Here is a 115,343-nt window from a genome sequence, read left to right as displayed (position 1 = left end):
CAAAGTCATTTTCATGACTTTTTTATTAAAACCTTACAGAATTTATGTAAGATATCTTTAATTTTCGCACTGATTTAGTGATCTGATTTCCATCTAGCCGTAACATATCCTGCTCTTTATCAGTAAAAGTAATGAGCAAAATACGGCAAGATGAAAATAGAGCAATGCAAATGGACACCGGAGAAAACCTGGGAAACGCTTCGAAGTGATTTAAAAGATGCTGAGCATTATCAATTGGTAATTGTTTTTGGTAGCAGAATACTACTTTCCAGCACCGGCTTTTATCAGGAAATAAGAAACAAGTATCCGAAGGCAGATATTTTAATGAATTCTACCTCCGGCGAAATCTTCGATACACAAGTAAATGATGATACCATTTCATTGACCGCGATCTGCTTCGAAAAAACAAAGTTCATCACTCATGGATTGCAATTCTCAGATTATAAAGACAGCAAACTAGCCGGAATTGAGATTGCAAAGAAATTTGATCATAATCAACTCACGAGTATCCTTATTATATCTGATGGTCAACAAGTAAATGGGAGCGATCTTGTAAGTGGCTTGCAGCAAGAACTTCCCAAAGAAATAGTAATTACAGGTGGACTTGCAGGAGATGGAAACAGATTTCAAAAAACATTGGTTGGCCTCAATGAACAACCGGGAGAGGGCCAAATAATTGCAGTAGGTTTTTATGGAAGTCACTTAAAAGTTTCGCATGGAAGTATGGGTGGTTGGGATGCCTTTGGTCCTGAACGACTAATAACTAAATCAACCGCTAATGTTCTTTTTGAATTAGATGGACAACCTGCACTCTCTATTTATAAAAAATATCTTGGTGAGTTCTCAGATGAATTACCGGGTAGCGCTCTCCTATTTCCATTGAGTGTAAAGCTATCTGAAAATGATGAGCCGGTGGTCAGAACTATTTTATCTATAAATGAAGATGAACAAAGTCTGACATTTGCAGGAAACGTTCCCACAGGTAAGTATACCCGTTTAATGAAAGCCAATTTTGATCGTTTGATCGAAGGCGCGTCCAATGCAGCCACGCATAGTATACAAACTTTTCAAAAACCTGATTTAGCCATATTAATAAGTTGCGTAGGAAGAAAATTGATATTAAATCAACGCATTGAAGAAGAAGTTGAGGCAATCCGAGATATTTTGGGCACCACAACTGCTATAACCGGCTTCTATTCCTATGGTGAAATCTCTCCCAACCAGGGCTTCAACAGCTGTGAGCTACATAATCAGACGATGACCATCACTACGATGAGCGAGCGATAGGAAAAGATGAGAAACAAATTACTGGAAAGGCAAATTGAAAAACACCTAGGAGAAAAATCAAAAGATCCACAGGTGAGGAAGTTCATTGATGCTGTCAGTGAAAGTTATGACCAATTTGAAAAAGACAAAATTCTTGCAGAAAGATCATTAGCTGTCAGTTCAGCAGAAATGAGCAATTTAAATGCAAAACTCTTTAAAGAAAGTAAAGATCAAAAATTAGCACTAAAAAAACTAACGGAATCACTGAGTTTACTCAACTATAAATTCGAGCATAAAGAGGATATTCACTCCAACATTCTCTCTATATCCGAAACAATAAAAAAGGAAAGCGAAAGGCGAATAAGTGCTGAAGAACAATTGAAGAAGAACCTAAGTAACCTTGAAAAAATAAATAAAGACCTGGATCAATTTGCATATGTGGTTTCACATGATCTAAAAGCCCCTCTTCGGGCAATAGCAAGCCTTGCTGAATGGATTGAAGAGGATTCAAATGAGCATATTAGTGCAGATACCAGAAAAAATCTGCAGCTATTAAGGGGCCGTGTGCTACGCATGGAAAATCTCATTCATGGAATTCTTGCCTATACAAAAGCCGGTAAAATAAAAGGAGAACAACATGTCATTCATACCGGACAATATTTGCAGGAAATCATTGATTTCTTAAATCCACCTCCAAGTATAAAAATAGAGGTTATAGGCGAATGGCCATCCATTGAAACAGATACCATCCGATTGCACCAGGTATTCTCCAACTTAATATCTAATGCAATTAAGTATATTGATAAACCGCAAGGTAAAATAAAAATCAACTGTATCTATCTCGAAAACTGTTGTCAATTCTCTGTAGAAGACAATGGTCCCGGAATCGAAGAAGAATATCACCAACGCATTTTCGGACTATTCCAAACCCTATCGGCAAGAGATCACGTGGAGAGCACAGGAATCGGTTTATCCATAGTAAAAAAGATTATTGAAGAACAGGGTGGTAAAATCTGGTTGCACTCAGAAAACGGAAAAGGAACCCGATTCACATTTACATGGCCTACACAAACTGAAACAATAAAAAGTATAAAAGCATAATGACAATGGAAGACAAACTTTTAAATATCCTTCTGGTTGAAGACGATAGCGTTGATGTAATGAATGTTCAAAGAGCATTTAAGAAAAACAATATTACCAACCCGTTGCACATTGCCTTCAATGGCGTGGAAGCATTGAATATGCTTCGTGGAAGTAATGGACGACCAAAACTTAACCCAAAGCCAAGAATTATTCTATTGGACATTAACATGCCAAAAATGAATGGTCTCGAATTCCTGAGAGAACTTCGCAATGACCCCGAACTGAAATCCACCACTGTATTTGTAATGACCACATCGAACGATGATCAGGATAAAATTGAGGCCTATCGGTTAAACGTAGCAGGATACATTTTAAAACCGCTCTCGTTTGAAAAATTTGTTAACGCAGTTTCCATTCTGAACAGCTATTGGAAGCTCTGTGAACAACCGGAGAATCAAACCTCCTAAAATCCATTTCACACAAATCAAAACGACACAAAACAATTCCATTTCATGATAAAAGTTCAAATAATTGAAGACTATCAGCAGGATATTTATATTCTGGAAAATGCAATAAAGTCATCCGGCTTAGAAATCGACATCACTGTTTCAAGATCTATTGAAGAAGCGATTGATGTCACTTCGAAAAATAATTTTGATTGCATATTCCTTGACTACTATTTTCCAAAACAAAACGGTTCCGATTTTCTCAAGTATTATAGTTCGAAAAACAAGTCGGGAAATATCATCATGGTCACCAGTCAGGAAGATGTACATATGGCTGTTGAATGTATGAAACTTGGGGCTTCGGACTTTCTAACAAAAAACCAAATCACACCGGCCAGTATTGGAAAAAGTCTTCGGTATGTACTAAAAATAAAAGAAGCCAGAGAAGATGCCGAACGTGCTGAAGCGGCGTTACTTGAAAGTGAGTTTAAGCTAAAGAACATCATAGCTAAATCTCCAATTATTCTTTTCAATATTGACAAAACAGGGAAAAATTACCTTATTCAGAGGAAAAGCCGCTTTCAATCTTTCCATAAAGCCTGAAGCTGTTATAGATCGAAACCTAAGTGAATTCACCAACGAACTACCCATCCGTCGTGAAGACTTCAACAAAGCTTGCACTACTAACGAAACAAATTACAAAACTGCAGTAAACGGACATCATTTCGATGTCAACTATATTCCCATTCGAAATGAAGACAAGCAAATCAATGGGATGATGGGCGTAGCTATAGATATCACTTCGTTCATAAAGAATGAAGAAGAGCTCATGAACACTATTGAAGTAAAAGAGGGGTCTGCAAAAATAAAAGAACAATTCCTGGCCAATATGAGCCATGAAATCAGAACACCAATTCATGGAATTATAAGTCTTACTCAATTTGTGTTGAATACAAGTATTTCTGAAGAGCAAAAAAAATATCTCGATCTGATCAGAAAATCAGCCGACACCTTACTCGTCATTGTTAATGACATTCTGGACTTATCCAAAATCGATAGTGGCAAACTCGTATTTGAAGAAACCCCCTTTTCCATCAAAGATACTTTACAAACAGCTGTAGCCTCCTTCATTCCTAAAACAACAGAAAAGAATATTGAACTCAAAACGGAAGTATCCAAAAATTTACCGGATACGCTGGCAGGTGACCCTGTACGATTAACACAAATCATCAACAATCTACTAGGAAACGCGGTAAAATTCACAGACAAGGGAAGTGTTCGTATCGTTGTTAACACACTTGAGCAAAACAGCACTCATATTGTTTTGGAGTTTCGGATAAGCGATACAGGAATTGGTATACCGGCCCACAAAATCGACTCGATATTTGAATCATTTACGCAGGCAGGAGATGATATTACCCGGAAATATGGTGGTACCGGATTAGGATTAACCATCACCAAACAACTGATTGAAAGACAAAATGGATCTATACATGTTGAAAGTATAGCCAATGAAGGCACTACGTTCATTTTCCATATCCCATACAAAATCTGTATTGAAAACAATCAGGAAATAGTTAAAGAAAAGAAAAACATCATTCATCTTCCGAGTGAATTAAAAGTACTGATTGCAGAAGATCATGATATTAACCGTTTCATTATTGAAAAGATGTTTAAAGAATGGGGCTTGACACCCACATTCGCCATCACAGGAGTGGAAGCAGTGAAAGCGGCTAAGGAGCAAATTTTTGATGTTATTCTTATGGACATTGAAATGCCCGATATGAATGGCTATCGTGCCACAGAAATTATCAGAGCGGAACTCCCCTACCCTAACAATACAGTCCCCATTATTGCAATGACAGGACATGCGATGACAGGGGAAAAAGAAAAATGCATTGGCATTGGAATGAACGATTACTTATCAAAGCCATTTAAGCCTGAAGATTTAAAACAACGTATCGCTGATTTAACCGGTAAATCGGTCATCAACAACACTCCTGACAAACAAGCTCAAAGTGCGGTGACGGCTGCAAAAGAAACAGCACCGATAGCTGAAACTTCAGTCGGTAGTCGCCCACTTATCAATCTGGACTTTCTCAAGGAAATTTCTGAAAACAACGATCAGTTTTTTATAGAATTCATTCAGATGTTTCTGCAAAACACACCGGCATCTATATCAGAAATAGAAAGTGCCATTTCTAATCAAAATTGGGAAGCTATAAGGCAAGCTGCTCATAAAATGAAGCCTTCTTTCAACTATGTTGGATTAAAAGAACTTTCCGGTATTTCGGCTAAAATTGAGGATCTCGCTAAGCGTAATGAGGACATGGAAATGATAAAAACCAATATTGAACAAATAAAGAAGGTTTGTGAAATAGCTTACACAGAACTTGAACATGAAATAAAAACTATCATCAACAATTAAAACCCCCAACCATGAACGCAGGAAAAATATTTCTTATCGAAGACGATATGATGATTGCAAGTCTGATTCGTCAGAATCTTTCAAAATTCGAGGCATTCGAGACCACACATTTCACTACCGGTGAAGAGTGCATTAGCAATTTAATTCAACATCCGGATATAGTTATTATTGACTACAACCTTCCGGGAATGGATGGTCTCACGCTCATGAAACAGGTGAAGGCGGTGAGTCCAAATTCATTGGTCGTTATCTGTTCCGGACAAGAGGATGTACATGTCGTGGTACAATGTTATCAGAACGGTGCCAATGACTACATTTTAAAAAACGAGCAAATGATGGCCAACATTGAAAATTCAGTACGAAATCTTTCGATGAACGTCACGCTTCGCAGAGAAGTGGAGCTTTTGAAGGATCAAATTATTGACAGGAACAAATACTCCAACATTATCGGAAATAGCAATTCCGTACTTCGTGTACTCCGACTTATACAAAAAGTGGAGAAAAACAACATGATGGTACTGATCACCGGACAAAGTGGCACAGGAAAAGAACTTGTAGCAAAAGCTCTCCATTTCAATTCACAAAGATCCAGAAAACCCTTTGTCGTAGTGAACATGGGAGCCATTCCAACTGAACTGGTAGAGAGTGAACTTTTTGGCCATGAAAAAGGTGCATTCACAGATGCCCGGGACAGAAGAATTGGAAAGTTTGAAGAAGCAGATGGTGGCACTATCTTCTTAGATGAAATCGGAGAAATGGATCTTGGTTTACAGGCAAAAATACTTCGCGTACTTCAGGAAAAAGAAATAACAAGAATCGGTAGTAATAAAACCATTAAACTTGACTTCCGGCTTATTGCTGCTACCAACCGAAATCTTGCACAGGAAGTAAAAGAAGGGCGTTTCCGTGAAGATTTGTTTTACAGGATTCAGGGCTTCCTCATACATCTCCCCCCTTTGCATGACCGTGGAGACGACATCATCATGCTTGCCAAATCTTTTCTTCATGATTTTTGCCAGCAGAACCGCATGGAACAGATGATCATTTCTAAGGAGGCGTGTCAATTCATGCTGGATTATGCATGGCCCGGTAACATCCGGGAACTAAAAGCAGTTATAGAACGTGCAGCTTTAATGGCAGAGAACAATACCATTAGTGTGGAAGACTTAACCTTCGTTACGGCATAAATAAGTTCAACTGAAAATCAGTCAAGCCGGGTAAAATTTTACCCGGCTTTTCTATTTAAAAAAAACAACTCTTTAGAACAACTCTCGTATACTGTACTAAGACAAATCCCTAAACATGAGAAAGCCAGGTAAACCGAATCCGCGTAAATTGAAAATGACTCAACGTGTATCCCAAAAGTATACGATGCGTTATGTTATTGTCGGCTCATCCATATTAGGTTGTATGATGGTAGCTCTCATTGTAGTTAATTTATCCAACAATGAGTCTTCTTATGCAAATGAGCAAAATACCACTTCCACTGTTAACTACAGATCAGTTGAAACGAATCTAAACAGCAGAATGCTGCTTGATGCAAACGCTATCCAACAAATACAAAGTCAGGAATACAAAGGAAACAGCTCAGCGCAGAACGTTAGAATCCGATCTAGAGCAAGCGATGTAGTTACAAAAAATATTGAGACAATTATAACGGAATAAGCATCTATGAACATAAGTCAACCCCATATGAATTCCTTTAAATACAATATTTCGAAGAAACAAGTCCTGCTTTTCATTTTTTTCATTACACTTCACCTATCCTCACTGGCTGTAACAAAAACAACTACCGGCAATGGCAATTGGAACTCTTCTTCCACCTGGAGTCCGTCAGGACAGCCATCAGCAAGCGACGATGTTATCATCGCAACAGGACATAGTCCAAACGTAAATGTAAGCAATGCGCAATGCAAATCCTTAACGATACAGTCGGGTGCTACAGTATTAATAGGTAATTCAAAAAAATTAACTGTCAACAATACTGCAGGATTAAATATCAGCGGTACATTAAACATCAATGGAGGCAATATTACCATAGTAAACAATTCCACCAACTTCACTGTAAATGCAGGAGGTGCTGTAAACTGGAATCCGGGAGACAATAGCTCCGGAGGGGCTACATTATTTGGGAAATGCATTGAAAATTTTTCTCCTACCAGTACGCTTACGATCAGAAAGTGGTACAGTACTTCTGTAGGACTAGGCACGGTAGTTTCATCCAACTTTGGTAATCTAACTATTAGTGGAGTAAGTGGAATATGGCAAATGCAAAACAGTTTACAAACCAGGAGTGTTCAAGGATTACTAACCATTACAAGTAGCTATATTGTATTGGACAACACGGGTGCTATTTCTAACACAACTATCGGATCCATACATCTTACCAACTCCTCCGCTTATCTTGACTTCTATAATGGCACGCATCCGGGTTCCTTTTCAGTAACTACCGGTAATGTAACGATAGCCGGTGGAGAACTAGACGGATTTTACACAGCCGGAACCGGAACTTGCAATTTTACTATTAACGGAAATCTGGATATGACATCTTATGGTTATCTGGTTGGATCACATAATCACAATGGTCATTTCAATATTACAATAAATGGAAATGCATCTTTGAACAGATCCTACTTTTGGGGGATAAATAACGGTTCAGGAAATATTACAATTAACATAACAGGTGATCTAACCACCACCAAGAATGGATCTACGTATAGCGAATTTTATGGTATTGTAGATGGAAACGGGAATTCAACATTAACTATAAATGGCAGCTTTAGTAATCAGGGCTATTTTGATTTGATCTGGAACACGGGAGTTACCGGTGTAGGAAATGGTAACGGCAGTATGACCATTGGTGGAACATTTACACAGTCTGATGGAGATTTCAGAGGAATATGGAATGCGACCACTACAAACTCAGGGAGCTGTTCAATCACCATTGATACACTAAACTATTCAGGAGGAATCTTTATGGTTGCTTATTCCTGCGCATCAGGCTCCGTTAATCACTCCCTTTCCGTTACCGGCAAAGCCACCATCGCTTTCTCCAATTCATCAAATATATTCAGAGGAAACGGACTCGCCACATTATCAGGAACACAAAACAATTCTTCATTCACCTATACCTGCAACGGACCATTTGAAATTAATGGTAATGCATCTGCAGAATTTTCAGCGAACACAGGATATGGATCGGAAACAATTTTACTACAAAGTACCACATCTTTTTCAGGTGGGACGATCAACTTCGGCTTTACAGAACACGACATAAATTTTACAACCACCGACCAATTTACGATTACAGGTGGAACTATTTATCTTTCTAAAAACAGTGGCAACTCCACTATAAATTTAAATCAAAATGTTCTGTTGAATGGTGGAACCTTAAATGTAAAGAACAATACCGGAAGAACAAATGTCAATATCAGTGGAGACTTAACAATAACCAGCGGTACTCTTCTACTCTATTCAAATAGTAGTATAGCATCGAATGATAGTACCAATCTAAGAATTAGCGGAGACTTTACGCAATCTAACGGCAGTTTACAATTCACCAATAACACAGGAAATACCGGACCAATCTGCCTGTATATTGAGGGGGGAAATTACAATTTATCGGGAACGGGAAGCATTACTTCCGGTGGTGCAGGGACATCTTCCTACTTTGGTTATATCATCTTCAATAATTCTACCAACACCAATTACAACCGCTCTTCCGCTAATCATCATATTGAACAGGTAAAATATAGATTAAATTCCGGGGCTAATGTCACAGTTACCGGAGGACCCATGGAACTTTCTTCAGGTGCAACCGCAGCGACTGACTACCTGACTGTGTCAACCGATGCCTCTCTAAACCTGGGAACAACTAGCATCATCTCAAATGGATTGGCAGCCCATTGCGGAATACAAGTATCTTCTTCAGGCACCTTATTGACCGCCAATATCAATGGACTTTATGATGGCACTAACAATGCAGCCATCAGTTCCGGATCCAATATGGACTATGAGTTGGCATCCACCAGCACCATCTGCTATAACGGTGTCGACAATCAGAAAATCTCCGGATACGGAAACGGTATTGCTACTGCAACGAAACATAAATATGGGTCTTTGGAAATCGCCTTCAACGGAACAGCCGATAATGAATATAGCTACCTGGAAAATGATCTGGAAGTGAGAAATGAAATAACTCTGACGAGCGGCGAGCTCAAATTAAACGGGCATACTTTAACAGGAGAATTAATCACTGCAACAACCGGCTACGTTAAAAGCGAAGAAAATAATGCTGTTAACAATTCCAAATTGCTATTAGCCTATACACCCACCAATAAAAATCTAACCTTCCCCTTTGGAAAAAACAGCTCGACTTACATTCCGGTATCTATAAATATTACAAACAATCCGGGAACAGGATACATCACCGTCTCTACGCGTGGAACAGGAGAAAACAACACTCCACTTCCCGGACTTGACAATGTCGCAGCCATCCCGACTATTAACCCGGGAGGTGCAGACGTATCAACGAGTCACGTCATTGACAGGTGGTGGGAAGTGAATGCACCCGGTGTTACTGCAACTTATTCCTTAAGGTATGCCGGTGACGAAAACACTACAGCAGGTTCTGTCTCCGGAGGAACATTCAATGTACAACAATGGAATGGCAGTAATTTCACCAAAGTCAACAGTGCCGGCAACGGTGTCACTACCGGAATTGGAACAATCACAGCCACTTTAAATAACGTATCAGGACCTCTGGTACTTTCATCGGGCAGTGCTTCATTACCCATCAAACTTCTTGAATTTACAGCTAAACTAAAAGAGAATTATGTCTTGATTAAATGGGCGACCGCAGAAGAAAAAAACAATGACTATTTCAACATCGAAAGATCTGCTGACGGAACTTCATTTGAAAACATAGAAGAAATTGATGGGGCAGGTAACAGCAGCTCTATCCTCCATTATGAAATACGGGATAATAATCCCCTGCCGGGTACCTCCTACTACAGACTAAAGCAAACGGATTTTGATGGCACCTTTACTTATTCTCCGATACGGGCAGTGAACAGAAGCAGTAATAATCAGCTCAACGAAACCGGTATTGAAATCCTATCGCTAAGTCCCAACCCATTCAGCAACGAATTCTCTGTAAAATACAACCTGACTCAGGGAGGCGAATCTTCCATCAGCATCTATAGTATGACCGGTCAACTGGTTTACGATCAAAAAAGAGTAGACGATAGCGGAATAAACACTTTCAATTTTATGGACGAAAACAATCTGCCACCGGCGAACTATATCCTGCAGATCATAAACGGATCAGAAAAAATCAGTAAAAAATTGGTAAAAAATTAAATAAGACATTCAAATAATTCAAAATCGAAATGGCATATAACTTACGACCAAGAAACAGACAAAAGCTCAGCACGCTTCAACGGGGACATTAATAATTGGTGGTGCATCCATGTTAGCCGTCATGGGATATATGACGGTTGTTTTTAATGCCGCCGATGTTGAAGATTCCAAAGCTCAAATAAATCTGATGGAACAAGACCCTATCAACAACGGAGAAATCATTCTGGGCTTCAGTTGGGATGAAGAGTCAACGATAATTGCTGATGCCGGTCCCTCTGCGACCAATGTCAGCATTTTTGCAGAGTGTGTTCCGGGTGGAATTGATGGAACTAAAGGTCTGAGTGCGGGAAACGCGTTGAAGGATATCAATCTGGAAATTCAACCTACCGATCAGCTGAACGGCGACGGAATAGATATATCCATCTGGTTTCGCAAAAAGGAAGATTCAGGAAATTTTTTCACGAGAGGAAAGGATTTCAACTTTGGCATGAAGAATGGAAAATTGATTGTCAAGTATAAATTGACAGCTAGTAATGGGAAATCATATTCCATCAATGAAGAAACAAAATATGAAATTTCCGACGATGATCTATTTAGAAATTACCGGTTCATCTACAGTCCTGCAACGGGCAAAGGAGAAATACTTGTTGACCAGATCACCGTATGGACCAATCAGGCTGCGGAAAACAGTAGGCTTACCTGGAAAACAAATGAAAATATAATTATCGGAGAAGGAATGAACGGCGAAGGACAACCGGTTGCTTTATTCGACAATCTCATTATTCGTAAAACCGGACAATCCGGCAATTCACCTATGCAGTTATTAAGCTTCTCCGCTGAACTCGAGAACAACTATACCATGCTGAACTGGTTTACGGGCAAGGAAAATGGTACGGAATATTATATCATTGAGCGAAGTGATGATACCAAGACCTACAAAGAAATTGGACGTGTAAAAGCTGCAGGTAAATCAGAAACTTTAAAAGCCTACGCATTGGTTGACAAAGAACCGATGCTTGGCATCACCTACTACCGCCTGGCACTTAGCAACAACACTTCCCGTTCCATTTGGGTTCCGGTTATTGCCTTCCGATTAAAACCGGAGCAATTACTGAATACGCCAACCGTGAACTCGAATGCAGCCAATATCGAATCTTCAAAATAAATAGATCATCATTCTCAAGTGCCACTTCGGAGTTCGAAGGTGGCACTTTTTTATTTTAGACATTTACAACATCCTGAATTACAAAACCATCGAAGTCTTCTAATTTGGCCTATTGGTTAATTTTCTATATTTGCCTACTAATCATTAAAACAAAAACACCATGGGTTTTATTAAGGAATTCAAAGATTTCGCAATGCGCGGAAACCTCATTGACTTTGCAGTCGGAGTTGTAGTTGGGGGGGCATTTGGGAAGGTCACTTCTTCATTTGTTGACGGAATAATTATGCCCGTTATCGGTAAATTAATTGGTGGACAAGATTTCTCCGATTTAAAACTCAAGATTCAGGATGGAAGCAAAGCCATCATGGATTCAGCCGGAAACATTACTACTAAAGAGGTCCCTGAAGTTTTTATAAAATATGGTGAATTTATTACTACGGTAATTGATTTTATGGCAGTGGCCTTTGCTATGTTCCTGGTGATAAAAGCAATGAACAGATTAAAAAACAAAGAAGCGGAAGCCCCTGCACCTCCTCCTGCTCCAACTAAGGAAGAAATCTTGCTTACAGATATTCGCGATTTACTTAAAAAATAAAAGAACGTCCCACGTAAATTAAAAAAGTAAAAATGAAAAAGACAGTACTTGCAACCGCTCTCCTGATGTACGCTCTCACACTGAGTGCACAAAACTATACCATATGGAGAACCGGTGGGATATTCAATGCGACATTCAATCAGGTGAGCTTGACGAATTGGGCCGCCGGTGGACAAAATGCCATCTCCTTAAACTCACTGACCAATTGGTTTGCGAATTATAAGAAAGGAAAAGTTGCCTGGGACAACAATCTTGACATGGGTTATGGAATTGTAAAACAGGGTGATGAACAAGTTCGGAAAAATGATGACCGCTTGGAGTTAAATTCTAAGTTGGGCATCGATGCGCATAAGGCAAAATTATTTTATACGCTCCTTTTTAATTTCCGTTCTCAGTTTGCACCGGGATATAACTATCCCAGAACAGATTCATCCAACTATATCTCTAAATTCGCTGCTCCGGCTTTCTCCTTACTGGCCTTAGGAATGGATTATAAACCTACCGACTATTTCTCGGTCTTTCTCTCGCCCGCTACAGCAAGAATTATCATAGTGAATGATGATTCATTATCCGATGCAGGTGCTTATGGCGTTGATCCCGGCGAAAAAATAAGGTTTGAAGCAGGAGCGTATCTGAATACAAGGTTCCAGAAAGACATTTTAACCAATGTGAATTTCATGACAAAACTGGATTTATTCAGTAACTATATGGAAACGCCACAAAATATTGATGTCAACTGGGAAGTACTCCTCACGCTTAAAGTGAACAAATTTATTACCGCTTCTCTGGGGACTCAATTAATTTACGATGATAATACTGAAATAGCATTATTCACGGAAAAGACGGCGTTAAAATTCCCAAACTGAAAGGTGATGGAACTCCAAGAACCGGACCCCGCACTCAATTCAGACAAATTTTCGGTATTGGATTTGCCTACAAAATGGAAGGATTTACTGTAAGATAGAGGGTAAAAAGAGCGGCAGTGGTTGGAAGGTAAAATCGACTCCATTCACAAGAGAAATTTTCGAATAATATCCTCCCTGAAATAATTTATTTACAAACAGGTTTGTCTATGTGGCAAACCTGTTTTATTTTGGCAGAATGGGATTAATACTTTACAAGTCCTCTGCCGGCTCCGGCAAGACCTTTACACTTGTCAATCGCTTTTTAACGAAAGTACTCGATAAACCATGGCTCTTCAGCAGAATTCTCGCCATCACTTTCACCAACAAAGCAGCCGAAGAACTCAAAACGAGGATCATCAAGGAACTCGATACTCTTTCTAAAGGCCTTCCCTCGACTCAACTCGACATCCTCTTAGAGAATCTTCCAAAGTCGACGGAGGAGCAACTTAGAAACAATGCAGGTATTGTCCTCATGAAACTTTTGCATGACTACTCCTCCTTTTCTGTTTCCACTATCGATAGCTATTTCCAAAAATTATCCCGGACACTTGCCAAAGAACTATTACTTCCCATCCGGTATGAAATAGAACTTGACACCGAATCCATTTGCAAAAACATCACTGAACTGCTGCTGGAAGATGCCGGAAAGGACGATTCTTTAACAAAATGGCTGGAAGATCTCTTACTTCATAGAATTGATTCCGGAAAAAGCTGGAATATTCGTTCCGAACTGAATAAGATGGCGAAAGAAGTACTGAATAAAGATACGGTACGGGAAGTTGCAGCAATGACGAATCCGGCTCACCTGGAAGTTTTAATTAAATGGATAAAATCAAATAAAAGAGAAATTGAAATGCATCTGCGCAAGACGGGCAAAGATGCAATGGCTCAGATCCATTCAAACGGGTATGAAGTAAACACCTTCTTTTATAAACAAAGGGGACCAGCCGGTTATCTTCAAAAAATTTCAGACAACAAAAGTAGTCTCGACCAGTTCGAGAAAATTAATACTTATACCCTAAAGGCGTTGGATGATCCGGATGCCTTTCTTTCAAAAGATCAACGAAAAGATCAAAAATTACTTTCTTTTGTCCATGACATTTTGCATCCTTTACTAAAAGAGGCAACCGACTATTTTGAAACCCATAAAGTGAAATATATTTCTGTGCTGGAAGCCTCTAAACTCATCTATCAATCCGGGATCAGCGGAACATTAGATGCAAAGATGAAAGAGTACAGAGAAAAGCATCAGTTGTTTCATTTATCCGACACCACAAGAATGTTGAGTATGTCGATAGCAGAACAGGATGCGCCATTCATTTATGAGAAATCCGGAAATACGTTCCTGCATATTTTCATCGATGAGTTTCAGGATACCGCTACGGTACAATGGAATATTTTGAAACCCTTGATATTAAATTCGCTTTCTACCGGGAATGATGTGCTGTTAGTAGGAGATGCCAAACAATCCATTTATCGCTGGAGAGGTGGAAATATGCAATTGATCCTTGATGGTATTAGCAATGAACTAAAGAGATATGGAATAAAGCCCACTGTAAAAAACCTCGACACCAACTGGAGAAGCAAGCGGGAAATTGTGGCCTTCAACAATGCATTTTTCCCATTGGCGGCTACTTTATTGAGAGATACATTTGAAAGCGGAAATGAAATTTTTGATCTGGCTTATGCTTCGAAAGAAGTGCATCAACATATCAAAAATAAGGAGGCAGATGAAGGTTATCTTTGTTTTAAGTTTTTTAAAACCGAAAAGGGAGAAGAACAAGAAGAGGAACAGCATTGGAAAATGCAAGCGATGGAGACCATGTCGGTGAACATTAAGGAACTATTGGAGAAGGGCTACACATACGGAGATATTGTTATTTTAGTAAGAACGAATAAGGATGAAAATGAAATAGCAGACTTTCTCTTTGAAAAAGGCGAACATCCTTTTATTTCGGGCAATTCATTGCTCATCTCCACCAATACAAAAATCAATGTACTTCTCAATTGCATGCGATTAATTGCGGAATCCGACGAGCCCTTATTACATGCAGAAATAAATCATTTTGTTGACCAGGATATTAATTATTTGAAGGAGCCCATCCCTTTTAATGTTCGATCATCGGAAACGAAAAATAATTCTTGGGTTCACCGGCATATCATAAAGGAAAAAGAAAAACTTTCTACCCTACCCTTGCAATTCATTTTCTTACATTTACTGGACATCACTAAAATGGATGTAACGGATCCATTCATACAAAAATTCGGCGACCTGCTTCAGGACTATGCCGGTTCACGAAACAGTAATCTATCCGGATTTTTGCAATGGTACGATGAACATGTAACCACCCGTAAGTGGAGTGTGGAATTGCCGGATGGAGGGAATGCCATACGTATCATCACCATTCACCGATCCAAAGGCTTGGAGTTTCCTGTTGTGTTTATACCGTTTATGAATTGGGAATACACGCCCTCTGCCAGAAGTATATTATGGGCACATAGCGATGAAGAGGAATTTACGAATCATAGTAAAATACCATTGTACGCTAACGGCAAACTGGAGGAATCTTATTTCAAAGAAGATTATATCAAAGAATCATTGGAAACCGCCATTGATAATTTGAATCTTATTTATGTGGCCTTTACCCGACCGAAAGATCAATTGTATGTTTTCGGACCTGCTAAAACTAAGGAGAATCAGGTCGGAAAATTACTGTTTGCCAGTTTTTCACAAAATCCCGAATGGGCGGAACAATTTGCAGCAACTGATTATAATGAACTCATCATTGGAAACAAGAACAGTAAAAAATCTTCCGAAAAGAAATCAGGTGTAGAAAACATCTATGAACCTTCGGGATTTACTCCGGCTGAAATCCCTGTCCTTACGGAAAATAAATATTTCTTGCCGGAAATTAAATACATCTTTAGTTCCGATGAAATCCTTTTTGGAAATCTTGTTCATGACACCATTGCCACCGTGAACAATAAAAATGATATTGACCATGCCATCAATAAAGTATTTTCAAAAAACGGAAACCAGGGTTATATAAAATGGAGAGAAAAATTAATTGCCGCTGTACAGGAGCTCTGGCAACTTTTAGAAGAACGAGGGTGGACGAATGAAGACTTTGAAATCGAAAATGAAATTGAAATATGCGATGAGAAAGGATTGATTCATCGTCCGGACAAAGTACTTATAAAAGGGGATACGGCAATAGTCATTGATTTTAAAACCGGGAAAAAAGAAGAGCAGCATAAAAATCAGATTAAAGAGTATTGCAGGCTCATTCAATCCACCGGAATCAACACCGTTTCCGCTTATCTCATCTATACAACTGACAAGGAAATAGTTAGCGTTCTATAACCCGGAACATTTGTTACCAATAGAAAGGCATACTTTGACTAATTTTGCAGGGTGAAAATCTAAAATATTCATCGAAAAAAGTAACCTTCCTTATGTCAAATTCTATATTTAAAGTTCCTGTTGCCATTAATGAACCTGTACTCAACTATGCCCCGGGAAGTCCGGAACGCAAATCACTGAAGGCTGCTTTGGAAGCCATGCGGAAAGAGGTGATTGATGTTCCCATGTATATTGGAGGCAAAGCCATTCATACGGAAAAGAAAGGTGAAATGCGTCCTCCTCATGATCATCAGCATTTGTTGGGAAAATATTCCATTGGCGATGCCGGTCATGTGAAGATGGCGATTGATGCCGCATTAAATGCCCGACAACAATGGGCGGATATGGAATGGGAACAACGTTCATCCATTTTTTTAAAAGCGGCAGATTTGCTGGCAGGCCCTTACCGTGCAAAGATTAATGCCGCCACCATGCTCGCACAAAGTAAAAGTGCGTATCAGGCAGAAATTGATGCGGCTTGTGAGATGATTGACTTTCTTCGCTTCAATGTAGAATATGCCCGTGAGATCTATACACAACAACCGATTTCTTCCAAAGGAGTGTACAACCGCGTAGAGCAACGACCCTTAGAAGGATTTGTATTTGCACTGACCCCTTTCAACTTCACGGCGATTTCCGGCAATCTTCCTTCGTCTGTTGCTATGATGGGCAATACGGTGGTATGGAAACCGGCTTTTACTCAGATTTATTCTGCACGTGTATTGATGGAAGTATTTATGGAAGCAGGATTACCCGACGGAGTAATTAATCTGATTTACGTTTCCGGAGCGACTACTGCAGACGTAATTTTCAATCATGCAGACTTTGCAGGAATCCATTTTACCGGCTCAACAGGTGTGTTTCAGGATATCTGGAAAACCATAGGAAATAATATTCATAAATATAAAACCTATCCGCGCATTGTGGGTGAAACAGGCGGTAAGGATTTTATCCTTGCCCATCCCAGTGCAAATCCGCAGGAAGTGATTACGGCATTAACGAGAGGGGCCTTTGAATACCAGGGACAAAAATGCTCTGCTGCTTCACGCGCTTATATTCCTGCTTCGCTATGGCCTGCGGTAAAAGAGGGTGTTGTAAAAGATTTAGCCAGCATGAAAATGGGACCCACTGAAGATTTCGGTAATTTCATTAATGCTGTTATCGATGAAAAAGCTTTTGATAAAATTACAGGATATATTGAGAACGCGAAAAAGAGTAGCGATGTTGAAATTATTGCAGGAGGAACATTTGATAAAAGCAAGGGCTACTTTATTGCTCCTACGGTGATCAAAAGCAATAATCCCGCTTATGTTACCATGTGTGAAGAATTATTCGGACCTGTACTAACCATTTACGTCTATGAAGATGATCAATTCGAAGAAACCTGTGATCTCGTAGATAAAACAGGGATCTATGCTTTAACGGGCTCGATTCTATCGAAGGATCGCTATGCCATACAAATGGCTACAAAAAAACTCGTGCATGCAGCGGGCAATTTTTACATCAATGATAAATGCACAGGAGCAGTGGTTGGACAGCAACCTTTTGGTGGATCACGCGCTTCAGGCACCAATGATAAAGCCGGTTCGCTGATTAATCTGCTACGATGGGTTTCACCGCGCACAATTAAGGAAACTTTTGTTCCGGCTACGGATTATCGGTATCCGTTTTTGGATAAGGAGTGATTTTAATTCTGCACCTGCCTGCCGGCAGGCAGGTGCAGAATTCAGAATTGGGAATTGGGATTTGGATTTGGAACTGGAATTGGAATTGGATTCGGGAATTTAATAAAGGTCTCTACACTATTGATAGAATTAGTAAAGGAACAATTGCTAAAACCGGTAAACTGGTGATATCAAAACGATGAAAAATATTCTATTCATATCAATACTCTTTTTTTCAACTCCTATAAAGTCACAGCAATGGCGAAGTGTTAATGATGGAATTAACCGCCAATCAGGCCAATCAGTAAATGATATGCTGGTTTATCAGGATACACTGTTTATCATAGGACAGTTTGATTCACTATACAACCCCGGTCAATATTGTTCGGGGTTTTCAGGTTGGGATTCATCTCAATGGAATTGTAAAAGCCCTTCGCTCTCTATTTCTCAAGGAGGTTTGTGTATTGGACTTTACCAAACTGAAATATATGTGGGAGGAGATTTCAATTGGGTATGGCAACCTTCATTAAATGGTATTGGAAGATATGACGGAGCGGAGTTTCAACCATTAGGACGTGGTATCAACAATGGCATGGTACATTGTATGCAGGAATACAATGGTAGTTTATATGTGGGTGGAAATTTTACAACGGTTGATAGTATTCTCAATGCAAGACGCATCGCCCGTTGGGATGGCATTCAATGGCATACAATAGGAACGGGCATGTCAGGAGGTTTGACTAATTTATTTGCAATGACGATATATAAAGGGGAATTGTATATTGGAGGTTATTTTAGTTCAATAGATGGTTTTCCTTCACAGAATATATGTCGCTACAATGGTATAGCATGGGACTCAGTAAAGTCAGGAGTAAGTGGTTTTATCCGTAGTATGGTAGTGGATTCGGTGAATGATATTTTATACGTAGGAGGAAGTATTAGTTCTGCTGGAGGTATACCTACACCAACCGGTGTAGCTGCTTGGGATGGTACAAATTGGTCGGCGGTCGGCACAGCACCACTTCTTAATCCGGAAGTAATGGTGTTGTACAAGGGTAAACTTTTTGCTGGAGGAGCTTTGAGTTTCCCAAATGCATTTGGTGATATGGTCTATCAAATGGCATGGTATGACGGTCAGGAATGGTACCCGGTTTGTGATACAATGGATGGCGGAGTAATACAATCCATGTGCGTATACAAGGATGAGCTATACGTTGGAGGATTTTTTAAGATGATAGATGATAGTGCACGATATGGAATTGCAAGAACGCATTTCCCAAATGTGAGTGTTCAGCAATTATCTAATACAGAAACAGCAGTTGAACTTTATCCAAATCCAACAGGTTCTATTTTAACTATCAAAATAAAGGATACCAAATTAAAATTACAGTCGGTTCAGTTGAGTGACCTAAATGGTACAAGGCTAATAAGCTTGGACAAATTGATTGAATCACTGGTCACTTTGGATTTGCAAAGTATTGCGTCTGGAGTGTATATTGTTGTTGTTAAGACTGAGCGGGGGACGAGTCAGTATAAAATATTAAAGGAATGATCTAAAGTTAGTTTTCATTGAACAACGAGAAATACTAAAACCCCAACAATTACTCACCCCTTCACATTCATCTTCTCTGCACTTTCTGTCAGCTTAAGAAATAAATCTTCGAGTTGGCGGCGGGATTCTACACCGTATACTGAAAAATTGCTTTGGACAAGGAATTCGATAATGGCCGGGATTTGATGTATCAATAAGCTTAACTGCACTCCTGTATCACTGTAACCGGTAGCGTCTTCTTTAAAGGGAGAATTCATTAATAAAGCATAGGCATCTATCGGGCGATCGGTAGTGATTTGAACTATTCGCTTTCGGTCGTTCAGGAGTTCCTTCATATCACCCTGCACAACGAGCTTGCCTTTGTTAAGAATGGCGATACGGTTTGAAATAAGTTCCAGTTCATTCAAGATATGTGAAGAGAGAAAAATGGTTTTCCCTTTATCCTTGCTTAAATGCAGGATTAATTCGCGGATATCAATTATTCCCTGTGGGTCGAGTCCGGTGGTGGGTTCATCTAAAATGATTAGCTCCGGGTCATGCAACAATGCCTGAGCCAGTCCGAGCCGTTGCTTCATCCCATGCGAATAGCCGCTCACCTTATCCTTCCCTCGCCCATGGAGACCTACAAAATCAAGCATCTCCTCAATTTTATTTTTAGAAATGGCGATACCGTTATACATCGACAAGACTTCCAGATTTTTAGCAGCACTTAAGAAGGTATAGAAATCAGGTTTTTCAACTATACAACCAATTCTTCTCAGTATATTCTTTCTCTCCGTTTTTAAATCGCTATTGAAAATTTTAATGGTCCCCGCATCCGGTTCAATAAGGGTCAATAACATCCGTATAGTAGTACTCTTTCCGGCCCCATTCGGTCCTAAAAAACCAAAAACATCTCCTTTAAACACCTCCAGCTCGAGCTGATCAACCGCTGTATTATCTCCAAATGATTTGGAAAGATCTTTTATACTGATAACACTTTCCATTTTATCCGGTGATCAATTTATCAAGAGGATCCACCGCCGCGTTAAAGAAATGTAGAAGCTTTCCTTCTTCATCCACCAGGTACTTGCAAAAATTCCAGGTGGGCTTCTGGCTATTCCAACCATTTTTAGCAGGATCACTTAACCATGCATACAAGGGATGCTTCTCCTTACCTACTACATGAATCTTGCTAAACAGGGGAAAAGTAACTCCATAATTTAATTCGCAAAATGAACTGATTGCCTTTTCATCATCGGGCTCCTGCGCTCCAAAATCATTGCATGGAAAACCCAGCACCGCTATCTTCTTCCCGTGCAGCTCATGCAGTTTTTGCAAGGACTCGTATTGAGGAGTATAGCCGCATTCAGAAGCTGTATTTACGATAAGTATTTTCTTGCCTTTAAACTTTTCCAATGTCATCTCCTCACCTTGGATGCTCATCACCGGGATGGCATAGATGTCCTGAGCAGGTGGAATATTATGGGTATTGTCCATGCGCTTATTACTTACAACTCGTCTTAATACTTGATAAAACAAAGATCTCATTTATTCGGGCATTTGCTTCCGTAAAGTAACAACAATCTACACTATAAAAAGTTATCCTCACTTCCTGCCAACATTTTTCGGATTGCAAACAATATCGTATAAGCCCTGTAGGGGCGGTATACAGATACCACCCCTAAAGGGCTTATACGACGAAGAACTCAGGACATTTCCAGAAGATAATATAACGATTTGCGGAGTTACCGCCCTACATTGCTTGTGCGACGAAGAACTCAGAACATTTCCAGGTGGCAGCTATGTTCCCGCTACATGATTCCATATAAAGCCCTGTAGGGGCGGTACCTCTGTAACCGACAAACTCCCCTCTCCTTACAACCGCCTGCACCCGACCTAAGGTCGGGTGCAGGCATAGGTGGGAGTAGATGATATCCTTCTATTACCAAGATTCCGCCCCTACAGGGCTTAGGCGACGAAGAACTCAGAACATTTCCAGGTGGCAGCTATGTTCCCGCTACATGATTCCATATAAAGCCCTGTAGGGGCGGTACCTCTGTAACCGACAAACTCCCCTCCTCTTACAACCGCCTGCACCCGACCTAAGGTCGGGTGCAGGCATAGGTGGGAGTAGATGATATCCTTCGATTACCAAGATTCCGCCCCTACAGGGCTTAGGCGACGAAGAACTCAGGAAATTGTAGGTAGCAGCAACGTTCCGGCTACCTGATGCTGTTTCAAGCCTTAAACTTCTTCAGCAGATCTTTCACTATATCCCTATGAATCAGAATTCCCATCATCTTTAACTTTACATAATCCTCATGCATGAAATAGAATCCAAAGTTCTTACTCTCCTTTCCGCAATTACGGGATCCCGAACCGGAGTCTTTTACGAGATACCAGTCCTTACCGTCTTTTTCAAGATAACCCACCAAATGCATTCCATGATCATCCGTAGTACTGCCATTCGCAAACCGAATCATTCGGGCACTTTCATCAATATACTCTGAGGGAATATCAAAGCTGGGTACCACGGCAATCTGATTCCAGGGATCAAAACCGGGCTCTGAAACATCTCCTCCAATCATAGTAGTAAATCCCTTTCTGACTGCTAATTTAATTACGGCCATATAATCTTCGAGCGGTACGTTGTAGTAAGAACTATCATGCCACCAGTTGTCAGGCACTTCGTATTCTACTTTTGTCCAATAGGGTTTTGTCATGATGGAAGTAATATCCACATAGTCCTCCATATTTAATTTCAATACATCACTCAGGTATTTTTTAGGAGTAAGGTCCTTGCCATTTACTTTAACTGTAGCCGGTGGAACTCCCATATAATGATGCATGATGGATTTAATGGTACTGATGACGTCCTCTTCATTCCAGGCATTCATCGCCTTTACACTCTGCAGATAGGCCTTCATTTCTGCAGCCATCTTTTCATGATTATGATACGTTTGACCGGGCAAGAGTCCGCTATAACTCTCTAATGGCACAGCGCCATACATTTTATAAATCCGTACCACCGCATTGCCTTCAGATCCTTCATCAAACAGCGTCGTTCCCCTTTGTCTGACAAATCCTCTCGCCTTCTCCACATATTCCCAATAGGTAGTGAACATCTCGGAAATTTTAACAGCCTGTCCCGTTAGGCGATACACCTCCGTCTCAAAATAAGAAGTGGTACTATACGACCAACAGGTACTGGTATTACCTTGAGAGATGGGATTGTTCTTCCACCAGGTACTGAATTCATCCACCGATTTAGGATACCAACCAATTTTATTGACATCAATTTTATACAGCGGCTTCTGCTTTTTAGGAACTTTCTGTTCCTCGAAATCCTCGACGCCCTTCATGATATCCATATCATAAAATCCGGGTTTATAAGGACGAACTTCCAACACATCCTTTTTTGGTGCCTGAGCAACCACACCGGAAATAGCAGCGATGACCGGTAACATTAGGAGCAGTATTTTTTTCATCTGTTGTATGTTTTTATAATTTATCAAAAGAATAATTTCGCAAGAACTGCACTGCCGCTTCAATATCTTTATACAAGACACGATCCTTTTCTACAAAGGGAACCACCTTTCTGAAATCTTTCAGTAAAAGTTCAAGATTATCAGAAGTGCGGAGAGGTCGGCGGAATTCCATCGCCTGTGAAGCATTCATCAATTCAATGGCAAGCACTTTCTCAATATTCAACACCACCTTGCGAAGTTTGGTAGCCGCATTGGCTCCCATACTCACATGATCTTCCTGTCCGTTGGAAGATACAATGGAATCTACAGAAGCAGGTGTACATAATTGTTTATTCTGACTCACAATGGAAGCCGCCGTGTACTGCGGAATCATAAAACCGGAATCGAGTCCGGGATTGGCGACCAGAAAGGGAGGTAATTCGCGCAACCCTGCTATTAACTGATAGGTTCTTCTTTCACTGATACTTCCCAACTCTGCCATTGCAATAGCGAGAAAATCCATCGCTAACGCCAGTGGCTGTCCGTGAAAGTTTCCTGCTGAAATGATCAAATCCTGTTGTGGAAACACCGTAGGGTTATCTGTTACCGAATTCATCTCGGTGAAAAATACATTCGCCACATAATTCAATGTATCCTTCGTCGCCCCATGCACCTGCGGGATACAACGAAAAGCATAGGGATCCTGAACATGTTTTTTCTTTCGCTCTATCATCTGACTTCCTTTCAACAGCAACCGAAAACGTAATGCTGTATCTATTTGTCCGGCATGTGGTCGCACTTCATGCACCAAATGGTGGAAGGGATCTAAGCGTCCATCATAACCATCCAGGGAAAGCGCACCAATAACATCAGCTGCCCTCTCCAGCTTATAACTCTGCAGCACCGACCAAACACCATAAGCATTCATAAACTGTGTTCCATTGAGTAAGGCCAAACCTTCCTTCGATTTTAATGAAACCGGTTTCAGTCCATGTTTACTCAGCGCTTCTTCAGCAGCGATTTTCTCTCCATTCACCCGCACCTCTCCCATTCCAATTAAAGGCAATGAAAGATGAGCCAATGGAGCGAGATCTCCAGAAGCACCTAAGGAACCTTGCTCGTAGACCACAGGCAAAATTCCTCTGTTAAAAAATTCTATCAGCAACTGCACGGTTTCCACCTGCACACCACTATTGCCATAACTCAAGCCCTGTATTTTCAGAAAGAGCATCAGGCGAACGATCTCCTCCGACACCTCATCACCCGTACCGCAGGCATGAGACATCACCAGGTTCTGCTGCAACAAACCCAAATCACTTTCTGAAATGGATTTATCATAAAGCGCCCCGAAGCCGGTATTTATTCCATAATAAGCGGTATTGCTGCCATCCATTTTTGCATCAAGAAAATCGCGGCATGTTTGAATCTTCTTCTTAGCATCATCACCTAAAACCAGCGTCGAATCCTTCTTCAGAATTTCCCTGATCTGATCAAATGTGATGTGTTGAGATGAAATAATATGAACCATATTTAATTTGTATTACTGACCATCATTGAAATTAATTCATCCACTGCTAATGGCTGCTGTGAACCTTCCTTCATGTTCTTTAACACCACAGTACCGGCCTTGCGCTCTTCAGATCCCGCAACCAGGACGAAGGGAATACCTCTGTCATCTGCATACGAAAACTGTTTCTTCATCTTCGCCGGATCGGGATACATTTCAGCGTTGACACCGGCTTTTCTCAACTGTTGCAACACCCCTAGCGCGTAGGGAATATCTTCTTCACCAAAGTTCACCACCAATATCTTCGTCGCCGCAGGGTTTTGATCCGGAAAAAGTTTTGCTTCTTCCAGCACATCGCAAATACGGTCCGCACCAAATGAAATACCCACTCCCGACATTCCGGGCAATCCAAAAATTCCCGTAAGATCATCGTATCGTCCACCGCCGCAAATACTCGACGTAAAAGAAGAGCGGGGATCATCCACCTTCACTTCAAAAATCGCACCCGTATAATAATTCAATCCACGGGCGAGCGTAATATCCAACTCATAACGGACATGGCTGAACGAAACATGGCCGGCATAACCAAACAACTGTTCCACTTCGGCTATCCCTTGCTTACCAATTTCTGATTTCGCCAACAGTTGCTTCAATAAATTCAACTTCGCTGCATCATCCCCTTTAAACTCCAGCAAGGGTTGCAACCCTTCAATGGCATTTTCACTGACTCCTTTACTACGAAGCTCTTCCTTCACTTTCTCCACCCCAATCTTATCCAATTTATCAATAGCGACGGTAATATCAATAATGCGTTCGGTCTCGCCCAACACTTCTGCTATTCCGGATAAAATTTTTCTATTGTTAATCTGAATCAAGACTTTCAAATCCAGTTTCGCAAATACATCGTCCATTAACTGCATCAACTCCAGTTCGCATAACAATGAATTCGTGCCGATCACATCTGCATCGCATTGATAAAACTCACGGTACCTCCCTTTCTGCGGACGATCGGCTCTCCATACCGGCTGGATCTGATAACGCTTGAACGGAAAAGTAATCTCGTGCTGATGCATGACCACGTAGCGTGCGAATGGAACGGTGAGGTCGTAGCGGAGGGCTTTCTCGGAAATCTTCATTGAAAACGTTCGCTCTCCTCTTGATTTCATCTCCAGTATTTCCTGATCATCCTTAAAGGAAGAAAAATAATTTCCGGAATTAAGAATTTTAAAAATCAACTTATCTCCCTCTTCCCCATACTTCCCCATGAGCGTATCCAGATTTTCCATGGAAGGCGTTTCAAGTGGAAGGTAACCAAACCGCTGAAAGGAAGAACGAATAGTATCAAAGACATAATTTCTTTTCAACATATCTTCGGGAGAGAAATCCCGGGTTCCTTTGGGAATAGAAGGGCGCATATTTAAGATTTACTTTTATAGAAAGTTTTCTGCATTAGTTGACGTTAACATTATTTATCAACCGAAAACTCATCCCGGAAGAAGAAATGGAAACCGCTACAGAGTAAGCAAAGTTAATTTTTTAAGAGTATAAAATGCCCACAAAAACAGAATTAAGTTGCTTCATTTTCAATACCATAAATTTTAGCCATAAGACCAATATTAAAAGGGCTCCGGTTTAACAGTTTCCTGCGCCCGAAGCCCTTCCTTCTTGAACGGATAATTTTAATTACGATGTAGTCAGCTTCTTATACCTGAATCGCTTCGGTTCCACATTACCCAAACGTTTCTTCTTGGCTTCTTCATAGTCGGTGTAACCACCTTCAAAGAAGTACACTTGTGAATCACCTTCAAAGGCGAGAATATGTGTACACACACGGTCAAGGAACCAGCGATCATGGGAGATAATAACCGCGCATCCTGCAAAATTTTCCAGAGCTTCTTCCAATGCCCGGAGGGTATTGATGTCAATATCATTGGTCGGTTCATCCAGCAACAATACATTGGCACCTGTTTTAAGCGTCATCGCCAAATGGACACGATTTCGTTCTCCACCCGATAATACACCTACTTTCTTTCCCTGATCCGCTCCGTTGAAATTGAATTTAGAAATATAACTTCTCGCATTTACACTCTTATTGCCAATCATGATGCTATCCGATCCGCCTGAAATCACCTCGAATACCGTCTTCTCCGGAAGGAGATCTTTGTGACTTTGATCAACGTATCCTACAACCACAGTTTCACCTACTTTGAATGTTCCACTATCAGGCTCTTCTATTCCCATAATCATTCTGAACAATGTCGTTTTACCTACACCGTTTGGTCCGATGATACCGACAATACCCGCCTGGGGCAATGCAAAACTAAGGTCATCAATCAGCAAGCGATCCCCATAACCTTTACTCACATGATCCGCTTCAATCACCTGCGATCCCAAACGCGGCCCTGCAGGAATGAAAATCTCCAGTTTATCTTCTTTATCTTTTGTCTCCTCATTCACCATTTTATCATAAGCCTGCAAACGTGCTTTGGACTTGGCATGTCTGGCCTTAGGAGACATCCTCACCCACTCCAACTCCCGCTCCAGGGTTTTACGACGCTTGCTCTCTGTCTTTTCTTCCTGCTCTAAACGTTTCCCTTTTTGTTCCAGCCAACTGGAATAATTTCCCTGCCATGGAATTCCTTCCCCGCGATCCAGCTCTAAAATCCATCCGGCAACATTATCAAGGAAATAACGGTCGTGGGTTACCGCAATTACGGTGCCTTTGTATTGTTGCAAATGATGCTCCAACCATTCCACGCTCTCCGCATCCAGATGGTTGGTAGGCTCATCCAGCAATAAAATCTCCGGCTCCTGCAACAATAAACGACAAAGTGCCAGTCTTCGACGTTCTCCACCTGATAAAATACTCACAGGAGTTTCCGGTTCAGGACAACGCAGCGCATCCATGGCCACTTCCACTCTATTATCCAGTTCCCATGCTCCGGCGGCATCAATTTTATCCATCAAATCCGCCTGACGTTCGATGAGCTTATTCATCGCATCATCATCGAGGGGTTCACCCAATTTATTGTTGACATCTTCGTACTCCTTTAGCAAATCAACAATTGGCTGCACGCCTTCCATCACAATTTCCCTTGCTGTTTTATTTTCATCCAGATCCGGTTCCTGTGAAAGAAATCCCACTCTGTAGCCGGGAGAGAATACTACTTCGCCCTGGAAAGATTTTTCCAAACCCGCGATAATTCGCAGCAAGGTTGATTTTCCGGAACCGTTTAAACCGAGAATTCCAATCTTAGCCCCGTAAAAGAAACTCAGATAGATATTCTTAAGTACTTGTTTTTGAGGGGGATAAACTTTACTTACCCCAACCATTGAAAAAATAATTTTGCGATCGTCCGCCATTTCTAAGTGCTTGATTAATGTAACTTTATGGCCTTCCTGTCTGTTAAGAAGGGAGGACTGCAAATGTACCCCTTTCTACTGATAGAGAAAAGGAAAAACAGCATTTCAAAACATCAAATCATGCGTGTACTACTACTTCTTCTGCTTAGCCTTATGACCTCTTTGGCCATTGGTCAACAAACCCGGTTGAGCTATCGTCTGCAAAATATAGCTCTTGAAAGAGAGAAAATGAATGAGCCAATCGCCGTGCTCATTAAGGGAGATGTGATCTCTTTGAAAGAAGAAATAAAGCGATTGAACGGAGTTGTAAAATTCACTTCCGGGAATATATGTTCGGCCATTCTTCCTGCAGGAAACCTCTTGACGCTAAGCGACAACGCTAAAGTGGTGCGTATCGAAGAGGGCCGGGTCAACGTGCAGGCCTTAAATGATAAAATGCTGATCAATAATCGCATTGATCTGGTGCATCAGGGCGTTTCACCGTTGATTCAGGGATACGATGGTTCGGGAGTTGTTGTGGGAATCATTGATACAGGCCTGGATTTTACACATCCCGATTTCAAAGATAGTTTAGGGCAAAGTCGTGTGTTGTGGATATGGGATCATTTGCTCGCGAATGGCTCCAATACGCCGATGCCTTATAACTACGGACAAGAATTTTCTAAAGCAGCTATTGACGTCGGAAATGCATCAACCCATGTAGACCAAACTGCGCACGGCACACATGTTACCGGAATTGCGGCAGCTAACGGAGATTCACTTGCTGCTTTTAAAGGTGCTGCACCGAAAGCGGATATTATCGCCGTATCGCTTAACTTCAATATCGACGATGAAACCTGGCTGAGCAGTATTGCCGATGCCGTACATTATATTTTCTCTAAAGCAGATTCATTGAACAAACCTTGTGTCATCAATATCAGTGCAGGCACCTATTTAGGATCGCATGATGGAAAAGATTTGCAGGCAGAAGCCATCGACAATCTCATCACTGCAAAAAATGGCAGAATGGTAGTAGCTGCAGCAGGTAATGCCGGTAACTTTCCACTCCACCTCCGACATCAACCGAATAACGATTCCACCTTTACCTGGTTTCGACAAACCTCCCCCAATCCGGTTTATATTGAATTCTGGGCGGACACTGCCAATTTAAATGGGGTACAATTTACGATCGGCGCAGATATGATCACTCCTTCATATACCAACCGTGCACAGCTTCCCTGGACCACGATCACTCCTCAACTTGGTGTTCTGGGAAGTGATACATTATGGAGTTTTAACGGAAACAGAATTGCCATTATTCAGACTTACGGACAATTAATTGGCAACAAGTATAGTATGGTGTACAACATCATTCCTGATTCCACCACTTACTATTTCCGTCTCATGGCTAAGGGGACGGGCTCCTATGATGTCTGGAATTGGGACATGGTTTATTCCGGATTACCTTCTTCTGCTTCTTACCCTGCCATCGTCAAATACAAGATGCCTGATTTGGCACAAAATATTTGCAGTTCCTTCCAATGCAGTGATATCGTTTTATGTGTGGGTCAATATGTAAATAGAAATAATTACATTGATGTAAATGGAAATCTTCAAACCTTCGCCACCACAGAGGGGGCGCTGGGAGCGAGTTCGAGTCGTGGACCGACACGCGATGGCCGGATAAAACCGGATATCACTTCGACAGGAGAGGTGACCTTAGCTTCTTTAAAACTATCCAGTGCCGCCTGGTTTTTGGCGAATCAACCGTTCAAGCTGGCACAAGGTGGAATGCATATACGTGATGGAGGAACTTCCTCAGCAGCTCCGGTCGTAGCAGGTGCGATTGCCTTATATCTACAAAAAAATCCATCTGCAGATTGGCAGGATATCCGCAACCGTGTGCTTCTCTGTTCCAAACAGGATAATTTTACAGGAAGCAACCTTCCAAACAATAACTGGGGAATAGGAAAGTTCGATGCATTTAGCATGGTGAGTGGTTGTGCCGCTTTATCTGTAGATGAAAAGAGAGCAGGCAACTGTTGATCTACCCCAATCCAACGGGTGATCGACTAACAGTGCGCAGTAACGATAATATTCAAATCAGTGGCGTGGTAGTCTATAATTCATTAGGGGAGCGGATTCTTGACAATAAGCCTACTTTACTAACTGAAGAAATGACTTTATCGCTTTCCGGATTCCCTTCCGGCATCTACATGATTGTGACGGACCTGAAGAATGGAAAACGCTTTTCAGGTACAATAATTAAAGAATAATGGCTATTGATAATTCTTAGCGCGAAAACGACCGATTAGTACCTCAATTTCTTACTTTTGGAGCGTGATTACTTCTATTAAAAATTACCTCTCGCTCGTAAAATTCTCTCACACGGTATTTGCACTGCCCTTTGCCATGATTGGATTTTCGCTGGCTGTAAAAGATAATCCCGGTTCCTTCTCCTACCTTCTCGCATTGAAGGTGTTGCTTTGTATGATCTTTGCACGCACGGCAGCCATGGCTTTTAACCGATGGGCCGACAGGAATATTGATGCGAAAAATCCACGAACCTTAATTCGGGAAATCCCGTCAGGTATAATCAGCGCTGATTCCGCTCTTCGGTTCACGATTCTTAACTGCATTGGTTTTGTGATCACCACCTGGTTCATCAATCCCTTGTGTTTTGCACTTTCATTTGTTGCATTGGCCGTTGTACTTGGCTATTCCTATACGAAAAGATTTACTGCACTCTGTCATTTAGTACTTGGCCTGGGATTATCTCTGGCACCCATCGGAGCATGGATTGCTGTGACCGGTTCTTTCTCTTTACTTCCTCTTCTATTTTCCTTCGCTGTACTTTGCTGGGTAAGTGGTTTCGATATTATCTATGCGTTACAGGATGAGCAATTCGATAAAAATCTTCAACTCTATTCCATACCCCGCATTGTTGGTCCATCAAATGCGTTGAGAATTTCCAGAAACCTGCACGTGGCTGCTGCTCTTTTTCTACTTACAGGTGGGTTGCAAGGTCATTTTGGAGCTATTTATTTTGCAGGCTGGGGTATTTTTTCATCATTACTGATTTATCAACATACCTTAGTAAAAGCAAATGATATCAGCAGAGTAAATCTCGCATTTTTTACTACTAACGGAATCGCCAGTGTGACATTTGCGGTTTTTCCATTACCGATATTCTAATTTAAATAAATGTAATCCATCTTTATTGGATCCCCATTATACTATTTAATTATTGAACAGTTCGGATGGATTCACCTCCATTTAAATTACATCCGTTTATCAACCCTTATCGAAGAGCTAAAAACAAATTCAGATTTTCTAATCGAAATAAGGATAAACATACCCTCTCAGGAATAGTGAAGTCCTCTCTATAAATTCGCCTATACTACTAAAGATTTTAATCGTCGTACTGTTACAAGAAGACACAAGGCTTCAGCAATACACTGGTAATGAGCAGGTAAAGCAGGTTGAACAGGCGATAACCGGAGTAGAAAATAAGCGGTCTTTTTTGTAATTTCGCCACAACCTTTTCCATGAAGATGACATCGAATCTACTCCTATGACGCCACAACAGCCTGAATCCATTAAACGGGAATTATCTTTTGAAGAATTCAAAACGGTTATCCTTGAAGACTATCGTTTGGTATGCGAAAGCCGGCAAGCCAGTCTGACCGGAAGAAAAGAGGTGCTTACAGGCAAAGCGAAATTCGGAATTTTTGGAGATGGCAAGGAACTTGCGCAAATTGCGATGGCCAAAGTTTTCAAAAACGGAGATTTCAGATCCGGATACTACAGAGATCAGACGTTCATGTTTGCAAGTAATCTTTTGACAATACGTGAATTTTTTGCTCAATTGTATGCTCACCCCGACCCCATTGCTGATCCCTCTTCTGCCGGGCGATGTATGAACGGACATTTTGCCACCAGATTATTGAATAGCGATGGCAGCTGGAAAAATCAGATAGAAAGCAAAAACTCATCTGCTGACATATCACCTACTGCCGGGCAAATGCCACGACTGCTTGGATTAGCACTGGCTTCGAAATTATATAAAGGCAATTCCACTCTTTCGCAAAAAATGAAAGGCTTTACTTCGAATGGAAACGAAGTCGCTTTTGGTACTATCGGTGATGCCTCTACGTCAGAAGGTTTATTTTTTGAAACGATCAATGCTGCCGGAGTGTTGCAGGTACCCATGGCCATCAGCGTATGGGATGACGGCTATGGCATTTCTGTTCCGGCATTATTCCAAACTACCAAACAAAATATTTCAGAAGTATTAAAAGGTTTTGAAAGAACGGAAGACAGTAACGGATATGTTATATTAAGTGCCAAAGCCTGGGATTATCCGGGATTGATTGAAACCTACGAAAAGGGAATTAAAATTTGCCGCGAAGAACATGTGCCGGTCCTCTTCCATATTCAGGAAGTTACTCAACCGCAAGGACATTCTACCAGTGGCTCTCATGAACGCTATAAAAGCAAGGAACGTCTTGCCTGGGAAGATGAGTTTGATTGTATCCGAAAGTTTAAAGAGTGGATTCTGGAAAGTGCCATCACATCAGAAGACGAACTTGACGCGATAGAAAAAAGTGCTAAACAATCTGCACAACAAGCAAGAAAAGAAGCCTGGGACAATCACAACAACAGTATCCGACAGGAAGTTCGCGAAGCATTATCACTTCTTGAAGCTGTTGCTTCTAAAAGTCCGAATAAAGTATTTATCGAACTACTTTCCGGAAAACTTAAGGAATTAACTGAACCTGAAAGAAAGGACATTACGATAGTTGTAAAAAAAGTTCTTCGCTATGTAAAAGACGAAAATAGCAATGAAAGAAATCGTCTGCTACAATGGCTTAGAAACTACACTACATTGAATAGTGATCGGTTCGATTCCCATCAATACAGCCAAAGTAAATGGAGTGTTAAAAATATTCCATTGCAACCCGTCACTTATGCGGACAACGCTCCACTCATGGATGGCAGAGAAATTCTTCAGGCCAACTGGGATGCCCTTCTTGAAAAAAGACCGGAATTATTAATTTTTGGAGAAGATGTTGGAAATATCGGTGGCGTAAATCAAACATATGCCGGATTGCAGTCTAAATACGGAGAAGACCGGGTATTCGACACCGGAATTCGTGAAGCCACTATTATCGGTCAGGGTATTGGACTTGCATTGCGCGGCTTGCGTCCGGTAGCTGAGATTCAATACCTTGATTATCTCGCATACGCGATTCAGGTTCTCACCGATGATCTCGCCTGCCTGCATTACCGTACAAAGGGCGGACAAAAAGCTCCACTCATTATAACCACAAGAGGACATCGATTAGAGGGTATCTGGCATTCCGGTTCGCCCATGCAGTTTATACTTGGTGCATTACGTGGTATCCATGTACTCGTCCCGCGAAACATGACGGAAGCGGCAGGATTTTATAATACATTACTTGAAAGTGATGAACCCGCACTGGTCATCGAGCCATTGAACGCTTATCGTATCAAGGAAAAAATGCCCGATAATATTGGTGAGTTCCGCCTTCCGATAGGAAAAGTGGAAGTGCTTCAGGAGGGAACAGATGTTACTCTGGTCACCTACGGATCCTGTGTGCGGATTGCGCAAGAAGCAATTCTGGATTTAAATCAGGCAGGAATCAGTGTTGAATTGATTGATGTAAGAAGTTTATTGCCGTTCGATCTTGAACACGAAATCGTGAAATCTCTTTCCAAAACAAATAAAATATTGTTTTTTGACGAAGATGTTCCGGGAGGTGCGACAGCATTCATGATGCAACAGGTGTTGGAGATACAAGGAGGGTTCAGGCATCTGGAAATAGAACCGCGCACCTTAACCGCTAAAGAGCACAGACCTGCTTATGGATCTGATGGAGACTATTATTCTAAACCATCCGCCGAAGACGTATATGATGTGGTATATGAGATGATGAATACAGCAAATCCCACCGACTATCCATCCATCTACTAACCTTAGCGCATTACCGAAATGACATTCCAGCGTATTACTGAATCTTCTTCAAGATATAATCATCTTGAGAAAATGTCTGTGGCGGAAATACTATCCGGAATAAATAATGAAGATAAAACAGTTGCGGACGCAGTAGAGAAAGCCATACCTTCCATCGAGGCGCTGATCAACGCTATCCTTCCCCGCATGCAAAAAGGAGGGCGTGTATTTTATATCGGAGCCGGAACGAGTGGACGCTTAGGCATTGTTGATGCTTCTGAATGTCCGCCTACTTTTGGAATTCCTCATGGTGTTGTTATTGGAATCATTGCCGGTGGAGATACTGCTATCAGGAAAGCTGTTGAATTTGCAGAAGATGACAAACAGCAAGGCTGGAACGATTTAAGTGAATTTTTACCCAATGAAAACGATAGCGTCATTGGCATTGCCGCATCCGGTTCAACGCCCTACGTAATTGGTACTTTAGAAAAATGCAAGCAAAATAATATTCTAACCGGTGCTATTTCCTGTAATCCCGGCAGTCCTTTATCTGCAACTGCAGATTTTCCTATAGAAGTTATCAGTGGACCTGAATTTGTTACCGGAAGTACAAGAATGAAAGCCGGGACCTCACAAAAGTTAGTCCTGAATATGATCTCTACCACTTTAATGATTCGTTTAGGAAAAGTAATTGGAAACAGAATGGTAGATATGCAACTGAGCAACAATAAACTCATTGACAGAGGTGCAAAAATGGTGATGGAAGCAACAGGACTCAACGCAGAGGATGCCAATAAATTGCTTCAGGAAATGGGAAGTGTACGAAAAGCCATTGACACCTTTAAAAAGTAACTATATTTTTAAACAAAAACTTTTCTTCGACGTATCATGTTACTAACTTTACAGGATTAAGCGATGCAAGATTTAGAACCCTATTATTCCTGGCGTCATCTGTATATATCTGCAGAGGATGAACTATCTCCATTTTATGGTCGGGAGTATAGTGAGTTTGAATATTCTAATACCATTTACAACTATTATATCCATCCGCAATGGGATGATTTTGGGTCCAGTACACTGTACATGAAATTGTTATTCGTTGACTACGATACCGGCTTCGCAGTGATCGAGTTTATTGGAGAATGGAACGATGCCATCAACAATGACATTATGGTTTTGAAAAGAGATATCGCAGATCATTTAATCAATGAGGGTATCAGTAAATTTATTTTGATTGGAGAAAATGTCTTGAATTTTCATGCCTCCGACGATTGCTATTACCAGGAATGGTTTGAAGATATTGAAGACGGATGGGTTGTTGCGTTGAATTTCAGAGATCATGTGCGTCATGAATTCAATAAATACTCCATTGACTATTATTTGGCTTTTGGTGGTGAATTAGATGATATGAAATGGCGACTATTTAGTCCAAATCAATTGTTTGAGCGTATTGAAAGTATTATTTGTCACAGGTTAGCTTAAAATAAAGTCATTTAAATAATTCTTGCTGTAAAGGCAATCCTTTACACATCCCTGTTGTAATAAATCCCTATAAATTCCTAATCCAAAGGGATTATGAGCTTTAAATTAACATCATGAATTTTACGCGACATTGCTTGCAGTTCCACTCCTCTTTTGTCAAATTTTATTATTTTTACAGGATATGATGAAAAGACTTGTTTATATTTTCATTGTTCCATTCATTATCTGCATCCTCTTTTTCAGTGCAGGAACACCCTCTATTTTAAAAGTAAATAAAGGAAAAGCATCTTACTACGGAAAAGAATTTGAAGGCAGGAAAACGGCCAATGGAGAAATTTTTAGGAACGCTGACTTCACCGCTGCTCATCGCACATTACCTTTTAACACTTTTGTCCGGGTTACGAATTCGAAGAACAATCTATCCATCACAGTTAGAATTAATGACCGCGGGCCATTTGTAAAGAGCAGAATAATAGATTTATCAGAAGCTGCTGCCAGAAGAATTGGAAGTTATCAGCATGGTCTTACATCGGTCAAACTTGAGATCATGGAAATACTAAGCAAAACCAGGGAAATTGATAGTATTTTTAGTTGTGAGGATGTGTTGGATTGCCTGGGAAACCCTGAAGAATTGTCAGGAATCAGCCTTTCCTTGTGGCGTAGTAAGGACATTGTGCACATGCTCTATGTGGCGAACGAACTTTATCTTCATGAGGATGTGGAAAAAGTATATATTGTTGGTATGGGTGTAAACAGTTCAAGAATTTATCATCTTGTGCTCTCCGGTTTCAAAACAAAGCTTTCGGCAAGTGAAACTATTTCCAAATTCGAGAAAAAAGGATTTATGCAGATTCGATTTTTAAAAAACTCCTAGTCCTTCTTCTTTCTGAGGGCTGCTAATTTTTCGTAGGCTTGTTGATCCGTCGCAAATGTAATTTCTCCGGGGTTTAAATCCTCCAAATTCACCCAGCGAAAGCGCTCCACCCCATTCTCAGCCGGCAATATATAATTTTCACGAAACATCCCTTCTATGTCAAGAGGTGCGGACACTAAGTAATAAATTCCGAGCACTTGCAAATCAGGATTAAAAGCGGATTGTGCGAAAAAATCAGTAGTATGCAAATGCCGGAAATCAGTAGCCTCTATTTGCAATTCCTCCATCAACTCCCGCTTTAAACAATCAATCGGGCCTTCACCAAACTCCAAACCTCCTCCGGGAAATTTACGCATAAAAGTATCGTAGTGATACTCCTCGGCGATAAGAACTTCATTTCCGGAACTAAGAATTAGTCCGTATACCCTGATAATAAATCGCTTTTCTGTTGACATCGTCTAATTTCTTACATCTTACATTTTCCATAAAACTAACAAATCACATCGAAAAATGTTTGAATTCCCGTATTTTTCCAACAATTCTTTTCAAAACAATAAACAAAATAAAATTTCTTACAGCTCTGATTAAACAGAAACGCATCAGCCGGGGAAAACGTACAATGTAATGTAATTGCCAATAAATTACTCACCCGGGCTAAAACTACATTTAACTTGCAAAGCAGAAAATGAAAACATATCACTTATTATTCCTGACCATATTCCTGGCTATAGGATGTCAAAAAGATGAACCCTCAGCAACTACCGGCACAGGAGGTACGAATACGGGTGGCTTGAGTACAGTACCCGCTACTTTCACACAAAAGGTATTGTTGGAATGCTTCACCGGCGCGGGACAACCCCAATGTCCCGATGGCTTTGTTAAAATGGAAAGTATCCTGGCTGCAAATTCAACCAAAGCCATTCCGGTAAATGTACAGTTTAGCGACGCTATGGAAATAGCACAGTACACCTCGCTATCAAATGCCTTCAGCAATGGAAATCCAATGACCTTTCCAGCGGCTAGGATCAACAGAACCTCCTCTTTGAACCTGGCCATATTGAATCGTACACAATGGCAATCGAACTTTGATGTAGCCAAAACAAAAACTGCAAAGTGTGGTTTAGCCATTGAAACAAGTGTGAATGGAAGTATGCTTACCATAAATACGCATTGTGGCTTCAATCAAAACATGAGCGGCGACTATACCGTGAGCACGTATCTTCTGGAAAACAATATCAGTGGAAGCGGTGCGATGTATGATCAGAGAAATGCCTACAATGCAACGAATGGTCACCCCTACCAGGGACAAGGAGATCCAATTGCAGGCTTCTCCCATAACAATGTATTACGAAAAGTACTAACGGCACCTTTAGGGGATAACATCAGCAGTTCGGCATTGGTCTCAGGTGGCAAGGAAATAAAAACATACACTACATCTATCAATGGATATAAATTGAATGATTTATATGTAGTAGCCTTCATTACTAAAACAGGGACTACTCCAACCAACTTTGAAATTCTAAATGTGCAGAAAGTTAAAGCAGGCAACACTCAACTTTGGGATTAAATACTGTGAGAAAAATCAAGTTTAACCGGTTTTAAAAAATCACCGGCGTGCGAAAGGATTAAATCCAAATACTAATAAAAACAAATTCGAAAAAGGGTCTCTCTCCGGGAGATCCTTTTTTAATTTATAACAAAATTTATATCCGTTTCATTTTCTGTTTGTAAGATTTTTAGCTAAATCATCCACTACGATTTTCAACACGCCCTAATATTGTGTTAATAAAATTCGAACCAACTACAATATGAAAAAACTACTTGTTTATGCTGCTGCTTCAGGATTCCTGTTTACAGCATGCCAAAAAGAAGACCCATCAGTTCCTGAATCTCAAAGCGGATCAAAAGCTCCAACAACAGTTAATGTAAGTCCAGTGCCGGCGACCTTCCAAAAGAAAGTACTCATCGAGGAAATCACAAGTACGACTTCAGGAACCGCCCCTCAGTCCGCATTGGATATTTCCAATCTGCTTCGCGCCAACCCCGGCAAAGTATATGCTGTGGGTATGCACACGAATGATTTTATGGCCAACGTACAATCAAATCGTCTGCTGAATTCGTACTCTACCAATCAAACAACAATTCCTTGTGCACTTATCAGCAGGCTAAATTATGCAGGTGGAACTTGCTTGTCGCCTAATTTATATACTAATGCGGTCAATGGCTCATTGCTTAAACCTGCAGTAAGTGGTTTAGCCATTAACTCAGTCATCAATGGACGTGCAGCTCAAATTGATGTACATTGTGGCTTTACAAGTGTTTTAAACGGCTCCTACAAGGTAACCACCTATCTGGTTGAAGATTTTGTAACCAATGCCAACACCGCGTTTTATCAGGCGAATAGTTACAACACTACAGTTGGAAGTCCGTTTTACAATCTTGGAAACCCTATTATCAACTATACACATAATAATGTGGTGCGTATGGTAGTCAGCAATTCCAGTGGTGATGATATCAATCCAATGTCACAGGTGCCGGGTGGTTCTGATGTTCGCTCCTACAGGATTGATCTTCCTCAAAAACACAGCCGCTCAAGTAAATGGTATGTGGTTTCATTTATTACAAGCAATACAACCAATGAAGTGCTAAATGTACAATCAGGTTTGCTGGGTACATTAAAAGACTGGAACTAATCTAAACAAATATATCTAACCTGAACGGGGGGACTTGAAAATGGGTCCCCCCTTCTATTTTAAATTGGATCACTTTAAGGAATTCACTACTTCCACAATTTCAGAAATCATCATCGCTGTTGCACCCCATATCACTACATCTTCCAACTCGTAGCAAGGTGCTTTTACTACTATTCCCTGTGAACTCCTGAAGCTTCCTGAACGCAAATTTTCTCCATTGCACAATTGTTCCAGCGAGGGAGTTATTACTCTTTTGACTTCTGCAGGATTAATAGTAAACACAGGATCCTGATGTAGAAAGCCAATGAACGGGTGCACCAAAAATCCGCTGGGAGGAATATAAAGAGAAGTCAATAGTCCGATCAGATTTACCTCCTGAGAAGCTATACCCAATTCTTCGAAAGACTCACGGAGCGCGGTATCTGCCAACTCTTCATCGGGCTCCTGCTTTCCACCGGGAAAACTAATCTGGTGAGCATGTACATCTCCCCCTCCGGCTCTTTCCATTAAAACAATCCGTGGAGAGCCTGTTTTATTATCAGGAAAAAGTAATGCTAATACGGCTGCTGTTCTATACGTATGTACTTCTGAAAGATAATCCCTCACCGACTTCCGGTGCATTGGTGCCATCTTCACATGTGCATCCATTCCGGGAAGCGAAGTATTTATCCGGGCAGACAACGAAGCAATAAAATCAGCATAATTAAATTTCATTTCAACTCCTTAGAATTACTGAGAAACGCTCATCTCCTTTTGCTCTCCAATCTGCTGGCGCCACATCGCATAATACAAACCTTTAGAATCCAAAAGTTCAAAATGCTGTCCGGATTCAATAATCTTGCCTTTCTCCAGTACATAAATCACATCGGCATGCATCACGGTGGATAGGCGATGAGCAATTAATATGGTAATGTGATTTCTATGAGATGAAATACTCCTGATTGTTTCTGCAATTTCTTCTTCAGTCAAGGAGTCTAGTGCAGAAGTGGCTTCATCAAATACCAACAAAGAGGGCTTTCGCAACAGCGCTCTGGCAATAGACAATCGTTGTTTTTCACCTCCGGAAACTTTCACTCCTCCTTCGCCAATGACCGTATCCAACCCATGACTTGCACGACCTAATAAAGATTTTAAAGAAGCCTTATTCAACACATCCAAACATTCCTCATCACTTGCGCCGGGAGCCACGAACTGAAGATTCTCCCTGATACTTCCGGAAAATAATTGGGTATCCTGTGTCACCAAACCAATCTGTGAACGCAATTCATCGAGGCTTACCTCTTCTGCACTGAAATCATTGTACAAAATTTTACCTTGCTGGGGTTTATAAAGACCTACAAGCATCTTCACCAATGTCGTTTTTCCGGAGCCGCTAGGACCAACAAATGCTATGGTCTCACCGGCTTTTACTTCGAAGGAGATGTTATTGACGGCATATTGTGTAGCCGTCTGATGCTTGAATGAAACATCTTTCAATTGAAACGACTGAATGCTCCCGAGCTTTACGGGATTAGAGGGACGGGCTTCCGGTTTAATATCAAGGATGGCTTGAAAATTTTGCAAAGAGACTTCTGCTTCCCGATAAATATTGATAATATTTCCTAATTCTTGTAAAGGACCAAAAATGAAGAACGAATAAATAAACATCGTAAAGAACTGACCGATTGAAATCTGACGGGTAAATATCAGATAAAGCATCATAAACATAATAGCTGTTCTTAACAAATTGACCAATGTTCCCTGAATAAAACTCAAACTGCGGATATACTTCACTTTCTTCAATTCCAGTTTCAAAATTTTATCGGTATTGGAATTTAGCCTTCCTATTTCCTGCTGCGCAAGCCCCAGGCTTTTTACCAGCTCAATATTCCGCAAGGACTCTGTGGTGGAACCTGCCAGCGCAGTGGTTTCGGCTACAATGACCTTCTGTAGCCGTTTTACTTTTCTGCTCAACACAGAACTGATTATTCCAAGAATAGGGATCACTCCAAAGTAAACCGGCGCAATCAGCCAATGCACTGTCACCGCATAAATGGAAACGAATACGATTGCAACTAAAGAAGTGAACAGGATATTAATAAAAGCACTGATCAACTTCTCCACATCAGCTCTCACCTTCTGCAGACGCCCTAATGTCTCACCGCTACGCTGATCTTCGAACACTTCATAAGGCAACTCCAAACTATGGCGAATCCCATCTGCGTAAATTTTAGCTCCAACCCGTTGGGTAATCACATTGACATAATAATCCTGAAAATTCTTTGCAACTCTACTTACAAATGCGACACCCACAGCTGCCAGCAACAACCAGCCCACCCCTCTTATAAATTCATCCCGGCTTAGTTTTTCAAACTGAGTGACATAATCGTCGATTACATGCTTAAAAATATAGGGATCAAGTAATGAAAAAACCTGATTAATGGTGGCCAGCAACAATGCCAGCAGTATGAGTTTCCAATATTCACGTAAATATCCTAAGAGTAGTTTCATTTGCAGGTGCAAAAGTAAGAATTAACAAATCACTGTTATTTAGTTCTCATAAGCGCTTTACTATGCATAACAATAAGCCTTAGATTTGAACCGTTACCCTTAAAATAACGATCCACGTGAAAAAACATTTTATTACACTACTGCTGTTTATTGCCCCTATCGCAACTTTTTCTCAGCATATCATCATCACCAAAAATGGCGAACGCTTAAATGGTGAACTTCAGCGTATTGAAAACAACACAGTTACCTTCTTTCATAAAGGAAGTACGGTTACTTTTCAACTGGGACAAATAAAATCGATTGATTTCGAAGGAGAGCCGGGTACCGCCTCCAGCCAGGCCTCTACAGGTCAAAAAGGCGTTTCCTTCATCATGCCGGGACGGAAACTTACGAAACAGCCTAAAGTAGACAATCTGACCATGGAGCGTGGAATTGTTGTTGTTGGGATAACCATCAATAAATACGGTGATGTAGTCAAGGCTGATCCTGGCGTTGAGGGCACCACAACTACCAGTCAGTATTTACTTACCAAGGCGAAGCAGGCCGCTGAAAGCGCTAAGTTTGATGGAGGCACCACCATGCCACTTGAACAAAAAGGCACCATTACAGTGACTTTCTAGTTTATAAGCATGGTTTTCAAAAATGTATTTGTCCTGAAAGACAAGTTCATTAATTCTCTTCCCAAAATATTTCCAGAATATCATATCCGGCCTGTACAGTGGTTCTCTTGCATTTTTCAGGACGAAGAATTCGAATCTCACCGGTATTATTATTCGCAAATATGACCTCATTTTGAATGACGTTCGTGGCATCCTTTTTATGAAACACGGAAACATAAGGAATTTTCTTCGTCTCATTTTCAAATAAAAATTCATTTCCATTCATATGCATTTCTTTCGCATGATTAAATTGAAAACCCGAATCTTCCATTAACTTCAAAGCCCGGCTCGCCAAAGGCACACCATAACCAATATAATTATTTCCATAAGGGAACAAATGCGACGAACGAATGATGATATTTTTTAATGCTGCCGAAGTCAAATCCGGATTCATCTCCAGCAAACAAGCTGCAAAACCGCAAACTGCAGGGGCGGATAAAGATGTTCCCTGTAATGAAAATGCAGCCACCTCCGGCTTTAGATAAGTGTTAAATTCAGGTCCTATTCCGCTATAATCGGCCTTTTCAAATCTATTTAATACTGCTCCTACTGTCAGAGCTGCTTCTGCATCCGCAGGTGTATTGATGACCTTCCATCTTCGCTTGTCTCCATCATTCCCGGCTGCAACAACTACCAGCATGTTCTTTTCCCTACAGGCAATGGCCACCGCTTTTGCAATCATACTGGAGCCATTCATATCCGTTGGTTTATAATTTGAACCCTTCAATCTCCGACCTCTGCCATACCCCAGGGAAGTATTCACGAGTCGGACACCTTGCTTTTCCATCCATTCCAGTGCAGCTATGTAATAATCCTCCTCCTCTTTAAATTCTCTTCTTCCATCTTCTGTTCTTGCAAGGTAAAACAAAGCATCTGTTGCCAGTCCGCGATGATAATCCGGAGTGGGATCATAACCGGTTATCATTCGCAAAACTTCAGTGCCATGGTAGTGATAGATGAGCTTAAAATCGCGGATGGCTTTACGAAACCAATTTGTTCGTTCCTTCAGTGGCTTTTTCCTGCCGGTATAAAATGTTTCGTCATAGGAAATCGTATCAATGGATTTCACGAAGTCCCTGGTCGCAACAATTTGTTTTCCCTTCCAAAGATGAGCTAAATCGGCCATCTTAATGGTATCATCAAGATATAAGTATCCTGCATCAGTAACACCAATCTTCACACCCAAACCCGAGACCCCTCTCTTTGTAAAGGCTTCCGCCTGCATTTGTGAAAGTGCCTTCGAATAAAGCAACTTTCCATCGTCATGGACAATGCTTGATTTAAGTTTGAGTACAGGTGTTACAGTAAAGCGGTAATTCAATTCGTGAATATCTTTCAGCTGAGGCTTGCTTAAGTTAACGCTAAATGCGTTCAACCACCGGGAATGATAACGGATATCAATACCGGCACCTTTCATCTCGCTCAGAAGAGCAGGCAAATTCTCTGAACTATCCGGCACAATCCAATAGGCATGTTGCGCTGTACCCTCCCCACATAAAAACAAAAAGAGAGACATTACAACTTTAAATTTGAATGAATGATTCATGCCCGTGAAGAGATAAATCTTTCTGAAGTCTGAAAAAAAATTGTTTCTAAGAACAAAGTCAATTGCACATTTCCTCATCTGACTGCAAAAATAACTTTTCTGACGAAATGACACATAAAAATGGTCAACAAGAATAAGTGTCAGCCCATCTCCTCTAAAACTGTCATAATTACAGGAAATAACGACGAATTTTGAATTGGGTCATTGTTTGCTGCTGCCTTGAAAAAAAATACGATGAACTTCAACCAATTTACCATTAAGTCACAGGAAGTACTTCAGGAAGCACAAAATTATGCTACGGCAGCAGGACAACAATCCATTGAACCGGGGCATTTGCTTAAAGCAATGCTTCAGAATGATGAGCATGTGATCCCTTTTTTACTAAAAAAATTAAACGTCACTCTCCCTCCTCTTCAAAAAGAACTGGAAGCCATAATCAATGCCTATCCAAAAGTCAGTGGAGGCACACCCTATCTCGGTACAGATGCACAGTCGGCTCTGCAAAAAGCTACTTCTTTAATCAAGGAATTCAAGGATGAATTTGTTTCACTGGAGCATTTGCTGTTGGGAATCCTTGCCGGAAAAGAAAATGTGGCCCGTTTACTCAAACAATCGGGCGTGAATGAGGCAGATTTAAGGATAGCCATCAAAGATCTGCGGAAGGGTGCGAGAGTTACGTCTGCAGGTGCTGAAGAAACCTACAATGCGCTCGGGAAATATGCACGCAATCTGAATCAACTCGCCAGAGAAGGGAAACTGGATCCGGTTATTGGACGTGATGAAGAAATCAGAAGAGTTCTGCAAATTTTATCAAGAAGAACAAAGAATAACCCCGTTTTAATTGGTGAACCCGGAGTGGGTAAAACTGCCATCGCGGAAGGATTAGCACATCGCATTATTAACGGTGATGTACCTGAGAATTTAAAAAGTAAAGTCATCTACTCGTTGGATATGGGATCGCTGGTAGCCGGTGCGAAATATAAAGGAGAGTTTGAAGAGCGTTTAAAAGCAGTCATCAAAGAAGTCACAGGTGCAGAAGGCGAAATCATTTTATTCATTGATGAAATACATACCTTGGTTGGAGCAGGTGGCGGAGAAGGAGCCATGGATGCTGCCAATATTTTAAAACCTGCTTTGGCACGTGGTGAATTAAGATCCATCGGGGCTACCACATTAAACGAATATCAGAAGTACATAGAAAAAGATAAAGCCCTTGAACGACGCTTTCAAAAAGTGATGGTCGAGGAGCCCGATGTGCAGGATGCGATCTCTATTCTTCGCGGATTAAAAGAACGCTATGAAACCCATCATAAAGTCAGAATTAAGGACGAAGCCATTATTGCTGCTGTTGAATTAAGTGATCGCTATATTTCCGATCGCTTTCTCCCGGACAAAGCCATAGACCTGATGGATGAAGCCGCTGCAAAACTCAGACTGGAAATGGATAGTGTTCCGGAAGAACTGGACGAAATTCAACGCAGGATTATGCAATTGGAAATTGAGCGGGCAGCTATCAAACGCGAGGGCGATGTAAAAAAACTGGCTGAACTCGGTGAAACACTTGCCAACCTTAACGAAGAAAGAAATACCATCAAAGCCAGATGGGAATCTGAAAAAGAAATTATTAATACAATTACTCAAACCCGAGAAAGTATTGAGCAATTGAAAATTGAAGCGGAGCAAGCCGAGCGTGCCGGTGATTATGGAAAAGTAGCGGAAATACGTTACGGAAAAATCAAAAATGCAGAGGAACTGCTTGTGCAAAGTCAGTCGAAATTACTGGATGCACAGAAGAACAAAGCGATGATTAAGGAAGATGTGGACAGTGAAGATATTGCTGAAGTGGTAAGTCGTTGGACAGGTGTTCCGGTAAAAAGAATGCTGCAAAGCGAACGGGAAAAACTTCTTCACCTCGAAGAAGAACTCCATAAACGTGTCATCGGACAAGAGGATGCCATTGCTGCCTTATCGGATGCTGTACGCAGAAGCAGAGCAGGATTACAGGACATGAAACGTCCGATAGGATCATTCATTTTCCTCGGGACTACAGGTGTTGGCAAAACGGAATTGGCCAAAGCACTTGCCGACTTTCTCTTCAACGATGAAAATGCCATGACCCGTATTGATATGAGTGAATATCAGGAGAGACATAGCGTAAGCCGACTCATTGGAGCGCCTCCCGGATATGTGGGTTACGATGAGGGCGGACAACTCACCGAATCCGTTCGCCGTAGACCTTATTCAGTAGTTCTATTTGATGAAATCGAGAAAGCCCATCCTGATGTCTTCAACATCCTCCTACAGGTACTTGATGATGGTCGACTGACGGACAACAAAGGAAGAACCGCCAACTTCAAAAACACTATTGTCATCATGACTTCCAATATCGGCGCACACCTTATTCAGGAGAATATGGAAAAGATGACCGATAAAAACAAGGAAGCTGTACTTGCAAAGACACGACTGGAAGTATTTGACATGTTGAAGAAAACCATTCGTCCTGAGTTTTTAAACAGGATCGATGAAGTCATCATGTTCAATCCGCTCACCAGAGATGAAATACATGAGATTGTACAGTTGCAATTCAATGCCATAGCAAAAATGCTTGCAGGAAATGACATTCATCTCAGCATTACGGCTGAAGCTATAGACTGGCTATCGCAACTGGGTTACGACCCGCAATTCGGAGCAAGACCAATGAAAAGAGTTTTACAAAAACGTGTCTTGAACGAGTTGAGCAAACAAATTCTCGCAGGTTCGATTTCAAAAGACAGTTCTATTGAGATTGATCTGGATAAAAATAAAAACTTTGTTTTTAGAAATGTTGCAGAAAAGGTTATTGCATAGTAGGGACAGGTCGCGACCTGTCTTTACCACATCGTTTGTGTGAGGTTATAGGGACAGGTCGCGGTGGTGTGGTGTGTAGTGACAGGTCGCGACCTGTCATTACACACCACACCATCAACGTAAAGTTCAGTTTAAATGCTCCCATTCGATTTCGCCAACACACCGCATAAATGAAACAGCATTCGTGCAGCAACATTCCCGTTCCAGTCATCCTCACCCGGTGAAACTTCATTGAGATCGAAACTGATTATTTTTTTGCCGGAATTTGCGAGGGCAGATAGTAAGTAGGTGACTTCATGAAAAGCGAATCCCCCGGGAACAGGGGTGCCTGTATTTGGGCAAAGCTTAGGATCAAGACCATCAATATCAAAACTGACATGAACATGAGTTGGGAGGGCTGCAATAATTTCATCACATTGCTTTTTCCACGACTTACCCGAGTATTGCTCCTCTTGCAATCGGGCATAGGTAAAAACTCTTACTCTTTTAGAATTCCGTGTTGCATACTCCTGTTCTTCCTGACAGAAATCACGAATTCCAATTTGTACTAATTTAGAAATCTGTTTCAACTGAAGAGCATTATACATGATTGAGGCATGCGAATAAGTAAAGCCTTCATAGGACTTTCGTAAATCCATATGCGCATCGATCTGCAAAATTCCGAATGAAGCATACTTGTCGGCTAGTGCGCGAAAAAATCCAAGTGGGGTACTGTGATCTCCTCCTACCAGTCCTACTAATTTTCCTTTGCTCAGCCATGCTGATGTACGTGCATAAACATCATTTATCATCATCAGAGACCCCGCATTCACTTCCTCCAATAAGGAATCAATTCCCTTTTCTTCCCTGATGGACAATACCCCGGACTGCGCATCTATCACCTTTGCCGCAAGTTTCTTACATTTCTTTGATATCTTATATAATTTTCCGGGAACAGGCTCCATGGATATTCCTGCCTTCCACAACTCCGGAAATTCAGGATGAAAGAGATCCACTTGTGCAGAGGCCTCTAAAATATGCTCCGGACCTTTTGCAGTTCCTCCACCATAACTTACTGTTGCCTCCCAGGGAACAGGTATCAATACGATTTCCGACTCTTCTGAATTAAATGGTAATCCAAAAATATTCGAATTCACCATCGCGGGGCCATTCTGATCAAACGATTTAATCTTCGCTTTCTTTGAATGAACAGTACTATTCAATTTCCTTTTCACTTTTTCCATAATGAGTGCAAAGATAGAGTTTAGAATAAATCACATAAAAACCTTTGAAGAAACCTATATTATAATAGGGTTTACGATGTAAAATCCAACCTCCTAGAAATCAAAAAATCTACTAAGAAAAGGCTACTTACTCTTCGTCAATGAAAAAGTGAACGTTGTTCCTTTCCCCGGGGTACTATCAACCTGGATGGTCTCCCATGCGCTTCAAGAATATGCTTAACAATAGCTAAACCCAGGCCTGTTCCACCTTCATCACGGGAACGGCTTTTATCCACACGATAAAACCTTTCAAAGAGGCGTGGCAAATGATGTTTCTCAATACCAATACCACTATCCTGAACGTCAACAATAACCTTCTCTCCTGCATCTGTGAAACTGGTCAGCGTTTGTCCCCCTCGTGTTCCATACTTTATCGAATTCACCATGAGATTCACAATAACCTGTCGCAACAGATCCTTATCGGCAAAAACGTAAACTGCTTTATCGGCAGGATAGTTCACTTCCAGTTTAATGTCCTTCTCCTTCGCCTGAAGCTCCAACGAATCCTCCACATCTCGCACCAACTCATTCAGATCAAAGGTTCTTTTCTCCACTATCAATTCACCGGCCTCTAATTTTGAAATGGATTCCAGATCATCAACAATACTAATCAGCCGGTCAATGCTCTTACTCGCCCGGCTGAGATAATGGATATTCACGTTCTGATCTTCTATACCCCCATCAATAAGCGTATGGATATATCCCTGAACAGAAAATATCGGTGTCTTTAATTCATGAGAAACATTACTTAAAAATTCTCGACGATAGGTCTCTACCTGTTTTAAGTGATCTATCTCCTCTCTCGACTCATTTCTCCAGTCAACAAGAATGCGATTTATTTCACTGGTAATATCCCTTCTGTTCTCTGTATAGGGACGAATAACCTCTCTGGGATTCTTTAGGCGCAGTATATGCTTGTAAATTTTCTGAAGATTTTCAAAAATATATTTACCATAAAGAAATCTGAAAGTTAACCCATTGCAACAAAAAACCAATATGAAAATAATAAGATGCACATACCATTCCACTTCTACACCTAACAGAAGAAACATCAGCCACTCCGCCAAGGTCAGTACAATGGCCAGAATGAGTGAGGCAATAAGAGCAACCTGAGTAGCATTCACCTGCTTCATTTTTTGGGTCGACTAATTTAAGGTTTATTTAGCTGAACACATTAAAAAATTAAGAATCCATATTATCCATCAATCAAAGAATTTCCCTAAATGCAAATCCAATTTCCTTTGTCCTATAGATCTTTCTATAGCAGTTTAACCTAAAATCAAATGGTGAAGTCGGAAGGCAATCTAACCTGATCACGGCGAATTAAAATTGTATCTATAGATAAATCTTAGACAGGGCATAAAAAGCCTGTTTTCAAGCCCTTTCAAATATCAAATTTATAACCGATCCCTTTAATGGTCTTGATGGTTTCATCCCCCAGCTTCTCCCTGATTTTTCGGATATGCACATCGATAGTCCGATCCCCGACCACGATATCGTTCCCCCATACTCTTGAAAGAATATCCTCCCGTGTAAATACCTTTCCGGGTTTAGAGGTCAATAATGCAAGAAGTTCAAATTCTTTACGGGGAAATGAAAGCGGGCTATCTGACTTAAAAACCAGGTAACTTTCTCTGTCAATCCTTAAATCACCAATCTGAATACTTGGCGCCTGTGGAGCTTGTGAACCGTTTACCCTACGAAGAAGGGCTTTGATACGACTGGTTAAAATCCTTGGCTTGATTGGTTTAGAGATGTAATCATCGGCCCCCACGTCAAACCCTGCAATTTGAGAATACTCCTCGTTTCGGGCTGTAAGGAAAGTAACCAGGGTATCTTTCAGCTCAGGAATCTCCCGAATATGTCTACACGCTTCGATACCATCCATTACCGGCATCATGATATCGAGAATAATTAATTGTGGACGCTCTTTCTTTGCTATATCAATTGCTTCTTTCCCGTTCTTTGCCAAATAAACATCGTACCCTTCTTTCTTGAGATTGTATTCAATGAACTCCAGAATATCCGGTTCATCATCTACAAGAAGTATTTTCACTGCCACGTTTGTCATAACCTATTTTACGAGTTCAAAAGTCAGGTATACATATTACTAAATTGTTATCCAATAATTAAGGCTACTCTATATTTTTCAATGCAAATATCCTGAAGAATTTGGCAATTCTAACAATTCAGTAACATTAAGTCCATTTTTGAGCATAAAAAACCCCTTTTTTTGAAGTTTCCTCTTGGTATTTAACATTAAGTTAAAATAGGGGTAAACTTCTCTTACGATTCAGTGCGGTTCTTTGTTAAGGAATTTCTACCCTATGAAATCAAGAACAAAAACTCTGATAATTTGCTGTTTATTAACAGCTTACGCTCAAATTCTGGTAGCTCAAACCGGAAGCCTTCGCGGAAAATTAACCGACAAAACTAACGCTGAAACACTCATTGGAGCTACTGTAGCCATAGAAGGCACATCGCTGGGTGCGGTTACAAATATAGACGGTGATTATATTATAGAGAAGGTGCCGGTGGGTACATACACCATTAAAATATCCTTCGTTGGATATAATGCAGAGTCCCTTCCGGGTATTATTATAAAGGAGAATGAGTCTACATCGCTCAACCTAAAGATGGAAAGTAATACAAAAGTTCTTAAAGATGCGGAGGTAATTTCTACCCGAATCACCAATACTGAAAACGCCGTACTTGCAGAAATGAGAAGTTCTGAACAGATCGTTAACGGTGTATCCAGCCAGCAGATTGCAAAAACACAGGATCGCAGTGCTTCCGAAGTAATAAAACGATTGCCCGGCGTTACTGTTATGGAAGATCGTTTTATCGTTATCAGAGGCTTAAGTGAACGTTACAATTCAGTACTCTTAAATGATGCGCTTGCGCCCAGTGCTGAGCCGGATAAAAAAGCTTTTTCGTTTGATATTATCCCGAGCAGTATGCTGGATCGTGTACTCATCTACAAAACCGGTGCTCCTGAATTGCCGGGAGAATTTGCGGGTGGAGTTGTAAAAGTTTACACCAAAAACATACCGGACGAAGATTATATTAATGCAAGCATTACTCTAGGTGTCAGAAACAATACCACTTTCAAAAATTTTAACAGAGCTTCCCTGAGCAACACCGATTGGTTGGGCATGGACAATGGAAGTCGTGATCTCCCCTCCGATTTTCCTGCTACTATCTCCGGATTAAGCCCCGCGCAACAAGTAGAATTAGCGAAGCAACTTCCCAATACGTGGATTGCAAAAGAACAATCGGCACCCATTGATCAACGCTTCAGTCTGGGATTCGCAAAAAAATTCAACATCGGTAAAGTAAAGGCAGCTAATATCAGTGGCATCAACTATGGTAATACTTATGAAACGCGAACGGCCGAAAACCTGAACTATAATCAATTCGATATTGAAAATAATGTCAGTGACACCATATATAATTTCAACGACCTTACATCTATTAACAAAGTATCGCTCGGACTTTTAAGTAATTTCAGTTTACTTATTAATCCAAGAAATAAAATAGAATTCCGAAACCTATATAATCAAAGCGGCTCCAATGGAACAACAATTCGAACCGGTTACAATATTGAGGAAGGGAATGATGTACGCAATTATGCTTTCAGGTATTTTGAAAGGAAAGTATATTCAGGACAAATTTCCGGTTCTCATGACTTCAATCAGGAGAAAACTTCCTTCACCTGGACGGGTGGATACAGTGTTACCCACACCAATGAGCCTGATTATAGACGCATACGTACTTTCCGCAGTCTCGTTGATAATCTTCCTCAATATTTTATTCAGGTAAATACAACTGCTTCTCAAGCGGATGCAGGAAGATTTTACTCTACGCTGGATGAAGACATCATCATGTCTAGTGCAAACATTGAACACCAAATAAAGCAATTAAGTGAAACCCGGAAAATAAAAATCAGAGCCGGTTTCTATACAGAATTTAAGAACCGAACCTTTAATGCAAGATGGCTGGCTTACACGAAATCCAGAGTGGACAAATTCGATAACGACCTGCTGATGTTACCTCTTGATCAGGTATTTGACGACAACAATTTTAATGACAGTACCGGTTTCAAAATTGATGAAGGCACCAATGGAACTGACCGTTATGATGCCACCAATTTATTATCTGCAGCGTACATTGGAACGACATGGCCCATCAGTGATGCCGTTAGTATTTCCGGTGGTGTACGCTATGAATACAACCGTCTGCAACTGGAAAGCTCCGATAACAACGGTAATCCGCTCATTATTGACAATCCTATCAGCAGCTTCCTTCCTTCTCTTAACTTAAGTATTAATATCACCCAAAAATCATTAGTTCGGTTTGCCTATGCACGCACTGTAAACAGACCTGAATTCAGAGAAATTGCCCCATTCGCATACTACGACTTCGTTTTCAATAACGTTCTTTTTGGAAATCCATCTCTCGAGACACCCACCATTGACAATCTGGATTTACGCTGGGAGAACTACCCTGCAGCCGGTGAACTTATCTCATTTGGATTATTCTATAAAAATTTTACCAATCCTATTGAGCAATACTTCAAACCCGGTGCAGGATCAGGTGGCACAAGAAATTTCGAATTCAGAAATGCCACCAGTGCCTTCAGTACAGGTGCTGAAGTCGAAGTACGTAAGTCACTGGAGCCTGTCTTCAAAGCCGGATTCTTAAGCCGCTTCTCTATTGGTGCCAATGCCTCTTATGTTATCAGTCAGGTGAATCTCGGTGACAATGCGGTTGGACAAGACAAGAAAAGAATCATGATGGGTCAATCTCCTTATGTAATAAATACCGGCATCTATTATAATCAACCTGAATATAAACTTCAGTGTAATCTCCAATACAAGATCATCGGTAAACGGTTATTGGTTGTAGGAACCGAAGGAACACCGGATGTTTATGAGTTACCAAGGAATGTTGTTGATTTTACCATCACAAAAGGATTTGGAAAAAATTTCGAGATTAAAGCAGGAGTTATGGATTTGTTAAATCAGGCCACCGTACTTCGACAGGATTCAAACGATGATGGGAATGTGAATAGCAATGATGAATTAATTCTACGCTTCAAAAGAGGATCTTATTATACACTGGGAATTTCTGTAAGATATTAAATCTTACGATCACCCGGAGAATTAACCAACGTTAATGGACATACTCATTTAAAATTTAACATTTACTTCAAGTTACATTAACATAATGAAAATTCAGTTCCGGTAATCTTGTATCCGGAACAAACAAGAAAATAAACAAACAATGAAAAACAAAATTACCAGTGGACAATTCGCTATCAAAATGATGATTGCATTGGCCATATCAACCTCAGTATTCACGGGTTGTAAAAAAGACAAGGATGAAGAAACGACTCCTGCAACAGTATTAAACTTCACACTCACTACACTTTCCGACGGAACGGTTCAGGTGGAAGGAACAACCAACCAATCCGTCACATGGGACAGTAGCAAAACTTATCTTGTAAAAGGATTCATATACGTAGATCAGGGCGGAGTATTGAACATTCAGCCGGGAACAGTTATTAAAGGTGATAAAGCCTCTAAAGGGTCATTGATTGTAAAACGCGGCGGAAAAATTAATGCCATTGGTACAGCAGCATTTCCTATTGTATTTACTTCATCTCAGGCCATCGGCACACGCAATCCCGGTGATTGGGGTGGTATCATTATCTGCGGAAACGCTCCAATCAATTTACCCGGCAGTGAAGGACAAATTGAAGGAGGTCCGGATGCACTTTATGGCGGAACAGTTGCGAATGATAACAGTGGTGCATTAAAATATGTTAGAATTGAATATGCAGGTATCCCCTTCCAGCCTAATCAGGAAATTAATGGTTTGACTTTAGGCGGTGTTGGCTCGGCAACTGAGATTGACTATATTCAGGTTTCCTATTGCGGAGATGATGCTTATGAAATGTTTGGCGGTAATGTTAACCTTAAACATATCATCTCCTTTAAGACTGTTGATGATGATCTGGATACTGACAATGGATACAGCGGAAAAATTCAATTTGGAGTGATCCTACGTGATCCGAACATCGCAGATGTTTCCGGTTCTAATGGATTTGAATCTGATAATGATGCGAACGGTTCAACTGCTAGTCCCGGCACAAAAGCTATCTTCTCTAACATCAGTGTTTTTGGACCAAAGCAAGACACCAGTTCAAGTGTCAATTCAAATTTCAAACGTGGAGCACATCTACGCCGTAACACACAAACCTGCATTTACAATTCTCTCATTTCAGGTTATCCTGTGGGGTTATTAGTAGATGGTACAGGTACTGAAGGTAATGCTACGGGTGATTTACTCCAGGTAAAAAATACGATTATCGCTACATGCAATACTCCTCTTTCTGTGGCAAGTGGATCTACATTTAATATAAGCAACTGGTTTAATAATGTGGCTTATGGAAATAGCATTCAATATGACAATACTGGTTTGGCTAGTGCGCCTTATGCCAGTACACCTAACTTTATTCCGGTGGTTGGTTCTATATTATTAAGTGGTGCTGATTTTAGTTCAAGTAATCTGAGCGGATTTGATGTAGTTACTTTCCGCGGAGCCTTTGATGGAAACACAGACTGGACCAGCGGTTGGGCGAACTGGGACCCTCAAAATACTGATTATTAATAAATTAATAGTTCATTTCATAAAAGCTCTCTGTTATATGACAGGGAGCTTTTTTTGTGACTTAATATTAAATTAACATTGAGGAAATATATCCCTAACATTTTCTTAATCTCTTTGCAGTGGAAATAGAAAATAAATCTAACCAAAAAATCTGGTAATCAATACTTTACATTTCCAACCATATTCTACTCATCATCAATTAAACCGTAAATACAAAAAATGAAAAAATTAATCCTTCTGGCATCCATAGCTCTCCTTGCTGCTTGTGGTCAAAAAAAATCAGAAAGTACCGAAACCGGAAATGAAAGTAAACTTAGTGGGTCAATCAGTGTTGATGGTTCCAGTACGGTTTATCCGATTACTGAAGCTGTTGCAGAAGAGTATCGTAAAGAATTTCCCGATGTTAAAGTGACAGTAGGTTTATCAGGAACCGGTGGTGGTTTTAAAAAGTTCTCACGTGGAGAAATTGACATCAATGATGCTTCCAGAAGTATTAAGGAAGAAGAAATCGCTTCCTGCAAAGAAAACAATATTGATTATATTGAACTTGAAGTTGGATATGACGGCTTAGTGGTCACCGTAAATCCTCAAAACGATTGGGTTAAAGAAATTACAGTTGCAGAGCTGAAAAAGATTTGGGAGCCTGAAGCACAAGGCAAAATAAAATACTGGAACCAAATTCGTCCGGAATGGCCTAAAGAAGAAATTCATTTATACGGCGCCGGTGTTGAATCAGGCACCTATGATTATTTTACTGAAGTCATTGTAGGCAAGAGTCATTCCAGCCGTGGAGATTATACCGGAAGTGAAGATGACAATGTACTGGTGCAAGGCGTTTCCGGAGATAAATTTGCTTTAGGTTTCTTTGGACTGGCTTATTTTGAAGAAAATAAAGCGAAACTCAAGGCTGTTCCTATTGATGATCAAAACGATGCAAATGGCAAAGGTGGAATATTACCTACGCAGGAAACTGTTCTTGATAAAAGTTATTCACCTTTATCGCGCCCATTGTTCATCTATGTAAACTCAAAAGCAGTTCAGCGTCCGGAAACCATTTCATTCATTGATTTTTATCTGGCAAATGCTTCTGAATTAACAAAGGCGGTAGGATTCGTGCCTTTGCGTCCGGAAGAATATAAGGCACAACAAGATAAATTCCTTCAATACCACTCCTCAAAGAAATAACATTCTATTCATCCATGTAAAGCCCGGCAAACTATCTTTGTCGGGCTTTATTATCTACTTATGAAAATTCCGGAGAAAGTCATTGTTTCGTTTCTGGCACTATGTGCAGCAATGACGGTGTTGATCACAGCCGGTATTTTGTACACACTTGGAGCAGAAACTATTCGATTTTTTAATGAAGTATCTATAGTTGACTTTTTAACGGATACACAATGGACTCCTCTTTTTAGCGATAAACACTTTGGTATTTTACCCTTACTTACCGGAACCATTCTCACTTCGTTTATCGCCATATTTTTTGCCCTTCCCATTGGACTTACGATTGCTGTGTACATGAATGAATACGCTCCTTCATCATTTAGCACCCGTGTTAAACCTGTTCTTGAAATATTGGCTGCGGTACCTACGGTGGTTTACGGATACTTTGCACTAACTGTTGTTACGCCTTTCTTGCAAAACTTCATTCCTTCTCTCTCCAGCTTCAATGCATTAAGTGCCGGTTTTGTAATGGGCATTATGATCATTCCGCTGATTTCCTCTCTTAGTCAGGATGCTTTGTATGCTGTGCCTAAGTCACTCCGTGAAGCATCGTATGGATTGGGTGCAACACGATTACAAACTTCCTTTAATGTTCTTGTTCCTGCGGCCTCATCGGGTATCATCGTCTCCGTTATTCTGGCGATTTCACGGGCAGTTGGTGAAACCATGATTGTTGCCATAGCTGCGGGAATGCAACCGAATATGACACTGGATCCAACAGTACCTATTCAAACTATTACCACTTATATTGTACAAATCAGTATGGGAGATGTACCCCATGGATCTCTCGAATACAGAACGATATTTGCTGCAGGAATTTCATTGTTTGTTTTGACGTTTACGTTAAACAACTTAAGCTTCTGGTTTAAGAAAAAATACCAACAGAAGTATGAATAAGATCAGCATGAACCGATTTAAGGATAAAGCCTTTAAGGTTTTTGGTATTTTCTGTACCTTTTTTGGATTATTTATGCTTGCTATTTTTGTAGGAGATGTTGTTTTAAAAGGAATCGACAGAATCAGTTGGGATTTCCTGACCAACCTCCCATCCCGTTTCCCGGAGAAAGCCGGAATATTCACCGCATTGATGGGAACCTGCTGGATTCTTTTTCTTACCGCTATTATTGCTATTCCTCTTGGAGTCTTCGCAGGATTGTATCTGGAAGAGTACGGTAAAAGAAATCGTTTCGCGGCGATACTTGAAATTAACATTACCAATCTGGCCGGAATACCATCTATTATTTATGGACTTCTTGGGTTAGAAATTTTCGCAAGAGTAATGGGATTAGGGCAAAGTGTATTGACCGGCGCTTTAACCTTATCGTTATTGATCCTCCCTATTATTATAGTTGCAACGAGAGAATCTGTACGTGCTGTTCCAAGGAGTTTAAGAGAAGCTTCACTTGCCCTTGGTGCTACCAAATGGCAGACCATATGGTACCAGGTCCTGCCGGCATCAGGCGGAGGAATTCTTACCGGTGTTATACTAGCCCTCTCCAGGGCTGTAGGTGAAGCAGCTCCTCTCATTGTGGTGGGCGCATTGGCCTATGTTCCTTTTGCTCCTTCAACTCCACTGGATGAATTTTCTGTTTTGCCTATTCAGATATACAATTGGGCTTCACGTCCTCAGCAAGGATTTGTAATTAATGCAGCAGCTGCTATCATCATCTTATTGTTAGTAACATTTCTCATGAATGGAATAGCGATTTATTTTAGAAATAAATGGCAGAAAAAAATCAAATGGTAAAAACGGCCTACATTCGGAAAGTATATGAGTAAAAAACTGGAAGCAAAAAATGTGAACGTCTTCTATGACCAAACACACGTCATCAAAAACGTGAGTCTGGATATTGATGCGAATTCAGTAGCCGCTTTTATAGGTCCATCAGGTTGTGGCAAGTCTACTTTTCTCCGCCTTTACAATAGGATGAATGACCTGATTGAAGGATTCAGGAAGGAGGGCGATGTGCTGATGGACGGAAAAGATATCTACAGGAATGATATGCGTGTAGAAGATCTCCGGAAAAAGATCGGCATGGTTTTTCAAAAACCAAATCCATTTCCTAAAAGTATTTATGAAAATGTAATTTATGGATTACGTATCCGGGGAGTCAACAATAAAAACCTGCTCGATGAAACTGTAGAAAGATCTTTACGTCAATCCGCACTATGGGAAGAAGTAAAAGACAATCTGAAAAAATCAGCGCTGGCTTTATCCGGCGGACAGCAACAAAGATTGTGTATTGCAAGAGCTATTGCAACTGAACCCTCTGTACTTCTGATGGACGAACCGGCCTCTGCCCTTGACCCCATCTCCTCTGCGAAAATCGAAGAACTTATCTATGAATTAAAGTCGCAGTACACCATTATCATCGTTACTCACAATATGCAGCAAGCCGGTCGCGTTAGCGATACAACGGCCTTTTTCTACCTCGGAGAGCTGGTGGAATATGATACTACTAAAAAAATATTCATGAACCCAAGCGATGTCCGTACACAGGATTATATTACCGGTCGCTTTGGTTAAAATAAAATAAAAAAAGAAAATTAAACAACGAATTTCATACCCTACCCTACCATGTCGCATTTAGATAGTGAATTAAAGAATTTAAAAAGTGAAATGCTGGAGATGTTTTCTCTGGTGAAGTCACAGTTGGAGAAATCTAAAGACGCGTTGATTCTTCTGGATAAAGATCTGGCAAGAGAAGTGCTTGTCAATGAGAAAAGGGTAAATGGCTTTGAATTAAAACTAGACAGAGACTGTGAAAACATCATTGCACTCTTTAATCCCGTGGCGATTGACCTCCGTTTTGTGCTGGCCTGTATGAAGATTAACTCCAATCTTGAACGTATTGGAGATATTGCCGAAGGTATTTGTCAGTTTGTGCTTAACATAAAACTCGAACCGGAAAAATCACTCCTTGAAACCACAAGAATGGTTGAAATGTATGATACCGGTATCATCATTCTTCAGGACGTCATGGAAGCTTTTGATAAAGAAGATACCCGCTTAGCGAGAAGCGTTTTTAAGAAAGATGAAATTCTGGACGAAATCAATCTGAACGCCAATCAGGCTGTAGCCGATTTTATTCGTTCCAATACTGACCGAATCAACCAAAGTCTTTATTTATTGAGCACTATTCGAAAATTAGAAAGAGTAGGCGATCAGTGTAAAAACATTGCAGAAGAAATTATTTTTTATATCGAAGCAAAAGTACTTAAACATAAATCAAGGGCGCAAAAGCAGGATATGGACAATAATGAGTAGATATAAAACTACTACTACCCGATAATTTCTTCAATGTTGTTGCTTTAGATTCCCTTTAAACAGGATCACATCCTCTTTACGCTGCTCCACTTTTAAACAGAACCTATCCTCAAGGCTGAAATGCCATTTTCACTTCTCCAAGAAACTCATCAAATACCATGGCATTGGTGGCTATAATTTCTTTTCCGAAAATACAATTATCACCTCCTTGAAAATCTCCCACGGTCCCACCTGCCTCTTGCACCAGAAATACTCCCGCTGCAACATCCCATGCATTCAACCCATATTCGTAAAATCCTTCAAATCTTCCGCAGGCTACATACGCCAAATCAACGGCAGCAGATCCAAGTCTTCTAAGACCTTGCGTATTTCTCATGCAAAAATCAAAGACCTGCATATAAGGTCCCATGCGTTCATAATTGGTATAAGGAAACCCGGTAGCTATCAATGATTTTTTAAGCTCCTTCGTTACCGAAACCTTTATTGCAAGTCCGTTTAAATAAACTCCTCCGCCCTTCCATCCATAAAAACATTCATCCAGATTAACTTCATGGACAATTCCCAACACCATCTTTTCATTATACATGAGTCCGACACTCACACAAAAACAAGGAATACCATGAACAAAATTAGTGGTGCCATCTAAAGGATCAATGATCCATTTCCACTCACGGTCCGTTATAGTTAACGTATTCTCTTCAGTAATAAATCCTGCATTCGGGATCAGTGGCATTAATCCGTCTACCAATAATTTCTCGCTGCCTTTATCTACATAGGACACCAAATCATTGAATCCTTTATACTCTACTTTACCATTGTCGAAACGTGCACGTTCGCGCCGTAAAAATTCGACTGCGAGGGCTACGACCTGCCTTGCTTTAGAACAGATATTATCCAGTTGCAACTCTTCCATCAGGATGGTGTTTTTTTGAACAATAAATATAGCCTGCAATTCCTGTAATAATAAGGGCTGAAGCAATTACTTCTGCTTGTGTCACTGTCATTCCGAGAAAGTCAAATTTATTATTTACTCTTATTTTCTCTATCAGAAACCGTTCAATGCCGTTAAAAATCAGATACAGAAAAAACAATTGTCCGGTGCGCACCAATTTCTTTCTGAAACCCCACAAAACAAAAAATAACAAGACACATGCCAGCGCTTCATAGAGTGGTGTTGGAAAAACCGTTTCCGGCAGAACCATACAATGCTTTCCTTCGCATCCGGGAATGGGAACACCTGCACTGATCACATTATGTGGATAATCATAGGCCCAAAACCAATCCGGAAGCCATGATAACCAATCGGGCTTTGGACTTAAATTTACAATCCCCCAGTCACCATCACCTGAAATCTGACAACCCAAACGTCCGGTACCATAAGATAACATTAGTCCGGGAGCAGTAGCATCCGCAAGCACCAATGGCGGCATTCCATTTTTACTTCCATAACGCATCACTGCGATCGTTCCGGCAATTAATCCTCCATACATGGTTAACCCACTGAATGAAATCAACGCTTCCAACGGATTCTCTCTGAACTCATGGAGATTCTCAAGGTTATGAAAAATTTTCGCACCGATAATCCCACTAATGGCCGCGATGATGGTGATATTAGAAACAAGCTGAAAAGGATGGACTGTTTCCTGCACCATTTTGGGTTGAGGAAGTCGCTCTTTTTCCTTCTCACGATACTGCATATACGCCATTAAGGAACCCACCAGCAATCCACCCAAAGGATTTCCCGTGAGTGAAAGCAACACACCTTGCGTGTCTTCAACAAATAGTGAATAATTGATGGCAGCATAAACAAACTTATAACCCAGTACGAATCCTATTAAAAAAGAAGAGGCTAAATCAGAAAAAGTCGCTGCTGCACCTTTCATACTTTCCTTAACATGCGATTTTACCAAACCCAATTTTTCCTTGCGGATCAATTCCAGTTTCACGGTGTACGCCGCAAGAAGGAAGGAGAGCGCCAGCATAAACCCGAAACTCTGGATGGGGAGCGGAAGGTTTAATCCAAAAAGATCATGCAATAAATCGGATATGGTTGGATACATATATATATTTAACAGAAGGTAGCAATATTTTTCGTGGCAAGCACAGGTGCCGCCTTCACCAGACCTCTGTTGCCTATTTCTTCCATTTCACAATCTACAATTCTGTTAACAAAATCAGCTCTGAATGGGTGCTCTACACGAATATAATTAGAGGTATATCCAAACATTGCACCTTCATTTTCTTCTTCTTCAAAAAGTACAGGCCATACTCTGCCCAAATTCTCCACCGTGAAATCATGTAATTTTTTTGCAGATAGATTTCTCAGTCTGCTATTTCTATATTTCCTGACCGGCATGGGGACAACCTGATTCATCTGCGCAGCGAGTGTATTATTTCTTTCAGAATAGGTAAAGACATGGAAATAGCTCACCGGCAATTGATGGAGAAAATTATACGTTTCTTCAAAATGGCCTTCTGTTTCTCCCGGAAATCCAACAATAACATCCACACCAATGGAAGCATGAGGGATTAGCGATTTAATGAGATTCACCTTCTCCTGATACAACTCCCGTTTGTACCGTCTGCGCATCTTTCCCAATATTTCATCCGCCCCACTTTGAAGTGGCATGTGAAAATGCGGCATTATCCTACTCGATTGAGCGGCTATACGAATAACTTCCTCTGTAAGAAGATTGGGCTCAACGGAAGAAAACCGTAATCTCTTCAAACTTTCCACTCTTTCGAGTGCGCTCACCAAGTCTGTGAAATTTTCTTCATGTTTACCTTCCTCATTTAGAATACCGAAATCCCCCAGATTAACGCCTGTTAAAATAATCTCCTGCACACCACTTGCAGTTAATTCCTTAACCTGCTCAAGAACATTCTTAATTGAATTACTTCTTGATCGTCCTCTGGCAAGTGGTATCGTGCAAAACGAACAATTGTAATCACATCCATCCTGAACCTTTAAAAAGGTACGGGTTCTGTCACCGGAAGACCAGGCACTGATAAAAGAATCGGCTGCACTTATTTCACAGGAAAGCACTTTTCCATTTCCCGATTTCTCCAATCCTGCCAAATAATTCAACACATTGAACTTCTCCGTTGCCCCAAGCACCAGGTCTACACCAGGAATTGCGGCAATTTCATCCGGCTTCAACTGCGCATAACATCCCACGATAATCATTTTCCCTTCCGGGTTGGCAGACATCGCCCGATTGACGATACTGCGACACTCCTTGTCCGCATTTTCGGTGACAGAACAGGTATTGACAACATAAACATCCGCAGCTTCAGGAAATTCAACACGCTTCCAACCGGCCGAACGAAATTGCCGGGCAAGGGTAGATGTTTCTGAAAAATTAAGTTTACACCCGAGCGTATGAAATGCCACTGTATTCATAAGTCGGCAAAGGTAATGATATTAGGCTGCATCTTTCGATTTATATGGATTTCCGGAAACCATGAAATCCTTGCAAAAAGCATCATTTACACTCTGACTTTCAATCATCTATAATATTTAAGTGACTTGATATAGAAGTAAGGGAAATATAACCATCTCCTTATATAATAATGATATTTTTGCAGCAATGTCACATCGGCTACTCTTCTTTCTTCTTTTATTTCAGATGCTTACTTCATGCACTGGCCCCGGAAAGGAGAAATTAAATAAAGAGGTATTCCGATACAATGAATCTGCGGGAATCACATCACTTGATCCGGCCTTTGCAAATAATCAGGCGAATATCTGGGCATGTAATCAGCTTTTCAATGGGCTGGTTCAACTAAACGATCAGTTACAGCCGACTCCATGTATTGCACGGCTATGGGAAGTCAGTGAGGATGGGATGAAATACACCTTTCACTTGAAACAGGACGTACAATTTCATGATCACCCCATTTTGGAAAAAAACAGGATCGTCATAGCCGATGATTTCGTTTTCAGCTTCAATAGAATTTGTGATGAAAAAACAGCCTCTCCGGGTTCATGGGTTTTCCAATCAGTGAGGAGGAATTCTCAAAATAGAGTTGATGGTTTTGTTGCTGAAAATGATAGCACCTTTAGCATTTATCTTGAAAAAGCATTCCCCCCCTTATTGGGACTTCTTGGTTCTGCCTATTGTGCGGTTGTACCAAAGGAGATCGTTTCAAAATATGGAAAGGACTTCCGGAGAAATCCTGTTGGAACAGGCCCCTTTGTTTTTCATGACTGGATAGAAAGATCTGCGTTGATCCTCCATCGCCATGAAAATTATTTTGAAAGGGATGCAGATGGAATTAAGCTCCCTTATTTAGATGCCGTTATGATATCTTTTATCAATGATAAGCAAAGTGCTTTCATGGAATTCTTAAAAGGCAAACTTGATCTCATTTCCGGATTAGATGCGAGCTATAAAGACGACTTGCTCACCAATAACGGAACATTACGACCTAAATATCAGGGGAAGTTCAGAATGGAAACGTCACCTTATCTGAATACAGAATATCTGGGAATTTTAATGGATAAGGAATTACCCGGAATGCTGAACAATCCATTGAATGATATACGCATACGGAAAGCAATCAACTATGGCTTTGACAGGGTAAAGATGATTCGCTATTTAAGAAATGGAATGGCCACACCCGGTACAGGTGGAATTGTCCCTTTAGGAATGCCCGGTTTTGAAGAAATGTCCAACGTTGGTTACGACTACCAACCCACAAAAGCAGCAGCATTACTGGCAGAAGCCGGTTATCCTAACGGCAAAGGCTTACCTGAAATTACCATGAGTACTACTCACGCCTATCAGGATTTATGTGAATACATGCAGGGACAACTGGCGGATCTCGGAATCAAAATAAAACTCGAGATCAATCAGGCAGCCCAACATCGACAGATGGTATCCAAACAACAATTATCCTTTTTTCGGGGATCCTGGATTGGTGACTATGCAGATGCAGAAAATTATCTTTCCTTATTCAGATCCACGAACAAAGCGCCTGTCGGACCCAATTACACGCATTACTCCAATCCCCGTTTCGACTCCTTATATAATAAGGCCATGAGAACTCCAATATCAGGTGAACGAGAGCGTATATATCACGAGATGGACGCTATGATGATGGTTGAATCTCCGGTAATTATTTTATACTATGACAAAGTCCTTCGATTGACCCAAAACAATATTGAAGGATTAAACATGAATCCGATGAATCTGATCACACTCAAATCAGTTCGTAAAAAGTAGTGATTTCTATTTTCCAGATTTCCGTCTAATCGTTCCAGTCAGCGATAAATAAATTAGTATCCTTGGTCCCGTTGTTATTACGATTAGAAGAGAAAATCAATTTTTTTCCATCGGGTGAAAACATAGGAAATGCATCAAACATACTATCAAATGTAATCTGACGAAGATTTTTACCTTCAAGATCTACCATCCAGAGATTAAAAGGCAATCCTCTTTTTGAAGCATGATTCGATGAAAAGATAATTTGTTTACCGGAAGGATGAAAGAAAGGGGCCCAACTGGCATTCGGCAAATTCGTTATTTTCTTCATATCAGACCCATCGACATTACATACATACAACTCCATATGTGTGGGCTGAACGAGGTTTTCTTCGAGTAAGGCTTTATAGGTAGCCACTTCTTCTTCGGTTGTTGGACGTGAGGCGCGGAAGATAAGTTTCTTACTATCCGGAGAAAAGAAAGCGCCACCATCATAGCCCAATTCACTGGTCACCTGTTTTACATTTTTCCCGTCTACATCCATGGTATACAATTCCAGATCACCGGATCTCATACTGGTAAAGACAATCTTTTTGCCATCCGGAGATACAGTACCTTCTGCATCATAACCCGGTTCATTGGTCAATTTCATTTTCACCTTACCGGTTAAATCAGCAACATAAATATCAAAATCGGGATAAATGGCCCAAACGTATTTACCATCTTCCCTCTTTGCAGGTAATGCCGGACAAGCCTCTTCACCCTCATGAGTCGATGCATATAATATGAGGGAGTCACCCGGCAAAAAATAGGCGCAGGTAGTTCTGCCTTTTCCGGTGCTGATCAGCTGGGGAGGTCCCGCTTTCATATCGGTATCTGCCAATTTAAAATAGTAGATCTGATCGCAACTATTTCCCCATTCTTTATATGTATTCTGAAAAGTAATGCTCTTACTGTCAAAGCTGAAATACGCTTCAGCGTTATCGCCTCCAAAGGTGAGTTGTTTCACATTTGATAAATGCTTTTCCTCTCCTTTATATAATAAGGTGCTCTTATCAAATTCCGGAGTTGGGGTGGCGGGTGTTTGCGAAAAAGATAATTGACTAATTATTAATAAATTAACGACAAGCAGAGTGAGTTTTTTCATAGTAAGGATTCTCTGCTAAATTATAGATTCAACCGAAGCAGGTTCGTCAGAAAGCTGTAAAAAACTAAAAATAATCATTCAATCAGGAATTATTTTTGGGAATAGGAGATAATGTTTGTATATTTGATTAATAATAAAGGTGCGTACACAATACACAACTTTATTTTGCGTTAACAGTTTAATATAACTCTGTCCAACAACAAAAGATAGCCTATAGGTCGAAAACTCTACACATAACCCTACCAGTTTAATTCATCCAAACCAATTCAAAGGGGAAAGAACTATGTGTAAAGTAAAGAAAACCGACCAGGAACTAGTATCTGAATTTCTCAAAGGAAATGAAGCTACACTGCAGGAGTTAATTCTGCGACATGAACGTAAAATTTTTACCAGTATTTATCTGCTGGTAAAGGACAAAGAGCTATCCGATGACATTTTTCAGGAAACGTTTATTAAAGTCATAAACACACTCAGATCAGGAAATTATAACGAAGAAGGGAAATTTATTTCCTGGGTGCTACGTATTGCCCATAATCTCGTCATTGACCATTTCAGGAGTTTGAAAAGAATGCCAATGGTATATGACACGGATGAGTACAGTGTTTTTGATACCATTCCTTTAGAAGATGGAAACATTGAGGATAAAATGATAGAGGAGCAAATTCAGGTCGATGTTCGAAGACTGATCGAAGAACTTCCTTATGATCAGCGGGAGGTGGTGATTATGCGACACTTTGCTAATATGAGTTTCAAAGAGATAGCGGATTGTACACATGTGAGTATTAATACCTCTCTTGGTAGAATGCGCTATGCCCTTATTAATTTGAGAAAATTAATTAATGAAAAACAACTTGTTTTAACCCGTTAAACAATACGCCGGAAAATTTATCGTTAATAGAGTGTTAAAAATGTATATAACGCCTATGAACGAGACGGTTACACTTGATCAACTTATTCTTTACCTTTACAATGAAACGGAGATGTCGGATACAGTAATGGTTCAAAAAGCCATCGATAATCACGTTGAAGTTGAAGAGGAGTTTAGCAACCTCATTGCCGCGCGGGATTTGATAGACCGCACTTTAATGAATGCTTCTCCGAAAAGCATTGCGACCATAATGGCCTATGCAAACCTGACAGCTCCCTTGCAGCGGGTTTAAAAAAAGAATAAAGAAATTATGCCGCTTGTAATAACTTTACAGGCGGCATTTCTATTTATGACCAGAAAGGAAAGATTCGAATATTTTATTAATTATTTTAAAAAACATCGACCCGATGCGGAAACGGAATTGTATTATACCAATCCTTTTGAATTACTCGTTGCGGTGATCTTATCTGCACAATGTACCGATAAACGAGTCAATATGGTTACCCCTTCACTTTTCAATGTATTTCCTGATGCCGAGCATCTGGCCACAGCACAACCAGAAGATATTTTTCCACTTATAAAGAGTATCAGTTACCCCAATAACAAGGCAAAACACCTTGCCGGAATGGCGCAAATGCTGGTTGAAAAGTTCGGAGGAGAAGTTCCTTACACTATTGAGGAACTTATTCAACTTCCCGGTGTTGGAAGAAAAACTGCCAATGTTATTGCATCCGTTGTATACGATTTGCCGGCGATGGCAGTAGACACCCATGTTTTCAGGGTTTCAGCCAGGTTAGGATTAACCGTTAACGCAAAGACTCCATTATCTACTGAAAAGCAATTAGTTAAATATATACCGGAGGAAGATATTCCGCTGGCGCACCATTGGCTCATTTTGCATGGACGCTATACTTGTAAAGCTAAAAATCCTGAATGTAGCACCTGTGGTCTACAACAAATTTGTTCATTTTACATAAAATCAAATAATTGATTTTCAATATTTTATTTTTCAAAACAATTAGTAATTAACAATCCTTCAAACGCCCCCCCTACCTAAGATTAGGTATGTTTTACCAAAGGATAGGCATGCTTTTGCCAAATTTTTTGAGCAGAACTCGGTTAAGATCGGAACTTGCTGCTAAATAAAAATCCGCATGAACACTATTTCTACTCTGAAATTTATGAAAGCCTCAGTAGTGAATTCATTCACTTTGAAGCATTTCCGGCAACATCTATTGCTGATGTTTGCCTTCATTCTCAGCTCATGGTCAAGCATCGCACAGACCTCGCAAACCTATTCATCGTCGAGCACGTGGGTAGCACCCGCGGGTGTTACGTCTATCACAGTGGAATGCTGGGGTGGCGGTGGCAAAGGCGGTTCAACAATTTTCAATGGTGCTGAAACCGGTGGAGGCGGCGGAGGGGCTTATTCCCGATCCAACGCTTTTGCTGTTGTTCCTGGCACCAGCTATACGATTACTGTTGGAACCGGTAGTACAGGAACCGGAGCCGGTGGAGATTCCTGGTTTGGATCAGCCTCCTCTGTACTAGCGAAAGGTGGCTCATCAGTTAGTAACAATGGAACTTCCGGTGCTTCAGGAGGATCAGCAATTGCGTCAATTGGTGATGTCAGATTCCCAGGTGGAATCGGTGCAAATGGATCCAGCAATAACTATGGCGGTGGCGGTGGTTCATCAGCCGGAACAGCTGCTGCAGGTGCTAACGGATCAACCTCCAATGGCGGTATTGCTCCTTCAGGTGGAGGAAATGGCGGAAACGGAAGAACAGGGTCGAACGGTAACGGATTACCGGGATCAGTACCCGGAGGTGGTGGAGGCGGTGTTAGAACCGGAACATTCGGATCTCAAACAGGAGGTGCGGGAGCTAATGGTAGAGTCATTGTCACCTGGACTTGTCCAACATATGGTTTAAGTAGCGTTACAATTGGATCTGAAATATGCTCCGGTGCATCCGCAATAGTTAACTTAAGTGGTTCTGCTGCTGAATTACCGGAAGGAACGTATACAGTAACTTATGATCTTTCCGGAGCTAATTCTGCAACCGGTGCAACTACATCAATGACGATCACAACTGCAGGTAGCGGATCATTTTCTACAAGCGCACTTGCCAATGGCGGTAATACGCTAATTACAATAACAAATCTTTCAAGCGGTACCAGTCCCATATGCTCAAATGCAATATCAATAAATAATACCGCAACCATTTCAGTCATCAATGTAAATGCAGGTTCAATTATCGGTGCACAAACTATTTGTCCCGGTGGTGATCCGGCATTAATTTCAAATGATGTGTTAGGTTCCGGAGATGGAACCATTACTTATTACTGGGAAAGCAGTACTACAAGTGCAAGCGCAGGTTTTTCAACTATTCCCGGTGAAACAGGCGATAGTTATGATCCACCGGCAGGTATCAGCGTAAATACCTGGTTTCGTCGGGTGACTGTTTCTACAATTGGACTTTCTTCGTGTCAGTTACCCTCAAATGCAGTTTTAGTAAGTGTACTTACATTGGGGCCTCCTTCAGTAACAGCAGGAGCCTCCGTTGCAACACCCTGTATCGGATCATTGATTAATTTAACAGCCACCAGCAATGCTAATTTTTCATCTACGGTAAATCCTAATACAGCAATCATTGACAATAATGCAACCGGAATAACTTCTTTAATTTCCGCTTCAGGCTTACCTTCTTCACTTTCAGGATGGCAGGTTAGGGGTTACTGTAAATATTCCTCATACCTATACCAGTGACCTCGAAATTTATCTGGCTCGTCCGGGTGGAAGCTTTGGTGCAGGCGCAGGTGTAAATCAAGTGGGTACTATTGCCGGACAATCTATTCGTCTTTCAAATGATAACGGAGGAAGCGGGGATGGTTATAGTAACTGTGTATTCAGAGATGATGCTGCTTCGAATGTAACCACTCAAAGCGGTAACGTTACCATAACAGGAAACTATATTCCTGAAGAACTTCTCTCTACATTGTCAGGAGACCCCAATGGGAACTGGACATTAAGAGTGACCGACGATGCCGGACAGGATGTAGGAACACTCACTTCCTGGACATTAGAAATCGTTTATCCAAATGGTCTTTCTTATGCATGGACCTCAACGCCTCCCGGTTTTACATCTTCTCTACAAAATCCAACAGGAGTTACCGTAAACGAAGCAACCAACTATCAGGTTGTTTTAACGGATATCGTTACAGGATGTACAAGTTCCTCATTGGTAGCGGTTTCAGTGATTGAAAATCCATCACCAAAAGTTATACCCGGAGATACTGTTCTGTGTAACGGAACAGATTTTTATATTCAGGTCATTGATACCGGTGCATACTCCGGAGGATATCCGGTTGGAACACTATTGGACTGGGTAAACATTATCAGCAACCAGAACTACTACGATAGCTTAAATGTAATCGGAAATGGCTCTTCCTTCCAGGCAAAAATAACATTGCCTTCAGGTTGCTTTGGATTTTCACCGGTTCGCACCATTCTTTCTAAAGCAGTTGTTTCTAACGAAGTCATTAAACATGCAAGTTGTAATCTTAACAACGGAAAAATAATATCTACCATGGTGTTGGGAACAGCACCCTTCCGGTATGTCTGGAAAAATGGTCTGACTATTATTCGTGATACAATTTCCTACTCAGCGATTGATTCCATTTATGATCTCGCTACAGGAAATTACTCTCTTGACATCACGGATAACTATGGCAATATCGTTCCATCAGAGCCAAGTTGTACCGGTGGTCCATTTTCTTATGTCGTAAATAACATACCTCCTCCGGCTGTTACATTAGCCATAACAAACATCTCCTGCTTCGGTATGGCAGATGGAAGTATTACAGCAACTCCCAACCAGGGTTCTGCTCCTTATACTTACTTATGGAGCAACAATGCAACTACAGAAATCAATAGTTATTTAAGTGCAGGTACATATTCAGTAACCGTAACGGACAATGACGGTTGTACTGCTGAAGCGCAGGGATCTATCATTGAACCCGGCGTTCTGAATATCAACTTAACTAATGCTGAGCCACTTTGTACGGGTGCCAGCAACGGAATTGTCGCTTCTTCAATCGGTGGTGGAACTCCGCCCTTTGTTTTCGATTGGTTTGACAACTTATTCCAGCCTATTGGAACGAATGATGATTCACTTTTCAATGTACCTGCAGGTACTTATCACCTTGCTGTTACAGATGCAAATTTCTGTAATACAAGCTCTACAATAGTTGTAGACGATCCTCCCCTGCTTACCGCAGTATGTAACCCTTCCGATGCAACTTGTTTTGGAGCAAGTGATGGATCTGCTACAATAAATGCAAGTGGCGGAAGAGGAACATACTCCTATTTGTGGAGTACAGGTGCAACTACCACCAGCGTTTCTTCATTGCCGGCTGGAAGTTACCTGGTAACTGTTACTGACGGAAACGGATGTACAGCACAATGTACTGCTATTATTGGAGAACCAACTCAGGTAGGTGGCAATGTATCAGGAAACGATGTAGCTTGTATCGATGGACAAACTTCTGTAATTGTTACAGGAACCGGCGGTACTGCTCCATACACCGGTGAAGGATCTTTCACAGTAGGTGTAGGTACACATAATTTTCCCATTGTCGATCTAAATGGTTGTACTGGTACTGCCTCTATAACAATTAATCATTTGGATGTAGACGCTCCTGTTATCAGCAATTGCCCGATTGATATAACACAATGTGAATCTATTGTAACATGGGTTGCGCCTTCAGCTTCAGACAACTGCACATTAACAAGTTTTGTTTCAAACTTTAACTCTGGCGATGCATTCCCGGTTGGAACAACTCTGGTAACTTATACAGCAACTGATAACGCAGGTTTAGTTAGTACCTGCAATTTTAATATTACCATCTTACCTACTCCGGTCTGGTATCAGGATCTTGATACTGATGGATTTGGAAATGCATTAGTATCAATTACCTCATGCAATCAACCGGTCGGATATATCGCAGATAATACGGATTGCGATGACACTCAACTTTTCTATGCTGACCTTGACGGTGACACTTATGGTGCCGGTGCTCCTGTAGCCTGTGGTGTGGCTTCTAATACTGATTGTAACGATGGTAATGCTGCCATCAACCCCAGTGCTGCTGAAGTATGTAACGGTATCGATGATAACTGTAACGGTTTAACTGATGACGGTCTGGTATTCGTGACTTACTATGCAGACGCAGATGGTGATGGTTTCGGTAACCTTGCTGTTTCTGTTTCAACTTGCGACGGTGCTCCTGTGGGTTATGTAATCGACAACACCGATTGCGACGATGCTCAACTCCTCTATGCTGATCTGGACGGTGACACTTATGGTGCCGGTGCTCCTGTAGCTTGTGGTGTGGCTTCAAATAACGATTGTAACGATGCGGTGGCTGCCATCAACCCCGGCGCTGCTGAAGTTTGTAATTTAATAGACGATGATTGTGATGGCAATACAGACGAAGGTGTTCAATTAACTTTCTATGCCGACGCTGATATGGATTCCTATGGTGATCCTTTAACGACTGTTCTCGCTTGTACTGCCCCTGTTGGTTATGTAGCCGACAACACAGATTGTGATGATACCAATCCTGCAGTTAATCCTGCAGCTATTGAGGTCTGCAACCTGATAGACGATGATTGCGACGGATCTATTGACGAAGGTGTTCAGTCACCTTTCTATGCAGATACTGATTCAGATTCCTATGGTGATCCTTTAGCTTCTGTAATGGCTTGTACTGCTCCTCTTGGCTATGTTGCTGACAATACTGATTGTAACGATGGTAATGCTGCCATCAACCCGGGTGCTGCTGAAGTATGTAACGGTATCGATGATAACTGTAACGGTTTAACTGATGACGGTCTGGTATTCGTGACTTACTATGCGGATGCAGATGGTGATGGTTTCGGTAACCTTGCTGTTTCTGTTTCTACTTGCGATGGTGCTCCTGTGGGTTATGTAATCGACAACACCGATTGCGACGATGCTCAACTCCTCTATGCTGATCTGGACGGTGACACTTATGGTGCCGGTGCTCCTGTAGCTTGTGGTGTGGCTTCAAATAACGATTGTAACGATGCGGTGGCTGCCATCAACCCCGGCGCTGCTGAAGTTTGTAATTTAATAGACGATGATTGTGATGGCAATACAGACGAAGGTGTTCAATTAACTTTCTATGCCGACGCTGATATGGATTCCTATGGTGATCCTTTAGCGACTGTTCTCGCTTGTACTGCCCCTGTTGGTTATGTAGCCGACAACACAGATTGTGATGATACCAATCCTGCAGTTAATCCTGCAGCTATTGAGGTCTGCAACCTGATAGACGATGATTGCGACGGATCTATTGACGAAGGTGTTCAGTCACCTTTCTATGCAGACACTGATTCAGATTCCTATGGTGATCCTTTAGCTTCTGTAATGGCTTGTACTGCTCCTCTTGGCTATGTTGCTGACAATACTGACTGTAACGATGGTAATGCTGCCATCAACCCAGGTGCTGCTGAAGTATGTAACGGTATCGATGATAACTGTAACGGTTTAACCGATGACGGTCTGGTATTCGTAACTTACTATGCTGATGCAGATGGTGATGGTTTCGGTAACCTTGCGGTTTCTGTTTCAACTTGCGACGGTGCTCCTGTAGGATATGTGGTTGACAACACTGATTGCGACGATGCTCAACTCCTCTATGCTGATCTGGACGGTGACACTTACGGTGCCGGTGCTCCTGTAGCTTGTGGTGTGGCTTCTAATACTGATTGTAACGATGGTAATGCTGCCATCAACCCAGGTGCTGCTGAAGTATGTAACGGTATCGATGATAACTGTAACGGTTTAACTGATGACGGTTTGGTATTCGTAACTTACTATGCTGATGCAGATGGTGATGGTTTCGGTAACCTTGCGGTTTCTGTTTCAACTTGCGATGGTGCTCCTGTAGGTTATGTTGTTGACAATACTGATTGCGACGATGCTCAACTCCTCTATGCTGATCTGGACGGTGACACTTATGGTGCCGGTGCTCCTGTAGCTTGTGGTGTAGCTTCTAATACTGATTGTAACGATGGTAATGCTGCCATCAACCCCGGTGCTGCTGAAGTTTGTAACGGTATCGATGATAACTGTAACGGTTTAACAGATGATGGTCTGGTGTTTATCACTTACTATGCTGATGTGGATGGTGATGGTTTCGGTAACGCGGCTTCCTCTGTTTCTACTTGTGATGGTGCTCCTGCAGGTTATGTTGTTGACAATACCGATTGCGACGATGCTCAACTCCTCTATGCTGACGTGGACGGTGACACTTACGGTGCCGGTGCTCCTGTTGCTTGTGGTGTTGCTTCTAATACTGATTGTAACGATAACGACTTAATTATAAATCCGGCGGCAACTGAAATCTGTGGAAACTTTACAGATGAAGATTGTGATGGATTTTTAAATAACGGTTGTACTCCATATACTTTCTACGCTGATAACGACAATGATACTTATGGAGACCCATTAAACTCTACTGTAATTTTTATAAACAGTGCTCCTATTGGCTATGTCGCTGACAATACAGATTGCGATGATAACAATGTTGCTGTAAATCCTGCTGCCACTGAAATCTGCAACCTGATTGATGATGATTGCGATGGATTAACTGACGAAGGTGTTCAGTCACCTTTCTATGCGGATACTGATTCAGATACCTATGGTGATCCTTTAGTTTCTGTTATGGCTTGTACTGCTCCTCTTGGCTATGTGGCTGACAATACCGATTGTAACGATGGTGTTGCAACGATCAACCCCGGTGCTGCTGAAGTTTGTAACGGTATCGATGATAACTGTAACGGTTTAACCGATGACGGTCTGGCATTCCTCAACTACTATGTAGATGGTGATAACGATGGTTACGGTGCCGGTGCTGCTACCTCTTCCTGTGCTCCGATTGCCGGTTCTGTACTGGTGGATGGTGACTGCGACGACAACGCTGCCGCTGTGAACCCCGCTGCTACTGAAGTTTGTAACTCTATCGATGACGATTGCGACGGGTCCATTGACGAAGGTGTATTGTTAACCTTCTATGCGGATGCCGATGGTGATTCTTATGGTAATGCTGCAGTCTCTGTTCAGGCATGTATTGCTCCTTTAGGTTATGTTGCCGATGCTACTGATTGCGACGACAACGCTGCTACTGTGAACCCTGCTGCTACTGAAGTTTGTAATAACATTGACGATAACTGTAACGGTTTAACCGATGACGGCCTGGTATTCCTCAACTACTATGTAGATGGTGATAACGATGGTTACGGTGCCGGTGCTGCTACCTCTTCCTGTGCTCCGATTGCCGGTTCTGTACTGGTGGATGGTGACTGCGACGATAACGCTGCTGCTGTGAACCCTGCTGCTACTGAAGTTTGTAACTCTATCGATGACGATTGCGATGGGTCCATTGACGAAGGTGTATTGTTAACCTTCTATGCGGATGCCGATGGTGATTCTTATGGTAATGCTGCAGTCTCTGTTCAGGCATGTGTTGCTCCTTTAGGTTATGTTGCCGATGCTACTGATTGCGACGACAACACTGCTACCGTGAACCCTGCCGCTACTGAAGTTTGTAATAACATTGACGATAACTGTAACGGTTTAACCGATGATGGTCTGGTATTCCTCAACTACTATGTAGATGGTGATAACGATGGTTACGGTGCCGGTGCTGCTACCTCTTCCTGTGCTCCGATTGCCGGTTCTGTACTGGTGGATGGTGACTGCGACGACAACACTGCTGCTGTGAACCCCGCCGCTACTGAAGTTTGTAATAACATTGACGATAACTGTAACGGATTAACCGATGACGGTCTGGTATTCCTCAACTACTATGTAGATGGTGATAACGATGGTTACGGTGCCGGTGCTGCTACCTCTTCCTGTGCTCCGATTGCCGGTTCTGTACTGGTGGATGGTGACTGCGACGATAACGCTGCCGCTGTGAACCCTGCTGCTACTGAAGTTTGTAACTCTATCGATGACGATTGCGATGGGTCCATTGACGAAGGTGTATTGTTAACCTTCTATGCGGATGCCGATGGTGATTCTTATGGTAATGCTGCAGTCTCTGTTCAGGCATGTGTTGCTCCTTTAGGTTATGTTGCCGATGCTACTGATTGCGACGACAACACTGCTACTGTGAACCCCTGCCGCTACTGAAGTTTGTAATAACATTGACGATAACTGTAACGGTTTAACCGATGATGGCCTGGTATTCCTCAACTACTATGTAGATGGTGATAACGATGGTTACGGTGCCGGTGCTGCTACCTCTTCCTGTGCTCCGATTGCCGGTTCTGTACTGGTGGATGGTGACTGCGACGACAACACTGCTGCTGTGAACCCCGCCGCTACTGAAGTTTGTAATAACATTGACGATAACTGTAACGGTTTAACCGATGACGGTCTGGTATTCCTCAACTACTATGTAGATGGTGATAACGATGGTTACGGTGCCGGTGCTGCTACCTCTTCCTGTGCTCCGATTGCCGGTTCTGTACTGGTGGATGGTGACTGCGACGATAACGCTGCTGCTGTGAACCCTGCTGCTACTGAAGTTTGTAACTCTATCGATGACGATTGCGATGGGTCCATTGACGAAGGTGTATTGTTAACCTTCTATGCGGATGCCGATGGTGATTCTTTGGTAATGCTGCAGTCCCTGTTCAGGCATGTGTTGCTCCTTTAGGGTTATGTTGCCGATGCTACTGATTGCGACGACAACACTGCTACTGTGAACCCTGCCGCTACTGAAGTTTGTAATAACATTGACGATAACTGTAACGGTTTAACCGATGATGGTCTGGTATTCCTCAACTACTATGTAGATGGTGATAACGATGGTTACGGTGCCGGTGCTGCTACCTCTTCCTGTGCTCCGATTGCCGGTTCTGTACTGGTGGATGGTGACTGCGACGACAACACTGCTGCTGGAACCCCGCCGCTACTGAAGTTTGTAATAACATTGACGATAACTGTAACGGCTTAACCGATGACGGTCTGGTATTCCTCAACTACTATGTAGATGGTGATAACGATGGCTACGGTGCCGGTGCCTACCTCTTCCTGTGCTCCGATTGCCGGTTCTGTACTGGTGGATGGTGACTGCGACGACAATGCTGCCGCTGTGAACCCTGCCGCTACTGAAGTTTGTAACTCTATCGATGACGATTGCGATGGGTCCATTGACGAAGGTGTATTGTTAACCTTCTATGCGGATGCCGATGGTGATTCTTATGGTAATGCTGCAGTCTCTGTTCAGGCATGTGTTGCTCCTTTAGGTTATGTTGCCGATGCTACTGATTGCGACGACAACACTGCTACTGTGAACCCTGCCGCTACTGAAGTTTGTAATAACATTGACGATAACTGTAACGGCTTAACCGATGACGGTCTGGTATTCCTCAACTACTATGTAGATGGTGATAACGATGGTTACGGTGCCGGTGCTGCACCTCTTCCTGTGCTCCGATTGCCGGTTCTGTACTGGTGGATGGTGACTGCGACGACAATGCTGCTGCTGTGAACCCCGCCGCTACTGAAGTTTGTAATAACATTGACGATAACTGTAACGGTTTAACCGATGACGGTCTGGTATTCCTCAACTACTATGTAGATGGTGATAACGATGGTTACGGTGCCGGTGCTGCTACCTCTTCCTGTGCTCCGATTGCTGGTTCTGTACTGGTGGATGGTGACTGCGATGATAACGCTGCTGCTGTGAACCCTGCTGCTACTGAAGTTTGTAACTCTATCGATGACGATTGCGATGGGTCCATTGACGAAGGTGTATTGTTAACCTTCTATGCGGATGCCGATGGTGATTCTTATGGTAATGCTGCAGTCTCTGTTCAGGCATGTGTTGCTCCTTTAGGTTATGTTGCCGATGCTACTGATTGCGACGACAACACTGCTACTGTGAACCCTGCCGCTACTGAAGTTTGTAATAACATTGACGATAACTGTAACGGTTTAACCGATGATGGCCTGGTATTCCTCAACTACTATGTAGATGGTGATAACGATGGTTACGGTGCCGGTGCTGCTACCTCTTCCTGTGCTCCGATTGCCGGTTCTGTACTGGTGGATGGTGACTGCGACGACAACACTGCTGCTGAACCCCGCCGCTACTGAAGTTTGTAATAACATTGACGATAACTGTAACGGTTTAACCGATGACGGTCTGGTATTCCTCAACTACTATGTAGATGGTGATAACGATGGTTACGGTGCCGGTGCTGCTACCTCTTCCTGTGCTCCGATTGCCGGTTCTGTACTGGTGGATGGTGACTGCGACGATAACGCTGCTGCTGTGAACCCTGCTGCTACTGAAGTTTGTAACTCTATCGATGACGATTGCGATGGGTCCATTGACGAAGGTGTATTGCTAACCTTCTATGCGGATGCCGATGGTGATTCTTATGGTAATGCTGCAGTCTCTGTTCAGGCATGTGTTGCTCCTTTAGGTTATGTTGCCGATGCTACTGATTGCGACGACAACGCTGCCGCTGTGAACCCTGCTGCTACTGAAGTTTGTAATAACATTGACGATAACTGTAACGGCTTAACCGATGACGGTCTGGTATTCCTCAACTACTATGTAGATGGTGATAACGATGGTTACGGTGCCGGTGCTGCTACCTCTTCCTGTGCTCCGATTGCCGGTTCTGTACTGGTGGATGGTGACTGCGACGATAATGCTGCCGCTGTGAACCCTGCCGCTACTGAAGTTTGTAACTCTATCGATGACGATTGCGATGGGTCCATTGACGAAGGTGTATTGCTAACCTTCTATGCGGATGCCGATGGTGATTCTTATGGTAATGCTGCAGTCTCTGTTCAGGCATGTGTTGCTCCTTTGGGTTATGTTGCCGATGCTACTGATTGCGACGACAACGCTGCTACTGTGAACCCTGCTGCTACTGAAGTTTGTAATAACATTGACGATAACTGTAACGGTTTAACCGATGACGGCCTGGTATTCCTCAACTACTATGTAGATGGTGATAACGATGGTTACGGTGCCGGTGCTGCTACCTCTTCCTGTGCTCCGATTGCCGGTTCTGTACTGGTGGATGGTGACTGCGACGATAACGCTGCTGCTGTGAACCCCGCCGCTACTGAAGTTTGTAACTCTATCGATGACGATTGCGATGGGTCCATTGACGAAGGTGTATTGCTAACCTTCTATGCGGATGCCGATGGTGATTCTTATGGTAATGCTGCAGTCTCTGTTCAGGCATGTGTTGCTCCTTTAGGTTATGTTGCGATGCTACTGATTGCGACGACAACGCTGCTACTGTGAACCCTGCTGCTACTGAAGTTTGTAATAACATTTACGATAACTGTAACGGCTTAACCGATGACGGTCTGGTATTCCTCAACTACTATGTAGATGGTGATAACGATGGTTACGGTGCCGGTGCTGCTACCTCTTCCTGTGCTCCGATTGCCGGTTCTGTACTGGTGGATGGTGACTGCGACGATAATGCTGCCGCTGTGAACCCTGCCGCTACTGAAGTTTGTAACTCTATCGATGACGATTGCGATGGGTCCATTGACGAAGGTGTATTGCTAACCTTCTATGCGGATGCCGATGGTGATTCTTATGGTAATGCTGCAGTCTCTGTTCAGGCATGTGTTGCTCCTTTGGGTTATGTTGCCGATGCTACTGATTGCGACGACAACGCTGCTACTGTGAACCCTGCTGCTACTGAAGTTTGTAATAACATTGACGATAACTGTAACGGTTTAACCGATGACGGCCTCGGTATTCCTCAACTACTATGTAGATGGTGATAACGATGGTTACGGTGCCGGTGCTGCTACCTCTTCCTGTGCTCCGATTGCCGGTTCTGTACTGGTGGATGGTGACTGCGACGATAACGCTGCTGCTGTGAACCCCGCCGCTACTGAAGTTTGTAACTCTATCGATGACGATTGCGATGGGTCCATTGACGAAGGTGTATTGCTAACCTTCTATGCGGATGCCGATGGTGATTCTTATGGTAATGCTACAGTCTCTGTTCAGGCATGTGTTGCTCCTTTAGGTTATGTTGCCGATGCTACTGATTGCGACGACAACGCTGCTACTGTGAACCCTGCTGCTACTGAAGTTTGTAATAACATTGACGATAACTGTAACGGCTTAACCGATGACGGTCTGGTATTCCTCAACTACTATGTAGATGGTGATAACGATGGTTACGGTGCCGGTGCTGCTACCTCTTCCTGTGCTCCGATTGCCGGTTCTGTACTGGTGGATGGTGACTGCGACGACAATGCTGCTGCGGAACCCCGCCGCTACTGAAGTTTGTAATAACATTGACGATAACTGTAACGGTTTAACCGATGACGGCCGGTATTCCTCAACTACTATGTAGATGGTGATAACGATGGTTACGGTGCCGGTGCTGCTACCTCTTCCTGTGCTACGATTGCCGGTTCTGTACTGGTGGATGGTGACTGCGACGATAATGCTGCCGCTGTGAACCCTGCTGCTACTGAAGTTTGTAACTCTATCGATGACGATTGCGATGGGTCCATTGACGAAGGTGTATTGCTAACCTTCTATGCGGATGCCGATGGTGATTCTTATGGTAATGCTGCAGTCTCTGTTCAGGCATGTGTTGCTCCTTTAGGTTATGTTGCCGATGCTGCTGATTGCGACGACAACGCTGCTACTGTGAACCCTGCTGCTACTGAAGTTTGTAATAACATTGACGATAACTGTAACGGCTTAACCGATGACGGTCTGGTATTCCTCAACTACTATGTAGATGGTGATAACGATGGTTACGGTGCCGGTGCTGCTACCTCTTCCTGTGCTCCGATTGCCGGTTCTGTACTGGTGGATGGTGACTGCGACGACAATGCTGCTGCTGTGAACCCCGCCGCTACTGAAGTTTGTAACTCTATCGATGACGATTGCGATGGGTCCATTGACGAAGGTGTATTGGTTAACCTTCTATGCGGATGCCGATGGTGATTCTTATGGTAATGCTGCAGTCTCTGTTCAGGATGTGTTGCTCCTTTAGGTTATGTTGCCGATGCTACTGATTGCGACGACAACGCTGCTACTGTGAACCCTGCTGCTACTGAAATTTGTGGTCAACATTGACGATAACTGTAACGGTTTAACCGATGACGGTCTGGTATTCCTCAACTACTATGTAGATGGTGATAACGATGGTTACGGTGCCGGTGCTGCTACCTCTTCCTGTGCTCCGATTGCCGGTTCTGTACTGGTGGATGGTGACTGCGACGACAACACTGCTGCTGTGAACCCCGCCGCTACCGAAGTTTGTAACATTGACGATAACTGTAACGGTTTAACCGATGACGGCCTGGTATTCCTCAACTACTATGTAGATGGTGATAACGATGGTTACGGTGCCGGTGCTGCTACCTCTTCCTGTGCTCCGATTGCCGGTTCTGTACTGGTGGATGGTGACTGCGACGATAATGCTGCCGTTGTGAACCCCGCCGCTACTGAAGTTTGTAACTCTATCGATGACGATTGCGATGGGTCCATTGACGAGGTGTATTGCAACCTTCTTGGGATGCCGATGGTGATTCTTATGGTAATGCTGCAGTCTCTGTTCAGGCATGTGTTGCTCCTTTAGGTTATGTTGCCGATGCTACTGATTGCGACGACAACGCTGCTACTGTGAACCCTGCTGCTACTGAAATTTGTAATAACATTGACGATAACTGTAACGGTTTAACCGATGACGGTCTGGTATTCCTCAACTACTATGTAGATGGTGATAACGATGGTTACGGTGCCGGTGCTGCTACCTCTTCCTGTGCTCCGATTGCCGGTTCTGTACTGGTGGATGGTGACTGCGACGACAACACTGCTGCTGTGAACCCCGCCGCTACTGAAGTTTGTAATAACATTGACGATAACTGTAACGGTTTAACCGATGACGGTCTGGTATTCCTCAACTACTATGTAGATGGTGATAACGATGGTTACGGTGCCGGTGCTGCTACCTCTTCCTGTGCTCCGATTGCCGGTTCTGTACTGGTGGATGGTGACTGCGACGATAATGCTGCCGTTGTGAACCCCGCCGCTACTGAAGTTTGTAATAACATTGACGATAACTGTAACGGTTTAACCGATGACGGTCTGGTATTCGTAACTTACTATGCTGATGCAGATGGTGATGGTTTCGGTAACCTTGCTGTTTTTGTTTCAACTTGCGATGGTGCTCCTGTAGGTTATGTAATCGACAATACAGATTGCGACGATGCTCAACTCCTCTATGCTGATCTGGACGGTGACACTTACGGTGCCGGTGCTCCTGTAGCTTGTGGTGTAGCTTCTAATAACGATTGTAACGATGCGGTGGCTGCCATCAACCCCGGTGCTGCTGAAGTATGTAACGGTATCGATGATAACTGTAACGGTTGAACCGATGACGGTCTGGTATTCGTAACTTACTATGCAGATGCAGATGGTGATAGTTTCGGTAACCTTGCTGTTTCTGTTTCAACTTGCGACGGTGCTCCTGTAGGTTATGTGGTTGACAATACTGATTGCGACGACAACAATGCAGCTATAAATCCGGCAGCTATTGAAATCTGTAATGGAATTGATGACGACTGTAATGGCTTAACTGACGACAACGTAATTATTCCTTTAGGCAGCATCAGCGGTCCTGCACAACAATGTGTACCGGTCATCTTCAATATTGCCACCTTTAGTATTGCACCTGCCCCTGGTGCAAGCAGCTACACATGGTCACTTCCTGCTGGCATGACTATCGTCAATGGACAAGGAACAAACTCCATCTTTGTAAGCTGGACAGGACAAGCCATACACAATGGAATTAGCGGACCAATGACTGTGACTGCAACAACTCCTTGTGGTGGAATTGCAACTGCCAGCGTACAGGTTGACATGAATTACACAGCACCAGTTGGACCTCCATCTATATCAGGACCATCAAAAGTATGTCCGGGAGACAATGTAACTTACTCCATTGCTTCAGTGGCCAGAGCTTCTTCTTACAACTGGAATGTTCCAACCGGAATGACCATCTCAAGTGGACAAGGTTCTAACATCATCAACGTAAATGTAAGTGGGGCATACAACGGAGGAACGATTTCTGTAAGTGCCTCAAACATTTGTGGTACAGGAGCGATGAGAACAAAGAATATTGGCAACAACATTCCTTTAACTCCGGCTGTTATCACAGGCTTGAATTCAGGACTATGTGGAGCGAGTAGCGCCATGCTGACTACTGCAGGCAGTATCAATGCTACAAGTTACAACTGGAATGTACCTGTGGGTGTAAGTATCATCTCCGGTCAAGGAACCAATACAATTACATTCAGTGTAGCGAATGGATTTACTGGTGGAATAGTTACTGTAAATGGAATCAACGGATGCGGATCAGGAAGTGCTAGATCTATCAGCATCTTAGGTGCTCCGGGACAACCTGCTCCAATCACTGGACCGGTAAATGTTTGTCCGGGTCAGGCAGGTGTTATCTATGAAATCCCAACTGTAGCAGGAGCTTCACTATATACCTGGACTGTTCCGGGTGGAGCAACCATAGTAAGTGGTCAGGGAACTAAAACGATAACTGTAAACTTCGGTGCTAACCCTGCGAATGGTCAGGTGATCTCTGTACGAGCAAGTAATGCTTGTGGACAAAGTGGTCTCAGATCATTAAGTGGAATCAGTCTCAACTTTGCATTCTGCGGAGGACCACGTATCAACAGTACTCCTGAAATACTCAGCAGTCTGAACGTAGCTCCAAATCCTGCAAGAGACAATGTGCAAATCCGCTTCAATGCGAATGAAACAGCGAATTACAACATCACTCTGATTGATCTTTCCGGTCGCATGGTATTCTCAGAACAAGGAGAAGCAAATCCCGGAATTAACAGCAAAGAGATGAATATTTCACACTTAAATTCAGGAATCTACATGGTCATTGTCCGTGCCGGAAATGAAATGCAACAAATTCGACTGGTAATAGAATAAGCGAACCAATAAATAGTAAAGAGAGGCTGTTCTAACGAATGGCCTCTCTTTTTTTTAGCCTTAACACAAAACTATCCTGGAGTTCTGACAGAAAATAACTCAAGGAAAACGAACAACTCTAACCTATGAACAACAACACCCAAATGGGTTCAATTCCGTACCAGAAACACATAATCTGGAAATATAACAGCAGCGATTGGCAGAAAGAATCTACACGAGCAGGCTATATTAATTCTTTCATTGAAGAGAAGCCGCAGAAGATGAAAAGGCAAACAAATTCTTGGTTCATACACACAAAACACAAATCAAAAAGGGATAAATCATATTCTGGTTGCCATCAAAAGATTCAAATCACGAAATGGCAACCTGCAAAAATCGGAAACATACCTATTGGTCACAGCCCCACGGTAGAGATAGGCTGCTGAGCGAACATGGGCATCTTTCCAGAGCAATGCATCCATGCCGCCTTCTTCTCCCATACTCAATAAAATGGGTGTAAAAATATTGCTGAGTGCATAAGAAGCAGTTCTGGAAACACGGCTTGCGATATTTGGAACGCAATAATGAGTTACTCCGTACTTTTTAAATACAGGATGGGAATGATTCGTCACTTCTGAAGTTTCAAAACATCCGCCCTGATCAATACTCACATCAATTATTACAGAACCAAAACTCATTTCTGAAACCATTTCCTCCGTTACTACAATCGGAGAGCGACCTTCTTTTGATAGAATAGCACCAATGGCCACGTCGCAAGTCTTTAATGCTTTAAGAAGTGTCACCGGATTTATTGTAGAAGTATATACCCGGCTGCCTAAATTTCTTTGAATACGACGGAGTTTATATACTGAATTGTCGAAAATCTTAACATTTGCACCCAAACCCATAGCGGCTCTTGCGGCATATTCGCTCACGGTACCGGCACCTATAATAACTACTTCGGTGGGAGGTATACCGGGCACTCCGCCTAATAATTCACCTTTTCCACCGACGGTGTTACTCATCAATTCAGAAGCAATCAGTATAGCAGCACTGCCTACAATTTCACTCATGGCCTGAATAACAGGGTAAACTGACGTTTCATCCTTCAAATATTCAAAAGCCAAAGCAGTCAATTTCTTAGAACCAAGTCGATGAATATATCCTTCCGGCTGCATGCCTACTTGCAAAATAGACATCAGCGATTGCTTATCTTTAAAATACTCCAATTCAGCTAATGAAGGAGGTGCAATCTTTAATATCAGATCTGCTTTAAAAATTTCTTCCGAAGAATATCCGATTTGCGCTCCGGCCTCGCTATAATCTGAATCTGTAAAATTGGCTGCAATGCCCGCTCCGGCTTCTATCAGCACCCGATGTCCATTATTGGTTAAAACAGCTACTGCTTCCGGTACTAATGGCACCCTATTCTCCTGAAAAGAAATTTCTTTGGGAATTCCGATAAATAATTCTTTACGAAGCTTTGCTACTTCCAAAACACTCTCCTGAGGAAGTAATATCCCTTGCTGTGCCAATGCAGACATTCCGCTTATACCCTTAGTCATATTCAACTGTTATTTGCCTTTTCTCAGCCATTAACTCTATAAAAATATCTGCTTTTTTCAAATTTAACAAGTCCTTCACTTTTTCAGGCCATTCAATAAGACAAAAGTAACCGGAAAAGAAGTAATGTTCGTACCCCAAATCATAAGCTTCTTCTTCATTTTTCAACCGATAGAAATCAAAATGATAAACCGGATTTTTAGTACGGTCTACGTACTCATTAACAATAGAAAAGGTGGGGCTTTGCACTTCATCATTCACACCAAGTTTTCGACAAATTGACTTAATCAATGTCGTTTTTCCGGCGCCCATCTCCCCATGAAAACAAAATATCTTATAGTCTGAAGCTTTTTCCAGAATTTCACCGGCAACACTATCTAATTCATTCAACGAAGCGATTTCCCGGACAAACCTCATATTTTACTCTGCAATGTAATTACGGGCAAAATCATTTCCTCCGGCGATATCCCTCCATGCTGAAAGGTATTTCTATAGAAGTTCACATAATAATTGAAATTATTAGGATAAGCAAAAAACTTATCCCCTTTTACAAATACATACGCGGTACTCACATTTACTTTTGGTAAAAATGCATCGGAAGGATTTCTGATTTCCAACACATCCTTTTTATCATAATTCAGGTTCTTTCCCTGCTTGTAGCGAAGGTTGGTGTTTGTATTCCGGTCACCAACAATCTTAGAAGGCTCTTTTACTCTAATGGTTCCATGATCAGTGGTAATAACCAGTTTCGCAGGCCGCTCCGCAATACGCTTCAGGGTTTCGAGAAGTGGTGAATGATCAAACCAGGATCGGGTTATGGAGCGATAGGCTTTCTCATCCTCTGCCAACTCCTTTATCACTTGCATATCTGTACGGGCATGAGAAAGCATATCCACAAAATTATATACAATGACATTAAATTTATTTCTGAATAAATTCGGCACCTGATCAGCGAGTACTTTTCCGGCTTCGAGATTGGTCACTTTGGTATATGAAAATTTATAAGTCTTCCTTAATCGCTGTAACTGATCCGCCAGGAAATCTTCTTCAAAATTATTTTTACCCTCGTCTTCTTCATCCCCGATCCATTTATCCGGGAATCGTTTTTGTATTTCAGAAGGCATCATCCCTGCGAAAATTGCATTCCTTGCAAATTGGGTAGCAGTAGGAAGAATGCTGCAATAGGTGTCTTCCTCCACCACCTTAAAAAGTTCACGAATAGCGGGCTCAATCACTTTCCATTGATCGAAACGTAAATTATCAATCAACAAAAAGAAAACCGGTTCTTCTGAATTCTCAGCCAATGGCAAAGCTTTCCTCCTCAATAAATAATGAGACATCAGCGGTGCTTTTTCAGGATCTTTTAGCCAGGAGAGATAATTATTCTCAACGAATTTACTGAACAACTGATTGGCTTCAGATTTTTGCATGGTTAAAATATCGTACATACCGGGGTCCTTCGTTCTTTCCAGTTCTATCTCCCAATAAACAAGTTTCTTATACACATCCACCCATTCCTGCCATGACAAACGGTCACTTAAAGACATCCCAATCTGGCGAAATTCTTGCTGATAGCCTTGAGAAGTTTTCTCACTGATCAGTCGCTTATCCTCAAGATTCTTTTTAAGGAAAGCAAAATCTGGTTCGGATTCACCGGCTTAATGAGATAATCCGCAATTTTACCTCCAATGGCCTCTTCCATGATGGCCTCTTCCTCATTCTTGGTAATCATCACAACAGGAACAGAAGAACGTAAGTTCTTAATCTGGACAAGTGTTTCCAAGCCATTCAAGCCCGGCATATTTTCATCGAGAAAAACAATGTCAAATTCAGTGCTCTTTACAAGGTCTACGGCATCCCGGCCGTTATTGGCTGTTGTTACATGATAGCCCTTGTTTTCAAGAAACATTATATGTGGTTTCAGCAGGTCGATTTCATCATCTGCCCAAAGAATTTTCACTTTTTCCATATTCTATTTTACCTCTATTTTAAACGTTAATCAGTAAATACTTTTCATGTATACTATCCTGAATTACGCAAAAGTAATCCAAGACTGCTACAGAACGACTTAACCTGTCATTTATTTCAGCATTATAACATAGGGTCATTCCTGATGAAGGTGGGTCAAGCACTTTAAATCGTAAATTCGCCCTCATTATCTTCTGTCCATTGAACACCAATAAGAAAAAAATATTTAACGATCCCGTTTACGGCTTTATTACAATACCTCATCCTTTGATATTTGACCTGGTGGAACATCCCTGGTTTCAAAGATTAAGAAGAATACGGCAATTAGGAATGAGCCATATGGTATATCCGGGGGCTTTACATACCCGCTTTCAACATGCCATTGGAGCCTTGCATTTGACCGTCCAGGCTATTGAAACTTTGCGAAGTAAAGGACATGAGATCAGTGAAGAAGAAGCTTTGGCAGTAGAAATTGCTATCCTGCTCCACGATATTGGCCATAGCCCTTTTTCGCATGCTTTGGAACATAGTATCGTTACCGGTATCAGCCATGAATCGGTGTCGCTTTTGTTTATGGAAAAACTGAATGAGGAATTTGAAGGCCAACTTTCACTGGCTATTCAGGTTTTTAAAGGGACTTACCACAAGCTGTTTTTACATCAGTTGGTTTCAAGTCAGTTAGACATGGATCGTCTTGATTATTTAAACAGAGACAGCTTCTATACCGGTGTGTTAGAAGGAAAAATTGGCGCACAACGGATTATCAGAATGCTGAACATTGAACAGGGGCGACTGGTGGTAGAGGAAAAAGGAGTTTATTCGATTGAAAAATTCATCATTGCCCGTCGTCTGATGTATTGGCAGGTTTATTTACATAAGACGGTACTGGCAGCAGAGCATTTGTTGGTAAATATTTTACTTAGAGCCAAAGAACTGGTATCTGCCGGAGAAAAATTATTTGCCACACCTTCTTTTGCTTATTTCTTAGAGAATAACTGCACAGAAAATGACCTGAGAAATAACAGGGTAATCCTCCAAAGCTATGCAATGCTGGACGATTACGATATTTTCTCATCCATTAAAGTATGGGCTGATCATTCGGACATCGTATTAAGCAGACTATGCAAGGGCATGGTTAACAGGTCTTTGTATAAAATACGTTTGCAAAAGGATGCTTTTACAGAAAGCGCATTGACTCCTTTTCAACAATCCGCCCTTCTGAAATTTAATATCCGGAAAAGCGAGGCGCATTACTTTGCCTTTATCGGATCTATCAGCAATAATGCTTACGATCCAAGTGGAGAACCTATTCAGATTCTTTTCAGGGATGGAAGTTCTATTGAACTGAGTATTGCCAGTGACCAGATGGGAGTTGCCGTTCTTTCCTCTATGATTCAAAAACATTTTATTTGTGTCCTACCTGAATTAATTGAAAATCAGTGATTTAATTAGGACCATGGAATAATTTCCCATCATCTTTATTTTTAAATTTGCAGGCTATCATGGAATTTACTGCGCAACAAATCGCCGAACTTCTGCATGGAGTTGTTGAAGGCAACCCCGATGTAAAAGTTTCAGGTTTATCAAAAATTGAAGAGGGGACTGTAGGTTCACTTTCATTTCTGGCCAATCCTGCCTATGCGCAATTTATTTATTCCACCAAGGCATCCATTGTGATAATTAACCGTGACTTCGAAGCTGAAAAGAAAATAGATGCCACACTAATCAGGGTCGAAAATGCTTACCAGAGTTTTGCAAAATTACTCGAGGTTTACAATACGATCCGTAGGAATAAAACCGGAATTGAAAACATGTCCTTTATTGATCCTTCTGCGAAATACGGAGAGGAAATTTACATTGGTGCTTTTTCATATGTCGGCAAGGATGTAAAGATTGGTAACAGAGTAAAAATTTATCCCAATAGCTATATTGGCGACAACTGCACTATTGGTGACGACACAACACTTTTTCCCGGTGTTAAAATCTATTCAGATTGTATTATCGGCAAAGAGGTCACCTTGCATGCAGGTGTGGTTGTTGGCGGAGATGGATTCGGGTTCCAGCCCAATCAGGGCAACTATCAAAAGGTGGCTCAGATTGGAAATGTAATCATTGAGGACCATGTTGAAATCGGAGCCAACAGCACCATTGATCGTGCAACTTTAGGAAGTTCTATTATCCGCAAAGGTGTTAAACTTGATAATCTGATTCAGATTGCTCACAATGTAGAAATTGGAGAAAATACAGTGATCGCTGCTCAGACCGGTGTTGCCGGTTCCACTAAAATTGGCAAGAATTGTATGATTGGCGGTCAGGTGGGTATTGTAGGACATATCCAAATTGCAGATGGTGTAAAAATTGCCGCTCAATCCGGAATTGGCAGTAGTATTAATACTCCCGGAGAAATTCTTCAGGGATCTCCGGCTTTCGCCATTGGAGATTACAAACGCACCTATGTGTTGTTTAAAAAACTACCGGAACTCGAAAAAAAAATATCCGAACTGCAAAAAGAACTTTCGGAATTAAAATCAACCCCTTCCTGATTGAGTAATGATACAAAAACAAAGAACGATTAAAAATCCTGTTACCGTTTCCGGAGTTGGTCTTCATACCGGAGTGAAAGTAAATCTCACTTTTAAACCCGCCCCGGAAAACCATTGGTATAAATTTAAAAGGATTGATCTGGAAGGCGCACCGGAAATTGAAGTAGATGCTGATAATGTTTCTGATACCTCTCGTGGAACAACACTTCAACAACATGGCGCAAAAATCAGTACTACCGAACATGCCCTGGCTGCACTTGTAGGACTTGAAATTGATAATGCCCTTATTGAAGTTGACGGACCTGAAGTTCCGATTCTCGACGGAAGCTCTGCTCCATTTATCGACGCTTTGCTGCAAGCCGGAATTGTAGAGCAAAATGCAGATCGTGAGGTCTATGTACTCGAAGAGGTGCTTTCTTATGAAGAACCTGCCAGAAATGTAGAAATGCTCGCCGTACCCAGCCCGGACTATCGGATTACGGTGATGGTGGATTACAATAGTCCTGTATTAGGAACGCAGCATGCACAATTGCATAAGATAAATGAATTTCAAAAAGATTTTTCTACGTGTCGAACGTTTTGCTTTTTACATGAATTAGAAGCTCTCGTAAAACATGATTTAATAAAAGGTGGCGATCTCAACAATGCCATTGTTGTAGTTGACAAGGAGATTAGTCAGGATAAACTGGATGATCTGGCCCGATTGTTCAATAAACCAAGTGTACAGGTTAAAGAAAAGGGGATATTAAACAATGTTCAGTTGCATTTTCAAAATGAACCTGCCCGTCATAAGCTACTTGATATTGTTGGTGATTTCGCTCTTGTTGGTATGCCTATTCAATGTCATATTCTAGCAGCAAGACCCGGACATGCCGCCAATGTTGAATTTGCCAGGAAAATAAAAGAGGTAATAAAACGCGACCGGGTTAAAATCCGCAAATATGATTTGAATGTTACACCGGTATGTGATATAGCAAAAATCACAGCCATGCTGCCTCATCGATTTCCATTCTTACTCATTGATAAAATTATTGAACTTGACCATGAGCGTGTGGTGGGCGTTAAGAATGTCACCATGAACGAATGGTTTTTTCAAGGGCATTTCCCGAACAATCCGGTTATGCCGGGGGTACTGCTTATTGAAGCTATGGCACAAACCGGCGGAATTTTAGTCTTAAACACTGTTCCGGATCCTGAAAATTACTGGACTTATTTTATGAAAATATCGGATGCGAGATTCAAACAAAAAGTAAGCCCCGGTGATACAGTTATTTTTGATCTGAAACTTGTAACACCAATCAGAAGAGGGATCTGCCATATGAAAGGTTCAGCAATTGTAGGTGACAAAGTTGTAATGGAAGCAGAAATGATGGCACAAATTGTTAAAAAAAGCTGATGTCAACTCCACTAGCCTTTATTGACCCCAGAGCACAAATAGGTGAAAACGTTAAAATAGATCCGTTTTCCTGTATACATGGTGATGTGGTAATTGGAGACAATACCTGGATTGGATCTAATGTAACCGTGTATGATGGGGCACGAATTGGTAACAACGTCAAAATATTTCCCGGTGCTGTTATTTCCGCCATTCCTCAAGATCTTAAATTCAAAGGAGAAGAGACAACCGCCGTTATAGGCGATCACTCTATCATTCGGGAATGTGTGACCATAAACAGAGGCACTGCTGCAATGGGTCGTACGGAAGTAGGTCAGCATTGCCTGTTAATGGCTTATGTACACATTGCACATGATTGCATCATCGGAAATCATGTGATACTTGCCAATTCCGTAAATCTTGCCGGGCACGTAACCATTTATGATTGGGCTATCCTTGAAGGCTATGTAGGTGTATCACAGTTTATGTTTATTGGTCCACATAGTTTTATCGGAGGTCAAACCGGAGTAAGAAAAAATGTTCCACCCTTTGTTAAAGCTGCACGCGAGCCGTTAAGTTATGCAGGAATAAACGCTGTTGGTTTAAGTAGAAGAGGCTTCAGTAAACAAGTGATAGAAGAAATTCAGGATATTTACAGAACGATTTATCAAAAAGGCCATACCATTTCGAAAGCCATAGCTGTTGTTGAAGAAGAATTTAGTTCATCAGACCATAGAAATTTAATCCTTGATTTTATCCGGTCTTCTGACAAAGGTATTATTCGTGGGCCGTATACAAATTTGATGAAGGCTGATTAATACAAATAGCACTTGATAACAATTCAGTTAAAATCCGCCGGAAAAAAATTTCTCCATCAATGGATATTCCGAAATCTGAATTTCAAAATTGCCCCCTTTGAAAAGATAGCCATCACAGGTTTTAATGGATCCGGAAAATCAACATTGCTTCAGACTATAAGTGGGTTTCAAACATTAAACGAAGGCACCCTACAGTATTTCTACGATAATGTGGAAATAAAATCAGATGACTGGTATAAAAAAATAAGTCTTGCCGCACCGTACCTAGATTTGCATGAAGAATACAATATGCATGAATTGATTTCCTTTTACTCTTCCTTCAAACCTTTTCTGCATTCTATGAATGAAAAGGAACTCATTTCAATCATTGAACTGGATGAAAGCAGAAACAAACCCATAAAACACTTCTCTTCTGGAATGAAACAGCGGATCAAACTCGCGCTGGCTGTATTAAGTGATGTCCCCGTTCTGCTTTTAGATGAACCTCTTTCAAACCTGGATAAAAAAGGTGTCGCTTGGTATAAAAATTTAATCAATGAACATACCTCCCAAAAGACTATCATCATTTGCTCCAATAACATAGAGGATGAGATTTCTTTTTGTGAAAGAAGAATTGACTTACACGATTTCAAAATGTAATATTTTTGAAAGTTTTTCATCGAAATAGTTTCAACAATATTTTTTAAAGCAATTACCTTGGACATGAAAAAGCCTTAAGTTAACCATGTCAAATTCCACAACCGACAGAAAACAGCAAATACTTTTTGTAGCAGAAGAATTTGTCCTTTTGCTAATAGCAATTGCTATGATTTCTATTTTCTAACGCCCGTTTTAGTCTGCCTTATTAAGGAAAACATTAAAGTCATTCCTTAATTCATGAAAGATATGCTCGAATTGATCGAGCTTATCACGCTGAATAGAATGTATTCTTTGTATCCCATCATTTGGTTCTGCAGCATTTCCGCCTTCCAGAGCTTCTATGAGGTTTTCATGTTGTTTAAAATCATGCCTGATGATATCCAACACTTCCTTTTGTCGAATAAACTGATTTTGAAAATGCTCTACTGAGGCCATCAGGTCCACACTTTTTCTTGATAAGGATAATCGTCCAAGATGATTATTAAAATGAGAAATTTCATCTTTGTAGAAACGAATACGATCCTGCCATTGATCGTGTTCATTTTTCATTTCATTGAGTTGTTGTTTAGTATGCATAACCATTGGGTTTAGAGGTTTACTTTCAACAATAGAAAAGGGCCGTACAAGTATACAGCCCTTTATAATAACCGATTCCGGAATTTCAACTCATAATCATAAAAAGAATTATAACTTTCATTGTATCTGATTTAAAATCAAATATAGTGGTAAAATTAAAATTCAAGGCACCTGTTGAAAATTATTTTTTCTGTTTAAGAAATATATAACCTCCCCTTTCAGCGCCCCAAACCTGAACTCCGTCGTCATTAAACCCTCGATCCCAACTAGGCAGCATGTTTTCTTTGAGCTTCACTTCAGATGTTGCATAGCTCGCCCCCGCAATTCGCTGGGGCAAGTGCGTTCACCGGTTTTACCGATAAAGGAGTTCTCCTCGATATTCCAGGATAAAAAAACCGAACAGCCCTCTTTTTTATTAATACTGTCAATTGGAAGTTTATTGATCAGCTCAGGATGACCGGCAAATCTCACAGGATCATTGAAAGTGTAAATCGCACTTTCAAAGGTATTTTTTTCCGTTTGGGTGAGTCTGTAAGCCCTTTGCCGATAGGGTTTTTCCATATTTTCAGCCATTGCCTGTTCTACATATAACCATATCCCATCCAGCCTTTCCGGCCATATCCGTACTATTTCCAGATTTATATGATAATACGAAGTGTCCTTTAATGACTGTTCTTTACTATTAAAAGAACCGGATAACCAGTCAGCCAGTTGATTCACCAAAACTTCCTGAGCATTTACCCGTTCAGATTTAAAACCAAAGACGATTAGCAATCCAACAGCAACCGCAAATTTAGGAGCAAACATACTTTTCATTTTTTAGAATTAATTCATCCACACATCAAATATATCAAAGAATACGAAATGAGACTTTTCGACTGAATTTGGACTTGACAAGCACCTTGTTCCTGACATTCTCTTCAAATATCGGCTTATTTCTTACTACCTAATCGAAGGGTAAAAGGGAATTAATGCTCCATTAAATTTTCGTTTACAGGTCACATTTGTGGTATACAGCGACTATCATCAATAGGTAAAACCTTACATAAGTGTGTCAATGCAAGATTATGAGTAACTGTCGAAATGAAATGGTGATAGTTTGCATCCATCAAATTACCGGATATGCAACAATCAAATCATTATATATGCATGAAAAGCTTTGTACTGCTATTTCTAATGCTCTGCGTCACCAAAAGCTCTGATGCACAGGTTTCCTTAAGTCGTAAATATCGAGTCATTGCTTATAAAACGGGACAACCATTGGTATTTAGTATTTCTAATGAAGTGGAAATAATTCCAGCTATGAGTCTTTATATTCCAAACACCTTCACTCCAAATGGTGATGGCCTCAACGATACTTTTGGAGTTGCAGGAGAAGCCATAAAGGACTTCCGAATGCAAATCTTTAACCGATGGGGGCAATTGATATTTGAAACTTCAAATAGTAATGAGCGTTGGGATGGAACATATGGAGGTCAAAAGGTCCCAATGGGTACATATGTTTACAAAGTTTCCGCAGGCAGCCCTAATGGCCAGCGCCAAAACAAAGAGGGGAACTTGAACGTAATTTTATAAACATGACACTTATCATCCTCTCCTACCTGATCAACCGATTTAGAACTACGAAGGCAGTTAAAGGCCGTTAATCGACCTGTTTTCATCCTATTGCTTTAGTGAAAATACAATTTTTCATGGTGAATGGCTTCAATTTGTAGGTCAAATTTTACTTTTTATAAAGCGAATAGCCGGATTTTGATGGCGAACACCCCCTTTTGATATGGGCGAACGTTTGCAAAATGATGGCGAATATCATTTTTTTCTTGGTCAATAGAGTTTTTTTATTGACAATATGATTTTTTTTTGACTGAATATCAATTGATTATGATATTGCAATCGTCAAGATGCTTGTTGTTACATCTTTATTGATACATTTGGCCAACACAGAGTAAAACCAATACCAATTTTATTATTTCAAAAAATTACCCTATCCGGGAGGGGAATTCTATTGCCCAAACCGAAATAACTGAGAATCAAACACAAACCAAAATATTGAGTCAGTCCCTAAAAACACAAACCAAAAAATGAAAAAACTGCTCCTGATAATCTCCATTCTTAGCACGGTGGGATTAGTGAATGCTCAAACGGATCCGCTGGAATATGCCACCGGAAACCTTACTGCTCAACAGCAACTTTTCTCATATCCGCTTCCACGTTTCCAGCCGGGTCATACCATGAACCGCAATTTTAACTGGTTCGATATCGCCTATTTTTCACGTTGGGGTCAAACCGGTGTTCTTCGTCCTCAAATGGTAATTGATGCGAAGACAAACAATATGGAATTTTATAAGAACTGGAACTATTACTATGTTATTAGTCCGAATATTACCTCTTATGGCAACCCGTATGATTATATTGACACCATTCAATCACTACCGGGCGCATTTGTTAATGTTGCTAAAAGAGACCCCTCTATAAAAACATCTGCAATCTGTTTGATGAATCAGATTCCAGGAAATGTAAACAGTGCAAACCTTGCTCCAAGTAACTACATCAGAAACTCAAGTGGTCAATATCTGGATCTGAGCGGAAATGTAATTACTTCCGGTAAATATTTTTCGCCTGCAGCTCCCGGTGCTTTATTACAACAGGATGGTGCGTATCTAAAAAACTATTTAAGTAATTTAGTGAATGCATTGGGACGACCACTTGACGTATTAAATGACAATGGAGAATCTTTGCGTCTTATCAGCCTTAACGGCGGTGTAGTGAACAATGACCCAACTGTTCTTGCCGACTACAATGCACTTGGATTTCCCGCTACCAAAACTGCCACTTCTATCAATAACTATCGTGGACAAAAGTACACTCAGTTTATGCAGCTTTATCGCAACGAGTTTATGTCTGCTAGTCCACAAACTGCTTACACATATTATGGATTAGATGGTCAATCGGATTATCGTCCGGTATGGTCAAAAAGTAAATTTATTCAATCAAAGATCAATGGAAGATATTATCCAACCGGTGATCTATATGTAAGATGGCCAAATAACTGGAAAGCATGGGCCGGTGCATGGCATGGACTGGGATGGTTTGCTGATTGCAAATATTTTGAATTGCAACAGGGAGATAGCTTAATGTCGCCATTTTGTACAGCCGGATGGAATGCAGATGAAACCCAAAATGTAAGACCTGCACAATATCTTTCCTTATTGAAAATTCTTTCTGCATGGGGATCCGAATTCTTCTACCCTGCCTATTTCTCTCTCTCCACACCTTTCCAGGATTCAAAAAACTGGGGATGGCAAACGGTAATGCCGGTATATGCTCAGGCGGTCACATCCAGATGGGAAAACTACCTTAAACATGGAGTTCTATTAGAGGGAGATGTTCCAAGATACTTCTTAACGAACACCACCTTACAACCGGATAATCCGAAATATCTGTTTTATACCGGTGACAGCAGACAACTTGTTGCTGTACGAAAACTAAATGGCGCAAATAAATATGTCATTACAGCTGCACAAATGGTAGATGCAAATACTGTAGGTAATGCTCCAATGGTCAGTTATGGGAAATTTAAATTAGGAAATGATTCCATAAAATTAGAATTCAGAAGACAAGGTTCAGTTTATATTTATGATGCAAGTAATACTTCTGCAAAAGTATTTTATCAATTAGATCGCTGGCATCAGTATGAGCATCCTGAAAGATGGTCAAAAGATTTCGTGCTGGAAGCTGAAGTATTTGATAATACTCCTAATGGATTCAGCATAAAGACAGAAGTGCCTGCAGGAACCGCCGCAAATGATTATTCCAACTTCACTTCATTCCTTTCTTTCACCAACTTAAATGGTGTTGAATACAATATCAATCCAAGAGGTACAAGCGGCGTGAATCATTATGTATGGGTTCGTGCAAGAAGTGCTAACGGTGGAACCAGTGGATTTTCTGTGAAACTTGACAATGGCCAAACGAATACTGTTCCTTGTGTTAAAGGAAATACATGGACATGGTATCGCTATGATGGATCTACCGGACAGCAAATTACTTACAATAGCTTAACACCTGGTAATCATAAAATCACCATCACACCTACAAATGCAACACTTGAAATTGATCAGATAATCATCACTCAAAACTCAGGTAATATTCAATCTCCTTTTGCTACCCCATGTTCTGCATCTGCAAGCGCAACAATTACACCAAGCGGAGCCACTACTTTTTGTACCGGAGGATCAGTTACATTGACTGCAAATTCAGGCACTTCTTATGCATGGTCGAATGGAGCAACAACACAATCTATTACTGTTTCTACTTCGGGCAACTATACCGTAACTGTAAATTCAGGTGCCGGCTCAGCTACTTCACCTATAACTACAGTTACGGTGGCTGCAGTAACGCCTTCAATCATTACGGCCAGCGGATCTACATCGCTTTGCAGTGGAGGTAGTGTTACTTTGACTGCTAATACCGGAACTGCTTATGTATGGTCTACAGGTTCAACTGCTCAAACCATAACAGTAAATACTTCAGGAAACTATAAAGTTATAGTAACTCAAAGTAATGGTTGCACCTCCGCATCTGCAGTAACAAGTGTGACAGTGGGCTCCGCTCCTACTCCAACGATAAGCGCAAATGGTTCTACTACTCTGTGTGCCGGAGGAAGTGTAGTGTTAACGGCCAGTTCAGGAACTGCATATCTTTGGTCTAACGGCGCGACTACAAATGCTATTACCGCGAGCACTGCGGGCAATTATACAGTGAGAGTTACTCAATCCAATGGATGTTCTGCAACCTCAGCAGTTACTGCAGTTACGATAGGAAGTGCACCTACCCCTACCATTTCTGCAAGCGGCCCAACTACATTATGCACCGGTGGTAATGTTACTTTGACAGCAAGTACCGGAACAGCTTATTTATGGTCTAATGGAGCTACAACAAATTCCATTACCACATCTTCTGCCGGTAACTATAGTGTTCGAGTTACTCAAAGCGGTGGTTGTTCTGCAACGTCTGCAATTACTACTGTGTCCATTGGAGCTGCAACCACTCCAACAATATCAGCAAGCGGACCTACCACCTTCTGTTCAGGAGGCAATGTAACATTAACAGCCAGCACCGGCACTGCCTACTTATGGTCCAATGGTGCTACAACAAATGCTATCACTGTTTCTTCCCCCGGAAATTATACTGTAAGAGTTACGCAAAGTGGTGGTTGTTCTGCAACGTCTGCTATAACCACAGTTTCGATTGGATCCGCAACCACTCCAACAATATCAGCAAGCGGACCTACCACCTTCTGTTCAGGAGGCAATGTAACATTAACAGCCAGCACCGGCACTGCCTACTTATGGTCCAATGGTGCTACAACAAATGCTATCACTGTTTCTTCCGCCGGAAGTTATACTGTAAGAGTTACGCAAAGTGGTGGTTGTTCAGCTACCTCTGGCGCGACTACGATTACTATCGGTTCTGCCCCTACTCCAACAATTTCTGCTAACGGACCGACATCTTTTTGTTCAGGTGGCAGTGTAACATTAACTGCAAGCAGCGGCACGGCTTACCTGTGGTCCAATGGTGCGACAACAAATTCCATCAATGTGACTGCGGCAGGTAATTACACCGTACGTGTTTCTCAAACCGGTGGTTGTTCAGCAACTTCAGCAGCAACAACAATCACTATTGGCACAGGGAATGCACCAACTCCAACAATTAATGCAGGTGGATCATTAACATTCTGTCAAGGTGGAAGTGTAACATTAAATGCAAGTTCAGGAACTGCTTACCTATGGTCAAATGGAGCGACGACTCAATCAATTTCTGCAACAACAGGTGGAAATTACACGGTGAGGGTTACTCAATCAGGAGGCTGTTTTGCCACATCCTCGGCAACTACGGTAACAGTCAGACCATCGCCAACATTCACAGTTACACCAAACGGTCCATTAAATTTCTGTCAGGGTGGTAACGTAACCTTTAATGTCACTAACTCGAACGCCACCTTCTATATCTGGTATAAGAATAACAATTTAGCGTATTGGGGAACCAGAAATTATTATACAGCATCATCAGCGGGAGTTTATAAATTGCGAGCCTACCTGGGACTGTGCAGCACCTATTCCAATTCATTTAATGTAACTGTACCTTGCAGAGAAGGTGAAGTACTTGCAGGAGAGCCGATGTTCATCGCCTATCCGAATCCGTTCAGTAATAACACAACTTTTGCTTTTGAACTTGCTCAAGCATCAGAAGTATCTATCCGATTGTTTGATGCCACCGGAAAATTAATTGATGTTATCCTTGAGAAATCAATGGTGAGTGAGGGGGAAACAAGAATTGATTATGCCACAACTCACCTTTCAAATGGTATCTATATGGCAGAAATTATTACTCCGGAAGCAACCAAGCGAATCAAATTGGTTTCGACGAAATAATTCACTTAGAATTATCTCTGAATTAAAATTAACAGAATTACATAAAATCTGTAGATCAAACAGCAAATGAAGTAGTTTGAATTAATCAAAGAATAAGAGTTTTACTAAAAAGCCCCGCATTTTGCGGGGCTTTTTAATTTGACGAAGATTATCAATTTTGAAATGTTTACACTGCCAATTTTCAATAAAAATAAATTTAACAAGATTTCCTTACATCTGAATCCCATCGGATTTCTAAATTAAATTCAACCTATTTTCAATTATAGGGGGAGAATTCAATTTTTCATGCAATTCCCGGTTCATTTTTTTAATAAATCTTTCAAAAACAAGATTACATACAGAAAGGTCAGCAAACCTTTCCGCATGCGAATATCTTGCCTGCATTAAAAATAACAAATCGACAACAGCAGCACAAAGCTCGTGCCAAAAACAAAAAAAAACAGCAATGAAAAAATTACTACTATTGATTTCATTACTGGGTGTAGTGGGATTAACCAACGCTCAAACGGATCCGATGGAGTTCGCCACCGGGACGTTATCAGCAACGCAACAGTTACAATCGTATCCGTTGCCTCGACTGAAACCCGGGCACACCCTGAATCGAAATTTCATTTGGTTCGATATTGAATATTTCTCCGGTTGGCAGCAACCCGGAGTATCTCGCACTCAAATGGTAGCTACAGCGAAAGTCAATAATGAGGAATTCTACAAAAACTGGAATTACTATTATATGATTAACGGGAAGATTGATTCCTATGGAACAGCCAGCTCATATGCCGACACTGTTACGTCTACACCGGGAGTATTTGCAGCCATTGCAAAAAGAAATCCTTCTTATAAAACTTCCGCAATATGTTTGATGAATCAAACTCCACTTATCACCAGTCAAAATCTAACGCCGGATAATTATGTAAGAAACTCCAGCGGTCAATACCTTGACATGGGTGGAAACGTAGTAAGTGGGGTTAAATACTTTTCGCCTACTGCCCCTAACTCTACACTCATTTCAGATGGCAGTTATTTGAAGCCCTATTTTCAAACTTTATTAAATGCATTAGGAAGACCTCTCGATATCATGAATGATAACGGAGAGGCGATGTACTTAATGAGTCTTAATGGAAAAGTTATTGATAATGATCCTGTAGTTAAGGCCGATTATCTGAATTTAGGATATCCTGCAAGTAAAACTACAGAATCAATAAATGATTATCGCGGTCGCAAATATGCACAACAAGTAAGTCTTTATCGTGATCAATTTATGTCTATCAGTCCAAGTACTGCATACACATTCTACGGACTTGACGGGCAATCGGATTATCGCCCGGTATGGCCAAGGGGTAAAGCGATTCAATCCAAGATCAATGGTCATCACTATTCAACAGGTGATTTCTATTTACGTTGGCCGGATAACTGGAAGGCATGGGCAGGAGCATGGCATGGACTTGGTTGGTTTGCAGATTGCAAATACTTTGAAGAGAAAGCCGGCGATAGTTTAATGTCACCTTTTGTTTGTGCCGGTTGGAATGCTGATGAAACACAAAACCCACGTCCTGCTCAATATCTTGCCTGCCTTAAAGTACTTGCAGCCTGGGGATCGGAATTCTTCTATACCGGATTTTTCAATCTTTCAACGCCTTTTCCTGATGCCAAAAACTGGGGATGGCAAACAGTAATGCCGGTTTATACTCAAGGAATTGTTTCCCGCTATGAAGAATTTTTACGTAATGGAACTTTGCTGGAAGGTGATGTACCAAGATATTTCCTTACTACTACTACATTACAGCCAAATAATCCTAAATACCTCTTTTATACCGGTGATGCAAGAAAACTTGTGGCGGTACGCAAATTAAATGGTGCAAATAAATATGTGATTACAGCTGCTCAAATGGTGGATGCCAATACAATAGGCAATGCGCCAAATTCAAGCTTCGCGAAGTTCAAATTAGGTAATGATTCCATCAAAATAGAATTCAGAAGACAGGGCTCCGTATATATATACGATGCAACCAACCCATCAGCAAAAGTGTTTTATCAATTAGACAAATGGCATCAATATGAACATCCTGAAAGATGGAGTAAGGATTTTGAATTGGAGGCTGAACTTGCTGACAACTCTTCTTCATCTGCGAAAATTGCCACTGAAGTACCCGCTGGAACACCGGCAAACGACTATACCAACTATACTTCTTATATTACATTCACCTCTGCTACTCCTACCGTTCTGCAATACTCGTTTAATCCACGTAATCAGCCCACCTATTACTTCTGGGTTCGTGCCCGCAGCAAGAACAGTACCGGTGGTGGCATAAGTGTAGGTGTGAATGGACAGGCTTCTAAAAGTATCGGCTGTATTACAGATACACAATGGAAGTGGTACAGTGTTGATGCTTGCAGCGGACAAAATATTAAATTTACCAGTCTCGCAAGCCAACAATACCTTTTATCTCTTACTGCCAGCTCTTCGAACATTGAGATTGACAAAGTTCTTCTTACCACAAATGCCAGTACAAATTTGAATCCGAATCAACCCGCTTGCGGAACTGTAGTTGCTACTGTAAACACTTCCGGTCCTACTACATTCTGTCAGGGTGGTTCTGTTACGCTTACAGCATCTGCAGGCAATTCCTATACCTGGTCTAATGGTCAAACAACACAAGCCATTACTGTTTCGCAAAGTGGTTCCTATTCCGTTTCTGTAAACACAGGTACAGGATGTGCTGCAGTATCTGCACCTGTGGCTGTAACAGTAAATGCAAGTACACCGGCAACGATCTCAAATAGCGGCCCGACAAACTTTTGTCAGGGCGGAAATGTAACATTAACTGCATCTTCAGGCAATGCTTATAACTGGTCGAATGGACAAACCACTCAGTCCATCACCGTTTCACAAAGCGGATCTTATTCTGTTTCTGTAAATACAGGCAATGGTTGTACCGCTGTATCTGCGCCAGTAAATGTTTCTGTCACTTCAGCAATACCTGCAACTGTAACAAGCAGCGGACCTCTGACTTTCTGTCAAGGAGGAAATGTCACACTCACTGCAAGTACAGGTGCTTCATTTACCTGGTCGAATGGTCTTACCTCACCAAGTATTACAGTATCCTCCAGCGGGACCTATAGTGTTGTTGTTGCCAACTCTAACGGATGCACCTCAGCTTCAAACCCGGTGAACGTAAGCGTGGCAGCATTGCCTACTCCTGCCATTACCGTTAACGGTCCTACTACATTGAATATTGGTCAAAGCACTATTCTTACCGCTTCAAATGCGAGCTCCTATTTATGGCAGCCTGGTGGACAAACAACAGCTTCTATCACAGTTTCGACTCCGGGAAATTATTCAGTAAGAGTAACCAATGCGGCAGGTTGTACAGCAACGAGCAGTGCGGTTACCATCAGCCAGGTTAATACACCAAGCCCCGTACTTATTCAGGTAATTGGAAGCACGAGTTTTTGCGTTGGAGGAGCAGTTGGATTAACTGCAAATGGTGGAACAAACTACTTATGGGCCCCGGGTGGCCAAACAACGGCTACTATTTCCGCAAATCAAGCCGGCACCTACTATGTATACTCAAGGGATAATAATGGCAATGTACTCACTACCGACTCGGTGACTTTGCGAGTTCATCCAAAACCAATGGACCCTTCGATTTCTATCACTTACATACCAAATACTGCATTTCAGTTGAATGCATATGAGCCATCAGCAGTATCCTATCGTTGGTCAAGTGGAGCAAATGCAGCAACCATTAATGTCATCCAACCTAAATTAATGAGCGTGACGGCAACAAATGCATTTGGCTGTACTTCAGGAGCAACATCAATACTGACAGGATCCGTTACTCCAAGAACCTGTATCACTCCGAACATGTTGACCTCCTACAATATCAGTGATACTACTGCAATGCTTGGTTGGAATCCTGCTATAACCGGTGAGCGATTTATTATCCGCTACTGGATACCGGGTACATCGAATATAATGGTGAAAGAAGTTGGTGGTAGTATTTCAAGCTGGAGAATCAACAACTTGATTCCGGGCACAACATACAACTGGACATTAGAAAACTTATGTATCTCCGGATCTTATATGAGTACAACTTCCAGTTTCAAAACATTAGGGACTCCCTTGTTCTGCGGTTCAACACCACAACATCTCCGGAGTGAAAGCATTACTACGCAACGTGCCACAGTAAGATGGTATACGACTACAGCAGATTCATTCATGGTTCGCTACAGACCCGTTGGAACAAGTACTTACTTCTTCCGAAATATTCAAGGAAGTATGAATTCAACCGGTATTCAACTTATAAATCTGTTAACAAATACGAATTACGAATGGCAAGTGAACAGTACTTGTAGTGGCTTCACTAGCCCCTATTCCCAAACTCAATTCTTCAAGACACTTGACACTTGTGGGTTTATGGGAAATGTGAGTGCAACCAATATTACTGCATCAACTGCAAGAATTGTATGGAGTAATATCAACTCCATGGATACTATTCGCATCCGTTACACACGAATAAATACAGGAGTAGAACATAACACATACTTCAATGCAACCGGTCAAAGCGGTTCATATGAATTAAGAGGTCTTAAACCCGGCTCAACCTATAGTGTTGAAGTCAGAGGCAGATGTGGCGGAACAGCCGGTGCCTGGACATCCCCGGTACTATTTAACACTACAAATATTACCACACGTGAAGATGCATCAAACCCCTTCTTCCTGAATGGGTATCCGAACCCTGTAAATGACATCCTCTTCTATTCATTCATCACTGATAAAAACGAGGACTATACGGTAAAAGTTTGTGATATGGCGGGTCGTGAATTAATACAGGAAGTACGAAATTCATTCACCGGCGAAAATGTGGAAGAAATACCGGTACAAGGATTTGCAAAAGGAGCTTATCTATTAATTCTGCAGCAAGGAACACAACGCAGCAATTTCAGATTTAGCGTACAATAAAATAAAGAACCAAACAAAAATGAAAAGGCGCCCTTTCACGAGGGTGCTTTTTCATTTTACGGATACAACAGATATTTCATTCTGATCATTCTGAAGTCCGCAATATCTTTTTCCCAGGATGCTCTTATTTTTTCTTCAGACCATCCGTCTTCTATTTGCTTTCTTAATTCTGAGTTACCGGCAAGTTTGTTAAAAAACGAATTAAAGTAATTTTCCTTCTTTGGATAAACGCTCCACGTTTCCAGCAACCATTGCAGATGTATCTTATCAGGTCGGTTGTTGGCTGCCCAGACTGAAACGTTGTTTCCTTTGCAAACAATATTCTCATACAACGGCTGCTTCGCTTTACCCTTAATACTTTTTGGGATGAAGGTATAATCCCCAATCTTGTTCTCCGGAAAACCATAACTTTGAAAAGGAAGGTCAGTACCACGGCCAAGGCTTACAGAAGTACCTTCAAAGAAACACAGAGATGGATATAATCGTATTGACGCAACGTTAGGTAAATTAGGTGAGGGCGCAACAGGTAAATGATAATCTTTACTGTGATCCCAATTTAATAATTTCACGACTTGCAGATTACAAGTCACTCCATTGCTTAACCACTTTTCACCATTTAACATCAATGCATACTCTGCAATAGTCATACCATAAACTACAGGAATATTTTGCATACCAACAAATGACCTAAACTCATTTTTCAATACAGGACCATCTACATAGTGTGCGTTGGGATTAGGCCGGTCGAGGATAATTAAAGAAACATGATATTCTGCACACGCCTCCATAATATATTGCAAGGTGCTTATGTAGGTATAAAACCGAACTCCGACATCCTGCAAATCAAAAAGGACTATGTCTATCCCTTCCATATCATTTTGATCAGGTTTTTTATGATCACCATAAAGTGAAATAACACGAACCCCTGTTTTTGGATCCGTTCCACCCAACACCTGCTCTCCGGCCTCGGCCTCACCACGGAAGCCATGTTCGGGCGCGAAAACGGCTTTAACATTCACTCCCAATGAAAACAAGGTATCTACTAAATGTGTATTTTTCACTCTGCTTGCAGGGTTGGCCACGACAGCCACTCGCCTATTCTTCAGTAGCGTTATATACTGTTCTGTTCGTTCTGCACCAACAATAATTTCATTCGTCAGGGGTTCAGCATGGAGTTCAAAACTTGACATCAGGAATAGGAATATAGCTAAGAATGCCTGCAACAGCATGCTTTCTGAACAAAAAACCCATTTATTTTTATTTGATATCTTTACAGTCATATAGGAGCATCGCTTTAATTCAGACGCAAGTATAATAAAATGAAATCTTTCAGGCTCATTCAGTTTTATTCTAATCGATTAATCCATTCGGAAGGTCTCCGCTCGGCTACCACAAGGCCCGTGATCCGCATTGCTATCACAGGTATTATTCTAGGAACAGTAGCCATGATGATCTCTATTATGGTTGTCACCGGATTCAGGAATGAAATCACCCGAAAGGTTACCGGATTCGTTGCTGATTATAGAATCAGTGCTTTCAATAATAATGCCTCTTTTGAAGAAGCCCCTGTAAAATTAGAAGAAAATAAGATCTCAGTAATTAAAAAAATAGATGGTGTACGCCATATCCAGCCCTTCGCATTGAAAGCTGGTCTTTTAAAATCTGAAAATGATATACAAGGGGTGGTGCTAAAAGGGGTAGATCAGGATTTTGAACCCGGTCTTTTTAAAGAAAAACTTATTGCCGGTGAAATGATAAATTTTCCGGATAGTAGTTATTCCAAAGAGGTGCTCATCTCAGAAAACATATCGAAAAAATTAAACCTGAAAACCGGCGACTCCTTTCTTTTATTTTTTATTCAAGAGGATAAAAAAGTCAGGAAGTTAAAAGTGAAAGGTATATACAATACAGGGTTGAGCGAAGAGTTTGATAATTTGTATTTGTTGTGTGATTTACGCTTAATCCAACAAATAAATAACTGGAAAAAAGGCGAGGCGGGTGGTTATGAAGTATTTGCCAATGCAGACGCTGATAAAACACTACTATTCGAAAAAATATACGCTGCAGCGGGGTATGAATTAAACACTCAAAGTACGAAAGAATTATACCCGCAACTTTTCAACTGGCTTGAACTTCAAAATCTCAACGTGATTGTCATCATTGGACTAATTACTCTAGTGGCCGCAATCACTATGACTTCTACGTTACTTGTATTAGTGATGGAAAACACCAGAGAGGTAGGCATTCTAAAAGCAATTGGAGCTACAGACAAATTCATTGGAAAAATATTTGGCACAGTAGCATTTTACATTTTGTTAAAAGGCTTATTAATAGGAAATATTATTTCACTTGGTCTGGCATGGATTCAAGTAAAAACGGGAATTTTAACCTTACCGGAAGAATCGTATTATCTATCTAAGGTTCCTATTAATTTTTCAGTTACGGGATGGTTAATTATCAATGGCATTGTCATTGGAACAGGGGCATTGGTAATGCTTATACCGGCAAAAATAGTATCAGGAATACACCCGATTCGTGTTTTGCGATTTGATTAATAATACAGAACAAATTCTTTTAATAACAGCAATACATTTCATTCACTTTACAACAAGGGATGAATAATGACGATCTGATTAATACTGCTTTTTTAACGGGGAATCGTTCCACACTTTAAAAAGTGCTGCGGATTCTTCCCGCAAAAATGGGAGAAGAGGTATTTTCCTTTCTTCACCCGGCAGGAGTAGTTCATCGTAAATAAATGAATCATCAAATCCCGCTGCGGCGGCATCAAATCTATTCGCAGCAAAATATACTCTAAGAGGTCTGGCCCAATAGATCGCCCCCATACACATTGGACATGGTTCACAAGAAGTGTATATTTCACAATCGTTCAACTGAAAACTCCCCAGATTTCTACATGCTTCACGTATAGCAACCACCTCCGCATGCGCAGTAGGATCATTCGTGGAAAGCACGCTGTTGCATCCCCTGGAAATAATCTCACCATTCCTGACAACCACTGCACCAAACGGGCCACCTATCCCCTTTCCAACTCCTTCAATAGCGACCCTAAAGGCTTCCCGCATAAAAATTTTCTTTTCTTCCATCATTACCAATCAAATCGAATTGTTTGTTTAATATCAGGATGCAAACTCAATGCAACGGGACAAGTTCTGGCTGCACGCTCAAGTATCAGCTTTTGGTGGTCATCAAAAGTCAAATGAGGAAAACTAAAGTCAATTTGGATTTCACACACCCTTCGAGGATTTGAAGCCATAATTTTTGTTATATTCATTTTTGTTCCATCCATATGGATCCCATGGGTCTGACATGCAATACCCATTACCGTCAACATGCAACTTCCCAAAGATGCTGATAATAAATCAGTTGGAGAAAAAGCTGCTCCTTTTCCATGATTATCCACGGGGGCATCGGTAACAATTATAGCATCAGAAGCAACATGTTTTGCAATCGTCCTTAAGCTGCCTTCATAATAGGTTTCAATTGTAGCCATGAAGTAAAATTAGTGTATAATTAGAATCAACGGAACCTGAACTTAAAATCATCGTATATTTGTTGTAATGAAATTAATCGGTTTTTATTTAGTTTTATTGATTAGCCTTTTAGGCATTGGGGTAAGTTTTGCTCAACCTAACCCGAATGAATTTGTTGAGGAAAAACCGGTACTCATGAAGAATGAGGCTACCGGAGGACTTAATTTTCATACCAGTGGCTGGGGAGTACAATTTCGGAGGTCAATAAATCTAACCGGATATAAAAAATTAATGTTCGAAGGTGATTTTGTTGGGATGAAACATCCGAAAGAAATAAAATCCGTGAATCAGGCTTTTGACAATGCGAGATCTTATGTATTTGGAAAGAAAAATTCGTTTCATATTCTTCGCGCCGGAGTAGGAAGGCAAAAAACCTTTTTCAGTAAAGGTGACCGAAATGGTGTTGAAATCAGAGCTGTTTATTCCGGAGGACTTTCTTTGGGAATTTTAAAGCCTGTGTTCCTCAACATTCTGGAGCCGACTGGTACATTTGGAGAATTTGTGGTAGTAACGGAGAGATACAATCCCGACGAGCACTTTATTGACAATATTTATGGCAGGGCTCCTTTTACTGAGGGACTCGACCGAATATTTTTCCGACCCGGAGGGTACGTAAAAGCCGGAGTCAATTTTGAATATGCACCCTTCTTTGAAGATGTTAAAGCCCTTGAAATCGGCATCATTGCAGATATATATCCAAAAGAAATTCCAATAATGGCGTTTACAGATAATAAACAAATTTTTGTATCCTTTTATCTAACGCTCATGTATGGCCGTAAATGGTGAAAAAAGCACGTGAAGAAGCATTATGAGTGAACAATCCTCTCCATTAATCCAAACAATTTCTGACAAACCAAGGAAACCGGAATGGCTAAAAGTCAAGCTGCCGATTGGTGAAGAATACCGAAAGGTACGCGAAATTGTAAGTGAACATAAATTAAACACTATTTGTGCAAGTGGCAATTGTCCCAATATGGGTGAGTGCTGGGGAGCCGGTACAGCAACCTTCATGATTCTTGGAAATATTTGCACCAGATCCTGCGGCTTTTGCGCGGTAGCCACCGGAAGACCTCTTAACGTTGATAGCGATGAGCCGACAAGAGTAGCGGAGTCCGTTAAATTAATGAAGGTTAAACATTGCGTGATCACTTCAGTAGACAGAGACGATTTAAAAGATGGAGGTTCTTTCATATGGGTAGAAACGATCAAGGCAATTCGAGAAATCAGTCCCGGCACTACGCTTGAAACATTAATCCCCGACTTCCAGGGGAAGTGGGAAAATCTTCAACGCGTTATCGATATTGCACCGGAAATTATATCACATAATCTGGAGACCGTGCGCCGTTTAACAAAGCAAGTTCGCGTTCAGGCTAAATATGATCGATCGTTAGAAGTATTGAAACGCATTAGTGGTGCAGGTGTTCGTACCAAATCAGGGGTAATGCTTGGACTAGGAGAAAAGTATTCCGAAGTTCTTGAAACAATGGACGACTTATTAGCATCCGGTGTTTCCATTTTAACTTTAGGACAATATTTACAGCCCACACGCTCCCATCTCCCGGTTGCTGCATTTATTCATCCTGATGAATTTGCTGAATACAAAAAAATAGGTTTAGAGAAATGGTTTAGGTATGTGGAGAGTGGACCTTTAGTAAGGTCTTCTTATCATGCCGAGAAACATATGTTTTAGATTCAACATTTCACTTCATTTCTTTAAAAAAGCTATCCTCACTTTTGAAAAAACAATTAAGCACTTACCGGTTCAATTATAAATATGCCCATTGAAAATGGAGTTTGAAATCACTTTCTTCTTGCTTGATTTGTAAAAATATTATATCAACATTTAGTATTTCGCATTTCGTGCTTTTCGTAGTTCGTATTTATCCCTATGCAGGAAGGCGTTCATACAAGCGTAACGTAAATCCCGTTTTACTTCTAAACGATTTTACTTCCTTATAATTTCTACCCACCATATTTTGAATTTCCGGAAGTACGGCAATACCAAACTTATCTCTAAGAAGCAGGAACCTTGTTGTTGGCACATCAATTCTTTTCACCAATTCACGCGGATCGGCATTTCCGGATCTGTACCGTTCTATATTCGTATCCACTTCATTCCCCGAAATACCTAGTTTTGTAAGAAGTGAAACGAGAGGAGCAGTTCCTGAATCTCCAAAAATAGTATCACCGGCTTGCGCTCTCTTTTTTACTTCCTCAGCAACTTCAAAAACAACATCTACTACCCTGCTGCAATGCCATAGGTAGAAAGTAAATGATGAATAATTTTCCCCGATAACACGTACATCTTTCCAGAAAAGCGTTTTAATCATTGTATTGACTACACCAGGCAAATAACCATCCCGCCATTCATAGGTAGCTGTTCTTTTCAGTGGATCGCGCATCGCTGTCTTGTAGTAATCCAATCTTTTCTCAAACCGGGGGGAGATCAAATAGAATCCAATAAAAAGCAACAATGATATTCGAAGCCATAAGGGACTGATAATCGGGGTTAAGATTTTTCCGCCTTTAAAATTAAAAATCGATTTAACATTCAGTATCCAGTTGGAGACCATCCATCCTCCTGTGATAGCAGCAAACGGAAATGCCAACACAAAATAATACATCCATACACGATTCATATTTAACAGAATTCCGAGGATAAGGACAACGGAACTTACAGAAAGCCAAAGCAGCGAAAAATATTTTTTATCTGATGCTACAGCCTTCCCCTTCCCTTTCGCATTGGAATTGGCAGACGAGAGTTTTTTAAAAAATAAAATAAACAGGGTAACTGAACCCAAAATAAACAAGAAAAATGGAATTGCATTATGAAAGAGTACAGCATCACGCATAAATGACAACTTATCTTCGCCCATCGCAGTTTTCTGAGCCTGAAAAAGGAAGACATCATTCATGAAATTTCCAAATCCGGTCCAGATTCCAATGACAATAAAAAGAAGTAGTCCCAAACCTACTCCGTAGCTAACAAACTTAACTGCATCATTACGGTTATTCAAATAGCAGGAGATCGTTATCGCCAGGACGGCGGGCAAGGCATACAGTCTGGTATAAACGGCCAACACACAAAACAATGCACAGAGGAGCAACTTGTTCATTCTGAACAAAAGCAAAGCACCCATTAACAAAGCAATCGTCATATTCACACCGGTAAAATGAATGGATGCTCTTAGTGGTTCATAAGCGAGGAGAAATAATCCCATAGAAAAAACAGATGCTATTCTTCCATATTCCCTTTTTACCAGTATCGCAAGCAGCACCCCGGCAAGCAATGACCATAGCGTTCCGAGTAAACGAAATCCTTCAAAATCATAACCAAACATCTTAAAAAGCGTTGCTGCAAAAATCGCTTGCAATGGAGGATGAGCCATGGGGAAATCCTTATACGGAATCAGGCCATCTGCTATAAACTTTCCCTGACAGATATAAATAAACTCATCACTTGCATACGGATGCAGGGTAAACATTTTAAGTATCAAAAAGAAAACTGCAACAAAAATGACGCCTACAAACCACCAAACATATCCTGATCCTAAAATGAAATTATGCTCCGGATTCAATAATGGTACTTGACTTGAAACCCTATCATCACTTTCAACGCCTTTGTTTCTCTCTCTTTTACTCATATTAACAGCAATATAAATTATTTAATTTTTTAGTTTTCAATTTACATTACCCTCTTCTCCTACTGTTTTACAACAAGTACCTTTTAATCGTACTTTTAATTTACCATAAAAGGAAATTTACATCCCTTTTATAATCTACTCCATTTCAAATGCTACCTGAAAATAATTATTTACAGCCGCAATGAGTTTAGTTTTCACATAGTACGATTCTGTAAATATTTTATATGCATAAAACTCATGATTCGGCACATTGAATTCATCAAATATCAGAATGTCGCCTTTCTTTAGGTACGGGGCAAGACGTGTCAATGTATAAATAGTAGAAGAAAATAAATCTGCATCCAAATGAATAATTTTTCTTCGACCGTTATTCAGATTATACTTGTCAAGGAAAACAGGGACACTTTCCTGAAACAGGCCTTTCACGAATTCAGCTCTGGAGTCCCCTGTAACAGGAATATCGGCAGACATGTCGCCTTTTTTGAAGGTCCCCCAATTTTCCGGTAACCCTTCAAAAGTATCAAAACCAAAAAAGCGACTTTCCGGATTTTGAGCGTTTTCCAGCCACCACTTGAATGAAAAACCACCGCAGACACCGAATTCAAGATAATCCACCGCTTCATTTTTTAGATTATACTTCCCGAGTACATATTCGTAGAGTTTATATCGCTTTGAATAGTCTCGGGTTGGTGAATAAAAATCATTTAAAATACCTGTTTTGTTCTGGTTAGAAATCCATTTACTCAGACTTAACACATTCGAAAACATCAATGTAGGGAACCTCAACCACCCCAAATAAAGATGGGGCTTTAACAAGAGGGTTACTCCCTTTAGAAAAGCAATTCCTCTAAGCAATAAATTCTTCATGCTATTAATTTCTAATGGATTAGGACAGTTAATACTTCTCTAAGTACTTCTCCGTTCAAAAGTATTAAATACTCACGAGAATGGGGTGAGGGGCGGGTGTCCTGAAATTACTCAATTCGACTTCAAGGACTTGAATCAGTACAGACCTGGAAAATCGCATACGGGGTCCTTTCTCATTTTATCAAAGATGAATATATGGGAGGAAGGACCAGGCAGGTTGAAATAGTTATTCGCTTTCCGGGAAGACCTTTCTGACTGCTTTCAGGTATTATTTAAAAACTTAAAATCATCAGCACTCAGTTCCCATCTTTTAACCGACTGTTCAAAATTCAACGATCCCGGAGTTGTTATGTATTCCTTAACAAAGTTGAAACCGAACTTATTTAAAATTTTATTTGGAGCATCATTTAATGCGTAGGGTTCACAATAAAGTTTTTTGATTTGCATAGCACTAAAAAAAATTGGTATGGTTAATTTTAAAAATGCAATACCAAGGCCTTTATTTCTTTCATCACTGTTCCATAAATGCAGGTGCATAAATGCCTCTTCACCAAAAGTTACCGGATTAAGATTAGAATGTCCGACCGGTTTATCATTCAACATCCATATGATACAATAGGACTTTTTTAACGCCAAGGGCAATTCTAACTGCTGCATGAGCATGCCGGTAAGCTTTTCACCGGAAGGCAACTTCTTCAGATCAACTCCCAGACTCATGAGATATTTGGCGTCAGATTCGAGCCAGTACTTAACTATCATCGGAATAGTAGAAGGTTTTAGTTCTTCAACTGATAAAATATTATTATTCATTTTTTGACTATAATAAAAGTTAAAATAAAATAAAATTCATCTTTTCTCAATTTCCCCATTAGCAAATACAATTACAGCTTGCTATCTACGTTAAAAATAAAATAAATTCAGATAAGAGACCATCAAGGGTTATAAATTATTACTTTTGAGTATTAACAAATTGGAAAATCAATTTATAAATTTTTAAAACAATCCATACTAGCAATGATCAGAATCGCAATTAATGGCTTTGGCCGAATAGGCAGGACGCTACTTCGCAAGCTTATTTCACATCAAAACATAGAACTTGTTGCCATAAATGACCTTACAGACGCGCTTACACTCGCACATCTATTAAAATACGACTCCATTCACCGACGATTTCCGGGAGAAATAAGTGCCGAAGATCAAGCCATTCGCATTAATGGAAAATCCATTCCGCTCTATGCCGAAAAGGACCCTTCCAAACTTCCCTGGAAGTCGCTTAATGTCGATGTAGTGATTGAATCAACAGGACATTTTACAGATGCTTCCAAAGCAGAAATGCATATTCAAGCCGGTGCTAAAAAAGTAATCATTTCTGCTCCGGCAAAAGGGGATGTCAAAACTATTGTCATTGGAGTCAATGAAGGGACACTGGATGGCAAAGAGAAAGTAGTGTCCAATGCATCCTGCACCACTAACAATGCCGCCCCCATGATTCAGTTACTTGATGGTGCATATGGAATTGAAGCAGCTTACATCACCACGATTCACGCTTACACGGGTGATCAAAACCTGCACGATGCACCACATAAAGACCTAAGAAGGGCGAGAGCAGCAGCACAATCCATTATTCCTACATCAACAGGGGCTGCGAAAGCCATTTCAGAAGTTTTTCCAAATCTAAAAGGCAAAATTGGTGGAGCGGGCATACGCGTACCTGTTATAGACGGGTCCATGACCGACATTACCTGTATTGTCACCAAAAAAACCTCAGTAGAAGAAATAAATGCATTATTCAAAGATGCCGCTTCAAAGAAACTTAAGGGAATACTTGAATACACAGAAGACCCGATCGTTTCAACAGACATCATTGGAAATGATGCCAGCTGTATTTTTGATGCTCAACTTACTTCTGTACTCAATGATGGGCATATGGTAAAGATTGTAGGTTGGTACGATAACGAAAGCGGTTATTCTGCACGTTTAGCAGAGTTGATTCCAATGCTTCTAAAAAGCTCTTAAATTGCTTCCCATTTAGGACGAACAGAAACTGACGCCTAATTATATAAACGCCATGTTAATGCGAATTTAAAAGTCCTTGGCGGGGCAGGATAACCCGCGGCAATATAATTTTCCCCACCGAAAAACCGATCATTTACTCTTTGCATCAAAAAAGTGAGGGTGGCCCGACCTATATCTGCATTTATAAAAACATCAAGTGAAGGAGCGCCTCCCACATTTTGATTTTGTTGAAGATACATTACACCGGTTGCCGGCATAAATGCATACCCGGACCAATCGGAGAACGAATAAACAGAAGCTCCGAATTCAGCCAGTAATGCTTTCTTGAAGAAACGATCCCTGAACGATAATCGCAGATAATATCCGAATTCAGGAACACGAATCACGCTTTTTGAAGATCCTGAATACCTCACATTACTCAGCACTCTCCATTTCCTCAGGATCCAATCGCATTGAAATCCACTTTCCATTACAGCAACGGAAGCATTCAATTGAGCAGGTAATGCAAGACCGTTGAAATACACAGGATTTTTCAATTGATAGAAATTAGAATACAATCGAACCCGATTATTAAAGAAGGCAGCTGAGGATTTAACCCAGGTATACTCTTCCTTTTTAAAAACATTCCTCCATTTAAAATGATTTGAAGAATAGAATAAAGAGGTAGCCTCAGGTGCTACTTCGGAAATTCCTGTTGTTAACTGCAGCGAAGAAATTAATGCATTTCCCAAATCAAAATTAGCAATAGCATTTACTGAGAAATCACCATCATTCACATCATCACTTGTCACCGTCGAGATTGTTGAAACAAGGGACAATCCACCGGAGGAGATTCTAAGTGTAACAAATGGACTTAAAAAATCAGGGGATGATTTCACTGAATCAATTCGTTGATTAATATATGCAAGAGAAAGCCCCCCCTTTAAGGAAAGGTTAAACCCCTTTTTAATCATG

91 protein-coding genes and 5 pseudogenes (1 of these 96 only partly in view) are annotated in these 115,343 nt (G+C 41.2%); 66 read left to right on the top strand and 30 right to left on the bottom strand.

Annotation, left to right across the window (positions count from 1 at the left end; all coding sequences use genetic code 11):
* The first annotated feature begins 150 nt into the window (after positions 1-150).
* From IPJ86_09725 to IPJ86_09660, 14 genes are all read left to right on the top strand, one after another.
* Positions 151-1,287, top strand: coding sequence for an FIST C-terminal domain-containing protein (locus IPJ86_09725; protein MBK7887556.1), 1,137 nt, complete (start codon positions 151-153; stop codon positions 1,285-1,287).
* A 6-nt stretch (positions 1,288-1,293) separates the two neighbouring features.
* Complete coding sequence (locus tag IPJ86_09720) at positions 1,294-2,367, top strand: GHKL domain-containing protein (protein ID MBK7887555.1); 1,074 nt, start codon at positions 1,294-1,296, stop codon at positions 2,365-2,367.
* Between the two features lie 5 nt (positions 2,368-2,372).
* On the top strand, positions 2,373-2,816 hold the full coding sequence (locus IPJ86_09715; protein MBK7887554.1) for a response regulator: 444 nt from the start codon (positions 2,373-2,375) through the stop codon (positions 2,814-2,816).
* A 45-nt stretch (positions 2,817-2,861) separates the two neighbouring features.
* Complete coding sequence (locus tag IPJ86_09710; protein MBK7887553.1) at positions 2,862-3,398, top strand: response regulator; 537 nt, start codon at positions 2,862-2,864, stop codon at positions 3,396-3,398.
* The gene (locus tag IPJ86_09705; GenBank protein MBK7887552.1) at positions 3,331-5,223 is read left to right on the top strand and encodes a response regulator; all 1,893 of its coding nucleotides are present in this window, start codon (positions 3,331-3,333) and stop codon (positions 5,221-5,223) included. The genes IPJ86_09710 and IPJ86_09705 overlap by 68 nt, the downstream gene beginning before the upstream one ends.
* Before the next feature lie 11 nt (positions 5,224-5,234).
* On the top strand, positions 5,235-6,410 hold the full coding sequence (locus IPJ86_09700) for a sigma-54-dependent Fis family transcriptional regulator (GenBank protein ID MBK7887551.1): 1,176 nt from the start codon (positions 5,235-5,237) through the stop codon (positions 6,408-6,410).
* Between the two features lie 115 nt (positions 6,411-6,525).
* Entirely contained in the window at positions 6,526-6,888 is a 363-nt protein-coding gene (locus tag IPJ86_09695; GenBank protein ID MBK7887550.1) for a hypothetical protein, read from the top strand.
* 27 nt (positions 6,889-6,915) lie between these two features.
* On the top strand, positions 6,916-10,584 hold the full coding sequence (locus IPJ86_09690; protein MBK7887549.1) for a T9SS type A sorting domain-containing protein: 3,669 nt from the start codon (positions 6,916-6,918) through the stop codon (positions 10,582-10,584).
* Positions 10,585-10,693: 109 nt separating this feature from the next.
* Positions 10,694-11,749 (top strand): hypothetical protein, encoded by a 1,056-nt coding sequence (locus tag IPJ86_09685; GenBank protein ID MBK7887548.1) that lies wholly within the window; start codon positions 10,694-10,696, stop codon positions 11,747-11,749.
* A 160-nt stretch (positions 11,750-11,909) separates the two neighbouring features.
* Entirely contained in the window at positions 11,910-12,344 is a 435-nt protein-coding gene (mscL, locus tag IPJ86_09680) for a large-conductance mechanosensitive channel protein MscL (protein MBK7887547.1), read from the top strand.
* A 32-nt stretch (positions 12,345-12,376) separates the two neighbouring features.
* Positions 12,377-13,210, top strand: a complete 834-nt coding sequence (locus IPJ86_09675) for a DUF3078 domain-containing protein (protein ID MBK7887546.1) — start codon at positions 12,377-12,379, stop codon at positions 13,208-13,210.
* 208 nt (positions 13,211-13,418) lie between these two features.
* Positions 13,419-16,613, top strand: coding sequence for a UvrD-helicase domain-containing protein (locus IPJ86_09670; GenBank protein ID MBK7887545.1), 3,195 nt, complete (start codon positions 13,419-13,421; stop codon positions 16,611-16,613).
* Between the two features lie 92 nt (positions 16,614-16,705).
* The gene (gene pruA / locus IPJ86_09665; protein MBK7887544.1) at positions 16,706-18,337 is read left to right on the top strand and encodes an L-glutamate gamma-semialdehyde dehydrogenase; all 1,632 of its coding nucleotides are present in this window, start codon (positions 16,706-16,708) and stop codon (positions 18,335-18,337) included.
* Positions 18,338-18,515: 178 nt separating this feature from the next.
* Positions 18,516-19,868 carry a T9SS type A sorting domain-containing protein gene (locus tag IPJ86_09660; protein ID MBK7887543.1) on the top strand — a complete coding sequence of 451 codons (1,353 nt, stop codon included), beginning with the start codon at positions 18,516-18,518 and terminating at the stop codon, positions 19,866-19,868.
* Between the two features lie 53 nt (positions 19,869-19,921).
* On the opposite strand, the gene IPJ86_09655 is transcribed toward IPJ86_09660, so the two are convergent.
* From IPJ86_09655 to ettA, 6 genes are all read right to left on the bottom strand, one after another.
* A complete protein-coding gene (locus IPJ86_09655; GenBank protein MBK7887542.1) occupies positions 19,922-20,854 on the bottom strand; it encodes an ABC transporter ATP-binding protein in 933 nt (310 codons plus the stop codon).
* Position 20,855: 1 nt separating this feature from the next.
* Positions 20,856-21,398, bottom strand: a complete 543-nt coding sequence (locus tag IPJ86_09650; GenBank protein MBK7887541.1) for a glutathione peroxidase — start codon at positions 21,396-21,398, stop codon at positions 20,856-20,858.
* 689 nt (positions 21,399-22,087) lie between these two features.
* Entirely contained in the window at positions 22,088-23,338 is a 1,251-nt protein-coding gene (locus tag IPJ86_09645; protein ID MBK7887540.1) for a peptidase C1, read from the bottom strand.
* Positions 23,339-23,351: 13 nt separating this feature from the next.
* Positions 23,352-24,845, bottom strand: a complete 1,494-nt coding sequence (gene hutH, locus IPJ86_09640) for a histidine ammonia-lyase (GenBank protein ID MBK7887539.1) — start codon at positions 24,843-24,845, stop codon at positions 23,352-23,354.
* 2 nt (positions 24,846-24,847) lie between these two features.
* Positions 24,848-26,239, bottom strand: a complete 1,392-nt coding sequence (locus tag IPJ86_09635; protein ID MBK7887538.1) for a histidine--tRNA ligase — start codon at positions 26,237-26,239, stop codon at positions 24,848-24,850.
* Positions 26,240-26,507: 268 nt separating this feature from the next.
* The gene (gene ettA, locus IPJ86_09630) at positions 26,508-28,187 is read right to left on the bottom strand and encodes an energy-dependent translational throttle protein EttA (protein MBK7887537.1); all 1,680 of its coding nucleotides are present in this window, start codon (positions 28,185-28,187) and stop codon (positions 26,508-26,510) included.
* Between the two features lie 120 nt (positions 28,188-28,307).
* Between ettA and IPJ86_09625 the strand changes: the two genes are divergently transcribed.
* The 7 genes from IPJ86_09625 (at position 28,308) to IPJ86_09595 (ending at position 36,499) form a co-directional block, all read left to right on the top strand.
* On the top strand, positions 28,308-30,212 hold the full coding sequence (locus tag IPJ86_09625; protein ID MBK7887536.1) for a S8 family serine peptidase: 1,905 nt from the start codon (positions 28,308-28,310) through the stop codon (positions 30,210-30,212).
* Between the two features lie 32 nt (positions 30,213-30,244).
* A complete protein-coding gene (locus tag IPJ86_09620) occupies positions 30,245-30,442 on the top strand; it encodes a T9SS type A sorting domain-containing protein (protein ID MBK7887535.1) in 198 nt (65 codons plus the stop codon).
* A 76-nt stretch (positions 30,443-30,518) separates the two neighbouring features.
* The gene (locus IPJ86_09615) at positions 30,519-31,361 is read left to right on the top strand and encodes a UbiA family prenyltransferase (protein ID MBK7887534.1); all 843 of its coding nucleotides are present in this window, start codon (positions 30,519-30,521) and stop codon (positions 31,359-31,361) included.
* Between the two features lie 379 nt (positions 31,362-31,740).
* A complete protein-coding gene (locus IPJ86_09610; protein ID MBK7887533.1) occupies positions 31,741-34,164 on the top strand; it encodes a transketolase in 2,424 nt (807 codons plus the stop codon).
* A gap of 18 nt (positions 34,165-34,182) precedes the next feature.
* The gene (murQ, locus tag IPJ86_09605; GenBank protein MBK7887532.1) at positions 34,183-34,995 is read left to right on the top strand and encodes an N-acetylmuramic acid 6-phosphate etherase; all 813 of its coding nucleotides are present in this window, start codon (positions 34,183-34,185) and stop codon (positions 34,993-34,995) included.
* 63 nt (positions 34,996-35,058) lie between these two features.
* Entirely contained in the window at positions 35,059-35,625 is a 567-nt protein-coding gene (locus IPJ86_09600) for a hypothetical protein (protein MBK7887531.1), read from the top strand.
* A gap of 184 nt (positions 35,626-35,809) precedes the next feature.
* Positions 35,810-36,499 (top strand): septal ring lytic transglycosylase RlpA family protein, encoded by a 690-nt coding sequence (locus tag IPJ86_09595; GenBank protein MBK7887530.1) that lies wholly within the window; start codon positions 35,810-35,812, stop codon positions 36,497-36,499.
* Here the strand turns inward: IPJ86_09595 and IPJ86_09590 are convergent.
* Positions 36,496-36,954 carry an NUDIX hydrolase gene (locus IPJ86_09590; GenBank protein MBK7887529.1) on the bottom strand — a complete coding sequence of 153 codons (459 nt, stop codon included), beginning with the start codon at positions 36,952-36,954 and terminating at the stop codon, positions 36,496-36,498. The two genes, IPJ86_09595 and IPJ86_09590, sit on opposite strands and share 4 nt — an antisense overlap.
* A 230-nt stretch (positions 36,955-37,184) precedes the next feature.
* Between IPJ86_09590 and IPJ86_09585 the strand changes: the two genes are divergently transcribed.
* Entirely contained in the window at positions 37,185-38,066 is an 882-nt protein-coding gene (locus IPJ86_09585) for an Omp28-related outer membrane protein (protein MBK7887528.1), read from the top strand.
* Positions 38,067-38,307: 241 nt separating this feature from the next.
* The gene (locus IPJ86_09580) at positions 38,308-39,192 is read left to right on the top strand and encodes an Omp28-related outer membrane protein (GenBank protein ID MBK7887527.1); all 885 of its coding nucleotides are present in this window, start codon (positions 38,308-38,310) and stop codon (positions 39,190-39,192) included.
* A 69-nt stretch (positions 39,193-39,261) separates the two neighbouring features.
* Here IPJ86_09580 and IPJ86_09575 read toward each other — a convergent pair whose 3' ends face one another.
* Both IPJ86_09575 and IPJ86_09570 read right to left on the bottom strand, forming a co-directional pair.
* The gene (locus IPJ86_09575) at positions 39,262-39,906 is read right to left on the bottom strand and encodes a CoA pyrophosphatase (protein MBK7887526.1); all 645 of its coding nucleotides are present in this window, start codon (positions 39,904-39,906) and stop codon (positions 39,262-39,264) included.
* Between the two features lie 15 nt (positions 39,907-39,921).
* A complete protein-coding gene (locus IPJ86_09570; protein MBK7887525.1) occupies positions 39,922-41,682 on the bottom strand; it encodes an ABC transporter ATP-binding protein in 1,761 nt (586 codons plus the stop codon).
* 116 nt (positions 41,683-41,798) lie between these two features.
* On the opposite strand from IPJ86_09570, the gene IPJ86_09565 reads away from it, so the two are divergent.
* On the top strand, positions 41,799-42,302 hold the full coding sequence (locus tag IPJ86_09565; protein ID MBK7887524.1) for a hypothetical protein: 504 nt from the start codon (positions 41,799-41,801) through the stop codon (positions 42,300-42,302).
* A 49-nt stretch (positions 42,303-42,351) separates the two neighbouring features.
* On the opposite strand, the gene IPJ86_09560 is transcribed toward IPJ86_09565, so the two are convergent.
* A complete protein-coding gene (locus tag IPJ86_09560; GenBank protein ID MBK7887523.1) occupies positions 42,352-43,857 on the bottom strand; it encodes a S8 family serine peptidase in 1,506 nt (501 codons plus the stop codon).
* A 264-nt stretch (positions 43,858-44,121) separates the two neighbouring features.
* Between IPJ86_09560 and clpB the strand changes: the two genes are divergently transcribed.
* Positions 44,122-46,734 carry an ATP-dependent chaperone ClpB gene (clpB, locus tag IPJ86_09555; protein ID MBK7887522.1) on the top strand — a complete coding sequence of 871 codons (2,613 nt, stop codon included), beginning with the start codon at positions 44,122-44,124 and terminating at the stop codon, positions 46,732-46,734.
* A 131-nt stretch (positions 46,735-46,865) separates the two neighbouring features.
* Here clpB and IPJ86_09550 read toward each other — a convergent pair whose 3' ends face one another.
* The 3 genes from IPJ86_09550 to IPJ86_09540 form a co-directional block, all read right to left on the bottom strand.
* On the bottom strand, positions 46,866-47,957 hold the full coding sequence (locus IPJ86_09550; GenBank protein MBK7887521.1) for an agmatinase family protein: 1,092 nt from the start codon (positions 47,955-47,957) through the stop codon (positions 46,866-46,868).
* Between the two features lie 137 nt (positions 47,958-48,094).
* A complete protein-coding gene (locus IPJ86_09545) occupies positions 48,095-49,129 on the bottom strand; it encodes a sensor histidine kinase (protein ID MBK7887520.1) in 1,035 nt (344 codons plus the stop codon).
* A gap of 251 nt (positions 49,130-49,380) precedes the next feature.
* Complete coding sequence (locus IPJ86_09540) at positions 49,381-50,067, bottom strand: response regulator transcription factor (protein MBK7887519.1); 687 nt, start codon at positions 50,065-50,067, stop codon at positions 49,381-49,383.
* Between the two features lie 256 nt (positions 50,068-50,323).
* On the opposite strand from IPJ86_09540, the gene IPJ86_09535 reads away from it, so the two are divergent.
* From IPJ86_09535 to phoU, 7 genes are all read left to right on the top strand, one after another.
* The gene (locus IPJ86_09535; protein ID MBK7887518.1) at positions 50,324-53,140 is read left to right on the top strand and encodes a carboxypeptidase-like regulatory domain-containing protein; all 2,817 of its coding nucleotides are present in this window, start codon (positions 50,324-50,326) and stop codon (positions 53,138-53,140) included.
* 181 nt (positions 53,141-53,321) lie between these two features.
* Entirely contained in the window at positions 53,322-54,671 is a 1,350-nt protein-coding gene (locus tag IPJ86_09530; GenBank protein ID MBK7887517.1) for a T9SS C-terminal target domain-containing protein, read from the top strand.
* A gap of 219 nt (positions 54,672-54,890) precedes the next feature.
* Positions 54,891-55,856 (top strand): PstS family phosphate ABC transporter substrate-binding protein, encoded by a 966-nt coding sequence (locus tag IPJ86_09525; protein ID MBK7887516.1) that lies wholly within the window; start codon positions 54,891-54,893, stop codon positions 55,854-55,856.
* Positions 55,857-55,916: 60 nt separating this feature from the next.
* On the top strand, positions 55,917-56,792 hold the full coding sequence (gene pstC / locus IPJ86_09520) for a phosphate ABC transporter permease subunit PstC (GenBank protein ID MBK7887515.1): 876 nt from the start codon (positions 55,917-55,919) through the stop codon (positions 56,790-56,792).
* Positions 56,785-57,642, top strand: coding sequence for a phosphate ABC transporter permease PstA (gene pstA / locus IPJ86_09515; GenBank protein ID MBK7887514.1), 858 nt, complete (start codon positions 56,785-56,787; stop codon positions 57,640-57,642). The genes pstC and pstA overlap by 8 nt, the downstream gene beginning before the upstream one ends.
* 24 nt (positions 57,643-57,666) lie before the next feature.
* Entirely contained in the window at positions 57,667-58,422 is a 756-nt protein-coding gene (gene pstB / locus IPJ86_09510; GenBank protein MBK7887513.1) for a phosphate ABC transporter ATP-binding protein, read from the top strand.
* A 51-nt stretch (positions 58,423-58,473) separates the two neighbouring features.
* Complete coding sequence (gene phoU / locus IPJ86_09505; GenBank protein MBK7887512.1) at positions 58,474-59,163, top strand: phosphate signaling complex protein PhoU; 690 nt, start codon at positions 58,474-58,476, stop codon at positions 59,161-59,163.
* A 109-nt stretch (positions 59,164-59,272) separates the two neighbouring features.
* Here phoU and IPJ86_09500 read toward each other — a convergent pair whose 3' ends face one another.
* Genes IPJ86_09500 through mtaB form a run of 3 tightly spaced genes read right to left on the bottom strand, consistent with a single transcriptional unit; the run spans position 59,273 to position 62,566 of the window.
* Positions 59,273-60,076: an inositol monophosphatase gene (locus IPJ86_09500; protein MBK7887511.1), complete on the bottom strand. Its 804-nt coding sequence runs from the start codon at positions 60,074-60,076 to the stop codon at positions 59,273-59,275.
* Positions 60,054-61,223, bottom strand: coding sequence for a prolipoprotein diacylglyceryl transferase (locus tag IPJ86_09495; protein ID MBK7887510.1), 1,170 nt, complete (start codon positions 61,221-61,223; stop codon positions 60,054-60,056). The genes IPJ86_09500 and IPJ86_09495 overlap by 23 nt, the downstream gene beginning before the upstream one ends.
* An 8-nt stretch (positions 61,224-61,231) precedes the next feature.
* Positions 61,232-62,566, bottom strand: coding sequence for a tRNA (N(6)-L-threonylcarbamoyladenosine(37)-C(2))-methylthiotransferase MtaB (mtaB, locus tag IPJ86_09490; protein ID MBK7887509.1), 1,335 nt, complete (start codon positions 62,564-62,566; stop codon positions 61,232-61,234).
* A gap of 187 nt (positions 62,567-62,753) precedes the next feature.
* On the opposite strand from mtaB, the gene IPJ86_09485 reads away from it, so the two are divergent.
* Positions 62,754-64,391: an ABC transporter substrate-binding protein gene (locus IPJ86_09485; protein ID MBK7887508.1), complete on the top strand. Its 1,638-nt coding sequence runs from the start codon at positions 62,754-62,756 to the stop codon at positions 64,389-64,391.
* Positions 64,392-64,416: 25 nt separating this feature from the next.
* Here the strand turns inward: IPJ86_09485 and IPJ86_09480 are convergent, their stop codons facing one another.
* Positions 64,417-65,517, bottom strand: coding sequence for a PD40 domain-containing protein (locus IPJ86_09480; protein MBK7887507.1), 1,101 nt, complete (start codon positions 65,515-65,517; stop codon positions 64,417-64,419).
* A 283-nt stretch (positions 65,518-65,800) separates the two neighbouring features.
* Between IPJ86_09480 and IPJ86_09475 the strand changes: the two genes are divergently transcribed.
* The 21 genes and pseudogenes from IPJ86_09475 to IPJ86_09375 all read left to right on the top strand — a co-directional run bounded on the left by IPJ86_09475 (position 65,801) and on the right by IPJ86_09375 (position 82,067).
* On the top strand, positions 65,801-66,385 hold the full coding sequence (locus IPJ86_09475; protein MBK7887506.1) for a sigma-70 family RNA polymerase sigma factor: 585 nt from the start codon (positions 65,801-65,803) through the stop codon (positions 66,383-66,385).
* Between the two features lie 55 nt (positions 66,386-66,440).
* A complete protein-coding gene (locus IPJ86_09470) occupies positions 66,441-66,677 on the top strand; it encodes a hypothetical protein (GenBank protein MBK7887505.1) in 237 nt (78 codons plus the stop codon).
* 57 nt (positions 66,678-66,734) lie between these two features.
* Complete coding sequence (gene nth, locus IPJ86_09465) at positions 66,735-67,376, top strand: endonuclease III (protein ID MBK7887504.1); 642 nt, start codon at positions 66,735-66,737, stop codon at positions 67,374-67,376.
* Positions 67,377-67,566: 190 nt separating this feature from the next.
* On the top strand, positions 67,567-69,153 hold the full coding sequence (locus IPJ86_09460; protein MBK7887503.1) for a hypothetical protein: 1,587 nt from the start codon (positions 67,567-67,569) through the stop codon (positions 69,151-69,153).
* A 61-nt stretch (positions 69,154-69,214) separates the two neighbouring features.
* On the top strand, positions 69,215-75,610 hold the full coding sequence (locus tag IPJ86_09455; GenBank protein MBK7887502.1) for an HYR domain-containing protein: 6,396 nt from the start codon (positions 69,215-69,217) through the stop codon (positions 75,608-75,610).
* Positions 75,597-75,656: pseudogene (locus tag IPJ86_09450) on the top strand (hypothetical protein). The gene IPJ86_09455 and the pseudogene IPJ86_09450 overlap by 14 nt, the downstream one beginning before the upstream one ends.
* An 81-nt stretch (positions 75,657-75,737) precedes the next feature.
* Entirely contained in the window at positions 75,738-76,139 is a 402-nt protein-coding gene (locus tag IPJ86_09445; GenBank protein ID MBK7887501.1) for a putative metal-binding motif-containing protein, read from the top strand.
* Between the two features lie 45 nt (positions 76,140-76,184).
* Positions 76,185-76,439: a putative metal-binding motif-containing protein gene (locus IPJ86_09440; GenBank protein MBK7887500.1), complete on the top strand. Its 255-nt coding sequence runs from the start codon at positions 76,185-76,187 to the stop codon at positions 76,437-76,439.
* Entirely contained in the window at positions 76,361-76,555 is a 195-nt protein-coding gene (locus tag IPJ86_09435; protein MBK7887499.1) for a hypothetical protein, read from the top strand. Before IPJ86_09440 ends, IPJ86_09435 begins: the two co-directional genes overlap by 79 nt.
* Entirely contained in the window at positions 76,476-76,976 is a 501-nt protein-coding gene (locus IPJ86_09430; GenBank protein ID MBK7887498.1) for a putative metal-binding motif-containing protein, read from the top strand. Before IPJ86_09435 ends, IPJ86_09430 begins: the two co-directional genes overlap by 80 nt.
* Complete coding sequence (locus tag IPJ86_09425) at positions 76,940-77,584, top strand: putative metal-binding motif-containing protein (GenBank protein MBK7887497.1); 645 nt, start codon at positions 76,940-76,942, stop codon at positions 77,582-77,584. Before IPJ86_09430 ends, IPJ86_09425 begins: the two co-directional genes overlap by 37 nt.
* Positions 77,538-77,828, top strand: a pseudogene (locus tag IPJ86_09420) (putative metal-binding motif-containing protein). The gene IPJ86_09425 and the pseudogene IPJ86_09420 overlap by 47 nt, the downstream one beginning before the upstream one ends.
* A 132-nt stretch (positions 77,829-77,960) precedes the next feature.
* A pseudogene (locus IPJ86_09415) lies at positions 77,961-78,224 on the top strand (putative metal-binding motif-containing protein).
* Positions 78,225-78,308: 84 nt separating this feature from the next.
* Positions 78,309-78,755 carry a putative metal-binding motif-containing protein gene (locus IPJ86_09410; protein MBK7887496.1) on the top strand — a complete coding sequence of 149 codons (447 nt, stop codon included), beginning with the start codon at positions 78,309-78,311 and terminating at the stop codon, positions 78,753-78,755.
* On the top strand, positions 78,752-79,249 hold the full coding sequence (locus tag IPJ86_09405) for a putative metal-binding motif-containing protein (protein ID MBK7887495.1): 498 nt from the start codon (positions 78,752-78,754) through the stop codon (positions 79,247-79,249). Before IPJ86_09410 ends, IPJ86_09405 begins: the two co-directional genes overlap by 4 nt.
* Entirely contained in the window at positions 79,209-79,760 is a 552-nt protein-coding gene (locus IPJ86_09400) for a putative metal-binding motif-containing protein (protein MBK7887494.1), read from the top strand. The genes IPJ86_09405 and IPJ86_09400 overlap by 41 nt, the downstream gene beginning before the upstream one ends.
* Positions 79,732-79,833, top strand: coding sequence for a hypothetical protein (locus IPJ86_09395; protein ID MBK7887493.1), 102 nt, complete (start codon positions 79,732-79,734; stop codon positions 79,831-79,833). The genes IPJ86_09400 and IPJ86_09395 overlap by 29 nt, the downstream gene beginning before the upstream one ends.
* Before the next feature lie 71 nt (positions 79,834-79,904).
* Positions 79,905-80,438, top strand: coding sequence for a putative metal-binding motif-containing protein (locus IPJ86_09390; GenBank protein ID MBK7887492.1), 534 nt, complete (start codon positions 79,905-79,907; stop codon positions 80,436-80,438).
* Between the two features lie 118 nt (positions 80,439-80,556).
* Entirely contained in the window at positions 80,557-81,075 is a 519-nt protein-coding gene (locus tag IPJ86_09385; GenBank protein ID MBK7887491.1) for a putative metal-binding motif-containing protein, read from the top strand.
* Positions 80,997-81,869, top strand: a complete 873-nt coding sequence (locus IPJ86_09380; protein ID MBK7887490.1) for a putative metal-binding motif-containing protein — start codon at positions 80,997-80,999, stop codon at positions 81,867-81,869. Before IPJ86_09385 ends, IPJ86_09380 begins: the two co-directional genes overlap by 79 nt.
* 12 nt (positions 81,870-81,881) lie before the next feature.
* Positions 81,882-82,067, top strand: a pseudogene (locus IPJ86_09375) (putative metal-binding motif-containing protein).
* A 1,703-nt stretch (positions 82,068-83,770) separates the two neighbouring features.
* Here the strand turns inward: IPJ86_09375 and IPJ86_09370 are convergent.
* The 3 genes and pseudogenes from IPJ86_09370 to IPJ86_09360 all read right to left on the bottom strand — a co-directional run bounded on the left by IPJ86_09370 (position 83,771) and on the right by IPJ86_09360 (position 86,961).
* The gene (locus IPJ86_09370) at positions 83,771-84,994 is read right to left on the bottom strand and encodes an alanine dehydrogenase (protein MBK7887489.1); all 1,224 of its coding nucleotides are present in this window, start codon (positions 84,992-84,994) and stop codon (positions 83,771-83,773) included.
* Positions 84,987-85,409: a tRNA (adenosine(37)-N6)-threonylcarbamoyltransferase complex ATPase subunit type 1 TsaE gene (gene tsaE, locus IPJ86_09365; protein MBK7887488.1), complete on the bottom strand. Its 423-nt coding sequence runs from the start codon at positions 85,407-85,409 to the stop codon at positions 84,987-84,989. The genes IPJ86_09370 and tsaE overlap by 8 nt, the downstream gene beginning before the upstream one ends.
* Positions 85,406-86,961: pseudogene (locus IPJ86_09360) on the bottom strand (PglZ domain-containing protein). The gene tsaE and the pseudogene IPJ86_09360 overlap by 4 nt, the downstream one beginning before the upstream one ends.
* Before the next feature lie 200 nt (positions 86,962-87,161).
* On the opposite strand from IPJ86_09360, the gene IPJ86_09355 reads away from it, so the two are divergent.
* The 5 genes from IPJ86_09355 to IPJ86_09335 are packed head-to-tail and all read left to right on the top strand — an operon-like array spanning position 87,162 to position 92,335.
* Positions 87,162-88,403 carry an HD domain-containing protein gene (locus tag IPJ86_09355; GenBank protein MBK7887487.1) on the top strand — a complete coding sequence of 414 codons (1,242 nt, stop codon included), beginning with the start codon at positions 87,162-87,164 and terminating at the stop codon, positions 88,401-88,403.
* A gap of 59 nt (positions 88,404-88,462) precedes the next feature.
* A complete protein-coding gene (gene lpxD / locus IPJ86_09350; GenBank protein ID MBK7887486.1) occupies positions 88,463-89,503 on the top strand; it encodes a UDP-3-O-(3-hydroxymyristoyl)glucosamine N-acyltransferase in 1,041 nt (346 codons plus the stop codon).
* Positions 89,504-89,510: 7 nt separating this feature from the next.
* Positions 89,511-90,899 carry a bifunctional UDP-3-O-[3-hydroxymyristoyl] N-acetylglucosamine deacetylase/3-hydroxyacyl-ACP dehydratase gene (locus IPJ86_09345; protein MBK7887485.1) on the top strand — a complete coding sequence of 463 codons (1,389 nt, stop codon included), beginning with the start codon at positions 89,511-89,513 and terminating at the stop codon, positions 90,897-90,899.
* Positions 90,899-91,696: an acyl-ACP--UDP-N-acetylglucosamine O-acyltransferase gene (lpxA, locus tag IPJ86_09340; GenBank protein ID MBK7887484.1), complete on the top strand. Its 798-nt coding sequence runs from the start codon at positions 90,899-90,901 to the stop codon at positions 91,694-91,696. Before IPJ86_09345 ends, lpxA begins: the two co-directional genes overlap by 1 nt.
* A gap of 12 nt (positions 91,697-91,708) precedes the next feature.
* Positions 91,709-92,335, top strand: coding sequence for an ATP-binding cassette domain-containing protein (locus IPJ86_09335; GenBank protein MBK7887483.1), 627 nt, complete (start codon positions 91,709-91,711; stop codon positions 92,333-92,335).
* A 192-nt stretch (positions 92,336-92,527) separates the two neighbouring features.
* On the opposite strand, the gene IPJ86_09330 is transcribed toward IPJ86_09335, so the two are convergent.
* From IPJ86_09330 to IPJ86_09320, 3 genes are all read right to left on the bottom strand, one after another.
* A complete protein-coding gene (locus IPJ86_09330; GenBank protein ID MBK7887482.1) occupies positions 92,528-92,911 on the bottom strand; it encodes a hypothetical protein in 384 nt (127 codons plus the stop codon).
* A 181-nt stretch (positions 92,912-93,092) separates the two neighbouring features.
* On the bottom strand, positions 93,093-93,206 hold the full coding sequence (locus IPJ86_09325; protein ID MBK7887481.1) for a hypothetical protein: 114 nt from the start codon (positions 93,204-93,206) through the stop codon (positions 93,093-93,095).
* Positions 93,203-93,727: a chromophore lyase CpcT/CpeT gene (locus IPJ86_09320; GenBank protein MBK7887480.1), complete on the bottom strand. Its 525-nt coding sequence runs from the start codon at positions 93,725-93,727 to the stop codon at positions 93,203-93,205. Before IPJ86_09320 ends, IPJ86_09325 begins: the two co-directional genes overlap by 4 nt.
* A 306-nt stretch (positions 93,728-94,033) precedes the next feature.
* Between IPJ86_09320 and IPJ86_09315 the strand changes: the two genes are divergently transcribed.
* From IPJ86_09315 to IPJ86_09305, 3 genes are all read left to right on the top strand, one after another.
* Positions 94,034-94,486 (top strand): gliding motility-associated C-terminal domain-containing protein, encoded by a 453-nt coding sequence (locus tag IPJ86_09315; GenBank protein MBK7887479.1) that lies wholly within the window; start codon positions 94,034-94,036, stop codon positions 94,484-94,486.
* Between the two features lie 506 nt (positions 94,487-94,992).
* Entirely contained in the window at positions 94,993-99,345 is a 4,353-nt protein-coding gene (locus IPJ86_09310; GenBank protein ID MBK7887478.1) for a T9SS type A sorting domain-containing protein, read from the top strand.
* Between the two features lie 445 nt (positions 99,346-99,790).
* Complete coding sequence (locus tag IPJ86_09305) at positions 99,791-104,308, top strand: fibronectin type III domain-containing protein (protein ID MBK7887477.1); 4,518 nt, start codon at positions 99,791-99,793, stop codon at positions 104,306-104,308.
* 56 nt (positions 104,309-104,364) lie between these two features.
* On the opposite strand, the gene IPJ86_09300 is transcribed toward IPJ86_09305, so the two are convergent.
* A complete protein-coding gene (locus IPJ86_09300) occupies positions 104,365-105,537 on the bottom strand; it encodes a DUF1343 domain-containing protein (GenBank protein ID MBK7887476.1) in 1,173 nt (390 codons plus the stop codon).
* A 90-nt stretch (positions 105,538-105,627) separates the two neighbouring features.
* Here IPJ86_09300 and IPJ86_09295 point away from each other — a divergent pair, with 90 nt between their 5' ends.
* Complete coding sequence (locus tag IPJ86_09295) at positions 105,628-106,863, top strand: ABC transporter permease (GenBank protein ID MBK7887475.1); 1,236 nt, start codon at positions 105,628-105,630, stop codon at positions 106,861-106,863.
* A 78-nt stretch (positions 106,864-106,941) separates the two neighbouring features.
* On the opposite strand, the gene IPJ86_09290 is transcribed toward IPJ86_09295, so the two are convergent.
* Both IPJ86_09290 and IPJ86_09285 read right to left on the bottom strand, forming a co-directional pair.
* A complete protein-coding gene (locus tag IPJ86_09290; protein MBK7887474.1) occupies positions 106,942-107,418 on the bottom strand; it encodes a nucleoside deaminase in 477 nt (158 codons plus the stop codon).
* Positions 107,418-107,822 carry an OsmC family protein gene (locus IPJ86_09285; GenBank protein ID MBK7887473.1) on the bottom strand — a complete coding sequence of 135 codons (405 nt, stop codon included), beginning with the start codon at positions 107,820-107,822 and terminating at the stop codon, positions 107,418-107,420. Before IPJ86_09285 ends, IPJ86_09290 begins: the two co-directional genes overlap by 1 nt.
* Positions 107,823-107,889: 67 nt before the next feature.
* On the opposite strand from IPJ86_09285, the gene IPJ86_09280 reads away from it, so the two are divergent.
* Both IPJ86_09280 and lipA read left to right on the top strand, forming a co-directional pair.
* Positions 107,890-108,648: a hypothetical protein gene (locus tag IPJ86_09280; GenBank protein ID MBK7887472.1), complete on the top strand. Its 759-nt coding sequence runs from the start codon at positions 107,890-107,892 to the stop codon at positions 108,646-108,648.
* A 22-nt stretch (positions 108,649-108,670) separates the two neighbouring features.
* A complete protein-coding gene (gene lipA / locus IPJ86_09275; GenBank protein ID MBK7887471.1) occupies positions 108,671-109,552 on the top strand; it encodes a lipoyl synthase in 882 nt (293 codons plus the stop codon).
* A gap of 196 nt (positions 109,553-109,748) precedes the next feature.
* Here lipA and IPJ86_09270 read toward each other — a convergent pair whose 3' ends face one another.
* From IPJ86_09270 to IPJ86_09260, 3 genes are all read right to left on the bottom strand, one after another.
* Positions 109,749-111,506, bottom strand: coding sequence for a hypothetical protein (locus tag IPJ86_09270; protein ID MBK7887470.1), 1,758 nt, complete (start codon positions 111,504-111,506; stop codon positions 109,749-109,751).
* 135 nt (positions 111,507-111,641) lie between these two features.
* Entirely contained in the window at positions 111,642-112,373 is a 732-nt protein-coding gene (locus IPJ86_09265; protein ID MBK7887469.1) for a class I SAM-dependent methyltransferase, read from the bottom strand.
* Positions 112,374-112,634: 261 nt separating this feature from the next.
* Positions 112,635-113,183, bottom strand: coding sequence for a GNAT family N-acetyltransferase (locus IPJ86_09260; protein ID MBK7887468.1), 549 nt, complete (start codon positions 113,181-113,183; stop codon positions 112,635-112,637).
* A gap of 204 nt (positions 113,184-113,387) precedes the next feature.
* Between IPJ86_09260 and gap the strand changes: the two genes are divergently transcribed.
* Positions 113,388-114,389, top strand: a complete 1,002-nt coding sequence (gene gap, locus IPJ86_09255) for a type I glyceraldehyde-3-phosphate dehydrogenase (GenBank protein ID MBK7887467.1) — start codon at positions 113,388-113,390, stop codon at positions 114,387-114,389.
* 35 nt (positions 114,390-114,424) lie between these two features.
* Here the strand turns inward: gap and IPJ86_09250 are convergent, their stop codons facing one another.
* A protein-coding gene (locus IPJ86_09250; protein ID MBK7887466.1) for a hypothetical protein crosses the window boundary here: on the bottom strand, positions 114,425-115,343 show its 3' portion. 872 nt of this gene lie beyond the right edge of the window; 919 of the gene's 1,791 nt are visible here — the last part of the coding sequence; the start codon falls outside the window, past its right edge; it ends in the stop codon at positions 114,425-114,427.

This window comes from Bacteroidota bacterium (genome assembly GCA_016713925.1).
Taxonomy (GTDB): Bacteria; Bacteroidota; Bacteroidia; order AKYH767-A; family OLB10; genus JAJTFW01.
Note: the sequence above shows the minus strand (reverse complement) of the source record. Positions and strands in the feature narration are given on the sequence as shown.

What these genes read in the sequence shown, in the direction of transcription:
- IPJ86_09260 (MBK7887468.1), bottom strand. Translation starts at nt 113,183, where the DNA reads ATGAATAATAATATTTTATCAGTTGAAGAACTAAAACCTTCTACTATT.
- IPJ86_09550 (MBK7887521.1), bottom strand. Translation starts at nt 47,957, where the DNA reads ATGGAAAAAGTGAAAAGGAAATTGAATAGTACTGTTCATTCAAAGAAA.
- IPJ86_09305 (MBK7887477.1), top strand. Translation starts at nt 99,791, where the DNA reads ATGAAAAAATTACTACTATTGATTTCATTACTGGGTGTAGTGGGATTA.
- gap (MBK7887467.1), top strand. Translation starts at nt 113,388, where the DNA reads ATGATCAGAATCGCAATTAATGGCTTTGGCCGAATAGGCAGGACGCTA.
- IPJ86_09695 (MBK7887550.1), top strand. Translation starts at nt 6,526, where the DNA reads ATGAGAAAGCCAGGTAAACCGAATCCGCGTAAATTGAAAATGACTCAA.
- IPJ86_09685 (MBK7887548.1), top strand. Translation starts at nt 10,694, where the DNA reads ATGTTAGCCGTCATGGGATATATGACGGTTGTTTTTAATGCCGCCGAT.
- IPJ86_09560 (MBK7887523.1), bottom strand. Translation starts at nt 43,857, where the DNA reads ATGTCTCTCTTTTTGTTTTTATGTGGGGAGGGTACAGCGCAACATGCC.
- IPJ86_09475 (MBK7887506.1), top strand. Translation starts at nt 65,801, where the DNA reads ATGTGTAAAGTAAAGAAAACCGACCAGGAACTAGTATCTGAATTTCTC.
- IPJ86_09295 (MBK7887475.1), top strand. Translation starts at nt 105,628, where the DNA reads ATGAAATCTTTCAGGCTCATTCAGTTTTATTCTAATCGATTAATCCAT.
- IPJ86_09530 (MBK7887517.1), top strand. Translation starts at nt 53,322, where the DNA reads ATGATGATTGCATTGGCCATATCAACCTCAGTATTCACGGGTTGTAAA.
- IPJ86_09480 (MBK7887507.1), bottom strand. Translation starts at nt 65,517, where the DNA reads ATGAAAAAACTCACTCTGCTTGTCGTTAATTTATTAATAATTAGTCAA.
- IPJ86_09710 (MBK7887553.1), top strand. Translation starts at nt 2,862, where the DNA reads ATGATAAAAGTTCAAATAATTGAAGACTATCAGCAGGATATTTATATT.
- phoU (MBK7887512.1), top strand. Translation starts at nt 58,474, where the DNA reads ATGTCGCATTTAGATAGTGAATTAAAGAATTTAAAAAGTGAAATGCTG.
- IPJ86_09280 (MBK7887472.1), top strand. Translation starts at nt 107,890, where the DNA reads ATGAAATTAATCGGTTTTTATTTAGTTTTATTGATTAGCCTTTTAGGC.
- IPJ86_09595 (MBK7887530.1), top strand. Translation starts at nt 35,810, where the DNA reads ATGAAAAGACTTGTTTATATTTTCATTGTTCCATTCATTATCTGCATC.
- IPJ86_09610 (MBK7887533.1), top strand. Translation starts at nt 31,741, where the DNA reads ATGACGCCACAACAGCCTGAATCCATTAAACGGGAATTATCTTTTGAA.
- IPJ86_09715 (MBK7887554.1), top strand. Translation starts at nt 2,373, where the DNA reads ATGGAAGACAAACTTTTAAATATCCTTCTGGTTGAAGACGATAGCGTT.
- pstC (MBK7887515.1), top strand. Translation starts at nt 55,917, where the DNA reads ATGAAAATTCCGGAGAAAGTCATTGTTTCGTTTCTGGCACTATGTGCA.
- lipA (MBK7887471.1), top strand. Translation starts at nt 108,671, where the DNA reads ATGAGTGAACAATCCTCTCCATTAATCCAAACAATTTCTGACAAACCA.
- IPJ86_09310 (MBK7887478.1), top strand. Translation starts at nt 94,993, where the DNA reads ATGAAAAAACTGCTCCTGATAATCTCCATTCTTAGCACGGTGGGATTA.
- pstA (MBK7887514.1), top strand. Translation starts at nt 56,785, where the DNA reads ATGAATAAGATCAGCATGAACCGATTTAAGGATAAAGCCTTTAAGGTT.
- IPJ86_09600 (MBK7887531.1), top strand. Translation starts at nt 35,059, where the DNA reads ATGCAAGATTTAGAACCCTATTATTCCTGGCGTCATCTGTATATATCT.
- IPJ86_09320 (MBK7887480.1), bottom strand. Translation starts at nt 93,727, where the DNA reads ATGAAAAGTATGTTTGCTCCTAAATTTGCGGTTGCTGTTGGATTGCTA.
- IPJ86_09400 (MBK7887494.1), top strand. Translation starts at nt 79,209, where the DNA reads ATGACGGCCTCGGTATTCCTCAACTACTATGTAGATGGTGATAACGAT.
- clpB (MBK7887522.1), top strand. Translation starts at nt 44,122, where the DNA reads ATGAACTTCAACCAATTTACCATTAAGTCACAGGAAGTACTTCAGGAA.
- IPJ86_09660 (MBK7887543.1), top strand. Translation starts at nt 18,516, where the DNA reads ATGAAAAATATTCTATTCATATCAATACTCTTTTTTTCAACTCCTATA.
- IPJ86_09290 (MBK7887474.1), bottom strand. Translation starts at nt 107,418, where the DNA reads ATGATGGAAGAAAAGAAAATTTTTATGCGGGAAGCCTTTAGGGTCGCT.
- mtaB (MBK7887509.1), bottom strand. Translation starts at nt 62,566, where the DNA reads ATGAATACAGTGGCATTTCATACGCTCGGGTGTAAACTTAATTTTTCA.
- IPJ86_09650 (MBK7887541.1), bottom strand. Translation starts at nt 21,398, where the DNA reads ATGAGATCTTTGTTTTATCAAGTATTAAGACGAGTTGTAAGTAATAAG.
- IPJ86_09460 (MBK7887503.1), top strand. Translation starts at nt 67,567, where the DNA reads ATGAAAGCCTCAGTAGTGAATTCATTCACTTTGAAGCATTTCCGGCAA.
- IPJ86_09395 (MBK7887493.1), top strand. Translation starts at nt 79,732, where the DNA reads ATGCTGCTGCGGAACCCCGCCGCTACTGAAGTTTGTAATAACATTGAC.
- IPJ86_09495 (MBK7887510.1), bottom strand. Translation starts at nt 61,223, where the DNA reads ATGTATCCAACCATATCCGATTTATTGCATGATCTTTTTGGATTAAAC.
- IPJ86_09545 (MBK7887520.1), bottom strand. Translation starts at nt 49,129, where the DNA reads ATGAAGCAGGTGAATGCTACTCAGGTTGCTCTTATTGCCTCACTCATT.
- IPJ86_09540 (MBK7887519.1), bottom strand. Translation starts at nt 50,067, where the DNA reads ATGACAAACGTGGCAGTGAAAATACTTCTTGTAGATGATGAACCGGAT.
- IPJ86_09655 (MBK7887542.1), bottom strand. Translation starts at nt 20,854, where the DNA reads ATGGAAAGTGTTATCAGTATAAAAGATCTTTCCAAATCATTTGGAGAT.
- IPJ86_09570 (MBK7887525.1), bottom strand. Translation starts at nt 41,682, where the DNA reads ATGAAACTACTCTTAGGATATTTACGTGAATATTGGAAACTCATACTG.
- IPJ86_09720 (MBK7887555.1), top strand. Translation starts at nt 1,294, where the DNA reads ATGAGAAACAAATTACTGGAAAGGCAAATTGAAAAACACCTAGGAGAA.
- lpxD (MBK7887486.1), top strand. Translation starts at nt 88,463, where the DNA reads ATGGAATTTACTGCGCAACAAATCGCCGAACTTCTGCATGGAGTTGTT.
- IPJ86_09700 (MBK7887551.1), top strand. Translation starts at nt 5,235, where the DNA reads ATGAACGCAGGAAAAATATTTCTTATCGAAGACGATATGATGATTGCA.
- IPJ86_09270 (MBK7887470.1), bottom strand. Translation starts at nt 111,506, where the DNA reads ATGAGTAAAAGAGAGAGAAACAAAGGCGTTGAAAGTGATGATAGGGTT.
- IPJ86_09625 (MBK7887536.1), top strand. Translation starts at nt 28,308, where the DNA reads ATGCGTGTACTACTACTTCTTCTGCTTAGCCTTATGACCTCTTTGGCC.
- murQ (MBK7887532.1), top strand. Translation starts at nt 34,183, where the DNA reads ATGACATTCCAGCGTATTACTGAATCTTCTTCAAGATATAATCATCTT.
- ettA (MBK7887537.1), bottom strand. Translation starts at nt 28,187, where the DNA reads ATGGCGGACGATCGCAAAATTATTTTTTCAATGGTTGGGGTAAGTAAA.
- IPJ86_09690 (MBK7887549.1), top strand. Translation starts at nt 6,916, where the DNA reads ATGAATTCCTTTAAATACAATATTTCGAAGAAACAAGTCCTGCTTTTC.
- IPJ86_09265 (MBK7887469.1), bottom strand. Translation starts at nt 112,373, where the DNA reads ATGAAGAATTTATTGCTTAGAGGAATTGCTTTTCTAAAGGGAGTAACC.
- IPJ86_09635 (MBK7887538.1), bottom strand. Translation starts at nt 26,239, where the DNA reads ATGCGCCCTTCTATTCCCAAAGGAACCCGGGATTTCTCTCCCGAAGAT.
- IPJ86_09725 (MBK7887556.1), top strand. Translation starts at nt 151, where the DNA reads ATGAAAATAGAGCAATGCAAATGGACACCGGAGAAAACCTGGGAAACG.
- IPJ86_09300 (MBK7887476.1), bottom strand. Translation starts at nt 105,537, where the DNA reads ATGCTGTTGCAGGCATTCTTAGCTATATTCCTATTCCTGATGTCAAGT.
- lpxA (MBK7887484.1), top strand. Translation starts at nt 90,899, where the DNA reads ATGTCAACTCCACTAGCCTTTATTGACCCCAGAGCACAAATAGGTGAA.
- IPJ86_09675 (MBK7887546.1), top strand. Translation starts at nt 12,377, where the DNA reads ATGAAAAAGACAGTACTTGCAACCGCTCTCCTGATGTACGCTCTCACA.
- nth (MBK7887504.1), top strand. Translation starts at nt 66,735, where the DNA reads ATGACCAGAAAGGAAAGATTCGAATATTTTATTAATTATTTTAAAAAA.
- IPJ86_09315 (MBK7887479.1), top strand. Translation starts at nt 94,034, where the DNA reads ATGCAACAATCAAATCATTATATATGCATGAAAAGCTTTGTACTGCTA.
- IPJ86_09580 (MBK7887527.1), top strand. Translation starts at nt 38,308, where the DNA reads ATGAAAAAACTACTTGTTTATGCTGCTGCTTCAGGATTCCTGTTTACA.
- IPJ86_09470 (MBK7887505.1), top strand. Translation starts at nt 66,441, where the DNA reads ATGAACGAGACGGTTACACTTGATCAACTTATTCTTTACCTTTACAAT.
- IPJ86_09345 (MBK7887485.1), top strand. Translation starts at nt 89,511, where the DNA reads ATGATACAAAAACAAAGAACGATTAAAAATCCTGTTACCGTTTCCGGA.
- IPJ86_09430 (MBK7887498.1), top strand. Translation starts at nt 76,476, where the DNA reads ATGGTGATAACGATGGCTACGGTGCCGGTGCCTACCTCTTCCTGTGCT.
- IPJ86_09525 (MBK7887516.1), top strand. Translation starts at nt 54,891, where the DNA reads ATGAAAAAATTAATCCTTCTGGCATCCATAGCTCTCCTTGCTGCTTGT.
- IPJ86_09590 (MBK7887529.1), bottom strand. Translation starts at nt 36,954, where the DNA reads ATGTCAACAGAAAAGCGATTTATTATCAGGGTATACGGACTAATTCTT.
- tsaE (MBK7887488.1), bottom strand. Translation starts at nt 85,409, where the DNA reads ATGAGGTTTGTCCGGGAAATCGCTTCGTTGAATGAATTAGATAGTGTT.
- IPJ86_09485 (MBK7887508.1), top strand. Translation starts at nt 62,754, where the DNA reads ATGTCACATCGGCTACTCTTCTTTCTTCTTTTATTTCAGATGCTTACT.
- IPJ86_09585 (MBK7887528.1), top strand. Translation starts at nt 37,185, where the DNA reads ATGAAAACATATCACTTATTATTCCTGACCATATTCCTGGCTATAGGA.
- IPJ86_09285 (MBK7887473.1), bottom strand. Translation starts at nt 107,822, where the DNA reads ATGGCTACAATTGAAACCTATTATGAAGGCAGCTTAAGGACGATTGCA.
- pruA (MBK7887544.1), top strand. Translation starts at nt 16,706, where the DNA reads ATGTCAAATTCTATATTTAAAGTTCCTGTTGCCATTAATGAACCTGTA.
- IPJ86_09645 (MBK7887540.1), bottom strand. Translation starts at nt 23,338, where the DNA reads ATGAAAAAAATACTGCTCCTAATGTTACCGGTCATCGCTGCTATTTCC.
- hutH (MBK7887539.1), bottom strand. Translation starts at nt 24,845, where the DNA reads ATGGTTCATATTATTTCATCTCAACACATCACATTTGATCAGATCAGG.
- mscL (MBK7887547.1), top strand. Translation starts at nt 11,910, where the DNA reads ATGGGTTTTATTAAGGAATTCAAAGATTTCGCAATGCGCGGAAACCTC.
- pstB (MBK7887513.1), top strand. Translation starts at nt 57,667, where the DNA reads ATGAGTAAAAAACTGGAAGCAAAAAATGTGAACGTCTTCTATGACCAA.
- IPJ86_09370 (MBK7887489.1), bottom strand. Translation starts at nt 84,994, where the DNA reads ATGACTAAGGGTATAAGCGGAATGTCTGCATTGGCACAGCAAGGGATA.
- IPJ86_09330 (MBK7887482.1), bottom strand. Translation starts at nt 92,911, where the DNA reads ATGCATACTAAACAACAACTCAATGAAATGAAAAATGAACACGATCAA.
- IPJ86_09575 (MBK7887526.1), bottom strand. Translation starts at nt 39,906, where the DNA reads ATGAAATTTAATTATGCTGATTTTATTGCTTCGTTGTCTGCCCGGATA.
- IPJ86_09500 (MBK7887511.1), bottom strand. Translation starts at nt 60,076, where the DNA reads ATGGAAGAGTTGCAACTGGATAATATCTGTTCTAAAGCAAGGCAGGTC.
- IPJ86_09535 (MBK7887518.1), top strand. Translation starts at nt 50,324, where the DNA reads ATGAAATCAAGAACAAAAACTCTGATAATTTGCTGTTTATTAACAGCT.